Origin of the sequence: Reichenbachiella sp. 5M10 (assembly GCF_002742335.1) — a bacterium.
GTDB lineage: Bacteria > Bacteroidota > Bacteroidia > Cytophagales > Cyclobacteriaceae > Reichenbachiella.
In genome coordinates this window covers 3,157,378-3,272,720 of the sequence record NZ_MDGR01000007.1, presented here as the reverse complement: position 1 = coordinate 3,272,720, position 115,343 = coordinate 3,157,378, and the positions used below count along the sequence as shown (strand labels likewise).

Genomic DNA, 115,343 nt, shown 5'->3' with positions numbered 1-115,343 from the left:
GGGACGATTGAGCAAATGGGCTGCCAAGTCCATGTTGGCACGAGTATTTTTGTTTTACAATGGAGTCTATGGCAAGGATTTGGTCGCTGGAGGTGTGACCTTGGACAAGGCGGCCGTTTTGGCAGAGCTCGAAGACGTCATCGCCAACAGCGGGCACGACTTGCTGGATGATTATGCCATGTTGTTTAGGTTGGAGTCAGAGTACAGCATAGAGTCCGTATTTGAGATTGGATATGGGGATTCTCCTGGATGGGGAGACTGGGGATACATCCCTGGTGGAGAAGGCAACCTGGCAGCACAGCTACAAGGACCCAGAGCTGGAGGAGGAGGTGATTGGAACCGAGGCTGGAGTTATGCCCCCGTTTCGTATAAGGTTGTGGAGGCTTTTGATCCAGCGGATGTTCGGTTGGAAGCTACGATTCTCCACGAATCAGAAATCAATACGACGGTAGACCATGGCTTTCAGCACACGACCTACTTTTCTCAGAAGTACTCATCAGATAAGGAGCACTGGGGAACGGATGGTTCGTTGGAGCTAAATCGCAAGGCGAACTTTAGAGTGATTCGTTTTGCTGATGTCTTGCTCATGGCAGCAGAATTGGGGAGTCCCAATGCACAAGATTATCTCGATAGAGTGAGAACGCGTGCTGGCGTACCGTCGATACCTGCCACCGCTGACAACATCTACAACGAGCGTTCATTGGAGCTGGCCTTGGAGGGATTGAGGTATTTTGATCTGCTCCGAAAAGGATTGACCTACGCAGAGTCCGAATTGACCCAAGTGGGAGAGCGCGGACCATTGTACGAAGGTGAGCAAGTCAACTTCGATGTAACCTTTGATGTTGCAACGAGAGGATTTTTGCCGATCCCGCAAGATGCATTGGATTTATCCAATGGCAACTTCACACAGAACGACGGGTACTAAAAAATTGTAGCTCGTTTTATTCCTACTTAGAAGGAGGCATTGCCTCCTTTTTTTTATCCTATTCTACCATGAACTATTTGAAAAAAGTCAATTCATTATACCTCCTATTGTCGTTACTGATTGTCGGTCTATCTTGTACCTCGTCACAAGCCCAAGTCATCTTGCGGGACACTACGGTGACGTGGCAACATCATAGTTATGCCTTGAATCCTGACTATAGTATGGATACTTGGACTACTGACAATACGGATATCGAAGAGGTTTCCTTTTCGGGAGCAAAAGTCATCGAAAATGACCTCATCCGATTGGTTATCGTGCCAGAGTATGGCGCACGAGTCCTGTCTCATTATTATAAGCCTACACAGCACGAGTACCTCTATCAGAGCGAATGTGGTTCTCCTTATGGAATGAATGCAGGCAATTTCTACTACGATTGGCTGATGGTGTGGGGAGGGATTTTCCCGACCTTTCCAGAGCCAGAGCATGGCAAGACCTGGCTCGTGCCGTGGGACTATTCGGTGGTGAAAAATACCACAGATACCGTCACGATCCAAATGCAATACACCGACGAGAGGAGTTTTGACGGTGCACCAGGTGGGTTCAACAACGGTACGACCAATGTCACTTGTGTCGTAGAAGTAAGCGTCTACAGTCATAGTGCGGTGTGGGATTTTGATGTCAAACTCATCAACAACGAGGCGGAAAGTGTGAACTACGAGTATTGGACATGTACCACCCTAACTCCCGGTTCTGAGGAGGGAAAGACCGCTTCGCCGCTCAATTCCGAAATGATCATTCCGTCCGAAGAGTACTTTGCCGCCTGGAGCCCTGGTGCATGGATCGGCAACTATAACAGTTACTATGCCATGAGAGATATTGCTTACCTCGATGATTGGGTGGACATGGGGATCGCTTATGCTGCGGATTTCAAGGCCAACTATTGGGGAGTCATCAATCATGAAAATGAGGAGGGAATCATGCGCATCTCGGACAACCAAGAGACACCAGGTGTGAAGCTCTGGACATGGGGGAGAAACAATGTGGACAACAATATGTTTGATTTCAACAACGGAGGAGCAGACAACTACATTGAACTCTGGGCAGGGGCTTCTGAATCCTTTTTTACGGATGCTACCTTGACAGCCAATCAGGAGAAAAGCTGGAAAGAGAGCTACTGTGCGACAGTAGGCATGACAGGTGTCGATGCGATGGATACCCATGCTGCGCTGCACTTGCTGTGGGATGAAGAGGCACAGGGGTTAGGCTATGAGTTGAATACCTTTCAGCCCGATGCGGTCTATACCTTGGTATTGTCTCTAGACGATCCTTCGGGATTCAAGGTGGAGGAAGATGTCGTTTTTGAGGCTTTGGGGCAAGGAGCTGATTATGATTTAGCCACAGAGGATATTGCAGCAGGGTATTATGTGGCAAGCCTCGAATTGCACAATCAAGAAGATGAAGTAGTATTGGCTACCTCACGTGAGATCTACGTCGGGACAGTGCTGCAGGTCGATCGTCCTGCTGTAGGTCTCGATCAGATGGCAATCCATACGATGGGCAATCTGCAGATCATCGCACATATGCCTCAATCAGGGCAGTATAGTTATCAAGTCTACAACCTCAATGGGCAGACAGTGCAACAGGCACATGTGGTAGATAGTCAGATCGATATCCATCTAGCTGAAGCGGGTATATACCTGTTGCGTATAGCAGACGGTCATTCGGTAGTCACCCGAAAAATAGCGGTACGCTAATAAGTGTAAACCGCAATACTGAACCTGACAGGTTTTACTCATTGGATGGTGAAATCTGTCAGGTTTTTTTATCTATAGCAAGGCTTTTAACTCATCTACACCTACTGATTGTTTGGGAGCAAAATCAGTGGAGCTCATGTAGTGGAGCATGGACTGATAGAGCTGTGCAGCCTCGGGTTGGTCGATGATTCTTTCAAGATCAGACATGCATACCAGTAACTTGCCTTTTCCTACTTTGAATTCAAAGATTAAACCCAATTTATGGTTTCGTTCGAGGTTGTCTACTACTTGGACGATTGGTCTGTAGTGGGCTGAGGTACTATCCAAGAAAAGTGACCGGCTGGCTTTGATGATCGAAAACCACTGCCAGTTGGTGTGGTAGTCCGTGGGGAATGACCGGAATAGTGGATGTTCTGGATCCATACATAACCCCAGTGTGCCTGGAGAAACGGGTTTTTTGACCCACTCGCTGATCCCTTTGAACATGCCATAGTTCCAAAAATCAGGAGGAAAATGCCCCGCAACACTTTTGTCTTTGAGGCCTTCCGATTGTGGAAAAAGTAAAACGCTCTGTCCGGCCTCCAATCGGGATAGGGTTGCTTGGTTTAGACTTTTCGAAACGAATACCTTCTCTATATTGTCCTCTAATTCTATACTTGGATACACCCAGAGATCATATTGATTGCTATAGGTCGTGCCAGCGATGGAGGTATGCAGAGTGAGCTGTTTTGCTGTCTCGATCTTCGACAGATGTATGGCAATAGAACCGATAGTGTTTAGTCGACCGTTTGGTATTTCTTGCTGATCAAAGTGGCCTTCTTGGATCACATTTCCTTTTTTGTCCACCAATCGCCAGAGGATATCTCCAGTGAAGGTTTGGTTGCTGTAGTTGGCGATTTTTAGTTGAGACTCGAATGTTTCTGTATTGGTCCATACATATTTGGAAAACTCCATGAGTAGGACTACATCGTTGCAGGACTGGAGCCACTGTTCACGGCTGACGACTCCTTTGTCATCCATAAATGCGTCCAAAATCCCCACCAAGGCCGTTCCTTGCCCCGGAAAGTCTTGCAAGTCCAACAGTTGAAAACCGGCCATTTGTTCCGTGCGTAGAGCGGCTTCCATTTCAGCTTTGTAGCAGAGTGCAGACCATGCTCCTGTAGCTTTTTGGAAGAGACTGTCTTGATCGAGCATACCTGCCTTTTTCAATCTTTCTTGGAATACTTCCAGATTCCAAGCGCGTAGCACTCCTGTGTATTTTTTGATCTCTTGGTAGTCAGGGTAGATCTGGTATTGCCCGATTTCGTGGCTGACCAAGGGCATATCTGTTTGGGAGATAGGGTAATCAAAGTTGATCTCGGTGTTAGGTTTTTGGGTGTTGAGACTACCCCCTCCCCGCGAATCTGCAAAGGCGTGCGTCAACCGGGTGTGGGTCATTGTAGTGTCTCCATCAGAGGGAGTGCGTGATGCCACAAAGAAGTCCGAGCTTTTGGTGGGAGGCATGTAGCCAATGTTGTTGTTAGACCCAAAGGTGTACAAAGGCCTAGAATCAAATGCTTTGAGTGCGGCGATGTTGCCTTCGGTACGATCGTGTCCACTCCATATCTCATTGCCATGGGAGAACATCACAAAAGAGGGGTGATTGGCATAGCTTCGGAGCATGGCCAACCCTTCTTCTCGAAGCATCATCGCCACGGTATTAGATTCTAGCCCTCCCCAGAAGGGGAGTTCGACTTGCAAATAAATTCCTGCCTGATCCGCAGCAGTAAAAGCCGCTTCTGGGGGGCAGTAGGAGTGAAATCGATAGTGATTGATGCCATAGGATTTGGCGATTCCGTAGACGTGTATCCAACTGTCGACATCCATCGGTACATGTCCTGTCAGTGGAAATACCCCTGCTTCGTGTTTCCCGCGAAGGAAAGTCGTCTTACCGTTGATTTGAAATTGCTTAGCGACTGCTTCGAAGCTCCTCATACCAAAGGGGACGCTCATTATATCTATGGTTTCGTCGGTAGAAGAGATCGTCGCGGTGAGATGATATACCGGTTGGTTGTACTCGTCCCATAGCTGTACTTGGTCACCAAGCACGTAGCTGAGTTGTACTATAGAATCACCAGAATGAATGGTTTTTTGAGGGGGTAAATTGGGTACATTTTCACCATCCAAAGTGATACTCAACTCGATCGTCAACGATGGGCTGGTTGTAGGTTTTTTAACCTTTAGCTTCACATCTATACTTTGATGGGTGAGATCAGGGTATACCTGTAGATCTGTGATATGTGTAGTAGGGAGGGAGGCGATGTGCATCTGTCCTAGGATACCATTCCAGTTGGTCTGGGTGTCATCGGAGTAGATATGTACGTGACCGTATGGCGTCAGTGTCAGGCTATTGTCCACGCGCACGGTGATATAGTGTTCACCGGGTGTTAGCAGACTTGTCGCATCAAATCGCTGTGGAGACTGGAGGAGTATGGACTCACCGAGGTAAGTAGAGTCTATCCATACTTGCGAAGGCTTGCTACGCTCCCAGTAGAGCTGTAGCTGTCTTTGGGCAAAAGTAGGAGGTATGATGACCTTTTTGCGATACCAAGCAGCTCCTTCGTATTTGTATAAGCGACTGAGGTGCATGGTCGTCGTATCACGATTGAGCCAGCCCTTTTGATTGGAATCTGTAGTACCAGGCAGGTGCACCGAATCTACCCATTGGGTCAGGTACCATTTGTTAGCTACGCCTTGGTCGGCGGTATCTAGCGCAAATTCCCATTGGCCAGATAGGTCAATATAGTCACGCGTTTCTACGGCCTCTCGTTGACAGGCAAGGAGTGGTAGTAGGCAAAGGAGTACAATGATGCTTCTCATAGTGAAAGAAGGGGCAGACCCATATGTTTTTGACAAAGTAAGCTTAGGTGTCGGATTCTAGAGGGTGAAAAAATGCACGGAGAACCGAGGGCTTGGTCACAACTTTTGTGAAAGGCCACTGTAGAGCAAGAAATAAGGGAACCCATCGTGAGGGTAGCAGAAGTGCATATCCTTCAGTACTAGGCTCTTGCACGAAGAGGACAGGGGATACGTTACACAGCGCGGCAAATACCCCACATACAGGTAACATCGTGTGGTTAGCACATGTTACATTCATCTCCATTCTCCATTGATAATTCACCCCCTTTCAATGTGAAATTCTTCACACATGGTTGAATGGGAGATCAACCATCTTGCTCATACGATTCAATCCTTAACCACGAATAAGAAACGACGATGAATAATGATCCAAACAGACAGCACACCAAAAAGCGATACTTCCTAGTGATGGAGGTGTCGATGGGGGTGTTGATTGTAGGGCTTGTTTACTTCTTGTTGAAACTTTTGATTGGACTATAGCTGGGCTATGGAGAGAGGATTGTAAGTGAAATGACTATTTGGATTTATAAAATGCTACGAATTATGAAACACGATTACGAAAAGAAAAGAGGTCTTGCGAGGACTAAAACCTGGAGTGCCGGAATCGGGGGACCGATACCTGATTGGACTGTTTGACTTGCGTCAAGAGGACAATGCTCTCTCCAAAATCAGGATCAAAAACATGGCCAATGAGCGCTGCTGCAGAGATCGAAGTGAAGAAGTATGCAGAGGTCGTGGGCTACAATATTGAACCTGAATGCATTCAAAAGTGTCAGTTGTAAGACATGAATCGCGACTAACATTGGAGAAAGGCTGAAGTCAGAAGATGTCGTCAGCCACCATCCTAGGGCATGTGAAAGAGCCCAGCGGTGGAACTAATTAATTACTATTTATACTAAAAAACATGTTTATGAAAGACGTTTACAAAAGACGTAAAACATGGGTGGTCAACGGGGTGAAAACTTCTACACTTATGTTTCTTATTTTCTGTGCTGCCTTGCTGGGGTCCTATCCCGTGCTGGCACAGGAAGTGACCGTATCGGGCAAGGTGACAGCCGATGATACAGGTGATGAATTGCCTGGAGTGACTATCGTACAAAAAGGGACAACCAACGGTACGATTGCAGATGTTGATGGAAACTACAACCTAAAAGTTCCTTCGGATGCTATTTTGGTTTTTTCTTATCTAGGGTACAATGCCCAAGAGGTGTCTGTCGGAGGGAGGTCTACGATTGATGTAGGACTGACCATCAATGCTGAGGAGCTTGAGGAAGTAGTCATCGTCGGGTACGGAGAGATGAGAAAGGCAGATTTGACTTCTGCCCAAACATCCATATCGTCGGAAGATATCTCCCGTACAGTCAATACGACCATCGACCAAGCGATCGCAGGTAGGTCGGCAGGTGTATATGTGACACAAAACACAGGCGCGCCTGGAGGAGGGATTTCGGTCAATATCCGAGGACTCAACTCGATCGGAGGAAGTAACGAGCCGTTGTATGTAATAGATGGTGTGCAAGTTGTCGTTGACAATTCTGCAGCGGGAACCAACCCACTGTCCTCGCTCAACCCGGCGGATGTAGCGAGCATCGAAATCCTACAGGGACCTTCTGCTCTGGCAGTATATGGATCTAGAGGAACCAACGGGGTAGTGATGATTACGACCAAGAGAGGTAAGTCTGGTGAAGTGAAAATATCATATGGCTATACCTACAGTCTCCAGACCGCTCCAGAAAACCTCGACGTGATGGATATGAGACAGTACGCCGAGATGGAAAACCAATACAAGGATATCGTAGGGGGGGACGTCAGAGAGGATTTTCTCGACCCATCGATCCTAGGATCAGGTACAGATTGGCAAGGTGAGCTTTTCAGGCCAGCGGCAATGCACAAGCATCAGATCAGCCTCAGCGGAGGTAGTGACAAGACGACGTACTATCTGTCTGGTGAGAGATTCCAACAAGAAGGGGTCGCTCGTGGCTCGGGATTTGAAAGAACATCCATGCGACTCAATATGGATACGAAACCAAGAGATTGGTTTTATATCGGGTCCAATGTGAACGTGTCGCAGACTGATGAGCAGATTTCATCTACTCAATCTCAGTTGATTGTCAATGCCATCCAATTGGCTCCACATATCCCCGTCAAAAACATCGATGGTACATACGGAGGAGGCAACATCACCAACAGTAGTGCAGAGCAGTTTGCACCGCCCAACCCAGTAGGGTTGGCTGAGATCACGACCAACGACCGCATGCAGAGAAGACTCCTCGGTGGCTTGAACGTAGGGTTCAAAATCGTCGATGGGCTGGAGTTGAAGTCTAGCTTCAATACAGATATTGGATTTTCAAATTCGGAATATTACTTGCCTACCTATAAATTTGGCTGGCAAGAAAACAACGAAGCACAACTCGACAATACGCAAAATTTTAGCTCGTACTGGGGCTGGAACCAAACCCTACAATATGTCAAGCAGCTAGGCAAACATCACCTAGATGTGATGGCAACACACGAAGCACAACAGTCGCAGTGGAAAAATCTCTTTGCTCAGCGAAAGGGATTCACGACCAACGAAGTGTTGGATTTGAATGCGGGGGATCCTGAGACTGCCTCCAATGGGGGAGGTCAAGGAGACTGGGCCATGGAGTCCTACCTCGGACGTTTCAACTACAACTACGACGATCGCTACATTGTGACGGCAGCCTTTCGTGCGGATGGTTCATCCAACTTTTCGAAAGAGCACAAATGGGGGTATTTTCCTTCGGTGTCTGCCGCATGGAGACTTTCTGAAGAGAACTTCTTCAACGTAGGGTTCATCAGTGACTTGCGGTTCAGATACGAAATCGGTCTGACTGGAAACCAAGGGGGGAGTGGTCCGATCTATGCGACCATGTCACAGGCATTGCCTACCGAATGGGGGTCAGGGTTCTATCCTGCCAACTATCCGAACCCAGAATACCAGTGGGAGCAAACACAAACGGATAACTATGGGGTGACCTTAGGGATGTTCAGTAGCCGTATACAAATCGATGCAGATTACTACATCAAAAACACGGACAATTTGATCCTGCAGACGGAGTTGCCATGGTATATGGGGACCGAAGGAAACGCCGCTGTGACGGCTCCTACTGTCAACATCGGTTCGTTGGAAAACAAAGGATGGAGTGTCACACTCAACACGATCAACATCGACAAAGGGAACTTCAAATGGTCGACCAACCTCAACTTGTCATCATTCAAGACGCAAATCACAGGGTTGGCTTCTGGTGCGACACACATCACGAGAGAAGGTCAAGATTGGTTTCTTCCAAATTTTGCACAGCGATCAGTGGTAGGCAAAGCACCATGGTTGTTCTTTGGCTATGAAGAAGAGGGAGTGTTCGAGTCTCGCGAAGAACTCGAAAACAGTGCGCTACCTGTAGACAATGATGGCAATGAGTATACTATTGCTGAAAACAGCATATGGGTAGGTGATGTCAAGTACAAAGATCAACTCACCGTCGATACTGACGGGGACGGTGTGCCAGATGCAGGGGATGGTGTCATTGACGAGAAAGACATGACGTACATCGGAAATCCATGGCCGAAACTCTTTGGAGGGTTTACCAATACCTTCTCTTTCAAAGGGTTTGATTTGAGCATTTTGATCACGGGTAGTTTTGGCAATGAGATCTACAACTACTTACGTTATCAAAACAATAACCCAAACAACATCAACTTGGGTAGAAACATGTTTACAGAGGCATTTGACTATGCAAGAGTAGCCACAGACGGCAATGGGGATCCATATTTGGAAAACCCAGGCACGACGGTAGCTAGGATGTCATCTTCTAGTGTCAACGGCAACTATGACCGCCTCACTGACAAGTACATCGAGGACGGTTCGTACGTCAGAGTGAAGAATGTCACGCTCTCTTACAGATTGCCTTCTTCTCTGTTAGATAGACAAGGTGTAATCCGTGGAGTTGTCTTGAGTGCCAGTGCACAAAACATCTATACCTATACCAAGTACAGCGGATATGATCCAGAGATTGGTTCGTATGTCGGGCCCAATGCAGATGTAGCAGGTGGATTTGTAGGTGTAGACTATGGTCGATACCCATTGACACCAGTGTATGCATTCAGTATCGGTGTTGATTTCTAAAACCCTAAAGTGTAAGAAAAATGAAAAGCAATAAAAATATAATATTCGTGATGCTGTCAGTACTCAGTGTACTGGTCGGTTGTTCGGAAGATTTCTTGGACAGACCGCCACAAAGCAGCTTGGTAGATGCGGGTTTTTACAACTCAGACGAGCAGGTGCTCGCAGGTACTGCACCCTTGTATAGTGCTGTATGGAAGACGTATTCGGATGCAGCCAATTTCAAGTTGGGAGATATTCGTGGCGGTACGGTCTTTCGCCAGTGGAACGACCGGGATGCGGTAGAGTTCAACATCACGGCGGTATCTTCGGCCAATGAACAGGCTTATCGCTCTTTTTTCATTGTCGTAGGACAGTCCAACCTCGTCATCAACAACGTCAACACCTTTGCAGGTGAGGCCGTCTCGGATGAGATTCGAAACCACGCACTAGGTGAAGCGCACTTTATGCGAGCCACCGCATACCAGCACTTGGTGATGAACTACGGTGCTGTGCCGATCATTGAAAACAATTTGGATCATTTGGACAACCCACAATTGAAGCGAAACACAGTCGAAAGTGTTTGGGAATTTATCCAAAGGGATTATGAGTTTGCGGCAGCCAATTTGACTGAGCAGCCCCTCGAAGAAGGTCGCTTGACCAAATGGTCGGCTTTAGGTATGTTGGCGCGTACACACTTGACAATTGCTGGCTTAGGAGCCACTCCGGGCAACAGGGATCAAGCGCGCCTCAATCTGGCCATGGAGTATGCGGACAGTGTGATCACGATGAGTGGAAAGGGACTATTGACGGATTATGCTGATTTGTTTCGTTATCCTTATGACAACAACAACGAATCATTGTTTGAGTTGCAGTGGGTGTTTTCGCTCGCTCCAAATGGATACGATGCGGCCAATACCATGGTCTCACAAATCACCTATAGCAACAACATCGCCGCAAACGGTGATGGTTGGGGAGGCGATTTGGGTGCTTCGTGGTGGTTGCTGAGCTTGTACGATGGGTTGATCGTAGACGATGGAGCTACACCGGGTTTTACCTTGGATGATCGATTGAAAGCCAGTTTCATGTTGCCAGGGTTTACTTATCCTGAGATTACACAGACGGTGACAGACGATGACGGCAATGTCAGCGAGCAGGATCTGGTATTCGAGGATCCAGGAGATGATGCCGACAATAGCGTAGCAAGTATCAAAAAGTACGTCGTAGGAAAAGCAGTAGATGTAGGAGGAGAGGCTGATCGTCAGCGCTATCCAAACAATACCTATATGCTGAGATTGTCAGAAGTGTATTTGACCTATGTCGAAGCAGCGCTGGGCAATAATGCGTCAACGACTGATGCCAAGGCCATGAGCTACTTCAATGCTGTGCATCAGCGAGCAACACACTCCGAATTTCCCGAAAACGGAACAGATCTATTGACCTGGGATGTGATCTTCGAAGAGAGAATCAAGGAGTTTGCGATGGAGAGTATGGCATGGTACGATTTGGTACGCTTGCACTATTATGACCCAAACAAGGCCTACAGCATCATCAATAGCCAAGACCGGGGATTCTATGCGATCCATCCCAACCAGTGGCCAGATCCTACAGCATGGACTTTCGAGAAGACTTCTTGGAGAGAGTTTAGTACGGCTACCGCCAATTCGGGTAACTTCTTGTTGCCACTGCCTGCTTCGGAAGCAAGTCAAGCACCAAGTCTAAGTGAGGACCCAGTGCCCTATGACTTTACTGTCGAATGATAGGTGATACACACAATGGAGTAGAACACAATGGAAGGTCATTGGGCCATTCATTTGATCAATAAAAAATTAAAAATATGAAATCTATACATAGATATACATTGCTCTTGCTGATGGCGGTGATCATCGCAGGGCTATACAGCTGTACAGAAGAGGAGTCGGGTGGCTCCCCGATGATTGGCTATATCCGAGTGACGAAACCCGAATCGTCAGATTCTCTCGTTTCGGCCGCTGGCCAAGGACAAATGGTCGCGATCATTGGTGAAAACTTAGAAAACGTGGTGCGCCTGTTCTTCAATGATCAAGGGGCCTCATTGGATCCGTCCTTCATCACGAGTACGTCGGTGATTACGAGGGTTCCGTCACGAATCCCTACGGATATTACCAATCAAATGACGATGGTATTTCGAAACGGAGATTCGTTGAAGTACGATTTTACGGTAGATATCAGTGCGCCTCAAATCGATCGCTTCAAAAGTGAGTATGTCAACGACGGTGACGTAGCAGTCATCTACGGGGATTACTTTTATGAGCCGGTAGAGGTGACTTTCGAAGGAGGAATCGTAGCAGAAATCTTGTCTGTCGAGTCAGATGAGATTCAGGTGAGAGTGCCTACGGGGGCTCAGTCTGGACCGGTTTCGGTAGCGTCCAATTTTGGGTTGACCAAATCAGGCGTCTATTTCCGCGATGATCGAAACATCATCGCTAGTTTTGATGGGACATTCAACGGCATGTGGAGAGGGACCGATTTTGTGGTGTCTTCTGATGCAGATATTGCCAATATAGCTGGAGATTTTATTCGTGTCAATAGAGGCGCGCAAGGAGCCTACCCATACATAGAAGTCTATGGAGGTCCGGCCGAAAGTGATACCAATCTTGAAACGAGAAACATCCCGGCAGATGCGTTTACCAACCCGGATGGTTACACACTCAAGTTCGAGCTCAATACACTGGAAACTTTCGTAGGAGCAACCATGCGCTTGTATCTTGGTGATGCAGACGGCACTGAATTCGGAGATGCTCGAAACGACATCTACTATCCGTGGGAGTCTAATGTCGACACCAAAGGAGAATGGCAGACGATCAGTATTCCGTGGGTGGATGTGTATGAGGCCAACCAGAGTTTTCCATACAATGCCGCAGGATACGGGATGTACATCTACTTCCATGGGGCAAACCCCGCCATTTATAACATCGGTATGGACAACTTCCGAGTAGTTCCTAACTAATTAGTCTCACTTAAAAGAAGAACAATGATGTTTAAAAATATAAAATTGAATTATGCCTACTCACTGGTACTGCTAGCGCTTATGGCGCTATGGAGTGCCTGTGAAGAAAAGGATGACAATAAATTGGGCGATGAGGTCGCGTTGTACAGTTTTGGACCTTCTGTTTTACGCGGAGGACAACTCAAGTTCATCGGGGCTAACCTGGAAAAGGTCGAGAGAATCATCTTGCCAAACAATGTGGAGGTTTTGGCCTCTGAGTTTGACAGTTTGACGTCCGAATTGATCGTCATAGATGTGCCAGACAATGTCGTCGAAGGTACCATAGCACTGCAAGTGGCAGATGGAGAGGATATCGTAACCAAAACACGCCTCAGCATACTAGAGCCGATCACGATCACTTCTATCCCGGAGACGGCGGTCAGACCAAGTACTGTGGTTACCATCGAGGGGACCTACCTCAATTTGATCACGGAAGTTGTTTTTTCGACGAACAAGTCGGTGACGACTTTCGAGGAGCAAGAGCGTGGTATATTGAAGGTTCGTGTGCCAGCAGATGCAGGTACGGGACCTTTGGTGTTGCTCGATGACGAACTGATCCCCAACGAGATCACGACGGAGACGGATCTACAGGTGATCTTACCTTCGGTGGCGAGTATCACACCACTGACTATCAAAGCAGGTGCGAATATTACGATCAAAGGTGCAGACCTTGATCTCGCCATGAGTGTGGAGTTTGGCGGCAGCCAGATCGTGGACAGTGCCAACTTCGTGAGTGCTACCGCGACACAAATTGTCGTCACCGTACCTGCTTCTACGCAAGATGGTACACTCAAACTGGCCGCACCCTCGACGATCACGGTAGAGTCCACAGAGGCATTGACGATGGTCGTGCCGGTATTGAGTACGCTCACGCCAAATCCTGCCAAAACAGGGCAGACGCTCTCAGTGACAGGTACAGACTTGGACTTGGTGAGTCAGGTCGTATTTGCGGGAGACAAGGAAGGTACAGTCCAAGCAGGCGGTACAGCCACGGCTATTACTGTGGAGATACCGGCAGATGCAGAGAGTGGAGCGATAGAGTTTCGTACATTGTCTGGCAAGTCCGTGACTTCTGAAGCGGTCGACATGGTCAGACCCACGATAGCGACGATGACCGACGAGGCAAAACTCAACGAGGACATCACGATCACAGGGACCAATTTGGATATAGTGAAAGAAGTTTGGTTTACAGGAGGCACGATGGGGGCTATCGTATCGGCCACCGAGACGGACCTCGTAGTGACCGTGCCTGTAGGGACCAATACTGGTGTAGTGACTTTGGTAGCTAACAATGGTGTAGAGGTAGTATCAACGAGTGCTTTGACTATTCTGGCTGATGTGCCTGTATTTGATGGGTTTCCGTCAAGTGCGCGATCAGGAGATATGTTGTCTTTGACTGGTGAAAAATTGAATTTGACCAATCAGGTGATATTTCCAGGCGATGTATATGCAACCAAATTTGGCAACAGAACGACTGAGATACTCGAGGTGTATGTTCCTGAAGGGGTAACCATCGGTGAAGGTAAAATCACGTTTACCACGTATAGTACCGATGTGACCGAATCTACCACCATCGACTTTCAAGGGGTCACTCCTGTGGTTGATGAATCTTTGGTCTATTTCAACTTTGACGACAAAGGTTCTTGGTGGGGAGATGGTGCAGTAGGGTCTGATGCAGCTGAAAGTTTGGATGGTAATTATTCATTGCTTGAGGGTGCTGTGACGACTGATTATAAAGGATTTTTCTTTAGAAATAGTGGAGATAACTTTCCTGCAGCAGCAATTGGTACCAATGTGGACGATTATTATTTCAAGTTTGATATCAATGTCAAGGAGGCTCTCGCAGCAGGTAACTTGAAATTCCAATTGGGTGACTACTGGTGGACATATGGTCCAAATGCAACTACCTCAGAGGGGCAAGGAAATCAGGCTGTACCAGTGACCAATGGATGGGTTACTGTAACCGTTAATCTATCAGATTTCCGTAACAACTATGGATGGGGAGATCGAATTACTGATCTCAATGCCGTCGGTGATGGAGGATTTGGCTTGGCTTGGGGCGAAGGTGTCACTAACCTAAATGTTCTGATGGATAACCTAAGGTTTGAAGCAAAATAAACGAATAGACCTTTGAAGCTATCAGTGGTTTTGAAGGTCTATTTTGGAAATTACATATAGTGGCTGTTTCAAGAGAGGTATACGGATCAGGGCTAGTGAAATAGCACAGGAATACTTTTGAAACAGCCTTTTTTTCTTGACTCGACGTAGGTCAATGTAACAATTGCAGTGAAGCGGTGTTACATGAGCCAAAAAGCTCCATAAACGAAAATAATACACCCATTTCTGTGAAATCACACCCTCCTAGGTGGGAGCCATTTTGGAGATTTTTGTGAAAGACAATTACAAGTAAATACATCCATCAACTTTGATTGGTAAGGAATCTGAAGTCCAGATATCATTTAAGAAATAACAACCAAGAATGGAAAAGCATACATTGAAAATTTTCGCTTCTGTACTCATACTAGCTTCCATGCTAGCAGTCATGCCTGCTTTGGCACAGTACGATCTTCTCGATCATAAAGCGACCAAAGAAACCAAAAATCTCTTCAACAACCTGATCAAGATTGCCGACGGTCAGATCATGTTTGGACACCAAGACGACATGGCCTATGGAGTCGGTTGGGAAAAGATCGAAGGGAAGTCTGACGTCAAAGACATCGTCGGTTCGTTTCCCGCTGTGCACGGTTGGGATCTCGGACGCATCAAGACAGGCAAAAGTTTGGATGGCATATCCATAGATGACATGCGGGAGTGGATGAAGAGCATCTATACTCGTGGAGGCATCAACACGATTTCCCTGCACTGGGACAACTTCGCTACGGGAGGCAACTCGTGGGATTTGACTCCAGCAGTCAAGCATATTCTGCCCGGAGGCTCAGCACACGAGCGATATGTGCAGCAGCTCGACGAACTTGCGGACTTCATTCAGTCTGTCAAAGTAGGCAAGACGATGGTGCCGATGATCTTCAGACCTTTTCATGAGCACAATGGCGATTGGTTTTGGTGGGGGAAAGGCCTCTGTACCGAAGAAGAGTACATCGCTATATGGAAGTTTACGGTAGACTATCTCCGCGATGAAAAGAAATTGCACAACCTGATCTATGCTTTCTCTCCTGATGCGAGCCGCATGGGGACGACCAACCTCGAAGCGGGTTACCTATACGGCTATCCGGGCGATGACTATGTAGATATGCTCGGTATCGATGACTACTGGAACGTCGGCCGTGATGCCAACAAGCTCAGTCTAGATGAACAAAAAGCTGTGTTTGTAGAAATACTCGAACTTGTCACGCGCTTGGCAGATGACAAGGGCAAGGCGACAGCCATCACAGAGACAGGGTTAGAGTCGATCACCAATCCTGATTGGTTCGATGCGCATATCCTCAGCCCGATCAAGTCTTCGGATAAGATCAAAATGTCCTATGTGTTGGTATGGAGAAATGCCAACGAAAAACATCACTACGCACCCTACCCAGGACATGCCTCAGTAGATGGGTTCAAGAAGTTTTGTGCAGACGATGCTGTATTGATGGAAGATGATTTGAATGGAATGTATAGAAAATAGCTAAAGACGAACAGAATACGCTCATTTAAGTGGCTGAACCTCTCCAAGGGGGGCTGTTATTCTTACTAAAAGGAGTGTACCTGATCATTCGGATAATGACACGAAATTAAGGAGGTCTCTACCGTTATTCCCTCGTCGAGGGGACGGGAGAGGAAAGAAAGAAAACAGATGAGCAAAGAACATATAGCAGCAGTCAAACAACTGATTGCCGATCACGAAGCATTTTTGGCTACAGCCAATACTCCAAAAGAGGAATTCAATGGAGTGATACAGCGCTACCAAAACCCGATCATAACTGCCAAGCATACGCCTGTGTTTTGGCGCTATGATTTGAATCCAGAGACCAATCCTCTACTCATGGAGCGACTGGGAGTCAATGTGGCTTTCAACTCGGGGGCTATCGTCTTTGACGGGAAAATTTGCTTGGCCGTGCGGGTAGAGGGAGACGATCGTAAGTCATTTTTTGCGATCGCAGAGAGTCAAAATGGGATTGATAATTTTCGATTTTGGGATCACCCCATCACTTTGCCTGAGACTCATGAGCCAGACACCAATGTCTACGATATGCGACTCACTCGTCACGAGGATGGGTGGATTTACGGGCTGTTTTGTACGGAGCGGAGAGACCCCTCTGCATCCGATGCAGATCAGTCTGCCGCAGATGCCAAGTGTGGAATCGCTCGTACCAAAGACTTGGTGACTTGGGAGCGATTGGCTGACTTGGATTCTGGCAAGAATCAACAAAGAAATGTGGTACTGCACCCCGAATTCATCGAGGGGAAGTACGCCCTCTATACGCGTCCACAAGATGGATTCATCGAGGCAGGCAAGGGCGGAGGAATCGGCTGGTGCCTCATCGAGAGCATGGACAATGCCAAGACGGGTGCTGAGAAGATCATCGATCCGAAGGTCTATCATACGATCAAAGAAGTGAAAAATGGGCAAGGGCCAACACCGATCAAAACAGACGAAGGCTGGCTGCATCTCGCACACGGTGTACGAAATACCGCTGCGGGTTTGCGTTATGTGCTGTACATGTTTATGACCTCACTGGACGACCCCTCAGAGGTGATCCACAGACCGGGAGGACACTTCATGGGGCCAATCGACGAGGAGCGGGTGGGCGATGTGTCCAACGTACTCTTCACCAACGGATGGATCAAAAAAGACAATGGTGAGGTATTGATCTACTACGCGTCTTCGGATACACGGATGCACGTGGCAACCTCATCGGTCGCGCAGCTAGTGGACTACTGCAAGCACACACCAGAGGACGGATACCGATCCTATGCGAGTGTAGCGACGAGAAACAAACTCATAGATAGCAATTTGGCTTATTTGAAGTCAATAGGATTAAAATAAGCCAGATGAAAGACACCAGTATGAAGGTTGGGTTGAGAGAGAAGATGGCCTATGGCTTGGGGGATTTTGCGTCTTCTATGTTTTGGAAGCTGTTTTCGATGTTTTTGCTGTTTTTCTACACCGATATCTTTGGGATATCTGCAGCAGCGGTGGGAACCATGTTTTTGGTGACGCGCGTCTGGGATGCCGCCAATGACCCATTGATGGGGATCCTCTCGGACCGCACGCAGACCCGTTGGGGCAAGTTCAGACCCTTTTTGCTCTTTGGAGCGATTCCTTTTGGGATCGTGGGGGTGTTGACTTTCACTACGCCTGACTTGGACAGTACGGGCAAGTTGATCTATGCCTACGTGACTTATACGCTGATGATGATGGCCTACACGGCTGTCAATGTCCCATATGGTTCGTTGCTGGCGGTGATCAGTAGCGACAGCAACGAGCGGACTGCTTTGGCGTCATGGCGGTTCATTGGCGCTTATTCTGGGGGGATGCTGGTGACCTCTACTGCGACCGTACTGGTAGCCTACTTCAGCGAGGGTACGACACAGGCTCAGGGTTATCAAACGACGATCGCACTCTATGCGGTAGTCGCGGCGATCTTGTTTGGACTCACCTTTTTGGGCACCAAGGAGCGACTGATTCCGACCAAGGAGCAGCAGGGGTCGCTCAAAAATGACCTCAAAGATTTGGCAAAGAACAAGCCTTGGTTCATCATGCTGGCGGCCAATATTTGCATCTTGATATTCATGTCGCTGCGAGACGGTTCGATTTTGTTTTACTTCAAGTACTACGTCCAAGACCAAACGCTTAGTCTATTTGGGACGACTTACCAGCTGACGACAGCTGTGTTGTCCTCGGTGTACATGACGCTTTGGCTCGGGTCCAATATCATCGGAGTAGTGTTGGCCAAGCCCATTTCTGCCCGATTGGGCAAAAAGAAGACCTTCGGTTATGCTGCTTTGGTGTCGGCCTTCTTGAGTATGTTATTTTTCTTCTTAGAGCCGTCTCAGATAGTCGTGATTTTTGGACTCAATGTCTTCATTGGGATCAGTGCAGGATTGGTGATGCCGCTCGGTTGGTCGATGTACGCCGATATCGCGGATTATTCAGAGTGGAAGACTGGGCGTAGAGCGACAGGTCTGGTGTTTTCTTCTTCGTCCATGTCGCAGAAGTTTGGCTGGACGTTGGGTGGTGCCTTGTCCGGATGGATATTGGCAGCTTACGGTTTCGAGGCGAATCAAGAGCAAACCGAGCTGTCTTTGTTGGGTATTCGACTCATGTTTAGTGTGTTTGCGGCAGCAGGAGCTTTTGTGTCCTTTTTAGCGATTCAGTATTACAAATTGGATGAAAAATTCATGGAAAAGGTCAATGCGGAGTTGAACAGGAATATCATGGAAGAGTGATGAGAAACTAAAAATTGGGGTAAGAAATGAATGGATTTAGGGTAAGGAAAAACCATAGGGATTCCAAATCAATTCAGACTCCTTCATATTGCAGTTGTTAGAAATTAAGGCATATAAATTATGAAACTGAGAAGACTATTATTCATCCTACCGATGTTGCTGGTGATGCAATCTTATGCGGCGGATCTTACCTTACCTAGATTGTTTGCGGACCACATGGTGTTCCAACGCAACCAGCCCACCAAAATCTGGGGTTGGGCCAGTCCCAAACAAAAAATCAAGTTGCAGTTTGACGACCAGAAAGTCAAAACCAAAGCCGATGACACAGGCTACTTCGAAGCATACCTCGACGGCAAAACAGCAGGAGGTCCCTATACGCTGACGGTAGCGGCAGATACGACGATCACTTATACCGATATTTTGATCGGTGATGTCTGGATCGCAGGAGGACAGTCCAACATGGAGTGGCAGATGCAATGGGAGGTGGACAACTGGGAAGAGGAAGTCAAAGACAGTGACTATCCAGAGATCAGGTTTTTTCAGGTACCCAACGAATTTGCGACAAGCCCACAAAAAGACATCAGCGCAGGAGAATGGCTCTTGGCGGGACCCAAAAATACCCCGAGCTTTTCGGCTGTAGCGTGGTTTTTTGCGAAGCAAAACCATCGAGAGAAAAATGTACCTGTAGGAGTGATCGAGAGCCACTGGGGGGGCACACCTGCCGAAGCATGGGCTTCTGTCGAGACGCTGACCGAGACCCCAGGATACGAAGCAGCAGCGGAGAAGATCATCAATCCCGAGATCAGTTGGGAGGAGTTTACGGAGAAAAACCAAGCCAAAGAAGCACGAAAGTGGGAGTTGATGCGAGACAAAGATGGAGCCATCGCCAGCGGGGCACAGCAGGTCGAGTATGACGACAGCAGTTGGACCACCTACGAGCTGCCCAGCAATGCGAAAATGACAGATTTGGCTTGGCTAAGAAAGGAAGTGCAGTTGTCCCCAGACAGTGTAGAAGATCTGAAACTCTACATCAACAATGTCGTGCAGGAAGCTTTTGTCTTCTTCAATGGGGAGCTGATCTGGACCAAAGTATGGAGCGATGGCATAGAGCCGCTGGAGATTCCGAAAGAACTCGTACAAGAGGGGAAAAACGTCATCACATACCGTGTAGCCAACTCGTGGGACAACAACGTGTACTTCGGTCGTGCAGGCGAGATGTGGCTACAAGTCAATGGACAACAACAGTCACTCGAAGGAGCATGGAAATACTCTAATGATGTGGAGTCGAAGATCCCAGAGTCGATCAAGATGTATCAATTGCCCTCCTTCCTCTACAATGCCAAGATCGCACCGATCGGTGGATACACGGCGCGAGGAGTGATCTGGTATCAAGGAGAGTCCAATGCCGACAAACCACAATACTACCGTGACTTGTTTGCCAATGTGATCAAGGACTGGAGAAAGCTATGGGGGGATGATCTGGCCTTTCAGTATGTACAGTTGGCGAATTTCATGGCCAGAAAAGACGAGCCAAGCGATAGTGACTGGGCGAGATTGAGAGAGGCGCAGACTGAGACTTTGAGCCTCCCAAAGACGGGTATGGCAGTGACGATCGATATAGGGGATGCGGACGATATCCATCCCCGCAACAAGCTGGATGTAGGGCAGAGACTTTGGCTGAGTGCCAAAAAGGTATCCTACGGGGATGATGTGGTCTATGCAGGCCCGATGTACAAGAGTCATCAAGTGGAAGGCAATGCCGTGACGGTGACCTTTGACAATATCGGTACGGGACTGAAGTCTAATGAGGACAAAGTACTGGGGTTTGCGATTGCAGGAGAAGATCAGAAGTTCTATTGGGCGGATGCCAAAATAGTAGGCGACCAAGTGGTCTTGTCTGCGTCGGAGGTGGCCGTGCCAGTAGCGGTACGCTACGCTTGGGCAGACAATCCCGCGACTAGCCTGTACAACGAAGAAGAATTGCCAGCGGTGCCTTTCCGCACCGACGACTGGGAGAGACAATATTGATCAAATAGACCGCTCGCCTTTCCTTCCATTTTGGGAGCGCAGAGAGGAAGAGGACAGTTCAAACAAAACGAATAGCATGAAAAAGATACTCATAGTAGCAATGATCACTGTTTTTGCACTAGGTGCAAAAGCACAAAAGTTCGAAGGATTAGCAGACACTCCTCCGATGGGATGGAACAGCTGGAATAAATTCGCCTGTGATGTGACCGAAGATTTGATCAAAGAAACGGCAGACGCCATGGTGTCTTCGGGTATGAAGGACGCAGGATACGAATACATCGTGATAGATGACTGTTGGCATGGAGAGCGAGACAGTTTAGGGTTTATCCAAGCAGATCCAGCGCGTTTCCCTTCTGGGATCAAGGCTTTGGCAGATTATGTGCATTCCAAAGGCTTGAAATTTGGCATCTATTCTGATGCGGGATGGCAAACGTGTGGAGGTCGACCGGGGAGTCGGGGTAGAGAGTACCAAGATGCGATGACCTATGCGAGCTGGGGAGTAGACTACCTCAAATACGACTGGTGCAATACCGAAGGTCTCAAAGCAGAAGGAGCCTATTTGACGATGCGTGACGCACTTTATGAGGCAGGTCGCCCGATTGTACTCAGCATCTGCGAGTGGGGAGACAACGATCCGTGGGATTGGGCAGAGCCTATCGGTCACCTCTGGAGGACGACAGGAGATATCTACAATTGTTTTGACTGTGAAGAAGATCACGGGACTTGGTCGTCGTGGGGCGTGCTGCAGATTATCGACATGCACCCGGGTATCCGTAGCGCTGCAGGGCCTGGTCACTGGAACGACCCTGACATGATGGAGGTTGGCAATGGCATGACTGTCAACGAGGATAGAGCACACTTTGCGCTTTGGGCAATGCAGGCTGCTCCGCTGATTGCCGGCAATGACATCCGAAATATGTCACCAGAGACTCTGGAGATCCTGACCAACAAGGATGTGATCGCGATCGATCAAGACACGCTCGGTGTACAGGGCTACAAGCATATCGATGAGGAGGATTACGAAGTATGGGTCAAGCCACTCGCCGGTGGTGACGTAGCGATTTGTTTCCTCAACAGAACCGAAGAAGCGATGGACATCACGTTTGACTGGGCGACCAACAAACTTGTAGACCCTGATTTTGGACACACGACTGATTTTGCACAGTCTCGCTATGACATCTACAACGTCTGGACACACAAGAAAGCAGGCAATACCAAGAAAGCACTGAAGGCTTCATTGCCAGGCAGAGATGTATTGATGCTTCGTCTGAGCAAGAAATAGAGTCGTGGCATTGCCTCTGTTGAGGTGTCTCTACAGCTTTTCTATATCAACAAAGACTACTTACTATGACAGATATACTCCGAATCACTACTATGCTCTTCTTGAGCGCAAGCGCATGGCTCGCTACGGCACAGGACCCTATCACACGTTTCGAAGCGGAAGATGGTATACTCCATGGCGTATCAATCGCTACAAGTACACCTGGGTATTCGGGTTCGGGATATGTCACCGGGTTTGATAGCAAGAGTGACTATGTGGAACTCACTCTGCATGTGGAGAGGGGGGCGTTGTATAGGCTCGTGGTGAGGTACAGTTCTCCCTCAGGTCAGCGAACGCAGGATCTCTTCATCAATGCGATTGGACCTCATCCCGTCACATTCGAAATCACTGCCTCCAATGAATGGAAAGAACAAGAAGTAGGCATCTATCGGCTGAACGGGGGAGCCAATACAATCAAACTCCAGAGCGACTGGGGCTATATGGACGTGGATGAGTTTGTCCTATACGATGCAGAAGAACCTGTGTACGATATAGCTACTTCGCTGGTGGATGCGGAGGCCAACGAGGATGTGGTAGCACTTTACGATTTTATGCGATTTCATTTTGGTGAACGGGTGATGTCAGGCCAAACCAATGATGGCTATGACGATGTAGTAGATCTGACAGGGGTACACCCTATGATACGTACGTATGATTTGGCGGAGTACACGGAGGGCTACCCCTATGCTTGGGACAACAGCATCGGCGGTCACGCTTTTGGTGCAGTAGACAATGGCCTAGTGGAGAAAGCCATCGCTTGGCACCAAGAGACTGGAGGCAATGGGATAGTCAACTGGCAATGGCACTGGTGTTCACCTTCGGGTGGGAGACCAGGGGTCAACACATTTTATACCGAAAACACGAGTTTTGATGTCCGAGAGGCGGTCAAGGCAGGAACAGACGAATACGCTTTGGTCATTCGAGACATAGATGCTGTTGCGGTACAGCTACAGAAGATGAGTGATGCAGGTGTTCCGATCCTTTGGCGTCCTTTGCATGAAGCAGGGGGGGCGTGGTTTTGGTGGGGAGCACATGGAGCAGGGCCTTGCCTTGCACTATGGGACATCATCTACGATCGGCTCACCAACCATCATGGGCTGCACAACCTGATATGGGTATGGTCTACACCAGAGGAGGATTGGTATCCTGGCAATGAGACCGTCGATATCATCGGGTATGACTCCTACCCTGGAGGCTTCAACTATGTCTCACGAACCCAAATGTACGATCAGTTGTATCGCATCACAGAGGGAAAGAAAATGATCGCTATGACCGAAAATGGCCCCATTCCTGACATTAGCACGACTTTTAGACACCACGCACCCTGGTCGATGTTCATGTCATGGAGCGACTTGGTCTTCGAGCAAAACTCGGACGAGCACATACAGGCTATGTATGCGCACTGGCGTGTACTCACGCTAGACGAGGAGTACAACGTCCTCGTGAGAGAGGAAGTAGAAGAGGTCGAAGAACCCGAAGAACCCGTGTTGGATATCAGACAGGAGAGTGGGGCATTACAATTGTACCCCAACCCAGCCCGTGATCGGGTGCGCGTATTGGGAGGCAGATTTGTAGATTTGGCGGTGTACGATATGACGGGTCGATCTGTAGGTGAGTGGCCGCAGCAGGCAGATACTGTAGACGTATCTGGGCTGAGTGATGGACATTATATGATGGTTTTCCAAAATGGGGAGATTGTAGAGCGTCTACAACTGATCATTAGACATTGATGCGAAAATGAAGGAATTCAATAAAATAGCGTGTACCGAGGAGTTGAAGGCTATTCTTGCCTATTGGATGAGAGACATGGTGGATGCTGTCCATGGGGGGTATCTGGGCAGAATCGATGCGCAAGATCGTATCGATGAGTCAGCGGGCAAAGGCTTGGTGCTCAATAGTCGGATATTATGGGCTTTTTCGGCTGCCTATCAGACCTTGGGAGAGGGAGAGTATGAGGTCTACGCTACTCGAGCTTACGATTATTTGGTCGAACGGTTCATGGATCACGAGTCTGGAGGGATGTACTGGATGCTGGATCATATGGGACAACCACTCGATACCAAGAAACAAATCTACGCCCAGGCATTTGCCATCTACGGCTTGTCTGAGTATTACAAGGTGTCGCAGGATCCCAGGGCCAGGGATACGGCGATGGACTTGTTTGATGCCATTGAGCGTTATAGTTTTGACACGGTGAGCAATGGCTATTTCGAGGCGTTTGATCGCGAATGGAATCTACTCGACGATCTACGTCTGAGTGACAAGGATGCCAATGAGGCCAAAACCATGAATACACATCTACATGTACTGGAGGCTTATTCTAACCTCTATAAGGTGACTCAAGACCAACGTGTCTATACTCAACTCCGGAATTTGATGGAGTTGTTTTTGGATAAGTTTCTGAATCCCAAGACGTATCAGTACGAGTTGTTTTTTGACGAAGATTGGAACTTGAAATCCAACGAAATATCCTACGGCCATGACATAGAGACGGCTTGGCTACTCTACGAAGCGGCAGCAACTCTAGAAGATGAGGATCTACTCGAACGTACTGGCGTACTGGCTGTGCAGACTGTAGAAGCGACTTTGCCGTTTTTTGATACAGACGGGGCACTATTCAATGCGGGTGTGCCAGGCCAGATTGAGGACAAGGACAAGCACTGGTGGCCACAGGCGGAGGCTTTGGTAGGTTTGGTCAATGCCTACCAGTTGTCTGGTCGAGAGATTTTTTGGGCGCAGGCCAAAAAATGTTGGGGTTTCATTCAGCAGCAGCTCATCGATCGTCATCATGGCGAATGGATATGGGGGATCTATGCCGACGGTAGCCAGATGCAAGAAGACAAGGCGGGGCCCTGGAAGTGCCCTTATCACAACGGACGAGCAATGATAGAAATGATCAAACGTCTGGATTGAGAAGGAGGATATACTTGCGAAAAGGCTAAAAAAGCGATAGTATTGATAGCCTGAGGTGGTGCCTCTGGTGGTAAAGCAGTGTAGTTATGAGAAGAATAATAATCTATGGATGGATCATATGGTGTGCAATCATGTCGTGTCATGCACAGCCACAGACGATCCTGACCAAAAATGTTTTTTTTGAACAACTACCAGTTGATTTGGGATTGTCTCAGCGATCGATCAATTGCATGCTTCAAGATCATGAAGGTTACCTCTGGGTAGGTACTTGGTCTGGGTTGGTCAAGTACGATGGGTACTCTACGCAGATCTATCGGGCGGACAACACCTCTCCCGACCATCTTCGTAGCAACAAGATCATTCGTGTATTTGAGAGTAGTGATTCGACCCTGTGGGTGGGTACCCGTACGGGAGGACTTTTTCGCAAGGACAAAAACAGCGATGCATTTTATCAATACACACATATACCGGACGATCCAAATAGCCTAAGCAATCAGCACGTCTGGGATATCGCTGAGGATGCTAGTGGTGGATTGTGGATCGGGACCGAGCATGGACTCAATCATCTCGATACGCATACGGGAAAATTCACATCCTTCTTTACTGATTCTACCAATGTGCATTCGTTGAGCAACGATTTTGTCACCAAGTTGATGATCGACTCACGCAATCGGCTATGGGTTGCTACCGAGTATGGAGTGTCTTTGATGGAAAATATTGATCCCGAGCACCCGCATTTTGAGCGGATCGTGGTGGATTTTGATCCAGCCAATGATGGCTTGCACAACTATATCTATGATCTCCAGTATATCGAAAATGCCAAAGGAATGGCAGTGTATTGGGGGACGAAGAAGGGACTGAAAAAATATGCGAAGGGTAAGGTGGAGAACTTTGAGATCAAGGGGAGAGCTTCATCATTCAATATTTTTCGGAGCATGACCTCTGTGTCATCGGTTGAGCCGTTTCTGCTGCTGGGGTCAGACATGGGACTCAGTGTGTTTGACATCAAAAAGAATAGTTTTGAACGTTTCTTTGGAGATTTTGACAAAGAAGTCAATTTGAGTCAGAATACCATCACCGCACTACTGATTGACAGAAGTGGGGTGCTTTGGGCGGGGACACGCAAGGGCCTCAACAAGTATGACTCCTACGACAACAACATTTCTCTGACAAAGACAAAGACCTTTGATCCGACCAATAGCATCATCACAAGTATTCGTCAAGGACCAGATGGCAAGCATTGGATCGGGACATTGGGTGGAGGCTTGTTTCAAGTCAATTTCAACGGGGACGCCGTGTCCAGCATCGACAAGTACCGCTTGGTCACTGACGATGACGTGGATTTTACACATTACATTCAAAAACTCAACGTGGACCCAAGCGGTCGGTTTTGGATCGGGACGGCGGGAGCTGGCTTGTACGTGATAGACGCCAAGGATATCAATCATCAGACGCATGAGATCCGAAATTACCGACACTACGACATGAAGACTCCAGTGGCATTGACGGATGATTATGTGATGTCCATTGCTCCAGCGAGTAGCGGGGGGATGTGGGTAGGTACTTGGAGCAAAGGGCTCAATCTCGTGACCGATGAGGGTGAGGTGTATTGGATCAAAGAGCCAAGGCTATCCCCCATCGCGATGGTGACCTTGTATGAGGATGACGAGGGCTACCTCTGGGTGGGGACACGAGGCAATGGCTTGTTTCGTCTCATGATCCAAAACAAAAAAGTCGTGGAGTTCAAGGCATATCAGTACAGTGACGAGTCGCCAGGCATCAACAATAATTTTGTGAATACAATCTACGTCGATAGCAAAGAGCGGATGTGGGTAGGGACCGAGGATGGACTCAGTCGATACGATGACAAGGAGGACGTGTTTGTACATGTCAATCGTACGCAGGACCGTCTGCCGCAAGATGTCGTAGGAGTGATAGAGGATGATTCGGGGTTGCTGTGGATCGCTGGCGAGGAAGGTGTGACGGTCATCAACCCCGATTTGGAACAGATGTATGTCAATCACTTCGACTCACAGGATAGGATGCAAGGTGGTTTTTTTTACAACGAGGGGACTTTGGAGGCAGATGACGGTCGCTTGCTACTCGGAGGTTCTAACGGTTTCAATATCATCAATCCTCGCAATATTTTTCAAAACCCCTATTTGCCTCACGTGGTGATCAAAGATGTGACGGTCTCAGATGTCAGTCTAAAACCAGGGGAGGAGTTCAACGGGAGAGTGGTATTGCCCAAAGCACTGAGCGAGACAGATCGTATCGTGCTGAACTTTTCGGAGAATACGATTTCGTTTGAGTTTGTTGCTTTGCATTTTGCGAACCCTCGCAAAAATCGTTATGCTTACCGTTTGGACGGATTTGATACCGAATGGCACTCGACGAGCTCCAGCCGACGCTATGCCAAGTACACCAATCTCGACCCAGGGACTTACACCTTTACCGTCAGAGCCTCCAACGACGATGGACTATGGAACGAAGAAGGAAGGAGCCTCCTCGTCGTGATCTCACCTCCTTGGTGGCGCACGCACTGGGCGGTCCTGTTGTATGTGGTATTGGCGATGATCTTTTTGGCTGTCTTTCGAAAAATGATCTTGATACGTTCGGCCTATGAGCATGACTTGCGCTTTGAGCGACTCGAACGAGAAAATACCGAACAGCTGAACAAGTCCAGATTGCAATTTTTCACCAACATCTCGCATGAGTTTAGGACGCCATTGACGCTGATTTTGGGACTTGTCGAGCAGCTCATCGACGATGGAGAAGGAGGAGTCAAAGTTCAAAAGCAGCTCAAGTTGGTGACACAAAATGCCGGTAGACTACAGCGACTCATCAATCAACTGCTTGATTTTCGCAAGGCCGAGACGGGGAGTCTCAACTTGCGAATCGCCGAGGGCAATTTCTATAAGTTCGTCAAGGAGGTCAAGTTATCTTTTGACAGTCTAGCCGAGCAACGCGGGATCGATTACAGTCTTGTTACTTCATCCAATGTCATCCCTCTCTATTTTGACCGGGATCAGTTCGAAAAAATATTGTTTAACCTATTGTCCAATGCTTTCAAACATACTCAAAAGGGAGGTGCAATCAAGGTGCAACTCAAAGAGCAAAAGGGACAGGTCGTGCTGAGCGTAGTAGATTCGGGAGACGGTATAGGATTAGAAGAAAAGAAGAAAGTATTTGATCGGTTTTACTCAGGCGACCAAGACACGGGGACAGGTAGTGGCATTGGTTTGGCCTTGTGCAAGAGTTTGGTGGAGCTTCATCACGGGGCGATCAAGGTCGAGAGCGAAGTGGGACAGGGCGCGACATTTGAAGTCTGCATACCGACAGGGATGGCGCATTTCAAACCAGAGGATATGCTGGAGGATTTCAAAGACAGTGAAGATATCGCCACCTATCGCGAAGTGCTCGATGAAGAGCGAGAAGATGAGCTCGCGACGACCGCAGAGGCCCAGGATGTCGAGGGGCTCAAAAAAATCCTCATCGTCGAAGACAACGTCGAGGTACGCCATTTCCTCAAATCACTGTTTCAATTTGAGTACGCAGTGTTCGAAGCAGAAAACGGGCAAGTCGGTATAGAATTGGCAAACGAGCACGACCCTGATCTAGTAATCAGTGATGTGATGATGCCCGTCATGGATGGAATTACTTTTTGCAAAAAACTAAAGGAGAATCTTGACACGTCGCATATTCCAGTGATTTTGTTGACGGCACGGACGTCCTTCATCTACAATATCGAAGGACTCGAAAACGGTGCGGATGACTATGTTACCAAGCCATTTCACCTCAAAGTACTCAAGCTCAAAGCCCGTAACTTGATCAAGTCTCGAGAGCAGAGTCGTATGCTCGTTCAAGACAGAGATCAGTTGGTCCTCGAACCCAAAATGATCACAGTGACTTCTGCCGATGAGGCATTTTTGCAGAGTTGTATGGATATCATTGAGGAGAACATGGACAACTCTGATTACTCGGTGGTGGAGTTTGGCAAGGAAATCGGACTCAGTAGGATGCAACTCTATCGCAAACTCAAAGCCTTGGCCGGTAAGTCACCCAATGAGTTTATCCGAATGATGCGGATCAAGCGTGCAGCACAGTTGTTTGAACACGGGGATTTCAATGTCTCGGAAGTGACGTATCAAGTGGGGTTTACGGACCCAGCTTATTTTCGCAAGTGCTTCAAAGAGCAATTTGGAGAGACCCCTACTGCCTACATCAAAAACAAACGGAAAAAGGGGTGAAACCTTCTGATTGGGAAAAATAGGTACGATCTCTGATCGATTTGTACGCTATAGGAGGAGGGACTATACGGGAAATTGCACATACAATTTCTAATAAAGCGAAAGACAATGTATAGATATCTGACAATGGTGGCGCTGCTACTCAGCAGCGTAGTGTATGGGCAAGACAAGGGGTTTGTGCAAGTGAAAGACTTGGGGTTTGAGATCAATAGCGAACCTTATCACTACATCGGGACGAACCTCTGGTATGGTATGAATTTAGGTTCGAAAGGAGATCAAGGTGATCGGGAGCGATTGGTCAGGGAGCTGGATGCTCTCCAAGCCCTCGGCGTGACCAACCTACGTGTCATGGCGGCTAGTGAAGGTAGTCTCGATAGCCCTTATCAAAACAAGCCGATCCTCCAAACGGCTCCTGGAGTGTATGACGAGGACCTACTGGAAGGTCTGGATTTTTTTATGGTGGAGATGGCCAAACGCGACATGAAAGCCGTGGTTTGCTTAGGCAATTTTTGGATGTGGAGTGGGGGATTTCCTCAGTATGTCTCTTGGGCGACAGGCTCAGAGATACCTTATCCAGACGTGACAGGTGGAGGATCATGGGATGAGTTCATCAGTTATTCCGAGTCTTTTTATACCAACAAGAAAGCCATGAAGATGTACTACGATTTCGTGGAATTCCTCATCGGACGGACCAATAGCCTCACGGGGGTGGCCTACGAGGATGACCCTACGATCATGGCGTGGCAATTGGCCAACGAGCCGAGAGGGTACAGCCATGTGCCGGAGTTCAGGGCGTGGATTGATAAGTCAGCGAAACTGATCAAGAAGAAAGATCAAAATCACCTCGTGTGTCTAGGGACTGAAGGAGACACCTCTACACCCATCTCGGGCAACGAACTCTATGCGGACAACCTATCCAAGTATGTGGACTATGCGACCACTCATGTGTGGATACAAAATTGGGGATGGTTTGACCCCAACGATACTTTGAGTTTTGAGACGGCCAAGCAGATGACTCTTGATTATCTCAAAGGGCAAGAAGAAAAGGCACAACGTCTCGGTAAGCCACTGGTGGTCGAAGAGTTCGGCGTGCCACGTGATGGAGGAGCTTTTGGCGATGAGTCTACTGTCGTATACAGAGATGCATACTATCGGTTGATATTTGACTATACACTGCGGAGCATTCAGTCCGATGGCGTGATTCAGGGTTGCAATTTCTGGTCATGGGGAGGAGAAGGACGTCCGTCTGCTCCCGGCCAACTGTGGGAGATAGGAGACGATCTGATTGGTGACCCGGCCCATGAATTGCAGGGGTGGTATTCGGTGTATGATACCGATACGAGTACTGTGGATCTCATCAAAGAGTTTACTCTACAGGTCGAAGAATAAGGACGTCCTTATTCTCAGAGACTAGATTCGACTGACTCGTGAAAAAACTCCAAGAGGTAATCTTCTTGGAGTTTTTTTGTATGTGTCTCGTCAGTTCAGAGATGCTGTGCTTAACATGGTTTAGTCGACATTCCTAGGGGTACAAATCAATAACGGATTTCGAACAATGAATCTTGAATAGTGAAGTGATAATCATTTGCTTTTGGGTCAACCTGACAAAGTACATTATTCGAAAGGTGTGAAGGTGCTGGCTATATGTGAATTTGATATTAGGTTGTAGCGATTTGGAATCCAAAGGATTAACTTTGCGAACAGTGTCGTGACAAACCATTGGATGGGAAGAAGCAATGTAGGGCACGATTACAATAGCATCAAGCATATGTCAATAACCAAAGAATCCGAGCGGATCGGGATGGAAAGAATCAGTCAGGTAGTAGGGACAACACTCAAACGGATGAGGGAATATGCCCAAGTCGGTATGTCTACGAAAGAGCTCGACGAGTACGGGGGCGCGATATTGAGAAGTTATGGAGCAAAATCAGCTCCGTTCGAAACCTATGGATTTCCGGGATATACATGTATCAGTGTCAACGAAGAAGCGGCGCATGGCATCCCCTCTGATACGACCATCCTCCAGGAAGGCGATTTGATCAATATTGATGTCTCGGCTGAGCTGGATGGGTTTTGGTCTGACAATGGGTCTTCCTTTGTGCTAGGCGAGGATGTACACAATCATCAGCCCCTAGTGGATGCCTCCAAGCGTATTTTGCGCCAAGCAATATGTCAGATCAAAGGAGGGGTGAAAATAGCAGATATCGGACACCTGATCGAGACCGAGGCAAAAAAGTCAGGATTCAAAGTGATTAAAAACTTGGCAGGGCATGGTGTAGGTAGAAGTCTACACGAGGCACCTGAAAATATCCTCAACTACCGAGTGAGGAGCAATCGGGAGCGATTTCGCAAAAATACCACAGTAGCCATCGAGACGTTTATTTCGACTCGGTCTACTGTAGCTGTAGAGATGGCGGACGGATGGACGCTAGTGGGGAATAGAGGGGGGTATGTCACCCAGCACGAGCAGACTATACTGGTCACAGATGGAGCTCCAGTAGTGCTCACAGCATCCAATGGAGAGTGGGACTGAGTAGGTGAGACGTACTGTCTCGCAGGATAGACTTATGTCAAATAGGCAGTAGACACGAAAACATCGCTTCGTATCTACTGCCTGCTGTTTACAATCTGTTTTGCGATTAGGGTTTGTCGTAGTTTCGGTCGAGAAGTATACTGCGGAGGTAGAGTCCGGATTCGGTGAGATCAGCAGTAGTGGGTGTTTGGTCACCAGGTGTTCCTGGCTTGAATATCGACGCTCCCTCTGCTTTTTCGGAAACTGCCCAGTTGCACCATGACAATTGGTTGTCATCCATCCATTCCATCCATTTTTTGGTACTCTCGTAGTTGATTGCTCCGTCTCCGTTGGCATTGATCACCCCAAACTCCGACACGAATATACAAAGACCAGCCGCGCGAGCTTTGTCTGCGGTGTCTCTGAGCCATTGCTTGTGTGTCCCTGCATAGAAGTGCAACACATAGGCGATGTTGGGATCTGTAAGGGGCTGTTGTACCACTTCGTCTACACGCTGCGACCAAGTACGAGTGCCGCAGAGGATGAGGTTGTCAGGGTCGTGTGCACGGATCGCAGCGATGACCTGAGTCGCATAGGGTACGAGAGTATTGACCCAGTCGTCTTCTAGGGGTTCGTTGTATATTTCATAGATCACATTGGGGATGTCTTTGTATTTTTTGGCCATTTGGCCAAAGAAGTCCGCGGCAGTATCCGGGTCTTTGGACGCCTCATGTGAATGGTAGTCAATGATGACATAGAGGCCGTTTTTGACAGCAGCTTGTACGAGGATGTCTACTTTTTTTATCTCGGTTTCGGGATGGGTTTTGTAGCCTTCATGTTCGACGGCCATGGCTGCACGGATGATGTCTACTTTCCAGTCTTGGGCGAGGTAGTCTACGATGGTTTCGTTGTACATCGCGGCTTGCCATTGACTCCAGAAGAACGACATCCCACGGAGCTGAGCGACTTTTCCATTTTCGTCGACTAGCTCGTTGCCTTTGACTTGTAGTTGGCCGTGTGCTTCGAGAGGCGTTTGGCTGAGGTCTGATTCTTCTTGTTGTTCCGTGTTTTCTGCCTCATTTTTTTCTGCAGTATTGCTTGCATCCTCTTGTTGGTTATCTTCTATAGAGGAATCTTCTTTGGTTTCGCAGGCCCACAGGAGGACGAGGGATAAGCTGAGGACTAGTGTCCTTTTGATCATCTTTTGTATTGTTTTCATAGTCATCTTAGTTTGGTCCAAAACTACAGCGAAGAAGACTCTTCTAGGGGTAGAAGGATATACCAAATATCACGTGTAAATGATCCAATCACTCAGAGTATCGGGTTAGGTGGTTGCTCCTTGGTATTCTTTTGGTGTTTTGCCAAATTGTGTTTTGAAGCATTTGCTGAAGTATTTGGGGTCGCTGAACCCTACCGCGTAGGCGATTTCAGAGATGTTCATTTCACCGTGTTGTAGGTACTCGATGCTTTTTTTGAGTCGGATACTCTTGATGAATTCGTTGACTGATAGGCCGGTGATGGCTTTGAGTTTGCGCAGCAGATTGCGGCGACTCATATGGAAGTGCTCGCTGAAATCGTCGACACTCAGAGCGGTATTGGTCAAATTGTCGCTGATGATGTCGATGGCTTTTTTGAGGAATTTTTGGTCCACTTCTTTGGGAGATAAGTTCTTGATATCAAGAGAGGTGGATTGGTTGAACTTCTCAATCAAGTGCTCTCTGGTATGGGCGATGTTTTTGAGCTTTTGTTGGAGTATCTTGATGTTGAAGGGTTTGGTGACATAGTCGTCCGCTCCTGACTTGAACCCTTCCCATTGTCGTTCTTCACCCGAATAGGCTGTCAGCAGAATGATGGGGATATGGTTGGTTTTTTCATCTTCTTTCAGGTTTTGGCACATGATGAAACCATTCATCTCGGGCATCATCACATCACTGATGATGAGGTCTGGGATGATGTCGAGAGCTTTCTCTAGCCCCATTTGTCCGTTGGATGCTTCTGTGACTTGGAAGTCATGCTCCAGAGAGGCCTTGATGTACTCTCGTATGTCGGCATTGTCTTCGACGAGGAGTAGCATGGGTTTTTCGCCCAGAGCGAAATCAGAAATCCCGTCATCGACGACTTCTCGGGCTTCGGAGTAGACAGTGAGATCGAGAAGCGGGGTGAGTGAGTGAGGCTCGGACGTCTCGATTGGGTGGTTGCTGGGAGTGACGATTTCAGAGCTGCTCAAGTGTCCACTCCCGATCGGAAAGGAAGCACGAAAGCAGGTGCCTTGATCTACGGTACTGGTGAGTTCTATCTGACCGTGATGCAGGTCGATGTACTGCTTGATGAGTGCCAGTCCGATGCCCGAACCTGCCTGGTGGAGGTTGGTGGCGTTGTTGGCTTGGTAGTAGAGGTCAAAGATATGAGCAAGCTGGTCGGCGGGGATTCCCGCTCCTGTATCTTCTATGGAGAGAGTGAGGGAGTCTTGTTCGGTATTCATCTGTAATTTGACGTGGATGTATCCCGTTTTGGTGTACTTGAAGGCATTGGAGAGTAGGTTGGTGATGATTTTTTCCATTTTTTCGGAATCAAACCAAAGGTCATAGTGGGGATAATCAGACTCAAAGCGGTAGTCGATCTGCTTTCGTTCGGCCATGAACTTGAAGGTGTCGAAGACTTCTTGGATGCAGGTGATGATGTCGTTTTTCTGTGCTTGTAGCTGGATGTTGCCCGATTCGATTTTGCGAAAGTCCAAGAGTTGATTGATCAGTCGCAGGAGTTTGAGGGCGTTGCGGTGCATGATACTCAGCTCTTTTTGTGATCGATTCTTTTGGGCATAGCTGCCGATGAGTTTTTCGAGTGGGCCTATGATGAGTGTCAAAGGGGTGCGGAGCTCGTGGGAGATATTGGTAAAGAAGCGGAGCTTGAGTTCGTTGAGTTCCTGGATCTCTTTCAAGAGGGATTGGATCTTGTCTGCCTGTCGTTCGAGTTCTTCGTTTTGACGGATCAGCTGGGTGTTGTTGTCCGTGAGGGTGTCATTCTTGATGCCGATTTCGTCGTTTCGTTTTTTGAGGAGTTCGTTGATCGTACGGATCTCCGTAGTACGAGATTCTACTTCCTTGCGGAGTTCTTTTTGTCGCTGTTTGAGCTGGTAGAGGCGGACTCGGATAAAGGTAAATATCGTTAGTAGAGTGAGTGAGATGATGGCCAACTGAAACCAGGTAGTCTTCCACCAGGGTGGAGAGATGATGACTCGGATGGATTTGCCTTCGTCATTCCAGATGCCATCGTTGTTGGCTGCTTTGACGCGAAACGTGTATTGCCCTGGGTCGAGATTGGTATAGGTGGCACTGCTTTGGTTGCCGACGTAGTTCCAGTCTTTTTCGAACCCTCCCATGATGTAGGCGTACTGATTTTTTTGTGGGAGCCAGTAGTTGAGTGCCGAAAATTCAAAGGAGAAGACGTTGTGTCTGTAATCCAAAATGATCTCTTCTGTTTGATTGAGAGGATGTGTCAAGACTTGGTTTTGACCAAAGTCTACTTTTTGGTTGAAGAGGCGGAAACCTGTGAAGATGACTTGTGGCACGACGGGGTTGAGCCGTATGCTTTCGGGATGGAAGGCGTTGAGGCCATTTTGTCCACCGAAGTAGAGCCTGCCGCTTTGTCCTTTGTGGCAGGAAAAGTCCTTGAAGTCATTGGCTTGCAATCCGTCTTCTTTGGTGTAGACATGGGTGGTGCCGCTGCCCGGGAACGTCACTGCTGCCTCCATTTTGACGAGTCCGCCCATGGTGCTGACCCAGAGATTGCCATGGTCATCTTCGAGGATGCCTGCGATGCTGCTATTGGGCAGGCCATTGGTCTCGTCAAAGCGTTTGAACTCGTCGGACTCTAGATCGAAGTAGAATAGTCCTTCACGGGTACCGACCCAGATGTTACCCCGGCTGTCTTCGAGGGATGCGATGGGGGTGTTGAGTCGCATGTTGTAGGATTGATCGAGTCGAGCAAATAGTCGGGTCTTCGGATCGTAGATGTCGAGGGTTTTGCCAGTTTGGATGTAGAATTTGCCGTCTGAGGCCTCAAAGATACTCGTGATGAAGTTGTCCGAGAGGCTGGTGGGGTTGCCGGGGGTGTGCTTGTATGTTTTGAATTCGTCAGTGGAGGGGTTGTAGCGGTTGATGCCGCCATTCATGGTGCCTACCCATACGGTACCGTTTTGTGCCAAACATATCGAACTCACGTCTGTATCGCTGATGCAATTGCGGTGACCTGGTTTAGGAACAAAGTGTTGGAAATCTTTGGCTCCTTTTGGACGAAAGTCGAGCCCTCCATCGAAAGTCCCGACCCACAGGTTTTCGTCACGGTCGATTTGGATGGCCAGTACGGCGTTGCTGAGGAGACTTCCTTGGTCGTGGGGATCGTGCATGAGTTGCTCGACGACTCCAGTTTGCGCATCGACGATGTTGATCCCGCCACCGTCTGTTCCGACGTAGATGTTGCCTTGGGGGTCTTCGGCGATCGAGAGGATGCTGTTGTTGTTGAGCTCGTCGATGTCTTGTTTGTAGTGGACGAAGGGTTTGTTCCACTTGCTGAAGAAGTTGAGTCCCCCACCGTAGGTGCCCACCCAGGTGATGCCTGATTCGTGATCGGAGTATATGGAGTGGATAGAGTTGCTGTTGATACCAGTTTTTTTGCCGACCTGAGGGATGTAGACTTCCAGACTGTGGTCGGCGAGGTTCATGACATTGAGTCCACCCCCTTCGGTCCCGATGAATAGATGCCCACGCTGGTCTCCGGAGAGGCAGAGTACGCTGAGGTGACTGAGGGAGGGGATCGTGTCTTGGCTGTGGAGGTAAGAAGTGAAGGTGGCTGTCTGTGCATCGTAGCGGTTGAGGCCTCCTCCCCATGTGCCGATCCATATTTGATAATTTTCGTCCTCGTAGATGCCAGTGACGTAGGGGTGGTTGAGATGATTGGAGTTTTGTGGATCTGGGAGGTATGCGACGAAGGTCGAGCGGTCAGGAGAGATGCGGTAGAGTCCTTGGTCTGTCCCGATCCAGAGGTGCTGTAGATGGTCTTCGTAGATGGTGGAGACGATGCCCTTGATGAAGTGGGGACGGTCATCGACCAGCGAAAAATAGGGCGAAAAGTTGTCGTTTTGGATGTCATAACGGTCGAGGCCTTTGGCTGTGCCTACCCAGAGCTGCCCATGGGAGTCTTCGTGTATGCTGTGTATTTGGTCATCACTGAGACTGTTGAGTTTTTTGGGAGCATTGCGGTAGTTATTGAATTTTTCGGTGTGTGGGTCGTAGCGGTTGAGTCCGCCGCTGTAGGTCCCGATCCAGAGGTAGCCCTGCCTGTCTGACTCGATGGCTTGGATGAAGTTGTCACTGAGCGAATGCAGGTCTCCAGAGATAGTTTTGAATACCTTGAACTCCTTGCCATCATAGCGGTTGAGTCCGTTGATAGTACCCACCCATAGGTAGCCTTGATTGTCTTTCTCGATACACTTGGCCCATCCATGACTCAGTCCCTCATTCATGCCGAGGTGGGAGAAACGCATGTCCTGTCCATGCAGGTTTGGAGCATAGCTCATCCACAGGAGCATAGCTATCAACCGCAAAGTGTAACCAACTTTAGCTGCATTGTCTTTCATAACTGTCCGAAGCAAATCGTATCAAAAGGTTGGCTTGGGCTGATCTTATTCTCTAAAGATAGTCCCACAAAATGTGGAATTTATATGAAAATCCCCTTTTTGTTCAGGTGAAAAGTTATGCTTTTTCAGTTACAGAAATCGGGTTTAGCGCAGTTGTGTCCCAAAATTCTACTTCTTGATCAGATTTTTCCACCCTTCTCGGATTCTCCAAATCTAAAATTGTTCAAGCAATTCGATAGAGCATTTGCAAAGACGTGCTCCATCGGAGGATTGAAAAACTAAAATTATTAATAACTAAACTTTTTTATTATGAATTTAAGACGATTACTAGGGTACTCAAGTGTATTGTTCTTGGGACTGACGATGATGAACTGTAGCAGCGACGATGGCGGCAGCAGTAGCGATGGAGACGATTCTGTGACTCCAGATCCTGTCGTGGCGAGTTATAGCTATGTGATTGAGGATTATACGGTGACCTTCACCAACGAGTCCGTCAATGCGGATACCTATGCTTGGGATTTTGGTGATGGTGAGACCTCTACAGACAAGGACCCAGTGCATACCTATGCCGAGGCGGGAGACTACTCTGTGAAAATGACTGCTAGCAACGAAGCAAGTGAAAAAGAGTCTGTGAAAGTTGTGAAAATAGAAGAGGTAGGTCAAGATCCTATGACGTTATTGACAGGAGGTAGCAGCAAGACTTGGATTTTGGCACCTGAAAAAAATGCGGTGAGCTTTGGGAATCCCGCGGGTATCTGGTACGATGGCTTGTCCTTGGACGATACGGCTGTAGAGATGTGGTGGGGCAACCTAGCCGATCAGGTAGAGGGGAGATCTTGTCTATTTGACAATGAATATACCTTCACTTCTGATGGCGACTATACAAGAGAGACCAACGGAGCGATTTGGAAAGAGTGGAAAGTTTTCGATGCAGTGAGCGGCGAGGGATGTTCGGCAGATGGCGAAGAGCTCCTCTCTAGGTATGCTGATGACGATGTATCGGCATGGAGAGACGGTGATTTCACTTTCGAATTAGAGACATGGAGTGGAGCAGATACCATTTTCAACTATACGTTGACCACTGCAGGTATGGGAGCATATATCGGGCACTATGTCTCGGGGACCAATACTTCAGACTATGCCGTACATGACGGAGCAGAATATGGTATCGTTTCAATCGCAGAGGATAGAATCGAGCTCATCTCATACGGATGGGGCGGAGATGATATGGATGCAGCAGCACCTGCTGTACATGACCCAGCTGCGGGTACTAGATGGTACAAAGTAGTTCTCGTACCGAAACCCTAATCATGCTCAATCACACCACTTTGGCAGACTAGCTAGAGGGGTGTGATTCCCTTTCGGAAAAAGACTTTAAGACTAATTTAAACAAGCGTGTAGATGAGAGATAAGTTTACAATATATAAACTCTTCTTGGCGGTGCTGTTGTCGATAGTGATCTTCAACGTACAGGCGCAAGAGAAAAAAGTGTCTGGGAAAGTGACCGACCCCATCGGTGAAGCTCTACCAGGTGTCAACATCCTGATCCAAGGTACATCGACAGGTACAGTATCAGATTTCAACGGGAATTATTCGTTGACTTTAGCAGAAGACCAAAACATACTGGTGTTTAGTTCACTTGGGTTCATCTCCAAGACCGTCGAAGTAGGCAATCAACAAGTCATCAACGTGGCGCTAGCCGAAGATGTCGAGCAGCTCGAAGAAATCGTGGTAGTGGGTTATGGTACACAAGAGAAAAAAGATGTGACAGGTGCAATGAGTACACTGGGTGAGGAGGACTTCAACAAAGGAGTCGTGTCCAACCCTTTGGAAATGATCCAAGGTAGAGCGACAGGTGTACAGATCACACAGTCGAGTGGTGCTCCAGGTGCTGCGATATCTGTCAAAATTAGAGGCAACGGTTCGATCCGGAGTAGCAACGACCCCTTGTACGTCGTAGACGGTGTGCCACTCAGTGGTAGCAACGTGTCGGCAGGAGGTACGGGGGCCGGTGACTTAGGAGGGACACAAGCTCAAAATCCATTGAACTTTCTGAATCCAAGCGATATCGAGAGTATCGACGTGCTCAAAGATGCTTCTGCGACAGCTATCTATGGATCGAGAGGGGCTAATGGTGTCATCATGATTACCACCAAGCGTGGGGCCAAAGGAGCAGCGGCGATCAGCTATGCAGGTTATGCCAGTGTCTCCCAAGTAAGAAAAAAACTGGACATTCTCTCTGCCGAAGATTGGAGAAATGCTCGCATTGCTTTGGCATCCGAGACGGGAAACATCAGTTACCTCGATCATGATTATGGTGCCAGCACGGATTGGCAAGATGAGATTTTTCGTACGGCCATCTCTCAAAACCACGGAGTGTCGATCTCGGGAGGCAATGAGACCGGCAACTACAGAGCATCGATCGGGTACATGGATCAAGAAGGGGTCGTAGAAACCTCGTCCATGAAGCGTATCTCAGCGAGGATCAACCTCAACCAATCCCTAATCGAGGATCGACTGAAAGTCGGAGTGAATTTGACAGCATCCAATGTGAAGGACCGCAGTGCACCGATCGGTGACGGTGGCGGGATCGGTGGTGATTTGATCTACAATGCCCTCACAGGCAACCCGACTTGGCCTATCAAAAACCCAGACGGTACCTACTACCAGTTTTCTACCACGGAGCGAAATCCCGTAGCGATGCTCGATCTCTACGATGACCGTACCAAAACGGATAGAATCTTGGGTAACACGACCGCTGACCTCAAGATCATCGATGGACTGCATTTTCACCTCAACCTCGGAGCGGACAAGAGTACATCGGTGCGAGCGATCAATTTCGACAAGGAGTTGCTATTCATGCCCAATGGCTATGGAGAGATCGCCTATACCGAGTCTGTCAACTACTTGATGGAAGACTACCTACAGTATGACAAGTCTTTTGGTGAGAGTGATTTTAGCATCATGGCAGGGTACTCCTACCAGTATTTTGAGACATCCTGGCACAGTATGGTCGCCCAGGGATTTGGTACATCCAATATCCTGCCGACAGACAACATCGGCGCGACGAGTTCGGATATCCCAGACGACGTGTTCTCGGGGGGCAAAATCAACGAACTACAGTCGGTCTACGGTAGGGTCAACTACAGCTACCAAGACAAGTACCTCGTGACTGCCTCCCTCAGAATGGACGGCTCGTCACGGTTTGGGGCGAACAACCGCTACGGATATTTTCCTTCAGCTGCTTTGGGGTGGAGGATTTCCGAAGAGGCCTTTTTGCAAAACGTATCTGCGATCAATAATTTGAAATTGAGAGTAGGATATGGCGAGACAGGAAACCAAGAGATCCCAGACTACATCCAGGAGCAAGTATACGCCAAGGATGGAGCCAACGGAGGGGTCCAACTTGTGCAGGTGCAAAACAAAGATATCCAGTGGGAGTCCACCAAACAAATCAATGTGGGGTTGGACTTTGGCTTGTGGGATGATCGTATCGCTGGTACGGCCAACTACTTCCACCGTAGCACGACAAACCTCCTGTATTATAGACCACTTGCAGCGCCTTCGATTGTGCCCTATGGATGGCAAAACCTGGACGCGACACTCATCAACAAAGGGTTCGAATTTTCTTTGACCGTCAACTGGCTCAATAGCTCGGACTGGTCATGGTCTACCACGGGGAACTTCACGATGATCGACAATGTAATGGAAGATTTTGAATCAGCGGGGATACTTACTGGCCAACTCAATGGTCCAGGGTTGACCTCTGTACCGACACAAGTACTCGAGGAGGGCTATGCGTCGCAGACTTTCAAACTGAGAGAATTTGAAGGATATGATGCCAACGGCATCTCGGTGTTCAAGGACAATGGAGAGCTATCCTATGTCGGCAATCCATACTCCAACTTTGATTTCAGTATCAGCAATATCATCAAGTACAAAGCCTTCGACTTTAGCTTCTTCATCGATGCGAAACAAGGAAACTTGGTATACAACAACACCGCCAATGCGCTGTTCAATAAGGTGGCTTTGGCTCAAGCCAAAAACATCACTTATGATGAACTCAATGCACCACGAAGCTTGTCAGATGGAGTTGTCGCTTCGGACAAATACTTGGAAGATGCTTCGTTTGTCCGCTTGTCCAACATGACGCTAGGGTGGAATATCCCGAGCAAAAACGTCAGTTGGTTGAACAGCCCGAGAGTCTATGTGACCGGACAAAACCTCTTCGTTCTCACCGACTATACTGGGTATGATCCAGAGGTCAATACCAACAAGGCCATCAACGGTATCCCGTCGGCCGGTATCGACTATACCTCCTATCCGAGACCGAGGATTTACCTCATAGGGTTTAATGTTAACTTCTAAAAAAGCATTTGAGATGATAAGAATAAGCAAAAAAATAGCAGTTGTAACGCTCTCCCTCGGAAGTCTATTCGCGTGTACCGATTTGGACCCCAAGATCAAGGAGTTTACAACGGGTGAAGAGTACTTGCAAGAGTCTGCGGAGGCTTTGCAAGAGGACTTTTCGTTGATAGATAACTTTGTAGAACCCATCTATTCGTCACTCTATCAGTGGAATGGTGAGCGGAATATCTACGCACTCACCGAAGCATCCAGCGACGAGATGGTCACTCCTACACGAGGGACAGATTGGTATGATAACGGCATCTGGGTAGCCATGCATGAGCACAAGTGGACTCCAGAGATTTCAATCATAGCCAACGGGTGGAACGACATCTCCTCTGGCGTAGCTAGATGCTATGAGGTATACATCAACCTCACCAATATGTCCGCGGAGGATCCCAATTTTCGAGCAGATCTGGAGCCTTACCTGGCCGAAGTACGCGTGATGCGTGCCTACTACATGTGGCAGTACATTGACATGTTTGGCGTGTTGCCATTTTTGGATGACAACCTCAATCCTGACGTGCTCAATCGTCAAGACGGGACGGCGTTTATCATCGAAGAGCTCGAAGAAGCCATACCGATGATGAAGAAGAAAAGTGAGCTACCGTATGGAAGAGCATGCAAGCAAACGGCTCAGGCTTTGTTGGCGAAAGTGTACCTCAACCGCTTCATCTACGAAGACAGAGCGGCCACAGCTGACGACATGGATCAGGTGATTGCGCACTGTGATGCCGTGATCAATACAGGCGAGTACAGCCTCGGGTCAGATTACTTCAGCATGTTTGATAGTGACAATGAGAGCAGTCCAGAGACCCTACTGACGCTTCAAAACAGCGGAGAAGTAGGTCGAGGTTTTGACTCACAAGCGCACACTTTCATGACGCTTCACTATACGCAGTCTGTCAACAACGGCCAACCATGGAACGGGATGTGCGTACCTCCGACGTTCTTTTACAAATGGGACACCGATGGCAATCCAAACAACGGGGTGCAGACCACGGATTCTCGTTTTCAGGACGATCGCTATTTCGACGAGACAGGTCTTCACTTGGGCTTTTTGTTTGGCCAGCAGGTCGATCGTGACGGAGCGAATCTAGAGGATAGAGTGGGCAACCCACTCGTGTTTACCCCAGAGATTGATGCCATCACAGCTGCAGGAGAGGCACAGGGTGTACGGGTGGTCAAGTGGGCACCCGATGAGACAGCGGCGATCCCACAGTGGATGAACAATGACGTGGCATTGATTCGATATGCCGATGTGATCCTGATGAAGGGCGAGGCACTTTGGAGAAAAGGTGACGATGCAGGTGCAATGACCCTCATCAACCAAGTGAAAACAGCTAGAGGAGCGGCCAATATCACGTCGATCGCGGCGAGTGGCCAAGAGATCTTGGATGAGAGAGGGTTTGAGTTCTATTGGGAAGGACACAGACGTACGGATTTGATTCGCTTTGACGTGTTCACCAAAGGGACTTGGTGGGCCAAAGAAGTAAGCGATGAGTACCGCAAGATCTATCCTATCCCAGTGACGGCTCTATCGGCCAATGAAAATTTAGTTCAAAACCCAGGATACTAAGGGGATTGACCCAGCCAAAATTAAGGTAGTCTTTTGATTTAGAATAGAGTGCTGCTGGTCCGAGTGATCAGTGACCAGTAGCACTGTTTGGATCAGGGATTGTCGAGAGATGAGACATGTCCCTTGCGCGCAAGTGCAATTAAAGAAGTAGTAGCTGTGGGGGCTACCACACCAGAGGAACTAGTTTTTTGACATGTATTCTCTGTTTGATCATCAGGTTGATTGTCAAGATTCTAGTACTCTGGCTTTAAAAAACATAGAAGAAGAATGAAGCAAATATATCTAATAGCATTTGTCTTGTTGTGGGGGGTGTCCTGTGACGATGAGGGCAACGGAGACGGTGGCTTGGTCCTGCCTCCTGGAGGAGTAGAGGAGCTTGCTCCCAAAGGCGTCTCCAAGACCAACGATATGCCGGTCTATATGCACTATATGCCGTGGTTCGAAGCACCGGGGCCTTATGCGGACACTTGGGGCATCCATTGGAAAATGTCCCAAAGCAATCCAGAGATCATCGATAATCAAGGCCAACGGCAAATTGCCTCCCATTACTACCCGATGATTGGACCCTATGACTCACGGGACCCTGACGTGATCAATTACCATCTTCTACTCATGAAGTACGCAGGAGTCGACGGGGTGTTGATCAACTGGTATGGAGAGAAAGGGACCAATGGAGACATTGGTAGTTTGCTCGAAAGTTCCAACGCCATCGTCGACCGTATGGAGCAGACAGGGATGGAGTTTGGCGTAGTGCTCGAAGATCGATTTGCTGGCAGCAAGGAAGACACCAAAGCCAACATGGCTTATCTCAACACCAATTATTACGGCCACAAGCAATACATACATATCGATAATCGTCCCCTGACTCTTTTGTTTGGGCCGATTACATTCAATACTCCTACGACATGGGAAGAGATTCTGAATGCCTCGTCCGCAGACGAGTTGTTTTTGCCGCTATGGCATACCATCGGCAAGGTAGGCAAGGACAATGCAGCAGGCGAATATGCCTGGGTCTATGCAGATGGAGTCTCTGGACTGAGCAGCTTCTACAACGACACCAAAGACATCGGGATGAGAGTAGGTGGAGCCTATCCCGGGTTTAAGGATTACTACGAGGAGGGGGGATGGGACCCCATTGGGTGGGAATTGGAGGTGTCGACACAAACCCTCCAGTCGACACTGGATTTGGCGGACAATCACAGCAGCGAGTTGGACTTCTTGCAGCTCATCACCTGGAACGATTTCGGGGAAGGTACCATGATAGAACCTACAGTGGAGTTTGGGTTCAAGTTTTTGGTCGAAATACAAAACTACACGGGTGTGTCCTATGACGAAGCAGAATTACAACTGGTCTATGACTGGTATCTACTTACACAAAATGACCAATACGCCAACGACAAAGAAGCCCAAGACGACATAAAGCAGGCCTTTTATTACCTGGTGGCTCTGGAAGTGGACAAGGCCACAGAAATAATATCGAATTACAAATAAGGAAGATCATGAGAGTAAGAAATTTAGGAGAGGCAAAGCAACTCATATTTGTGGGTTTGATAGGTCTACTCAGTGCATGTGGGGGACTGGAGCAGACTTCCCAGTCCAAAGAGTTTGTGCGTTCGCCGGACGGCAATATTGAAGTAGAATTCTGTGTAGAAGACGGCGTGCCGATGTATGCTATGCAGTACAAAGGCAAGACTGTCGTCGAAAAATCTAGACTTGGTTTTGAGTTCCAACAGATGGATCCGCTAGGAGATCACATGGAAGTCAGCGAGGTGAACAAATCGTCTGCCAGCGACAGTTGGGAGACGGTCTGGGGTGAGCGACGCTTGGTTACCAATGCCTACAACGAACTCGAAGTAGCCCTACAAGATCAAAACGACCAACGCAAGATGACGCTCTTCTTCAAGGTCTTTGACGATGGGTTGGGCTTTCGCTATGCGATACCAAAACAAGACAACATCGACAGTGTACGGATCATGGCCGAGCGGACAGAGTTCAATTTCAACCAAAATCATTCGGTATGGTTCCAAGCCTGTGATACCGCCGAGCAGACCTGGGAAAACGGGTACAATACCTACGAGAGACTGTACCAAAACAAACCGATGAGCGAACTCTCCTTGCTCATGCATACGCCGGTGACCTTTGTGGCTCCTGATGGCAACTACCTCAGTATCCATGAGGCCAATTTGACCGATTACGCTTCGATGGTTTTGGCGAAGAGAGGAGACAACCAACTGCAGGCTGATCTGGTGCCTTGGCCTGATGGCGTCAAGGTCAAAACGGTGGCACCTATGGTGACGCCTTGGCGGATGATCCAAGTCAGTGACCAACTTGCAGGACTGGTGGAGTCCGATATGATCCTCAACCTCAACGAACCCAACCAACTCACCGATCTATCGTGGGTCCAGCCGATGAAGTATATCGGGATCTGGTGGGAGATGCACCTCAACAAGTCCACTTGGGAGTACGGCCCTAATCATGGAGCCAATACGGAGAACACCAAAAAGTATATCGATTTTGCCGCGGACAATGGCTTTGGTGGGGTACTCGTAGAAGGCTGGAATCCCGGATGGGATGTCTGGACGACCAAGCCAAACTTTAGCTTCACCGAGGCATATCCTGATTTTGATTTGCCATGGCTGGCGGCTTACGCCCAAAAGAAGGGGGTCAACCTCATCGGTCATCACGAGACCAGCGCCGATGCGGTGGCTTATGAGAAGCAAATGCCCGATGCCTTCAAACTCTACCGTGACAATGGCATGCATGCCGTCAAGACAGGCTATGTCGGCTATGTCAAGCCCGAGGGGCAAAACCACCACGGGCAGTGGATGGTCAATCACTACCGTAGAGTCGTCCAACTCGCCGCACAAAACCAAGTCTGCGTCGTGGCGCATGAGCCGATCAAACCCACAGGGATTCGTCGTACCTATCCTAACATGCTGAGTCGCGAGGCGATGCGTGGCATGGAATACAATGCTTGGAGCACAGGTAATCCTCCCGATCATACGACGATCTTGCCGTTTACCATGCTGCTTGCTGGGCCCTTGGATTATACACCAGGGATTTTCCAGACTGACTTGGACGCTTTCCGCAAAGGAAACAGTACACACAGTACCCTGGCCAATCAATTGGCTCTCTATGTGACGATCTATAGCCCTGTGCAGATGGCAGCCGATCTCCCCGAGCATTACAAAAACAACCCGGCGTTTCAGTTCATTCAAGATGTGGTGACCGACTGGGAGGATTCCAAATTGCTGGACGGTCAGATCGGAGACTATGTCGCGATGGCGAGAAAATCCCGCACCAGCGAGGAATGGTTTGTTGGAGCCGTGACGGACGAAAATGCTAGAGAACTAAGTGTCAAACTGGATTTTCTAGATCCTGGGCAAAAGTATGTAGCGGAGATTTATGCCGACGCGGAGGACGCGCACTACGTCACCAATCCGATGGCGGTCAGTATCGACAGTTATCAAGTGGATCATACCGACGAACTCAAGATGAAACTGGCTGCTGGAGGTGGCCAAGCGATACGGTTCAGATTGGCAGAAGAGAAAGACAGTGCGTTGAAGCAATTGGCTTCACTCTAAAAACATGCTTAGGTTTTGCAAGAGGGGGGCAGTGCTTTTTTTGTCTCTCCTCTTGTTTTCTAGGCTATGAATGTCAGATACGTCTATCGAACGGATCGTTTTTGAACTTTAAACTATTTCACTTTACAACTTTAAACCAACAAGTATTTTCCCCCACACTCCCCACGCCTTTGATGCGAGTGCATCAGAGTATTTTTTTCCATTTTTTACTAACATGACTATGAAAGACGAATGTTTACAAAAGTGGCGAAGGAGTGCAGTATCGAGAATAGTAGGGCTAGTATGCCTCACGCTATTGTCTTTTGGCGCTTACGCCCAAAGTGATGGGCTCCCCCGAGGAGCGTATCAGATGCCTTATACAAGGTATGAATCAGAAGAAGCCTCCTATGGCGGAGGTTCTACGCTTCACCAGGCCCATGATTTTGATCAAAACAAAATGGCCTCCGAAGCATCCAACCAAGAGTACGTCGGACTACCGTCCAACGGCGCTTACGTGCAGTTTGCCATGACCGAGACTGGTCGAGGTGTCACCATGCGATTTACCATGCCAGACAACGAATCCACAGGCGAAGGCCACAACGGTTCGCTGGATGTCTATGTCAACGGCAGCTTTGCGCAGACGGTGGATTTGACCTCACGCTATGCGTGGCAGTATTTCCGCAAGGGCGAAGACAAGTGCTACCAAATCAAAGCAGGGACGGACAAGACCCGCATGCGCTTTGACGAAGTACACTTCCTGCTCAGCAGCAATGTCAACCCCGGAGATGTCATCCGCATCCAAAAAGGAAATGGAGATAGCTTCGAATACGGGGTAGACTTCATCGAAGTGGAGCCAGTGGATGCACCCAAACCGGCACCTGCCAATTCCCTATCCGTAGTGGATTTTGGGGCGACGGGCAACGATACCACGGATGACTTGGCAGCCTTCCATGCTTGTCTCGATGCAGCAGATGCAGCAGGGCAGAACGTCTACATCCCTGCGGGAAAATATTACCTCAGTGCCAAGTTGAACTTCAACGTCAACAACCTCATCTTTCAAGGTGCGGGGATGTGGCACACGGAGCTTTTCTTCTCGACGGATTTGCAGTTTAGTGGCGGGATCTATGCCCGTGCCAGCAATGTCGTGATTTCGGATTTCTTCCTCCATACGATCAACAACGACCGATGGAATTACGAAGAGCCGTTTCCAGAGGGAAGCATCGGCGAGTACAAGACCTACAAAGGCTTCATGGGAACCTATGGGAGCAACTCGACCTTCGAAAATATCTGGGTGGAGCACTTCGAATGCGGCGCCTGGATCGCTGGATACGATGCACCACTGCCTGTGGATATCACCGATCACCTGACGATGAAAAAGATGCGTATTCGCAACAACTATGCGGATGGTGTCAACTTCTGTCAAGGTACCAACAACTCCGTCGTAGAGCACTCCAGTGTACGAAACAATGGAGATGACGGATTGGCCGTATGGCCCAACAACGCCATTGGCGTCAATACGCCAGGTTCGAACAATACCTTCCGATACAACACCATCGAAAACCAGTGGAGAGCAGGCGGTACGGCTTTGTTTGGTGCGAGTGGACACAGCGTGCACCACAGCATCTACAAAGACGGATTTGCCAGTTCGGCTATCCGTCTGACGACTGATTTCAGTGGATACAAGTTCGACATCAATACAGGGATCAATATCTATGAAAACACGATCATCCACTTTGGTACGAGCGATGACCTGTGGGACTGTGAGCGCGGAGCGATTGAGCTCAACGCCACCAACGGCGGAATCAGAAATGTGACCTTCGAAAACATCGACATCATCGAGTCTCAGCGCCATGCGATCCAGATTGGTAGCGGCGGTGGATACGACAATGTCGAGTTTCACAACATCAATGTAAACGGTACAGGGCATGATGATCAAACCCAGTCTTGTTTTGCTGTGCCGCTCGAAGGTGCTGCGATTTTCGCGTATGCGACAGGAGGGACCGTAGACTTCTACGATTTGTCTTACTCCAATGTAGAGCTGGATCCAGCCGTATACAAGACGAGCCAAGGCTTGAACCTCAACCTCGTGACGGAAGGACCTATCTCTGTCAACGGCGTGGATCTCGAAGAAGGTCCCGTGGATTTGCTCGTCGGGCAGAGCGCAGACCTCATGCCGTCGATCTCTCCGAGCAACGCTACCAACAAGGCCGTGACTTGGAGTTCGTCCAATCCAGCCGTAGCGACCGTAGATGCCAACACCCAGTCGATCATGGGGCTAGCCACAGGGAGCACAGTAATCACCGTGACGACTGACGATGGAGGGCACACTGATCAAGTGACCGTCAACGTCACCGCAGCGGTCAACATCGAAGCAACGGATGCGGATGCCGCAGAGAGTGGTGACGCAGGGGAGTTCACGATTTCGATCTCGGACATTTCTCAAAACATCAGCGTAGGATACACCGTGTCGGGTACTGCTACATCGGGTAGCGACTACTCTGCGACTCCTTCGCTCAGCGGTACGGTGACTTTGTCTCCATCCAACCCTGCACAGACGATATCGATCGCTGCGATCGACGATTCGGAGTTCGAGGGGAACGAGACGGTGACCTTGACACTACAGGCAGGATCTGGCTACCAACTTGGCGGGACAACTGCCGCGACGATCACGATCTCGGACAACGAGAACCCTCCATGTACGGGAGCAGTGATTGGCTTGACTGCCAGTGCACCTGCCAATGATGCCAATATCGAAGCGTCATGGAACGAGGTACCGATCACATCCATTGCCAATGCCAATGTAGGTTCGCTACCGGGCGACTATGCGGGACAGTGGAGAGCGATGTACGACGAGCAGGCGCTTTATGTCTTGGTCGAAGTGCAAGACAGTGATCTCAACAACGACTCAGGATCAGAGTGGTGGAACGACGATGTGGTCAACGTATTCATCGATGGCAACAACAGCAAAGGCAACAGCTACGACGGGATCAATGATTTTCAGTTGGGCTACCGATGGAACGATGCGACGGTTCACCTAGGCGGAAACTCCGTGCAGAATGCAAGCGGTGTGACACACACGATGTTTGCGACGGCAGGAGGCTACACCTTGAAAACCGCGATCCCTTGGTCTACCATTGGCGTCACGCCAAATGTAGGACAGCAAATCGGGATCGATATCGCCGTGGATGACGATGACAATGGCGGGACGCGCGAAGCGCAGATGTCGAGTTTTGCGACGACTGAGATGGGATGGGCACAGCCTGCACTATTTGGTTCCGTGTACTTGACGACTTGTGCAGAGATCGTACCGACTACACCGATCATCACCAGTCCACTGTCGATCACGCGAAAAGACGGAGAAGCCATCAACTACAAGATCACTGCATCGCACTTTCCTGATACCTACAGTGCCACAGATTTGCCAGCAGGCATCACGCTCAATACGAGCACGGGGCAGTTGAGCGGGACATTGACGGGCGTAGGTACGACCAGTGTGACGATCTCTGCATCCAACTCGGCAGGGTCAGATACTGAGACCTTGGAGATCATCGTCAACCCCGAACCAGCCACTGGCGTGACGCTTTCTGCTACGACAGTCAACCTGACCATACCCAATACGCAGCAGTTGACCGCTACGATCGCGCCAGCAGGTGCGACGAATCAAAACGTGGCTTGGTCGACAAGTGACGCAGCAATCGCTACCGTAGATGCCAGTGGGCTAGTCACGGCGGTCGCTTCTGGGTCAGCGACGATCACAGCAACGACAGCCGATGGCGGACACACTGCGACAGCTGCAGTGACGGTCGTCGCTCCAGGCGAAATGCCTCCAGTAGCCAATCCAGGCGGTAGCCAATCCGTGGTGTTGCCGAGCAACAGCGCGACACTGGACGGATCAGCGAGTAGCGATCCCGACGGCACGATTGTCGCCTATGCTTGGGCGCAAACGAGTGGCCCGAACACGGCAAGCCTAAGTGGCGCGTCTACGGCGATCTTGTCCGTGAGCAACTTGATCGAGGGCTTGTACATATTCGAACTGACCGTGACCGATGATAACGGCATCTCTGCATCAGAAACAGCCAGCATCAACGTCACGGCACAGCCTGTGATCCCTGCGGATAGAGGATACTACGATGCACCCTATACACGCTTCGAATCAGAAGCAGGAAATATAGGTGGCGGAGCAGCGGTCAACGGTCCGACTTATGACATGGCACTGTTGGCTTCTGAGGCGACAGATAGACAATTTGTGAGCCTGTCAGGGGCAGGTAGCTACGTAGAGTGGACGATGACTGGTTCTTCTTGGGACGGTTTGACACTGCGCTATTCCATTCCTGACAACACAAGCGGTACGTTGGCACTCTATGTCAACGGATCGAAAGTGCGTGACATTGCTTTGAGCTCGTATTGGGCGTGGCAGTATTTTGACATCTCGCCATCGACGCAGGGCGTTCCTGCCAATCAGGCGCAAGGGCCCAACTACGAAGCACGCATGCGATTTGACGAACTGCATTTCATCCTAGACCAAGCGGTCAATGCGGGTGATGTGATCCGTCTGCAGAAGGACAGCAACGATGGCGTAGCGTATGGGGTTGATTTCATTGAGATGGAAACAGTACCTGCAGCGATACCCGCTCCGGCAGGGTACCTCAACGTCATGGACTATGGTGCGACACCAAATGACGAGACCAATGATGCCTATGCCTTCAGACAGGCGTTGGATATTGCCAATGGCGATCCGAGTATTCAGGGGATTTACATTCCAGCAGGACGCTTTATCAACGGCCAAGGCAATGGCTCTCCTAGCGGAAATCTCTTTGTCGCCAATGACGGGTTGGCCATCCAAGGCGCAGGGATGTGGCACACGGAGTTGTATTTTTCTACCACAGCTCAAAACGGCGCAGGCTTCCTTTTCGATGCGAACAACATCCAGTTGAGCGACCTGTACATGAACAGTGCCACCAACTCCCGTACCGCGGGCAACAAAGCCATCAACGGCAGCTTGGGGTCCAACTCTACCATCACCAACGTGTGGGCGGAGCATTTTGAGACGGGATTCTGGATCAGCTCGATGAACAACGGCGGATGGAACATCACCGATGGACTCGTCGTGAGCAACTGCCGTATCAGAAACGTGTACGCCGATGGTGTCAACCTCGCCAAAGGAACCTCCAACACGGTGATCGAGCACACCAGTTTCCGAAACTGTATCGATGATGCCATGGCGACTTGGTCGGTCAACTACCTAGAGTCTGTACCATCGAGTGCGAGTCAAGGCAATATTTTCCGCTACAGCACTGTGGAAAACAACTTGAGAGCAGCGGGATTGGGATTCTTTGGCGGACACAGCCACGAGGCGCATCACTTGTTGATCAAGGATGGTTTCGCCGGGCCAGGTATTCGATTAAACACCCAGTTTCCTGCCTTCCCATTTGGAGCGGATGCGTCACAGTCCATCGATATATATGACGTGACTGTGATCGGTTCGGGGACGACCAAAAATATCTGGACCTACCGATTTGGTGCGATCGAATTGGAATTACCGTCTCCGACACAAGGGCAAGGATATAGTCTGCAATATGTGAATTTCTCCAACATCGATGTGATCGACTCACAGCACGATGCGGTATTCATTCACTCCTACATGGCGACTCAAAACAACTTTGTGATCGACAACATCACCTTCAACAACGTCAACATCGACGGGACAGGTGTGGCACTGGATGTCAACAACGGCCCGAACTATACAACGGGTGAAGGCGAAGACGGAGGACACGGTATCTATGTCGCCAACTTCTCCAGCAACAATACTTTCGACGGTTGGTTGGAGTTCAACGGCGGTTCGTTTGCCAACATCGCAGGCGAGGATGTCGCGTATTACAACAACAATGGCGATTTTGAAGTGCTCTTTGGAGGGACGACAGCAGTCACAGGGGTGACAGTCAACCCATCCACTGTGACCTTGGAAGCAGGAGAGACGCAGCAGCTTTCTGCGACCGTAGCACCGACAGCAGCCAGTGACAAGAACGTGACCTGGACGACCAGCGATGCAGCCATCGCTACCGTGAGCAACACCGGCGTGGTGACGGCTCATGCCGACGGGAGTGCAGTGATCACTGTGACGACCAACGACGGAGGCTTTACCGCTGCGACGCAAGTGACGGTTTCCACCGTAGTGGTCGCCGTGACGGGAGTGACTGTGTCTCCTACCTCTGTGACGATCGATGAGGGTGCCTCGCAGCAGTTGACTGCCAGCGTAGCACCTGCCAATGCCAACGACCAGAGCGTGACATGGAGCACGAGCAATGCCGCTGTAGTTACCGTCAGTGTGAGTGGTCAGGTGTACGGTGTGCGTGCAGGTACTGCGACGATCACCGTGACGACTACTGATGGAGGGTTTACTGCCACGACAGCCGTGACGGTAGAGGAGGTCATCGTACCGACTCAGTCTCCATACAGCGGTTCGCCGATCAGCTTGCCGGGTACGGTAGAGGTAGAGAACTTTGACCTAGGCGGGGAAGGCATCGCCTACCACGATACCAATGCAGCCAACGAAGGCGGACAATACCGCACGAGCGAAGGAGTGGATGTAGAAGTCGCCAGTGGCGGTGGTTACAACATCGGTTGGACGAGTGCCGGCGAATGGTTGGAATATACCGTCGATGTACAGTCTGCTGGAACCTACGATTTCGAGTTCCGCGTGGCATCTATCAATGCAGGGGGGACGTTCCATGTAGAGTTTGGTGGAGCGGACGTGACGGGAACAGTGACCAGTGCCAACACAGGCGCATGGCAAACCTGGACGAGCGTCTATGCCAACGATGTGACCTTGAGCGCAGGACAGCAGATCATGCGCATCGCTTTGGACAATCCAAACCACAACCTAGACAAGGTGATCATCACCTCAGCTGGGTCGGGTACTGTGGATGTGACAGGTGTGAGTGTGTCGCCAGCGTCAATCAGCTTGACGGCAGGAGCTACACAGCAGTTGGCGGCCAGCGTGTCTCCAGCCAATGCCAGCAACACGAGCGTGACTTGGACGACCAGTGATGCCGCCGTAGCGAGCGTCACCAACGGCGGATTGGTGACAGCTATCTCAGCAGGTACTGCGACGATCACTGCCACGACAGCAGACGGTGGATTCACTGCCACGAGCGCAGTGACGGTCACAGGTGGAGGCGGTACAGCCACAGGCTACCGCATCAAAAACGTGTGGTCCAACGACTACCTCTACGACGGAGGAGCCAACGTCAACTATGGCTCATCTCCCGTAGGCGATAGCTATGTGTGGCAGCTCGAAGATGTCGGTGGAGGCAATGTCGAGATCAAAAATGCCTCGACAGGCGAGTACATGCACATTGAGAACCTGACAGGCAGTGTACAGTCCACGACCAGAACGTCAGGATGGTACAGCTCACGCTGGGCGATCGAAGATGCAGGAAACGGCGAGAGCCGCATCCGCAACGCTTGGCAGTCGAGCCACTACATTCATGTAGAAAACTTGACAGGTTCGGCACAGCACGGTACAATCTACACCGCATGGGCGAGTGCCAAGTGGGTGCTAGAACCCGTAGGTGGCGCGCGTATCCTTGAGGACAGGGAGACAGCCTTGGCAGTGGGTCAGGTGCAGGTCTATCCCAACCCCGTCACCAACGGAAACCTCCATATCGATCTAGGACTTACGTTTGAGCAGTCCAACATTCGAGTGATGGACTTGTCCGGGCATGTGGTGTTCACCCAAACCTACAGCGATCATCAAGACATACAGATTTCCACTCGCGATTGGGTGAAAGGATTGTACTTGATACAAGTAGAAGCAGGTGGATCTACTGCGGTTAGAAAAGTGAGTATTCAGTAAATAGTTAGTTTTCATACATTCAGGAAGGGAGCACATCGTGCTCCCTTTTTTTTGCCCTAATAAGGTTTCACTTCGGAAATTCCATGGCATCATTCGGGTGAAAACAAAGGCTGGTTTGCGGTGATCCTAAATAACCTGAATTGGACGGTAGTGTAAAGTGAACTCTGTTGGGTTGTATGATTCATTCGGTTGATGATCTAAATCTAATGGTCATCTCTCCACCACATTTAATAGCTAATTGTAGTACGGTCAAGCCGCAGATTGCAACTCCATAACAGTAGGAGAGTACGCTCAACATCCCTGCCCGTACGGTAGATGAATGAAATACCGATACCGCCATGTTCTCTTTCTCAATCACCAAATAACCAACCGAATATTAGCCTGCTGCCTTGTCCAAATTCTTGCATTTTCAGCTCAAATATGACCTGCTAAAAAGAGCCCGTTTTAGACTACCTGTGTTTGCGGTTTGAACCACGTGTGTTTGACGCGCCAACCACGTGTGATTGACACGCCAACCACACGTGGTTGAGCCTCCAAAGACGTGTGGTTGAAGCTCCGATCACACGTGGTCTGAAAAATCGCCCTCAGATCCGTCTAAACGTACATTGTTGAGATTGAAAAAGATGCTAAAGCAGCGGCGCATCGCATCAGTTTTACTATTGGGAATCCCTCTGCTCTTAGCCTCCGCTAAGACCTAGAATAAAGAAGGTTGTCCACCCGTTGTTGGTGTTTTCTTTCTGTCGTGCACTGGGTCTTTTGGGGTGTACTGCGAGACTGGTTTGCTGCAGATATTGTCCTGGCGAGGAAGTGATTAATACCTCGTTTTGGCAGAGTTGTCTTTTCCAAAGTCTGAATCTTTTGAAGTCACTAAGTAGGATGATTTTGGGGAAGTTTAGGGCGGTTTCAATGCGTTTGCCTTGATTGGAATGTCTCCAATAGTCAACGGTTTAAACCTTGCGAAACTTGAAAACCGCCATCGTCCCAAATTCCCCTCTTTGTGTCCGATTATTCCACCTCTGGTTTGGTCTCTCGGGCTAACTTGAAGTTCCTCTTGCTGTCGCATACAGAAGCTCCTCTGGGGCTATGGTTGAGAGATGGAGGGCGAGCGAAAAAGAGATTTGAAAGACGAAACAAGAACCGAAGCATGATCCGCCAATAGTGTAGGAGGGAGCTTGCTTTGGGACCCGACGATGGATACTTACATACTTGGCATATCTTGCTATTACCATGATTCGGCCGCTGCGATTCTCCGCAATGGGGAGATTATAGCGGCGGCACAGGAAGAGCGATTTTCACGCATCAAGCACGACGCAGCGTTTCCGAAATCCGCGGTGGCCTATTGTCTCTCAGAGGCGGGCGTCTCCCTGGACGATCTGACCGCTGTGGTGTTTTACGACAAGCCGTTGTTGAAATTCGAGCGACTACTCGAAACCTACTATACCCATGTCCCGAGGGGTTTGGGGTCTTTCCTCAAAGCCATGCCGGTCTGGATCAAACAAAAGATTTTTCTCAAACGAGAAATCAAAAAGGAACTAAAGGAGGTTCAAGCCTATGCTCCCAAGCAATTGAAATTGCTCTTTACCGAGCATCACTTGTCGCATGCCGCCAGCAGTTACTACCCGTCTGGTTTTGAGCAAGCAGCCGTCTTGACGATTGATGGAGTGGGAGAGTGGACTACCGCGTCGATTGGTCTAGGTCGAGGCAAGCAGCTGTCCGTACTCAAGGAACTGCACTTTCCTCATTCGGTGGGTTTGCTGTACTCGGCATTTACATATTTTTTGGGTTTCAAAGTCAACTCGGGAGAGTACAAGCTCATGGGGTTGGCACCCTATGGTGACCCGAATGATCCACAGACGGGGCGGTTCGTCGCGGCGATCCAAGAGACGCTGGTCGATATCCGGGTCGATGGATCGATACATCTCAACCAAAGCTATTTCGACTATGCGGTCGGGCTTCGGATGGTGAAGCAAAAGAAATGGGAGGCGCTGTTTGGGATGGCGCTGCGTCACCCCGAGCAGGAGATGACCCAGGGGCATTGCAATTTGGCCTATGCCATACAGGCTGTCACCGAAGAGATCGTCCTACGACTGGCTCAGGAAGCCAAGCGCCTGACAGGCATGACGCGGCTCTGTCTCTCGGGTGGTGTGGCGCTCAACTGCGTCGCAAACGGGAAACTGGAGGCCGCAGGTGTGTTTGATGAGATCTATGTCCAGCCTGCGTCGGGAGATGCGGGAGGAGCACTGGGAGCTGCACTGGCGGCACACTTTCTCTATCTGGACGGGGCATATCCTGTATCTACGTCGGGAGGAGATGGGATGCGGGGCGCATACCTCGGCCCACAGGTTGATACCAAGGCATGGGGCGCATGGATGCGAAAACAGGGGGTAGTGTCACGGATTTTCACAGAGCGGAGTGACTTGGTCGCTCGAGTGGCGGCTTTGCTGGCAGAGGGACAGGTGATCGGATGGTTTCAAGGACGGATGGAATTTGGTCCTCGCGCATTGGGCAACCGGAGCATCCTCGGTGATCCACGCAACCCCGAGATGCAGAAGCGTATCAACCTGAAGATCAAATACAGAGAGAGCTTTCGGCCTTTTGCACCAGCGATATTGGAGGAGGATGCCTCAGAATATTTCGACATGCAGCGGAGCTCTCCCTACATGCTCAAGGTATACCCCGTGGCAGAGGAATGGCGCTGTCCGCTGCCTGCGCACTACGCTGCGATGAACATGCGAAACAAACTCTATCAGAGGCGTTCCCAGTGGCAGGCCATCACACATGTGGATATGTCGGCGAGGGTGCAGACGGTGAGTGCTACGACCAACCCTGTTTTTTGGGAGCTCATTTCAGCGTTCAAAGCGCAGACGGGGTGTCCGATGCTCATCAATACGAGTTTCAATGTCCGTGGCGAACCCATCGTGTGTACGGCCGAAGACGCATACCGGTGTTTCATGCGTACAGAGATGGATTATCTGGTGATTGAGGATTGCTTGTTTAGCAAAGTCGATCAACCGAAGTGGGATGTGAAGGACGCGTGGCAACAAGAGTTTTTATTGGATTAAGTAGAACAAGATAAATGAATAGGAAAGAGAGAGCCCACCCAAAGAAGAAAGCACCATTGGTCTTTTATGTGATTGCAGGGATGATTCCGATACTGTTTTTTGTGTGTTTGGAAGTGGGCTTGCGTGTGGCGGATTATGGCCGGGACTACCGTTTGTTTCATGAACCCCGCGGAGGAGTGCCTGGGATGCTCTACCTCAATCCCGCAAGGAGTTACAAGTATTTTGGACAGTTAGAAGGTGCCGTGTTTTTCCATGGGATTGGTTTTGCCAAAGAAAAATCACCGAGCACCTATCGGGTGTTTGTGCTCGGAGGGAGTAGTGCGCAGGGGTTTCCTTACGCACAGAATGCCTCGTTTCCAAGTCATCTGCGTCGTAGGCTACAGCACAGCTATCCAGAGCGAGACATAGAGGTCGTCAATTTGGCCGCCAGTGCCATCAATAGCTATACACTGCTTGACATCCTGCCCGAAGTACTGGAGCAGGCCCCAGATGCCCTGCTGATCTATGCCGGTCACAACGAGTACTACGGTGCGTTAGGCCCTGCTTCGTCCCGGTCCTTTGGGACACATCGCTATTTCGTCAAGACGCTGTTGGCGCTCAAGGAGTACCGATTGTTCCAAGCGCTTGAACACACTGTAGCGCGTCTGAGCCCGAGCCGAGGCGATGCGGCCAACCTGATGGAGGATATGATCGGGGAGAGCGCTATTGCTACAGGTACGGACATCTATCAGGCGGGAATAGATCAGTTCGAAGGCAACCTAAAGGATATCCTGTCGACCATCGAGTCGTCCGGTGTGCCTGTACTGGTAGGTACTTTGTCCAGCAACCTGCGGGGACATGCACCCTTCAAATCCAAGGAGCGAAACACACAGGGCTTGACGGCCAAGCAATGCCATGACAAGGCGAATCGATTGGTGGCACGTGGGCAGGTGACAGCTGCCAAGGAGTACTATGTAGCTGCCAAGGAACTGGACGGCTTGCGGTTTCGGGCACCCGAGCGGATCAATGAAATCATCCGAGCAGTGACGGCAGACTATCAGGTGCCTTTGGTGGATATAGATTCCTTGTTCAATGCCGTCTCTCCGTATCAGATCGTGGGGGATAATCTGATGTGTGATCATCTCCATCCCAACATGGAGGGGTATTATCTGATGGGGCGGGCCTACCATGAGAGGATGTTGGCGCTTGGCATGCTCCCCGTGTCCGAAGAGCCACAGACTGATCAGACGGACGAAGAGCTACTGGCTGCCATGCCTTTCACCAAGCTCGATTCGTTGCAGGCCAAGTTGACACTGGTCAACCTGTTGGGCAACTACCCCTATGTGCCCAAGGGAGCACCCAATCCGCTGCTAGAGACGATCACCATCGAGGACTATGTGGACAAGATCGGAGCAGTACGCAATGTGGATTCGGCACGTGTACTCGTGGCGGGTCATCACTGGGAATCTGGAGATACGGCGGCTTTTGTGCGAGAGATTCGAGTATTGGCGAGTTATTTTCCGAGCAAGGAACAGCCCTATCTTCGTGCTCTGTCCTACCTCGAGCACCAGGGGTACCTGCAGGAAGCCTACCCATACTTGCTTGGTGTGCTGGAGACACAGCCTGTCAATGCCTCTCGACTCAAGATGCAGGCGAAAGGGCATGTGTATGGGGCTGATTTTGCCAGAGCGGCAGTGATTTTGCGCCAAGCCATCGAAAAGAGAAATCAGGACATAGACCTACATCGTGACTTAGGCTATGCATACCTCATGCTCGGGCAACATGCGGAAGCTGAGACGGAGTACAGCCGGGTGATTGCACTGGATCCAGGAGATCTGGAGGCTCGACATCAGCGGGGTGTCGCGCGCTTCGAGCTCAAGGATTATGAGGGCACGATCGAGGATTTCAATGAGGTGATTGCCAAGCAGGAGGGACAAGTTTCTTTGCCATACTTCATTCGAGGCTATGCTTTTTACGGTGCGGGAGATGAGGCGGCAGCTTGTCTGGACTGGAAGCAGGCTGCACAGTATGGGCATCAGGATGCCCATAAGCTAGGCATGCAATTTTGTAATTGATGAGATTAAACAACTAGGGAGCTGAAAGTACCAAGGCTACAATCACCTCTTGTGACCAATGAACAGACATAAAATGATATCGATATGGAATTTGTAACAGACTTGTGGAATTTTTTGAGGGAGCGGAAGGCCTGGTGGCTGGCGCCCATTGTGTTGGTTCTCCTCTTGTTGGGAGTGATGATCGTGATCGGTGGTGGTTCGGCCTTGGCGCCTTTTATCTATTCTATCTTCTGATCTGATGAGACTACAGGACAAAGCGTACGAAAGCCTCTTGGTGATCACGGTAGGGTTGGTGGTACTGCATCTATGGCTGGGGCACGAAGCGCTGCTCTATGCCTCGGTGGCAGTCGGAGGGCTAGGGCTCGTCTCTGCTCGCTTGCGGTGGTGGATCGTGTACCTCTGGGGACAGTTGGCTCTCGGCTTGGGCTATGTCAACAGTCGTGTATTGCTCACAGTGGTGTTTTATATGATGCTTGTACCCATCGCGCTATTGCGCAGATGGATGACCCGACAGTCGTCGAAAACGGAGAAGCCTTCGTCCTATTTTCAGGAGAGGACTCATGTCTATTCCGCCAAGGACTTCATCAATCCATGGTAGGCGTATCAGTATAGAATTGAGATTTTCAGTTGTGTGCTAGGGGCTGTGGAGTTTTGGATGTGAAGCAGGTAGATGCCAGGGGAGAGGTGCGCCAGATCCAAGGACAGTGTGCCCGTGCTTGTGTAGACGACATGGCCCGATAGGTCCCGCACGGTGACTTGCTGGATGTCATTGATCCCTTCGATGGTCACTTGCCCTTGTGTGGGGTTGGGATAGAGACGAACCCCAGAGGGGACAGGGGTCGAAAGGATCGGGTCAGGTTCGGCTCCTATGCCGATGAAGTTGAGGTTGAACCCCGCCGTAGTAGCGACCAACCGAAGGGTATGTGTGCCTTCGTTCAAGTCCATGCTGTTGTCTATGGTGGTCCAGTTGTCCCATCCACCGCTGTTGGGGAGCGCTTGGGTGAGGACCTGTATTCCATCAATGAGTAGCTGGAACTGTGCTGCTTGCGTAGACGCAAAGCGGAAGTATAGGTCATAGTTTTGGCTCTCGGAGACGTTGATTTTGTACTCTAGCCAATCTCCCGCATCGATGTATCCGACACTTTTGTCTCCATAGCTGTCGCTGGTTTTTTCGAGGGATATGCCTTCCATGTAGTTGTAGTCCTCGGCATAGATGACAGCCGGGATATCCACGACTTTGTTGACGTCACGGATGACAGGGTCAGAGACGTAGATGTCTCCTAGGGAAGTGAGCTGGCCGTTTGCTCCGAGGAGGTCGATGTAGGGGTAGCTGGTGATGCCACCACTTGTGCGGCCGATAAACCACGCATAGCGGAACACCGAGGGGTTGTTGTCCAGGAATTCTAAGGCTGACTCCATGAAGGCTTCTTGGTCTTCTACGCTGTTGACAACTCCATTTTCTTCCCATCCAGCAAATTCGGTGAGCCAGAGGGGTTGGTTGTATTTTTCGAATAGTCCGACGAACCACTCCAAAGCTCCGATGGTGTTGACGTAGGTATGTGCGGCGATGTAGTCTACACGACAATCTACACAAGCCGCAAAAAAGTCATCGAGATAGCGTACGGGGTCTGTGTAGGTTTCTCCGTCGGTACCTTCGATGGCGACACAGTCTCCACAGTAGTTGACGGCTGGACCGACGATGAGCAGGTCAAAGTCATCGGCAATGGCCTCCAGTTGAGGCCAGGCTGCTGCTACTTCTGCAGGCGTCATGTTGGCTTGCTCTAGGAAGTTGGGTTCGTTGAAGGCCAAGAGGTACTTGACCTCTGGGTGGCTGTTCAGGTAGTGGCGGAGTTTGTCTTCGTCGTACTGACCGTTCCATGTCATGGGGACAAACTCAAACCCGTATTGGGCATAGCTGTCCGCTACGGTGCTTTCAGGTGTCTCGGACCAGTTGTACCACCAGGTGACATTGGGAGAGAGGGCTGCCAGGTCTTGGGGGCTGTGGTAGCCATAGGCCATGCCTCGTTTTTGTGCCAAAACTAGGCTCGATAGACCGAGGAGTAGGAGCGTTAAGAGTACGGTGTTTTTCATGGCACGCCTGGTGTTAATCTCTGTGAAGATAAAACTACCTCAAGGTATCTAATGATTTCACCCTCTACTGAGAAACGTTCAAAATTTGAGGCAGTTTATGGTTTTTGGAGCCGAATAGGCTGTAGGGTTCGTTTTCCCGAAAGGGACACCAATCTGGTCGTCTCAGTGCATGACTACCGAGACGACCTTCATGATTATTACTAAATATTACTAATTTATGCTGTTACTAATAGCATCATAGTATCCGATCGACTTGACCGAATGTCTTGGTTTCGGTGACGTTTAGTTTTGCACTTTGGTCTCCGATTTTGATTTCGAAATCTCCTTTTTCCACGACCCAGTTGAGGTCTTGGCCGACGAAAGCCAAATCTCTCCCTGTGAGGGTGAAGGAAATTGTTTTTGATTCTCCAGCTTTCAGGGATACTTTGTCAAATCTCCTGAGTCGGTTGAGGTCTGGAGAGATGGATGCATAGAGGTCCGAAGAGTAGAGCTGGACGACTTCTTTGCCTTCTCTGTCTCCCGTGTTGGTGAGTTTGACACTGACGGTCAGCTCATCGGTTGCATTGATGGAAGATGCGCTGAGCTGGAGGTCGCTGTAGGCGAATGTCGTGTAACTCAGCCCAAATCCAAAGGGGAATTGTACGGCAAAATCTGATTCATAGTCATACATTCCTTCCATTTTGTCCTGCTCCTCCGAGGGTTTGTGGTCGTAGGTCACCAGGGTATTGGTATACATCGGGTAGGTGTAGGGTAGTTTGCCACTCGGGTTGACCTTGCCAAAGAGAATGTCTGCCAAGGCGTCTCCTCCGAAGTTGCCCGGGAGGTAGGTCTGTATGATGGCGTGGCTGAGTCCTGCGATGTCTCTGATGATGCGCGGGCGCCCTTCGTTGAGTACGAGTATGATCGGTTTGCCAGTCTTAGAGAGGGCTTTGGCCAAATCAATTTGATTGCTCGACAGAGTCAACTCGTGCAAGTCACCTGGTTTTTCTGTGTAGCTGTTTTCGCCGACACACAGGACGATATAGTCTGCGTCAGTGGCGGCCTTGACCGCTGCGTCGATGTTGACGTTTTCTTGCCAGTATTGTGCTTTCTCGTTGTAGGATACTCCTGCGGCATAGGATGTTGATTCTTTGCCGTTGACGTTTTGGAGGGCTTCCAAGATCGTGTTGAACTCTTGCGCAAATTCCTCTACTTTTTCGCCTTGCCACGAATAGGTCCATCCGCCATTGAGGCTTCTCATGCTGTTGGCGTTGGGACCAGCGACGAGGATTTTAGCTCCTTTTTTTAGTGGGAGTATGTAGTCCTTGTTTTTGAGTAGTGTGATGGCTTCTGCTGCTGCGAGATATGATTCGTCAGCGAACTCTTGGCTGCCAAATTTGGGGTAGTCCTTGTAGTGAGTGACTGAAGTTTCGAATAGTCCTAGTTTGACTTTGAGCGTCAGGATACGTCGTACCGCATCGTCGATTCTCTCCATGGATACCTCTCCCTCCTTGACGAGCTCGACCAGGTCCGTACAAAAATCCATGCTGTAGGGGATCATGGCCATGTCTATCCCTGCATTGATGGCGAGTTTGGTGGCTTCTTTGGCTGTCTCGGCGACCTTGTCACGTTTGTACAAGTTGTCGATATCGGCCCAGTCGGTCACTGCTACACCTTCGAATCCTAGCTCCTGCTTGAGCAGTCGTGTCAGGATGTCATAGCTGGCATGTACAGGAGTGCCGTTGATGAGCCCCGAATTGATCATGACCGTATGTGCGCCTGCGTCGATAGCTGCTGCAAATGCCGGTATGTGTCTTTCTCTGAGTTCAATTTCAGGGATGTATGCGGGCGTACGGTCTTTTCCCGAAAGGGGAACCGAATAGCCCAAGAAGTGCTTCAGACAAGAAGCGACATGTAGTGGGTTGCCCACGTCGTTGTTTTCGCCTTCATATCCTTTGATCATTTGCTCGCCGAGCTGAGAGGTCAAGTAGACGTCCTCACCGAATCCTTCCCAGATGCGTGGAAACCGTGGATCGCGTCCCATATCCAGTACGGGAGAGAAGGTCCACGGAATGGCCGAAGCACGAGTCTCGTAGGCACATATCTCTGCGCCCTTGCGGACGAGCGCGCGGTTGAATGTCGCCGCTTGGGCGATCTCCTGAGGAAACATGGTCGCACCTGCCGTGTAGGTCGTGCCATGTATGGCATCTATGCCATAGATCACAGGGATTTTGAGCCTGGACTGGTTGATGGCGATGTCTTGGATCTGGCTGATGATCTCCTGCCATTTTTCGGGGGTGCGTGCTCTGTTGTTGGCGGTGTTGAGGATCGAACCGACGTGGTGTTCAAGGAGGGCTTCTTTGACGAGCGCTTCGTCGAGTTCCAAAGGCTCGTAGCTCGAAAATACATCGTCCCCTTTGGTGATCACGTCGAGGGTGAGCTGGGCCATTTGTCCAACTTTTTCTTCGAGCGTCATTTGGCTCAGTAGTGCTTCTACTTGATCGTTTTTGATGCTTTTAGTTTCTTTTTCACTCGGTGGAGTGCAAGCAAACCCAAGGGTCAACAGTGTCGCTGCGACCAGAGTTTTCATGTATGTCTTCTTCATTCTCATATGATTTATTCCTCTACTTCTGTTTGTATCAATTCGTATACCCTCACATAGTCTACCTGCATGGAGGTCGGGAAGGCGGTCTCATCGACACCTTCGGCACCTCCCCAGTCGCCTCCTACGGCGAGGTTGAGTAGGATGTGGAAGGTCTCATTGAAGGGCCAGGTGGCAGAACCATTTTTTTCGTTGGGAAAATAGAAAATTTGTGCATCATCGATGAATCCGGTGATGCTCTCAGGGGTCCAGTCTACGCGGTAGGTATGAAACTCCGTGCTGACATTGGGGACGACTTTGTTTTTGCCGACTTGTGTGCCGATGCTGTGGTTGTAGGCTTCGGTGTGCACGGTGATGTGTACACGGTCTTGGTCATAGCCTACGTGTTCCATGATGTCAATTTCGCCTGATTTGGGCCAGTCACCGTAGACCCATTCGGTGGGGAGCATCCAGATAGCAGGCCAGGTGCCTCTGCCAGTAGGTAGGAGGGCGGATGCTTCGATGCGGCCGTACTTGAAGTCTGCTTTGTTTTTGCTGATGAGACGTGCAGACGAGTAGTCATTGCCTTGGGTAGGTTCTTTGATGGCCGTGATGGTCAAGACGCCATCAGCCACCGATGCATTGTTGATGTCATTGGTGTAGTACTCGAGTTCGTTGTTGCCCCATCCGTGTCCTCCGGTTTCGTGTGTCCAGTTGTCGGGGTTGGGCGCACCAGTGTAGTCAAATTCTTCGGCCCAGATTGGCGTGTCCCCAAAAGAATAGGTGTACTGTTTGGGACCTTCGTACTCTGTGTTTTTGACTGGCCCGGAATCCTCCGTGGAGCAAGCACTTAAGAGTACCCATGCTGAACTAAATATCCAACTGATCATTTTCATTAGTGTATGTTTTTGGAAAAAATGGGGCTACCTATTTCAGTAGCCCCTATTTGAGTGATTAGTAATTGTTTTGTGTTAGTCCAGCGGTTCTCACTTCGTTGATCGGAATAGGCATCAAGTCGTGTTTGCCGTCGACGTATCCCAAGGGTCCGAGCTCGGTAGCGGCCATTCCCCATCTCACGAGATCGAGGTACCTGTGTCCTTCGAAAGCCAGCTCGAGTTGTCTCTCCAGTACGATCGCGTCAAAGAGCGCTGCACCTGTAGGAGTCACTGCGGCTAGTGCAGTACCAGGTCTAGTTCTCACTTCATTGAGATAGCCTTGGGCTGCTGCTTCATCTCCATCACGGTAGTTGGCTTCAGCAGCCATCAACAGTACGTCAGCGTATCGGATGATTCTCCAGTTGGTGCCGTAGTTGAGGTCACCGACAGGTGCACCATTTTGGTTGTTGAATGAACCGTATTTTCTTTGGAAGAAACCTTCGAAATCCCACGCGTTGGGCTCCGTCCAGTTGCCGCCAGCAGCGATGAGTTCGTCATCCGATAGGATGGATACTACTCTTCTGTTGACATCACCTGCATCGATGAAAGCATCGTACATTTTTTGTGTAGGGACGTTGAATCCCCAACCTCCGAGGAGGGAGTCACCTGGAGCCATCGTATAGAAATCAGCTCTTGGTCCCATCAATTGTACATGGATGTTGCTTTCTGGGTTGTCGCCCCATGGGAAGTTGCCCCAGTCGTACTCAGCACTTGGCGAAAACGACAATTCGAAGATAGACTCACGTCCAAACTCACCCGTCGTAGCAAACACGTCCTGTACCGAATGCTCCAAGGAGTATACATTAGAATTGATTACCGCTTCGAGTTGTGTAGCGGCATCACTCCATTCTTCTTGGTACAAGTGTGCTTTGCCTAGAGCAGCTTGCGCAGTACCTTTGGAAACTCTGTATTTTTCGGCAGCAGGATATGCAGATGCCTCTGGCAATACAGCGATGGCTTCTGTCAAATCCATTTCGATCTGCGCATAGACGTCTGCTACGGGTGCACGCTCGGTGCTGGTGTAGTCCGCTGGAGCTACATCATCCAATACCAGCGGTACATCACCCCATAAGCTGACCAAGTCAAAGTAGTTCATGGCGCGGAGGGCTTTGGCCTCAGCGATGATGCGCTTCTGCAAGTCTGTATCGCCAGGGAGTTTGTTGATGACCTTGTTGGCACGATAGATCGTGTAGTAGAGCATCTTCCATACATCCTGTATTTTGTCGTTTTGAGCATCGATCTTGAAGTCGTCTAGGTTTTGATAACCTAGTTGATCTCCTTCGTTTGATCCACCTGCATTGCTCTCATCCGATAGCATCATTTTTACGACATACAAGCTGGCCCAGTTGGTGTAATAGTGTGCCGACATCATGTCGTAGACCGCCGTGATGGCAGAGCTTGCGTCTTCGTCATTTTGATAGAAGTCTTCTTCGGGGAATTTTCCAGGAACCTCCTGATCCAAAAAGTCTTCGCACGCAGTAGCCATGATCATCATCACCGCTACGAGTAAATATTTTATATTGAAATTTTTCATAATTCTCTTTCTTGAATGATTAGAAACTGAATGTTAGACCTCCGATGACTGTTCTAGGTACTGGGTAGTACCCTCTGTCCACCCCTTGGCTGTTGTCATTGCCAGAACCTGCTTCTGGATCCATACCTGGGTATTTGGTGAAGGTGAAGAAATTGTCCATAGAGACATAGAAACGGACGTTGTTGACTTTGATTTTCTCAGAAACGCTGTTTGGCAAGGTGTATCCCAATTGCATTTGGCGAATTCTGACATAGGAACCGTCAAAGACCATCATGTCGCTGCTGTAGGCGATGTTGTCACTGGTGTTGGGTCTAAACCACGAGTTGGTAGAACCTTCGCCTGTCCACATGTCATCGTAGAAGAATGCTGGCTTGTTGGCCGTAGGTCTATCTGTACGGTTGAAGCCCATCATGATCTGGTTGCCCGCTTGTCCTTGAGCAAACAAGATGAAATCAAACCCTTTGTACGCCAAGTTGATTCTTGCACCAAACATGGTCTCAGGGATAGCATCTCCGATATAGGTTTGGTCATCGACCGAGATGGTGCCATCTTCGTTGGTGTCCACTGCGATCGGATCACCAGGTACTGGTGCATAGCCAGTCAACCCATTGTCTGCGATGTACTGATCGATTTGTTGCTGGTTTTGGAAGATACCGTCCGTTTTGTACCCACTGAAGTACCATACGGGCTGGCCTTCTTCGAATTTGGTAGCTGCTTGCCATCCTGTACCGACGTTGGATCCATTGAGTACTGGGTAGTTTGGATCGAGGTAGGTCACTTCGTTGGATAGCGTCGAGAGGTTCAAGTTGATTCCATATTGGAAATCCTTGGCTGTCCCGTTGTTGAAGCCCAATTCGAACTCAAAACCTTTGTTCAATACATCTCCTGCATTTGTGAAGTTGAGTTTGTTGCCAGCGAAGTACGGTGCAGCTCCTGGGGTGATCAAATCCTTGGTTTTCTTTTGGTAGTAGTCCATGGCAAAAGTCAATCGACCGTCAAAGAACCTTGTGTCCAACCCGATATCGATTTGTTCACTGGTTTCCCATGTCAAGTATGGGTTGGTCAAGTTGGATGGCGCTGCTCCTTGTTGGAATGTGCCCGCTGCATCTTCGTATCGAATCACACCTTGCACTGAAGTAGCGATAGAGGATTGCCACTGTCCAGGGCTGAGGTTAGACAAACTTCCATTTTGTCCCCAGCTCACTCTTAGCTTGGCATAGTTGACGATATTGGAAATACCGCTTGGGAAGAAGTTCTCGTTAGAGAATACCCATCCGAGTGATACCGAAGGGAAGGTTCCCCACTTGTTGCCATCAGAGAGCATAGACGAACCGTCACGTCTCAGTGTAGCGTTTAGGAGGTACTTGCCTTGGTAGTCGTAGGAGAGTCTACCGTAGTATGAGTTGAGCGTACGGTACTCAGGACGGCTACCGACTTTGTCTGTGTCGTCTGGCGTGTAATCTCCGTAAGACCACTTGTCTTCTTCTTTGAACAAGCCCGAATAACTGCCATTTAGGTTGTTGTAGGTGTATTTTTGAATGGCAGTACCAGCCAATAGGTTGAAGTGGTGATCTCCGATGGTCTTGTCATAGCTTGCGAAGTTTTCCCACTGCCATGTATACCATTCTTGCCATTCATCGCTACCGTTTGCCACGGTGTTGAGGCTTTCAGAAGAGAACCAGAAGGTAGGTGTCCAAGTGTGGAATCTTTGGAATGCAGCATCGATACCGACACGTGAGGTGATCGTCAATCCTTCGATTGGCTTGATCTCTACAAAGGCGTTACCCAAGATTTTGTTTTGTACCGTTTGACCTTGCTGGAGGTCGATACGTGCTAGCGGGTTGCCGTACTCTCCTTTGACGAACTGAGAAATCCCGTAGTAGTCGCCGTTGGAATCTCTCACGAGAGGCTGGCCAGCATCTACTGCCGATTGTACGTGTGCTGGGAGCGTCGAACCCGTGTAGGATACTGGAGTGACTGGGTCAAGAGCCAATCCACTGGCTACCAAACCACCGAATTCGTCATTTTCTGCCAATCCACTTTTTTGAATGTAAGAGTACGATAGGTTTTGTCCTACTGAGATCCATTCTTTCAATTTGTGGTTGGAGTTCAATCGAGCAGTGTAGCGGTTGAATCTAGACTTGTCACCACCGATGACTCCATCTTGCTGAAACATCGTACCAGAGATGAAGTAGGTAGATTTCTCTGTACCACCAGCGAAAGACAACGTGTGACTTTGCTGCGGAGCGTTTTGTGTCATTTCATCTAGCCAGTCGGTACCGTCACCTATCCCATTGATGTCTGCAGGGGTAGGGGCACCTGGAGCACCAGCAGCTGTCATGTACTCTTGGTACTGTGGAGCAGTCATGAGTGGCATCAAACTAGGGTCCATGGATTGCACACCGTATTGGCCACTATAAGTAATGCTTCCGGTGTTTGGCTTACCTTTTTTGGTAGTGACGATGACTACACCGTTGGCGCCTTCAGCACCGTAGATCGCTGACGAAGCAGCATCTTTGAGCACTTCGATGGATTCTACGTCGTTTGGACTCAGGTAGTCCATGCCTGCAGCACCAGTTCGTACTCCATCGATGATGAATAGTGGGTCAGATCCGCCATTGGATGATACCCCCCTGATTCTGATTTTAGTACTTGCTCCTGGAGATCCAGAGGTAGGGCGGATTGATACACCCGGTGTTCTACCTTGTAGTGCTTGGTCTATTCTACCCGTAGATACCGTTTGCAATTCTTGGGCCTTCACAGAAGAAATGGCTCCTGTGGACAAGCTCTTTTTTTGCTCACCGTAACCGATCACGACGACCTCTTCGAGAGACTGTACGTCCATGGGTAGGGTGATGTCAATCGTCGTGCGACTGCCTACTGTAGCTTCTTGTGTCAAAAAACCAATAAATGAGTAACTAAGAACAGCATCAGAGTCGTCAATATTGATGCTGTAGTTGCCGTCTAGATCAGATACAGTACCTGTTGTTGTACCTTTTACTAGAATCGAAACACCTGGCAAGCTTTCGCCAGTTTCGTCTGTGACCTTACCTCTTACTGTAGTTTGCGCTTGCGCGAAACTCCAAAGCAAAGTGAGACACAAAACCATGAGGGGTCTGATAGACCTCTGCAATAATTGTAGAGTTTGTAATTTCATACTTTAGTCTTTAATAATCATTTAACAAAAAGTGCTGTTTGGAGGCACTTTTACTTTCATAAGTTTTCAAATGTATTGCATGCTTTTGGCAGAGTTTAATTTCGCTGTACGCTTAAAATACACCTGTCTGGATTTGTTCTACGTTTTAACTACTTCATCCTGTGTAATGTATTGGTATACAGATTTTTGAATGTAAAAAAGTGAGTGTAAAACACGGTGTTTTTTTGCTATTTTTTTACCTGAATGCGGTGTTTTATTTGGATGTTTTTTGGGTGTAAGGAAGGCGTCCTGTCTGTCTATGGTCATCGGTTGGTTTTACACTTTTCAATACAATCGATTGGCAATCATTAGCCCCCCTAAAGCAGAACATCCCCATCGTGTGATTTCGATGGGGATGTTTTGAGTGAGCAGTGGTGAGACTTGTCAGTTTATAAGAAGGCGTTGCCTCCAGGTAGTGTGCGAGCTGCGGATTTCGACAATGTACGCTCCACTGCTCAGGCCGTGTATGGAGAGAGGATGGGGGTGTGCGAGATCAATTGATTCGGTCCGCCAGACTCGACCATTGAGGTCTGTGAGGGATAGTGTTGCTGTGCCTTTCTCGTTGGGTATTTCTACCTGTACTTCGTCACGAGTGGGGTTTGGGTAGAGTTGTAGGTTGGCAGAGCGTTCATGGCTGGGCGTGGAGAGAACTGTTTTGCTGAAGCGGATCCAGTTGAGGTTGAATTCAGGTGCTATGACTTTGATGCGGAGCGTGCCGCGGTAGGGGTAGAGTATAGCGGATGTACTCACAGTGGTCCAGGTTTGCCAGCCACCTGTGGGGCCGAAGCTCAGCTGGACCTTTTGGATGATTTCGTTATTCTCATTCAGTTGTTGTAGTTCGAGGGTGCCGCCGGCACTTTCTGAGGCTACACGAGCGTCTATTTGGAATACAGTCGTATCCTGCACTGTGACGTGGTAGTCTACATAATCCCCAGTGGCAGTGTGGCCGAGATTTTCTCCACCTCCAGCATCGGTGGTGTTTTCATGGACGAGACCGATGTTGGTGATGTAGTTTTCTGCTTCGATTTTGGCAGGGAGTACCGTGTAGACGGGAAGGTGGTTGTCTACAGGCAGCTCAGAGAATTCTTGCAAAAAACTGCCATCCGTGGCTTGGATTTGTGTACCGCTGTAGCTGAGCGTCAGTTGGTGGGTATCGATGAGGGGGAGGGTATTGGTGATGTGCAGGATTCGAGGATTGGACTCATCGAGAGTGGCTTGGCCGAGTTCGGTGTAGATGCCATCCACTCCGAGCCGAAAGCCGGGATTGCCCTCTATGGTTACGACATCTAGCTGTTTGTTGAGCGACAAATGAATCTGATCGCCAGACTCACTTGTCGCAGCTGCTTGCCCTTCTAGCAGTACTTCATTTAGTTTTTTTTTAAGTCGAACGTGATATAGTTCGCATTGAATCCTCCATTTTCGATGTAGAGCTTGAGTTTTTGAGTCCCTTGATAGAGGACGAGTTGTCCCACGGTCTGTGTGCTCCATGCGTTGAACCCGCCGGAGTTGGGGAGTTGGACAGTCCCCGTTTGATCACTGTCGTTGACATAGAGTCGTAGAGCGGTATCGTCGGTGTTGGATGCATAGCGCAAATCGATTTGATACTGTCCATCTGCAGGGACGTCGAGAGTGTAGAGAAGCCATTCTCCCTTTTCGGTCCAGCCGACGGTATACCCGTTGGAGATGTCGTCTTGGCCTGTTTGGATATCTACTCCATCGTTGCGATACGCATAGCCTTGATTCCATGCAAGCCCACCTGGTTGTCCTGTTTCATTGGTATACCCTATGTCATGGTAGGCAGATCCTGCTCTACCTAGGTCATAGTCCACTGCAAATATGCGTGTGGTTTCTGTCTCGGATAGTCGGTTGTTTTTGTAGGGGAGAGTCTCCGTGCTGTGTGGTTGGCGGATCATCGCGTCGACTACATCAGGATGGTAGGTGTTGTTTTCCAGTTTGAGGTTTTCGGCCAGTTCCATGAGTGAGCGGTAGGCATTTTCTTCCGTTGGTTGGGATGCACTGCCTGACCAGTAGTCGAGGATGTCTTGGTAGCCGTCATTGATTTCAACTTGAAGAGGGTTGTTGCTTCCCATTTTTTTGAGTGGCCACCATGACCAACCCATGTGGTTGGTTTCGAAGAGTTCGATGGCATCAGCAAACCATGCGTTGGAATTTTCACCTGTCTCGCCGAGCCATATGGGTACGTTTCGGTTGGTTCGCATGTCGAGCATTCCTTGTATGGAAGCTTGGCTATTGCTATTCCAATATTTGTGATAGCTGAGGACGAGGTTGTCGTCCCACAGGGCCGGAAGGCCGGCGTAGTTGTTGCCCCAGCAGTTGCCTTCGATGATGACTATGTGGTTTTGGTCTACTTCTCGGATGGCAGCTGTTATTTTCTTTTGTAGGTTCCAGAGAGGAGTGTTTTGGCTTTCGGAGCAGCCGTTGAGGTCATCGGCATGATTCTGAAATCCCCAGTTGGGTTCGTTGATGATGTCATAGGCACCGATGTTGGGCTCGTCGGCATAGCGCTCGGCTAGTTTTTTCCAGAGGGCAACCATTTTGTCTTGATTGGCTGTGCTTTCCCAAAGAGAGGGTTTGGTACGGTCATAGTCGCTGATGTCTTCGTTTTCACCTTGACCGCCTGGTGCGGCATGTAGATCTAGGATCAGGTACATGTCATTGGCTTTGACCCATGAGAGGAGTTCGTCCACCATTTCAAAACCTTCTTCGTTCCAAGTGATTTGTCCTGCGTTTTCTTCTTCTTCTTCGATGGGAGGGGTGAATAGCTTGTAATGCATCGGGAGTCGTACCGAATTGTAGCCCCAAGATGCCATGGAGTCAATGTCGATTTTTTGGCAGTGATTGGATAGCCAAGCCTCGTAGAATTCTTCCTTTTTTTCTTTGCCAAGGAGGTCTTCAATTTTTGCTTCTATTTGGTGCTGAGGACCGGTAGTACGTAGCATGTAGCCTTCTTGGAGCATCCATCCTCCTAGGCCGATGCCTCTTAGGATGATTTCTTTGCCTTCACCATCTATGATTTGAGTGCCGTCTGTGGTGAGGTATTGGGCGGAGCATAAGTAGGGAGTCATGCAGAGTAGGAGCAGGACGGATTGGCGGAATAGTGTTTTGATGTCTTTCACTTTGGTGTATATAAAATGGGTGATAAAAAGCCAACTCTATAAAGGCTATAGTAGAGCCTCATAATGTTGGATGAAATTTAGTTACTTTGCTCTAGCTTTTGCTGGAAGGTAACTCTACTGCTCCAAGTTGGCAAGCAGTATTTCAAATGTATCATCACTGGTGTGGTTGTTTTAGTCTATCACCACACTTTATATACACCAGCAGAAAGAATTAAATACTTTATTACTACTTCATTACATGTATATGTATTGATTTTCAGCGTGTTGAGGTTTTTTTGATTGTGAGGATTCGTATATGAGACAACTATTGTATTGCCTATTGCTATGGTGCTGTGTGACTCAGCTGTATGCCGAAGAATCGGTAGAGCGTGTCGCCCAAAGTTTAGGGGAGGTAAAGAAATTCAACATCAACGGTACTCCTCAAGTTGTCCATTATACGGAGGAGGATTATCGATTCGATTCGCAGTTTTGGACTATGGCTGAAGACGCGGAGGGGGTACTTTACTTTGGCAACAACGACGGAGTAGCGATCTACGATGGCGAACGATGGAGTTTGCTTCGGTTGCCCAACGGATCAACGGTACGCGGGTTGAAATATGCCAGTGATGGCAATGTCTACGTGGGTGGGTACAATGATCTAGGTCGAATAGTTCGAAACGATATCGGTCAATACAAATACGTGTCTCTCTTGGATGTGCTTCGTCCAGAAGATCGCAATTTTGAAGACATATGGCAGATCGATGAGTTAGATGGCTTCGTTGTATTTCGGAGTTTCAAGCAACTGATAGCTGTCAAAAACCGCCGTGCGGTGACTCTCCCAGCACATGGGCAGTTTACCCGAATGAATGTGATCAATGATCACCTCTACGTGGTGGATCACTGGGGTATCAAAAGACTGAATCTCAAAAACCTCGAGACAGAAAAACTGATAGCCAGTGATAGGTACGATGGAGAAGAATTGTGCGCTTTGCTACCAGGCCGCTCCAAGCGCGAACTGGTAATATTTAGTAGAGTAGGCAAATCCTACTCTTTGGACTTAGTCACGAGTAAGTTTGAGCTGTTGATGAATCATGTGCCAGACGATTCTGGAGATCAGATATTTTGCGTGATCAAAAGCAGGGAGGGGAGTTATTTCCTAGGTATGATCAACAGCAAGGTGCGTGTCTTTGAGCTCACAGACCAAAGACTCCAAGAAGGACGAACCTTCGAAAATTTGCAAAACAACACCGTGCTTAATCTTTATCAAACCAGAGATGGAAGTGTTTGGGCTTTGCTCAACAAAGGAATTGACTGTATTGAGATACCTTCGCATATCTCCAAGCTTTTCGAAGATGCAGCTGTGTACGATGCACTGCTGTATGATCACAAATTCTATGTGGCTACTAACCAAGGAGTGTATGTAGCGACCTATGAGGGAGATGAAGCGACACTATCCAGTGACGATTTTTCGATTGTCCCTGGGTTAGAGGCTCAAGCTTGGTCCTTGCACTTGTACGAAGGAAAGATCGTCGTAGCACATGATCGAGGGGTATATGTCCTGGAGGGACAGAGGACCTCATTTGTCAATCAAACCAACGGGGTCTGGAAGGTCATCCCGATCGAAGGAAAGCCACACCACTATTTGGCATGTGCCTACGACGGGTTGTATTTGATCAAGTACGAGCGGGGGAGTTTCGTTTACAAAAACAAAATCAACGGCTTTGATATTTCTGGGCGAGACATCATGCAAAGTGTGGAGGACAATACGTTTTGGGTATGTCATGGATACAAAGGGGTGTTTCGGATCAAGATTGATGACGACTACCAGCGTACTACGAGTTTGGAGCAATACACAGATCAAAACGGCTTGCCTTCGGCTTACAACAACAACATCTCCATCTGGAAAGGGGATACCGTTTTTACCACGGTAGATGGTTTGTACCGCTACGATCGTACAACGAACCAATTCGAATTGTATGAGGAACTGACAGCTGTCCTTGGCCGTGATCATTTGATTCGGAAGATCCTACAGGATGATGACAAAACCTGGTATGTCAAGGAGGATGAAATGGGTTTTTTCTATACCAGCGACACGTCTAGGGTCTACCGAGATCTTTTTCTTTCCCTCAAAGGGAGCTTATTGAAAAGCATGGAGCTGATCCTGCCACTCAGTGACTCAGGTGTACTGGTAGGGACTAACAACGGGCTGTATAAGTTCAACATCGGGAAACGCAATGAAGTTGTGACTGCTCCGACCGTGATCACTCAAGTGAAGTACAAAAATCAGGAAGATAGTGTGATTTATTGTCCGCTGGTCAGTCAGCGAGGGAGCCACTTGAAACTGCCCAACAATACCAGTTCATTGACTTTCAATTTTGCCACACCTCGATTTAGTACACAAAAGGACCTGCAGTACAGCTACAAGTTGGAGAGTATGGACCGACAGTGGTCGGAGTGGGATGAAGTTTCTGAAAAGGAGTACAGTTACCTCAAAGCGGGCCAATATACGCTAAAGGTGCGCTCAAGGACCACATTTGGAGACCGCTCGGAGGAGGTGGCGTATGTGTTTGAAATCGAACCCGTCTGGTACCAAACGAAAGGCGCATTGACTGTTTTGGCGGTTTTGGCGGTGATCGGGCTGGTATTGGCCAGAACACTTGTCAGACAGAAGATCAAAAGGACAAAAGAAGAAGCTCATCGTGTCAAAACGAGTTTGGAATTGGAAATCAAGAACATGACGCTGGAGCGCGAAAATGAAAATATCGAACTCGAGAAAAAGCGTCTGGAAGAGGATGTGGTGCAAAAAAGTAAGGAGTTGGCGAACTATACCATTCTGTTGCTCAAAAAAAGAGAACTTCTTGCAGCTATGGCTGCAGAGCTCAAAGAATTGCGGTCAAAGATCAAAAATGCGAGCAACCGTGAGATTGTACGGTCGATGACACGACGGATCAACCTCAATTTGCAAGATGAAGAGCATTTGAACGTGTTTGATGCCAATTTTGAGCGTGTGCATCAAGAGTTCTTCAATGAGCTTAAGGTCAATTTTCCAGACCTCACTCAAAAGGAGCTGCGCTTGTGTGGGTTTGTCAATATGAACCTGACCAACAAAGAAATCGCCGCGATCCTCAACATTTCGGTACGGGGAGTAGAGACAGCTCGCTATCGGTTGAGAAAGCGACTCAGTTTGGGCAAAGAGATCAATATGGTCGAGTTTTTGGCGACTCTTTCGTCCACCTCTGAGGAGGGGGTGATAGAGGAGTCCGATGAGGATTACTTCAATGATTGATTGGCTATGCGGTACGAAAGGGCTTTGAAATTGTCGTCTATGGTCCTCTTCTTGTGAGGGCTTTTGGTGAGCGAAAGTTGTGGGTTTGAAGTAGACCATTATCTTTACGGTTCCAGTTGGGGAGGTACAGCATGACCCTTGTCAGTTGGTTTTATTTAATAAAAACTAAGACTAAAAACTATGAATTTGAAAACGATCACCTCGATGTTTTTCATGCTGATGCTCGTAGGTGAGCTGAGCGCAGCGACCCTCAATCCGTATGCACGTGAGCACATCAGCCTCAATGGCCAATGGAGCTACATCATCGACCCCTACGAAAACGGATTTTACAACTATAGAAGGCAGGCTTTTGATCAAAGTGAGTCGGGTGCTGGGGGGTACTATGACAACAAGGCGCCTGCACATCCCAATGAACTGATAGAGTATGATTTCGAACATGCAGCAGTGATGGATGTCCCTGGGGACTGGAATTCACAAGTGCCAGAGTTGAAATTTTATGAGGGTAGCGTATGGCTTTTGAAATCCTTCGAAGCAAGCCCTCAGGCGGACAAAGTATACAAACTCTATTTTGGTGCGGTCAACTACGAAGCACATGTCTATTGCAACGGCAAGAAAGTAGGCATGCACAAAGGCGGGTTCACTCCTTTTGAGTTTGATGTTACGGATCTGTTGGTGGATGGGGATAATTTCGTGGTGCTCAAAGTAGACAACACTCGTCATCAGGACGAAGTACCTACGGTCAATACAGATTGGTGGAATTATGGTGGAATCACCCGCGATGTATTGCTTTTGGATCTCCCAAAACAACACGTAGCAGACTATGCCCTACAACTCAAGCCTCAAAGTAACCGCGAGATCAAAGGCGCTGTAACAGTGGCTGGGGGAAAGGCCGGAGACAAAGCACAAGTAGCTATTCCAGAACTCCGAATCAACAAGGAGGTGACGCTAGACAAGGACGGGAAAGCAAGCTATACAATAGTGGCTAAAAAGCTAAAGTTGTGGAGTCCAGAGAGTCCAAAACTGTATGATGTGCAAGTGTCCTATGGAGAGGATGTGGTCAAGGATCAGATCGGTTTCCGTAGCATAGCGACAGAGGGTAAGGATATCTTGCTCAACGGCAAACCAATATTTCTCAAAGGGATTTCTATGCATGATGAAAACCCGTTAATAGAGGGGAGGTTGAGGTCCGAGGGGGATATCCGTATGATGCTCCAGTGGGCAAAGGAACTGGGATGCAATTTTGTCCGACTGGCACACTACCCGCACAACGAAAAAATGGTGAGGATGGCAGAGCAAATGGGGCTCATGGTATGGGCCGAGGTGCCGGTATACTGGACGATCTCTTGGGGAAACGAGGAGACTTTTGCCAATGCCAAAAAGCAGTTGACGGATTTGGTCGAGCGCGATATCAATCGAGCAGCTGTGATGATCTGGTCAGTAGGTAATGAGACTCCTGTCAATGCACCACGACTTCAGTTTATGGGGGGATTGGTCGATCACGTCCGAGAGCTGGATGATACGCGATTGGTCGCTGCTGCACTGGAGTTGGAGACGGTAGATGGCGTGATGAGCTGTCACGATCCACTCGCAGAGAAGATCGATCTGATTAGTTTCAACGAGTATGCCGGCTGGTACAGTAGCCATGAATTGAACAAATTGGAGGATATCAAATTTTCGTTTGATCAAGACAAACCGGTGTTTATCTCAGAGTTCGGAGCTGGCGCACAGCCGGGCTACTATAGTGCCGATCGCGTGCGTTGGTCGGAGGAGTATCAAGAGGACCTCTATATCAACCAACTGAAGATGCTGGAGCAGATCGATGGCCTTAGAGGGATGACGCCTTGGATTCTAGTGGATTTCAAATCCCCACGTAGACCACACCCTGTTTTCCAAGATTTTTGGAATAGAAAAGGTTTGATCAGTAATACAGGGAAAAAGAAAAAGGCGTTTTTTGTGTTGCAAAATTATTATAAGAATAAATAGGCAGTCGAAGAAATACTGAGGTGCCCGAAATCAAAGACAATGAATGTAGACTATCCAATGAAATTTGACCCCATTTTGAAGTACAGGATGTGGGGAGGAGACAAATTAGTAGACGTGCTCAATAAGCAATCTGACGAAAAGAACCTCGGCGAGAGCTGGGAGATATCCGATGTACCTGGAGATGCATCTGTAGTAGCCAACGGTGCGCTCAAGGGCAAAGATCTCAAAGAATTGCTCAAGGAGTATGGTGCGGCACTCATAGGACAGCACAATAGCGAGCGCTTCGGAGAGGCCTTTCCGATATTGATCAAGTACATCGATGCGAAGGTACCTTTGTCTATACAGTTGCACCCCAATGATGCTTTGGCCAAGGAGCGGCACAACTCGTTTGGCAAGACGGAGATGTGGTATGTGATGGATGCCGAGCCTGACGCAGATCTGATCGTAGGCTTCAACAAAGAAGTGACCAAAGAGGAGTACGTGCAGCATGTCGAGGACAATACGCTAGAGGATATCCTCAATGTCGAGAAGGTCAAAAAGGGAGATAGCTTCTTCATCAATACAGGAAAGATTCATGCGATTGGTGCCGGGTGCCTGATTGCAGAGATACAGCAGACTTCCGATGTGACCTACCGTGTATTCGATTGGAACCGTGTCGATAAGGATGGCAAACCAAGAGAGCTGCATACAGACTTGGCGTTGGATGCGATTGACTTTGAGAAGAAAGATGATTTTTGGCTAGACTATGCCAAGCTTGAGAATAGCTCAAATGAGATCGCTTCTTGTCCCTACTTTACTACTAATTATCTACCAGTCATAGGAAAAGCGACGAAGGACTATGCTACAACTGACTCGTTCGTGATCTACATGTGTGTAGATGGAGAAGGAACAGTCACAGCCAATGGGCATAGCGTCTCTATCAAAAAAGGTGAAACGATCTTGATACCAGCAGCGATTGATCAGGTGCAATTGGTGGCAGACGGTATGGAGCTGCTAGAGGTAACTGTCTAGAGTTGGATTCAGAAAAACGCAGACAACCGTCATGGCCGATTGATAAGGCTGTGACGGTTTTTTTATGGTTTTGGGTTGGGACAAATTCCAATATCAATTCCATCAAGTTCGACAACTTCACCTGCTGGGAGTTGGTTCAAATGAACGTCACCTATACGGACCCTGATCAGACGAAGGGTCGGAAAGCCCACAGCGGCAGTCATTTTTCTAACTTGGCGATTTTTGCCTTCGGTGAGTGTGATCGATAGCCAACTCGTAGGCCCGTGTCTTTCGTCACGGACGTCACGGGAGTGGGCCCAATACACTTCTGACGTTTTCATCGCTCGCGCTTGACAAGGCATGGTTGTGTAGGTCTTTTGCTTGATTGAGATCTCTACACCTGACTGTAGTGCAGATATGGCTGATGGTGTGATGATGCCGTCGACTAGAGCGAAATATTCTTTCTCTACTTTGCGGCTTCTCACCTCCACACTCAGTTGGCCATCTGTAGTCAGTAGCAGCAACCCTTCTGATGATTCATCAAGACGACCGATTGCCATCGTCCCTTTTGGAAAATTATACAGTTCTCCAAGTTTCTTTTTGTTTTTGCGGGTTTTTTCGTTGCTCACGAATTGAGAAATGTATCCGTAGGGTTTGTGCAGAAGGAAGAGTCTCGTTTGCATAGGCATGTGGGGGTGTGGTTGGACGGGGCAAAATTAATGAGACCTAAATAAAGATGCAGCTTGAACATAATATTAGAATTGTACGGAGTGTGACGATAGTGTTTGTTCCGATTAGATACGTCGGTATGTCTCCCTAAGGATCGCTGAGAGTCATTCGTAGATTGTGAGGAGTAGGGGCGTCTGATGGTCATGTGTTCGGTAAATTATTTATAAACGTTGTTTGTACGTTTTAATAAAAACCGTTAATATTACGTTTAATAAAATAAGACCATTTGATCATGAGTATTTTAGTAACAGGGGGATTGGGGTATATCGGGTCGCATACGGTTGTGGAGTTGATCCAGGCAGGATTCAGCGTGCACATCGTCGACGACTTGTCCAATACCGAAGAGGGAGTGCTGGATCGTATCTTGCAAATCACAGGCACGAAACCTGGGTTTACTCGGTTGGATTTGAAATCGGAATCGGACTTGGAGCGTTTGTTTGAGGGACATGTATTCGAAGGAGTGATCCATTTCGCGGCATCCAAGTCGGTAGGGGAATCCGCGACTGATCCGTTGCTGTACTATCAAAACAATATTTTGGGTTTAGTAAACTTGATTGCATGTATGAAAAAACACGGTGTGCCAAACATCGTGTTTTCTTCATCGTGTACGGTGTACGGCCAGCCAGATGTCCTACCAGTGACGGAGCAAACACCAATCAAGCCTGCCGAGTCTCCTTATGGGAATACCAAAAAAATCGGAGAGGACATCCTGCGAGATAGTTCACGGGCGTACGAAGGGATTCACTCCATCGCTCTTCGATATTTCAATCCTATAGGTGCGCATAGCTCTGCACTCATTGGTGAGAAGCCTAAGGGTGTTCCGAACAATCTGATGCCGTATCTCATGCAGGTAGCGACGGGTGTGCGCGAAAAATTGAGCGTGTTTGGCGATGATTACGATACACCAGATGGTACGGCAGTTCGAGATTACATTCACGTAGTGGATTTGGCAAAAGCTCACGTAATCGCTGTACAGCGACAGTTGAATAAAAAACAAAAAACAGCCTACGAGTACTTTAATCTAGGTTCAGGGTCAGGCTATTCAGTTTTGGAGATCATTCAGTCATTTGAGAAAATCAATGGAGTGAAAGTCAATCATGAGATCACAGCGAGACGTGCTGGAGATATAGAAAAAATATACGCTGACAATACCTATGCTACGGAGGAGTTGGGTTGGACGGCTCAGTTGTCACTCGACGACATGATGTCCTCTGCATGGAATTGGCAATTGAAATTAAAAGATTAAACGAGGGTTATGAAAGACGTCAATGAAAAAAAGGAAGCTGTAATAGCCAGCTACAAAGAGAGGTTTGGGGGAGAACCCTTACTGGTCAAGTCACCAGGTAGGATCAACCTCATAGGTGAGCACACTGACTACAACAATGGGTACGTGATGCCCGCAGCGATCGAGCAGGCGGCCTATGTAGCCATCGCCAAGAGCGGTTCAAAGGAATGTAGGTTAGAGGCATTAGATTTAGAGGAAGGGTACAGTTTCTCGATCGATGATGAGCTAAAGCCTGTGGAGATAGGTTGGGTCAATTATTTCTTAGGAGTGCTCGATCAGTACAATAAGAAAGGACTGGCTCTCGAAGGATTCAACATGGTCTTCTCGAGTGATGTGCCTTTGGGTGCAGGATTATCTTCTTCCGCAGCGCTAGAGTGTTCTTTTGGTTTTGCAGTGAGTCAGTTGTTGGGTCATGAGCTGTCCTTGGTGGATGTTGCCAAGATGGGGCAGCAGGCGGAGCACAATTTCGCAGGCGTGAAGTGCGGGATCATGGATCAGTTTGCGAGTTGTTTGAGTACCGCAGATCATGCGATCATGTTGGATTGTCGCTCTCTGGAGTACACGTCTATCCCTTGTGATATGAAGGACTACCAATTGGTGTTGTTTGATACAGCGGTCAAGCACAATCTAGCTAGCTCGGAGTACAACGTACGCCGCGAACAATGCGAATCTGGTGTAGCTGTGCTGCAAAAGAAATTTGAAGGAATCGAGAGTTTGAGAGATGCGACGATGGAGCAGCTCGATGCGGTCAAATCAGAACTAGATGCCGTCGTGTACGATAGGTGTGCATACGTGATCAGCGAGAACAATCGTGTACTGCAAGCAGCTGAGGCGTTGAAACGAGGAGATATTGAGCGATTAGGGGAACTAATGGACCAAACACATGTAGGATTGAGTAAACAGTATGCAGTGAGTTGTACAGAGTTGGATCTGCTAGCGGACCTTGCCAAGGTGCACCCGGATATCATCGGGGCACGAATGATGGGTGGCGGATTTGGCGGGTGCACCATCAATATTGTCAAGAAGAAAGGGTTAGAAAGTACAGTAAGGAGTGTTCTTGAAAACTACAAAAAGGTCACTCAAGTGGAACTAAAGCATTATATTGTCGCCCCTGGCGATGGCGCCACTTTACTTAAAAACTAATTACTAAAACAAATGAATTTTTCTACGTTAGACTTTATTATTTTCGGCGCATACTGCGCCGTTATTTTGGGGGTTGGATTATTTGTCTCTCGGGACAAAGAAGGGCACGAAAAGAGTGCAGAAGACTATTTTTTGGCAGGCAAGTCTTTGCCGTGGTGGGCGATAGGGGCGTCTCTCATCGCAGCGAATATCTCTGCCGAGCAGTTCATCGGTATGTCGGGTTCGGGCTTTGCGCTGGGACTCGCGATCGCATCCTACGAATGGATGGCTGCTATTACGCTACTGATTGTCGGTAAGTATTTCCTGCCGATTTTCATCGAAAAAGGACTGTATACCATTCCTGAGTTTGTTGAAAAGCGATTCAGTACCAATCTCAAAACGATCCTTGCGGTCTTTTGGGTGGCCTTGTATGTGTTTGTCAACCTGAGCTCAGTATTGTATCTCGGTTCGCTGGCACTAGAGACCATCATGGGTATCCCGATGATGTACGGTGTGATTGGCCTGGCCTTGTTTGCGGCGGCTTATTCGCTGTACGGTGGGTTGTCCGCTGTGGCATGGACGGACGTGATCCAGGTCGTGTTCTTGGTTCTTGGAGGTTTGATTACGACCTACCTCGCACTCAACGTTGTGTCTGATGGGCAAGGCATGATGGTGGGCTTCAAACATTTGATAGACGCAGCACCAGATCGTTTTCACATGATTTTGGAAGAGACCAATTCGCAGTATACCAACCTCCCAGGGATCTGGGTATTGGTAGGAGGGCTATGGGTAGCCAACATCTACTATTGGGGTTTCAACCAATATATCATCCAAAGAACTTTGGCAGCTAAGTCACTGGGCGAGGCGCAAAAAGGTATCGCACTAGCAGCCTTCCTCAAATTGATCATCCCATTCATCGTAGTGGTGCCGGGTATCGCTGCGTATGTGATCGTCAATGATCCAGCCATGATGGCGAGGTTGGGCGAAATCGCACAGTCCAATTTGCCAAGTGTAGGACAAGCCGACAAAGCGTATCCTTGGTTGCTGCAATTGTTGCCTTCAGGACTGAAGGGGATAGCATTCGCAGCACTGACAGCTGCGGTCGTATCGTCATTGGCTTCTATGCTGAATTCTACATCGACCATCTTTACGATGGATATCTACAAGCAGTACATCAACAAGAATGCTTCTGACAAGCAAATGGTAAACACAGGTCGTTTTGCGGCGGCAGGTGCATTGATCATAGCCTGTATCATGGCACCTCTCTTGGGAGGAATCGATCAGGCGTTTCAGTTTATCCAAGAGTATACAGGGATCGTGAGTCCAGGTATCTTGGCCGTATTCCTACTGGGGCTGTTCTGGAAGAAAACCACCAACGCAGCAGCGATATGGGGAGCGGTGATCTCTGTACCGATAGCCATAGCATTCAAGTTCGTGCCGGGTATGCCGTTTATGAATCAGATGGGTTTGACCGCTGTGGGTACAATGATTGTGATCGTGATCATTAGCCAGTTGACCGGTGGAGGAAAGGACGATCCAAAAGGTATCGACTTGACCAAAGGATTGTTCAAAACCAATCCGGTATTTAACATTTCGGCATTTGTCATCTGTATACTCACCGCAGTGTTGTATGCGATGTTTTGGTAACATTATAAAACAAGAATAAAACATGTTTGATTCAAAGGAACATTCTCACAGAAGACTCAATGTACTGACTGGGGAGTGGGTTCAGGTAAGCCCGCATCGGTCCAAAAGACCATGGCAGGGCCAGGTAGAGAAGTTGGAGCAAGAGCGACGACCTGAGCATGATCCGAACTGCTACCTATGCGCTGGCAATGAGCGCATAGGTGGAGAGCGAAACCCTGATTACAAGGACACTTTCGTCTTTACCAATGATTTTGCTGCGCTGCAAGGGGATATCCCCTCAGGTGGTGAGAGCACGGGGCTCTTGCAATCCAAGAGCGAAAGAGGACTGTGTAAAGTAATCTGTTTCTCTCCACGACATGATCTGACCATACCAGAAATGGATGTCGATGGGATCGAAAAGGTAGTGGAGCTTTGGGTCGAACAATGCAAGGAAATAGGAGCGATTGACTACATCAATCATATCCAAATCTTCGAAAACAAAGGCAGTGTGATGGGGTGCTCTAATCCCCATCCACACGGCCAAATCTGGGCACAAGAATCGATTCCTGTCGAGCCGATGAAAAAGCAGTTTCAGCAGGAGAAGTACCGATTGGATCATAAGGCCGATTTGTTGGAGGATTATATCCAGCAGGAGCTAGCTGCCAAGGAGCGTGTCCTATTTGAAAACGAGTACATGGTGGTCTTGATCCCGTATTGGGCGGTATGGCCGTTTGAGGCGATGATCTTGCCGAAGCGACGCATGGCGCAGATTATTGAGATGACTGCAGAGGAAAGACGTGCTTTTGCAGAAGCGTATCAGCACTTGACGATCAAGTATGACAACTTGTTCGAGATGTCCTTTCCGTATTCGGCGGGGATACACCAAGCACCGTATGACAACCGAGAGCATCCAGAGTGGCACTGGCACATGTCTTTTTATCCACCGCTGTTGAGATCAGCTACGGTCAAGAAGTTCATGGTAGGGTACGAGATGTTTGCCAATCCGCAGCGGGACATCACTGCGGAGTTTGCAGCACAGCGCCTGAGAGATTTGCCAGCAGTGCATTATTCGCAAATTCAATCGTAGATTCTTCTGTATAATGAAAAACTAAAAAGAGCCCACTCGATCGTCGAGTGGGCTCTTTTTATGCGTTCGTGAACTGACGAATTTTACTTTTACCTTCTGTTTTGCAACGGGGCAATTTTTTCATCGTAAGACTTGTTTGCCCAGTTTTCCTTGTACTCTTGATCGGAAAGCATTTTGTTTCGTTTGCCTGCAGTGCCGTCTAGAACTTTGATGTAGAGAGTGGGCGAATAATTGAAACCTTTGGTTGCTTCAGAACTGAAAAGGTCGATTGAAAAAGAAGCTCCGTCAGCCGTAGTGGTCATTTCTAGGGCAAGTCCTTCGTTGGTGCTAGGGTCATCGATCCAGCTGGTGACTTCCGCTTTGTTTAACAACAACGGGATCACGCCTTGAAATACAAAACTTGAAGGAAGTCTAAACATGTCCGAATACTCGTTGGCATCTGCTGCGCTGTATCCTTCTGCGTTGGTCCAACTGGTGCTGCCATCACGGGTGTGCCATGTGGCTTTGTCCTCTTGAAATGGTTTTCCAGAGGCTTGTAGTGTTTTTACACCGATCCAATTTTCCATATTGTTTTTTGCATCCGTTTTGCCTTCGACGTAGAGGATAGTTTCCAGTATGGTGAACGAACCTTCTAATTTTTCTTTTATTTTTTCTATTTCTTCAAATCGTATGAGTCCATTGATCCTATTGCCTTGATTAGTACCGACTCTTATCGTTTCTCCATCGTCTCCCAAGTCTGGGTTGACTCCACTGATAGAGCAGTCAAATACTTCTGTGTATCCACTGAGCCCTGCACTGAAATAAAACTCATATACTCCGTCAGAGTTTCCATCTTCTCCATCAGTACCGTTCGTGCCATCGTTTCCATTGCACACATATTGTGTGTTGTCTATTTCACCTGCTTCGAGCGTTCCGTTGTTGTTGTCATCTATACCTACTTGTATTTGGATTCCTCCATCGTTGGTATTACAGCTGCCTGCATTGCCTGTGAAGGTAGAGACTTTGACAAGGCTATTTAGCCCGTTGCATACTGTTTGTGTAGCTTCTTGCTCTCCGACTTGGAGGGTGTTGTCTCGGTTGAGATCCCTACCGAAGAAATAATCCATGCCGCCAGTCGGGCAAGAGCTCGCAGCACTGGTTCTTATGATGGTATTGAACCCATCGTCACCGCTCTGTCCGTTGGAGCCATTGGTTCCGTTGCATATTGTGATTGTCTCTAGGATGATGTCTCCATCATCTACCTGGAGAGAACCATCACTGTTGGTGTCTATGCCAAAGGTCATAGTTGTTCCGCCATTGGTGCAGCCTGTATCACTGCTACTGATCACGATAGGGTGTTTGCCGTTTGCACCGTCAGTACCGTTTTCTCCATCCTCACCATTGACTCCAGTACAGACGTACTGGGCTTCACCGATGTACTCTCCAATATCGAGTGTGCCATTTTGATTGTTGTCGAGTCCTACACGAATACTGATGCCGCCATTGGGGCAATTCTCTCCTGGTGCTTCGGTATCGATGCGAACAAGTGAATTGAGGCCGGCATCACCTTGAGGGCCAGTGGCTCCACCACTAGCTCCGTCCACTCCATCAGTGCCATCCACTCCATCGGTACCGTCTTCGCCATTGCACACATAATAGGTGGAAGTGACTTCTAGAGTACTAAGAATATCATCGTTATTTTCGTCTATTCCGATTTCAAGTTTGAGTCCTCCTGCACTGCAGTTGTCTCCAGCTAGTTCGACGGTGGCCTTGACGATACTGTTGAGACCATTCGTGCCATCGTTTCCGTTGGCTCCATCAGTTCCATTTGTCCCATCAGCTCCGTCTTCTCCATTTGATCCATCATTGCCAGAAGGGCCATGACAAACAAAGTATGACGTTTGTATTTCATCTGTATCTAGGGTGTTGTTGCCGTTTTTGTCGGCACCTATTTCGACGAGAGTACCGCCGTTGCTGCAGTTGGTGCCAGGATCTTCCACTGTGGATTGAGCCAATAGGCTGGCTCCATCAGCTCCGGGTTCGCCCGTACTGCCACTGGTGACGGTACAGAGGTAGTTGATAGAAAGAATTTCGGTTTCGTCTAGTAGTAAGTCACCGTTTGTGTCTTGTCCTATTAGGATTTTGAGACCACCAGTGCTACAGTTTTCGCCAGCTGCTTCGTCTTGCATCTCGACGAGGGCATTGAGTCCGTTTTCGCCATCTTCTCCAGGGATAGGGTCTCCATTGCCTTCTTCTATACAACTTGAAAAGGTCAGGAGTGCGAAGCAGAAAATAAGTATGGGTACAATTTTTTGAACAGAAAGATTCATGGTGCAAATGGTTTAGGTTCTTTGCAAAGAACAGTTGGTTAATTTTGAACGCATAAATCTATATAAATCAGAATATAGATTGTTTCAACTTTCGATCAGACACGCCAATTTATCGATTGATGTGTGAGCTGTCAGTGGTTAGTTAGGAGTGAGGGATAGGATCTGGAGAATGTACAGGTTTTTTTAGGGTCTTTGTCCTAAAAAAACCTGTACATAAATGATCTAAGGTCTATTCGCAAGCGGCGCAATTTTTTGCTCGTATGAGCGAGAAGACCAAGAAGTCTCCCTGCCCGTGACTCGGATTTGGGCTTCTGATGTAGTGACCTCTTGTACTTTGATATAAAGTGTCGGACGATTATAAATATCTTCGTCATTTGATCCGTCGATGGACAAGAGTTCATTTCCTTCGATGGGACCTTCCGTGAGGCTCAAAGCAACACCATGGTTTTGTCCATCAATCCATGAGCTGACATGGTTTCTGTCCAATGCCAATGGGATTGTCCCACTAAACCTTTGTGTAGAATATCCCCCTGTATACATGTCAAACAGATCATAGAAACTGTCGGTGTCTTTTGCAGAAAAGACATCACTGGACCATGGTGTGGAAAGGGGAGTGGTGGTACGTTCTGTCCAGCTAGCATCTGACCCAAACAGGATGCCATCGGTGGGATATAATAGGTGTTGTACTATGAGCTGGTTGCCGTAGTAGGTTTGATTCAACTGTCCTCGAAGAAACAATGTTGCTTCAACGATGTGATAGTCAGTGCTTAGTTGTTTGGCGATTTGTTCTAGTCCTTCGAACCGGATAATTGAAACAAAGCTAGTGTCACTAGGGTATCCATAGGTGGTGCCAGCACCGAGACTAGCGAATGGGATGTAGGTGATGGCGTCAGTGATGAGTGCTTCTGTCACGCCGCTGTATCCATTGACTCCTTGTGTGAAATAGAACTCCGATATACCGTCACTGCTTCCGTCAGCACCATCGATACCATCCGTTCCATCGACACCATCAGAGCCATCCGTCCCATCGATACCGTCAGACCCATTGGTTCCATCACTGCCGTTGCAAATGTAGGAGACGGTACTGGACTCATTTGTATCTAGGGTCTTGTTGTCATTTTCGTCTATCCAAGTTTCGATTTTGACTCCTCCAGTGGAGCACTGATCTCCTGGGTCTTCTGTTGAGACGGCAATCATGCTGTGTTTGCCGTTTGTTCCGTCGCTTCCATCAATACCTGATGTTCCATGACATAAAAAAAAGGATCCTTCTATTTCTTCTTCGTCCAAAATACCATTTTCATTGATGTCATTGCCAATTTCTACGAGTGTTCCACCTTCACTACATTCTTCTCCAGCAGCTAGAGGGGTGGATTTAGAAGCAAGTGGGGAACTGTTGCCCCCGTTTCCATGACATATATAATCTACTACTTGGATTTCATCAGTTTCCAAGATTTGGTTGCCATTCATGTCTTGGCCGATACTGATTTTTAGACCTCCGTTACTACAGTTGGAACCAGAGGTCTCTGCGTCCATATCGATAAGTGTGTTGATGCCGTCTACTCCAGGGTCAGCCGAATCTTCGATACAGCTGGATAGGGATAGCGCACAGATAAAGAATAGAAGAAGGGTAATCGTTTTGGTTAAGTAAGAGTAATACATGGTGGTAAGATTTAGGTTTTATAAAATGCTGCAAAAACGTAACGTAGTTTTTGTTGTAAAATTATGTAAACGAGTGTGTTATGTCAATATCAAATTTCGAAAGCTGTTTCGTGGTGATTTCTGATCCAGCTTTGTCTGGAGAGACGGTATCCAGAATCAATAAATGTGGGCAGTTTAGAAAGCGAGTCAGCGATGAAGTGGGAAGTAGAAAGGGCAACTTTTTGGATCACTTCGTCATTCAAGATTCATCGTTCGAAATCCGTTACGTTATCTTAATATAACCACCTCTTGTGAATCTATGAGGTAATGTTTCAATGTCGCATATTGATCTTTATTCCTAGATATACTGATAGGCCCGTTTTTTTGGTACGTGGCTGATAGATGCAAAAAGCCACTCCGAGGAGTGGCTTTTCAAATTGGATAATCTGTAAGGGCGGCAGATTATCGCCTCTAATTAAAAAACAATTACTAATTACTGTCTGTTGAAAAAGATGCTTGGGATTCCCAATCAAATCTCAGCTGCATCTTTTTTGTGTTTGTATAAGGCCATTGCGTGGAGCGAGGGCTTTACTATTTCATCAATTTTTTAGCGATAGCCAAAGTCTCTTTCACTTTCGCAGTGACTGCTGCATAGTCAAAGTTTCCACTAGCATCTTTTGAGAATAGTTTTGATCCCATGCCTACACAATGTACGCCTGCATCAAACCATCCTTTCATGTTTTCTTCCGTTGGTTCCACTCCGCCTGTAGGCATGATGCTAGACCATGAGAATGGGCCTTTGACAGCTGCTACGAACGATGGCCCCCCTACTTGTGATCCAGGGAAGATTTTAACTACTTCGGCACCCAATTCTTCTGCATAAGAGATCTCTGTCAATGAACCACATCCAGGAGACCAAGCGATCTTTCTTCTGTTGCAAGTCTTGGCCATCTCAGGGTTGAGAATAGGGGATACGACGAAGTTGGCACCCAACTGGATGTAAAGTGATGTCGTGCCAGCATCCACTACAGATCCGATCCCAAGGATCATTTCTGGTGTTTCTTTTGCAGCATATTTGTTGAGCTCGCCGAATACTTCGTGAGCATAGTCACCTCTATTGGTAAATTCGAATACTCTCGCACCTCCGTCGTAGCATGCCTTCAATATCTGTTTGCACACTTCGAGATCTTTGTGATAGAATACAGGTACTACGCCTGTTTCTTTCATTTTCAACGCAACGTCTATTCTTGTAAATCGTGCCATTTTTACTTCCAGTTTAATATTTTGTTAAAATCGTATTGTTCGGGATTGCTAACTAACTCTCCCAATTCTTCATAATCTCCTTCGTTGACGAAGTGTAGATTTTTGAAACTTAATTTAGAGATTTCCGCATCGATATCCACGAGTCGTGGGGGGATGATTCCATCACTATTTTCGAATTCTGATAGGTACATAGGAGTGATGTCTCCACGTGAATTGGTCGTCACGATACATCCACTGATACCTTCGTCGTAGAGTTTTTTTACGCCGATGGCCAGCAGTGTACAGAGTGTAAGGTCATAACCTATCGGTCTGCAGCATCGAAGCTCATATCCGAGCTCTATGGGTCGACTCTTTATAACCAAACCGAGTTCTTTCAATCGCTCTTGCACGAGTACGTTGAAAATATTGGACTTACTGACATTGCCAAGTTCAGGGTGGCCGTGTGCATCGTACGTGAATAAAATGCCCGAATCCTTGAGCTCTTGCTCATCAATGACATGAAAAACTCCTTCGCTGACCAATGCCACACCATAGTCTATTCCCATGATCCTGCGCTTGAGCATGGATGAGATGATTAGAGCTACGACTTTCTCTAAGGTAGCCTTTGTTTTGTTGAACATCTCAGGGATGATCAACATCGGAAAGTGACAAGCAGATGCAATACCAAAAGCCAGGTGCCCTGCAGACCTACCCATTGCTGACATGATGAACCAGTTGTTGCTGGTGATCGCATCTTCGTAGATGGTGTTGCCTATTTTGACTCCTTCGTCCTTGGCTGAGTGAAATCCGAAGGTCGGATTGCGATCTGGCAAAGGGAGATCATTGTCAATGGTTTTGGGCACGTGGATGTTGGATACATCGAGATCGTTCTCTTTGAGGAATTTGGAAAGTCGGTTGGCTGTAGAAGCCGTATCGTCTCCACCAATGGTTACCAACAAGTTGACGTTCTCGTCCACAAAGAATTTGGTATTGAAGTCTTCTTTTTTTGGTTTGAATCGACTCATCAAGAGGGTCGACCCACCTCTACTAAATATCCTGTCTGCGTAATAAAAGTCAAAATTGACCAATCTAGGGTTGTCAGACATCAATCCTTTGTAACCTTCATGGACTCCAAGTACTCTGTATCCGTCGCTCAAAAATATTTTGGCGACAGTACTGATGACTGTGTTGATTCCTGGTGCGGGGCCTCCTCCGCAGATGATGGCTACAGTTTTTTGTGACATGTATGTGAGAAAGGTTGTAGGGGTAGAGAGTGAAAATGGGGGGCTGGAAGCGTGCTAAGCACAGTGCAATCAATCACCAGCCCCCATCTAGGAGATATTATCTAGCGACTCTGCCTGAGGCATCGCCACCCATTAGTTTTTCTACTTCGTCTACAGTGACTAAGTTAGCGTCACCTTTGATCGTGTGTTTCAAGCATGATGCCGCTACTGCGAAATCAAGAGCATTTTGATCATCCTCTGGGTATTTCAACAACCCATAGATCAATCCACCCATGAATGAGTCACCACCACCTACTCTATCTACGATATCGGTGATTTGGTACTGACGTGTCTCGAGCATGGTTTTGCCATCATACAATACACCTGCCCATGTGTTGTGCGATGCAGAGATTGAACCTCTTAGCGTAGTGATTACTTTTTTCGCTTTTGGGAATTTTTCCATCATCTGCTGACACACAGATAGGAAAGCCTCCGCTTTGACGTTGTGTCCTTCTGTTTGTACAGATACACCTTCTGGTTTGATGCCAAAGTGCATTTCTGCATCCTCTTCGTTTCCGAGGATGACGTCACAGTATGAAGTCAACTCAGTCATGATGGCTTCACGGTCTCCACCATATTTCCAGAGTTTTGCTCTGTAGTTGAGGTCCGTCGAGATGGTGATTCCCATTTCGCTGGCTGCTTTGACGGCTTCTAGACATGCATCTGCTGCTCCTTGAGAAATAGCAGGAGTGATTCCCGTCCAGTGGAACCACTCTGCTCCATCAAACACTTCCTTCCAATCAATCATGCCTGCAGTTATTTCAGACATAGATGAATGCGCTCTATCATAGACTACCTTACTTCCTCTACTGACTGCACCAGTCTCTAGAAAGTAGATGCCTAATCGGTCGCCACCGAATATAATTTTGTCGGTATTTACACCTCTTTTACGCATTTCCATCAATGCGCATTCGCCAATATCATTCTTTGGTAATCTGGTCACGAAATCAACAGGTACTCCGTAATTGGCCAATGAGACAGCCACGTTAGATTCACCACCACCATAGACTACATCAAAAGAATTGGCTTGAGAAAATCTCAAAAATCCTTGTGGTGCTAGTCTTAGCATGATCTCTCCGAATGTTACTACTTTTTTCATATTCTTTAAATGTTTTCATTTACCGTGTACGAACACGGTGTGTCTCCTAAAAAAGCCCTTCGAATGAAGGGTGAAAGTATCGTGTACGAACACGAATGTCCACAAAAGTAATATTAATTGGGGATGCTCCAAATTAATTGAAAGTTTTTTTTCATCTTTGGCTCAATGAAGAGAATTACCATCAAGGAAATCGCTAGACAAGCTGGCGTGTCTGTGGGGACTGTAGATCGGGTGTTGCACAAAAGAGGGGAAGTAGCGGAGGCAACCAAGAATTTGGTGCTAAAAATTGCGAAGGAAGGAAACTATACGACCAACGTATTTGCTCGTAACTTGAAATTGAACAAGGTCTACCAAATCGCTGTAATACTACCGTTGGATAACGACTACTGGAAGGCACAGCGTCAGGGAATCGAAGAAGCAGCAGGAGAGTACGAGTCTTTGGGTATGGTCCTGAAATTTTATCCGTTTGACAGAAGCAATCAAGGCTCCTTTTTGTCCAAAGCTGCGTTGGCCATAGGAGACGAACCAGACGCAGTGATCTTGGCTCCCTTGATGGAAAAGGAAGCGACAGATATCTGCGAGAGACTTACATCTAAGAATATTCCGTTTGTGTTTGTCGATTCGAACCTCGAAGAGGTAGCACCTTTGGCTTTTATTGGACAAGACTCTGTGCAAAGTGGTTATTTGGCGGCACGTCTGATCAACTACGGATGTGCACAAGGGCAACCTGCCTGGATTCTCAAATACACGGACTTTGATAGTTTTAACAAGACAATTGATGAGCGTATTGAGGGTTTTTATCAATATTATAAGGACAAAGGCTGGGATCAGGCGATGATTCAGGAGTTGGCCGTGATGGATCAGGAGAGTCTACTGACCTTGCTGGATGAGGTAGGTACAGGGGATGTTCATTTATTTGTACCCAACTCTCGTTGTTATCAGATTGTGGCCATGGCAGGAGATCGTTTGTCAGATATGGAGACCCGTATCATTGGCTATGACTTGATCAAGCCCAATGTTACTACATTGCAAGATGATTTTGTGGATTTCATAATCGATCAAAACCCTACCCTACAAGGGAATTTGAGTGTGCAGGTATTGTATAAGAAGCTGATAGCAAGTGCTGCTGTGAAGCAATACCAGTTCATGCCACTAGAAGTGGTGAGCAAAGAAAATTTGAGATTTGCGAACTCCTACCAAGAGGAAGAACAAATAGTCAAGGTCTAGTATACCAACAAGAAATAAAGCATGACAGGCAGTGCTTTCAAAAGAAGGGTATAAAAGAGGATTGATTTTTTTAATCCTTTCATAGCATTGTATTTTAATGGTTGAATACAAATATCATGATTTGGCAGGATGAAGTAAATACAGGAATTCCGTATTTGAAGGAATAGGGGATTTACCTATGGAAGAATGAAATGGAGGCGATTGGTTACTCAATATGGGAGAAACTGGACGGTGAAGAAGGCTAGAGCATCTCCGAATGGCTATTGTGTAGGGTAAGTAGCTAAGGATTCGCATTTACTTCTCTACCTTTGCACTATGATCGCACAAAGACCCATAACGGATTGGCTGCCCATCACCAGGAAGGAAGTTCTGGAGCGCGGCTGGGATGAGCTAGATGTAGTAATCGTCTCAGGAGATGCTTATGTAGATCATCCGTCGTTTGGTGGCGCGGTGATTGGGCGTATCATTGAGAGTGAGGGATACAAGGTAGGGATTATCCCTCAGCCCAATTGGCAAGATGATTTGCGTGATTTCAAAAAGTTTGGGAAGCCCAAGATGTTTTTTGGAGTGACCTCTGGCTGTATGGATTCGATGGTCAACCACTACACTGCCAACAAACGCAAGCGATCCAATGATGCCTATACACCAGGTGGAGAAGCGGGTTTTCGTCCAGACTATGCGACGATTACTTATTCGAATATCCTAAAGAAACTATACCCTGATGTACCGATTGTGATCGGTGGAGTGGAAGCGAGTTTGCGTCGCGTGACACATTATGACTATTGGTCAGACAAGCTCATGCCATCAGTCTTAGTCGATAGCAAAGCAAATATGCTGGTGTATGGTATGGGCGAACAGCCTTTGCGTGATCTTCTGAGATTGCTGGGAAAGGGTGTTCCGTTTGATCAACTGAAGACCATACCACAAACGAGTGTGTTGACCGATCGAAAAGAGGATCTACCCGAAGTAGATTGGAAAACTATTGTACTCAATAGTCACGAAAAGTGCCTTCGAGACAAGAAGTCTTATGCTTCGAATTTCAAACACGTAGAGCAGGAGTCCAATAAGCTCAATGCCAATAGGATCGTTCAAGATACGGATGACTACCATGTGATTATCAATCCGCCTTACTATACGATGACGGAGAGCGAGATCGATCAGTCATTTGATTTGCCTTATACGCGTCTGCCCCATCCCAAGTATAAGAAGCGTGGACCTATCCCAGCCTATGAAATGATCAAGTTCTCGATCAACATGCACAGGGGGTGTTTTGGGGGATGTAGTTTTTGTACGATATCTGCTCATCAGGGCAAGTTCATCGCCAGTAGATCCAAGGAGTCGGTGATGAAGGAAGTGGACCAAGTTACTTCTATGCCCGATTTCAAGGGGTATATTTCAGATTTGGGTGGACCATCGGCCAACATGTATGGGCTAAAGGGTAAGGTGCAGGAGATCTGTGATCGATGTGTGAGTCCGTCATGCATACACCCGGTGATTTGTAGCAATTTGGATACAGACCATAGTTCTATGACTGAGCTATACAAGAAAGTAGATGCACACCCAAAGGTCAAAAAGGCATTTGTTGGGAGTGGTATTCGCTATGATCTATTGGTCGAAAGCTACAACAAGAATGCAAACAACAGTATCGATGAGTACATGGAACAGCTGGTGACACGTCATGTCTCTGGGCGTTTGAAGGTCGCTCCGGAACATACGGCAGACGATACACTTCGCGTGATGCGAAAACCATCGTTCAAGCATTTTCATGATTTTAAGAAGAAGTATGACTTCTACAATAAGAAAAACGGTTTGAAGCAGCCATTGATTCCTTACTTCATTTCAAGTCATCCAGGCTGCAAGGAAGAGGATATGGCTAATTTGGCAGCAGAGACCAAGGATATGGGGTTCATGCTGGAGCAGGTGCAGGATTTTACACCTACTCCGATGACCGTAGCGACTGTGATCTATTATTCGGGTTTTCACCCCTACACCATGGAACGCATGTATGTGCCTAAGACAGAGAAGGAAAAGCGGGCGCAGCACATGTTCTTTTTCTGGCATAAAAAAGAGTATCAGCAGCGGATCAAGGACAAACTAATCAACAAGAACAGACGAGACTTGGTCGAAAAACTCCTGGGTGGGAGGATCGTACGTGATGTACTTGAAAAGCAACCTTTTGTCAAGAAAGAAGGGGAGGCAAAGAAAAAAGGGAAAGGAGCCACTTTTGGTAAGGGAAAGCGGTACCACAAAAGGAAGGGTAGAAACTAGAATTGTTTGCCAGCATAGCCTTTTTCGACCGCATAGCGGATCAGAGAGGCAATGTTTTTTTGGTTGAGCTTAGTGAGTAGGTTTTTGCGGTGCGTGTCTACGGTGTGTACACTGATGAATAGCTTTTCTGCGATTTCGTTGGTGGTGAAGCCGTCTGCAAGTAGACGGATGATGTCACGTTCGCGATCGGTCAAGTAGGCCTCTCCCACGTGTCCCTTGGTTTTGAGGTTCTTCATGATCGTGTCCTTGATTTCCTCGCTAAAATGCTCAATGCCATGGTGTACATTTTGGATGGCTTCAATCAATTCTTTTTTTGGCGTATTTTTGAGTACATAGCCATGCGCTCCGATTTCGATGAGGTGACGGATGAACTCTGGCTTGTTGTACATCGAGAGGATGAGAACTTTTACTTTGGGGTGATCCTGACGAATCAACTTGGTAGTTTCTAGGCCGTCTAGTTCGGGCATGTTGATGTCCAGTAGTACTACGTCGATTGCATTCATCTCGAGTTGAGCCAATACTTGATGGCCATTGTGGGCATGAGAGACGATTTCTAATTCAGGCTCTCCAGAGAGCAGGGCTTTCAGCCCTTCTACAATTACTTCATGATCATCTGCGATCAGTACTTTTATCATGCGGCGTCTGGTATTTCGATAGTAACAGTGGTGCCGTGACCGGGGTGAGAATCGATGTATACCTTGCCGTCAATTTGGCTGAGGTTCTGCTCGATTCCTTTCAGTCCGAAACCATTTCCTTTGATAAAGTTAATCTGTTGTGGGTCAAATCCAATACCATCGTCTTCTACTGTCAATATTAATTCATTATTTCTTCGGTTGAGTTGTACGGTGACTTGACTTGCATAGGCGTGTGTGAGGATATTGGTGATGAGCTCTTGGACCATGCGGTAGAGCTGAAGATTGAGTTCGTTGCTGAGGTTTTTGTCCAAACCGTGAAAGAAGATACCTAGCTTGATCTGATTGTCACGTTCAAGAGATTTTTTGATGTCCTTGAGTGCGGTGATGATACTAAATTCGGAAAGCTCCTGGTCCGACATGTTGTAGGCAAGCTGACGTGTGTCGCTGACCGCTTCGTCGAGGAGCGTGTGCCCTTTTTGAAAATAAGTGGAGTTGATGAGTGCTTCGTGATGGATGGCTCCAAAGTGCATTTTTGCCGCTACGATTTTGTTGCCAATATTCTCGTGCAATTCATCGATGACCTTTTTGCGTTTGGAGTCGTTTTCTTTGATGATCCCTTGCATAGTGTCGACTTCTACGGCTTGAAACCTACTACGAATGTAGTACTTGTAGATGTCTGCTTTGAGGTGAGTGATTTTGTCGTTGTTTTGATGGGTTTGGACGAAGTGTGTGATGAGCAAAGCAAGAACTCCTAAAGATAGAATAACGATGGTAATCATATAGGTATGCGTTAAATGTAGCGGAAAATTAGGGGTATTCGAGTAGGATTGTAATCCCCCGAATCGGGTATATTGGCGTGAGTGGGTTATTGCGCTATTTTATGACCTATGCTTCTCGTACGATGGGAGGTGGTTTCTTCTTTTTTCGCAACTATTTGTTTGTCAGTAGTTTTGTTGTTGAGTGTTTAAAACAAACTGTTAATTTATTAACATAATAACTACGTAGTTTTTTTATCAAAGGCATATCTTCGCAATCCAAAAGACAGAAACAACACACTCCCAAAGTGATTTTTATCAGGTTGCTAAACTTTTGTAAAACATAAAAAATCAGTAATGCTAATAGGGGTATTAAAATGTACTGAAGAGAATTTGGTAGCGGTAGTTCCGAAGGTCGTGCCAAAGTACACCAAGAGTGGCTTTGAGGTATGGATCGAATCGGGGGCCGGTACAGCATCCAACTATTCGGATGCAGCGTACGAGGGAGAGGGTGTGAAGGTCACATCTAGAAGTGAAATTTTGGAGCAAGCCGATGTACTGGTCACAGCGGTGGGTATTCATATTGAAGAACTCGCCAAGGTTAAAAAGTCTGCAATGATTGTCGGCAAATTTGGTGGTAGAGTTGAGTCACCGTTGTTGACGGCACTTCAAGAGATGGAGGCTAAGGCTTACAGCTTGGATTTGTTGCCACGCTCGTCGATCGCACAGTCAATGGATGTGTTGTCTTCGTTGGCTTCCTTGTCTGGGTACAAGGCAGTTGTGATGGCTGCAGACCATTTTGGAGGGTACCTACCTATGATGACTACTTCGGCGGGTACGATCCCGCCGGCCAAGGTGATGGTACTTGGTGCGGGAGTAGCTGGACTACAGGCTATCGCTACAGCAAAAAGGTTGGGGGCTATGGTAGAAGCATTTGATGTGCGCTCTGCTGTCAAGGAAGAGGTCGAGAGCCTGGGAGCGAAGTTTATCGAAGTAGAAGGAGCTGCTGAGAATGCTTCTGCCGGAGGATATGCCATTGAACAATCCGAAGAATACATCACCAAGCAAAAAGAACTGATCCACCAGACAGCCACGAAGGCGGACATTGTGATTACCACGGCGAATATACCTGGAAGAAAGGCGCCGATCCTCATAGAGGAAAAGACTGTGAGAGGAATGAAAGCTGGGAGTGTGATCGTCGACATGGCAACTGCGAGTGGGGGCAATGTGGAGTTGTCCAGAGACAATGAGACCGTAGAGGTTGATGGTGTACAGGTCATAGGGGATACCAAGTTGTACAACCATATGGGGCCACAGTCGAGTTTTGTTTATAGCAATAACGTCTTCAATTTTTTGAGTTTCATACTCAAGGATGGGGAAGAAAACATCCCGTATGAAAACGAAATCGTAGCAAAGACCCTACTAAAAGTAGGTCAAAAAGAAGCGGTTTCGGCCTAATCCAATTACTTAATACCTTATAGAAATGTTAGAAATTTTAGATTATCTAAATGATAATGTATTGACCATTAATCTATGGATCATTACAATATACTTGGGTTTTGAGGTCATCTCAAAAGTTCCAACAGTGTTGCATACACCACTCATGTCTGGCTCCAATGCGATCTCAGGTATCGTGATCATCGGAGCGATCATTCTAGTGCGGCAGTCTGCAAGTGACGATTATTTGTCATTGACAATCGGTGGGATTGGGATCGTGCTGGCAACCATTAATGTAGTAGGGGGGCACGCAGTGACCAACCGTATGTTGGAAATGTTTAAGAAAAAATCATAATGCAGTATATCAATTTATTATACATCCTCTCGACGGTGCTATTGATCATCGGATTGAGGAGAATGAGTAGCCCAGCGTCGGCAGCCAAAGGGAATTTGATCGCGGCAGCTGGAATGGGGCTGGCGATTGTGGTGGCGATGTTTGATCCGATAGCTGGAGATCAAGGCAACTATGCATGGATCATCGTTGCGTTAGCGATTGGTACAGTTGTAGGGTTGGTGTTCTCTAAGAAAGTTGCTATGACAGCTATACCAGAACTTGTTTCGTTGTTCAACGGATTTGGAGGAGCATGCGCAGTGGCTATATCCATCATCGAGGTGTACAAATTTGGAGAGACCAGTAGTCTTGGCGCAAGAGCTACGACTTATATGGCGTTATTTATAGGTGGAGTGGCCTTCACAGGCTCATTGATAGCTTATGGCAAGCTCAGTGGCAAAGTCAAAGATTGGAAAAGTGGCGTCTCTTCCTATTTCAACCTGATTTGGCTAGCACTGTGTTTGGGACTGATCATGTATGAAGTGATTGCGATGGGGCAGATAGAGTACTTGCCGATAGTCATCCTTGTCGTGTCACTGATTTATGGGTTTACCTTTGTGCTGCCGATCGGTGGTGCGGATATGCCAGTGGTGATTTCTTTGCTCAATGCCTTTACAGGAATTGCTGCAGCACTCGCTGGCGTGGTATATGGCAACATGGTCATGCTACTTGGAGGAATCCTTGTGGGCTCGTCTGGTACGATCTTGACCGTACTGATGTGTCAGGCCATGAATCGCTCGTTGATCAATGTGATCATAGGTGGATTTGGCGGATCGTCAGCTGCAGCTGGTTCTGGCCCTGAAGGGGATGTAAAGGAAACCTCTGCCAACGATACAGCTATCCTGATGCGCTACGCGAGCAACGTCATGATTATTCCTGGATATGGTATGGCTGTAGCACAAGCACAAAAAGCCTGTAAGGAACTGGACAAGAGTCTCACCGAGCGCGGGGTGAATGTCAGCTACGCTATCCATCCGGTGGCAGGCCGTATGCCAGGTCATATGAATGTACTACTAGCCGAAGCAGATGTGCCGTACAACAAACTCATCGATATGGATGAGGCAAATAATTTATTCGCAGATACGGATGTTTGTCTCGTCGTGGGAGCCAATGATGTGGTTAACCCATCGGCATTAGACGATCCGAGTAGTCCGATATATGGAATGCCTGTGTTGGAGATTCTCAAGAGCAAGAATGTAATAGTCCTCAAACGAAGCATGAATAAAGGGTATTCGGGGATAGAAAACCCACTTTTCTTTCATGACAAAACGAAGATGCTCTTCGGTGACGCAAAAGCTACCATCGAAACTCTCAACAGCGAAGTGAAGTCTATGGATTGACCTCCTTTGATAGAAAAAAGCTTAAAAGCATCACTCCTGCGAGTGGTGCTTTTTTTGTGTGTATCTACTTGTTTTGTAGTGGGTTATGTGCGAATACCAAGATATGGGGATTGATATTGTAGACAAGAAGAGGTCATTTTATACATATTTAACCAAACCCACCTTAACTATGAAAAAGTTATTTCTTTTCTTACTAATTTTTGTTGTTTTTGCTTGCGATCAAGAATCCTCTTCACCAGACCCTGAAAGTATAGGTTATTTGGAACTAGGGCTGTCTTTGGATGTAGAGGAGAGTGAAGCCAATACTAGAACAAACGCTGTGAATACGGATGATTTTGTTGTGATGATTTATGACGCCAATGATAATTTGGTATTAGAATTTGACCCCTATTCATCTATGCCAACGAGCATTCCTTTGGCAACAGGAGAGTACTATGTCGTAGTTCATAGTAATAACCTCGTGGATGCTGGATTTGAAAGCCCATATTATTACGGGAGATCAGATAATTTTAAGATTGACAAGGAGGAGTTTACGCAGGTTTATGTTTTTGCCGAGTTGGCAAATTGTAAGGTTGCCATTCTGTATTCCGAGAATGTTTCGAGTACGTTTGATTTGTATCAAGGGCGAGTGACAAGTAGGGAAGCTACTTTGGTATATGCTATGGGAGAAATTCGTCCTGGTTATTTCAATGTCAATAGTGACCTAGAAGTTGTTGTTTATTTGAGTTATTCTGGAACAAGTGGGAGTACAGTAGAAAAGACCCTCTCGACGATTATTGAAAACCCCCAACCCAAGACACAGTACAATATCAATGTGGATGCCACACTCAACGATGGAGAAATTGGGATAAACTTGATTATATCTGAAGCGGTCAGCGAAGTGAATATTGATTTGAGTACGGGGAGCTGTTTCGATGGAGTATTTGTCGACCCCCGCGATGGTCAAGAGTATGGATATGTGACGATCGGCACACAAACATGGATGGCAGAGAACATGAATGCTGAAGTGTTAAATGACGGAACCCCTTTGCTATATGGGCTCTCTATTCGTGCGGACAACCCTGCTTTTGGGAAATACTATGATGGATATACGGCGGATCAGATATGTCCTTTGGGGTGGCATTTGCCATCGAGAGCAGAGTTTGAGACTTTGCGTGATTATCTAGGCGCGGATGCTGGAGGTAAATTAAAGTCAGTTTCCAGTCTGTGGAACCCATTGAATGTGACTGTTCCAAGTGACGTGTGCTTCAATGGAGAGCCTAGCGGGAGGTTTGGCTATCAGTACCCAAGTGATGTCGGTGATTATGGAGCGTGGTGGACGGGAGATTATTGGGAAATTAATCCTGAAGATAATTATGTGATGAGATTGAATTTTGACGATCTAGAAATGAATGTTGACCATATGCATTTGAATACAGGGCTGTGTGTACGATGCATTCAAGATGAATAATCTAGAATAGAAGTTAGTTTTAAAAGCATCACTCCTGCGAGTGGTGCTTTTTTGTGTGTATCGTGGGGAGAGATTTCCCCATAGTGCGGAGTTTTCTTCGAGAGAAGGTGATGGGCTGAGGGAGAGAAACGTTTGTTTTGACCTTGTGAGGGGTGTTTTCACTGGTTTGGCATGCCTTTTTCAATATGACCAACAGAACCAAATCAACAGAACGATGTTTAGATTAGCCATAGCATTTTTTATCGTAGCGATCATTGCCGCAGTCTTCGGATTTGGCGGCATAGCGATAGCCGCAGCAGGCGCAGCGAAGATCGTGTTTTTCATTGCCTTAGTATTGCTGGCCATATCCGTACTTGCTGGTATCCTCAGGGGCCGTTGATGAAATAATCTCTCTTTATATACACCCACCTGACGAAGGGGGGAATTTTGCTCCTTCGTAGTTGGACACCCAAAAGCACCCTTCAAAGGAAGGGTGCTTTTTTTGTGAGGTTTTTTCGCTCGCTTTCGTATTTGCCGCAGCGAGGTTTTATCTTACTGGGACGCACTGACGAACATTCTATGAAAACAAAACGAGCGAAGAGGGTCTTTTTGATCTATTTTTTTGTGGTGATACCAGGATTATTTTATTTGGCGCAAAGCAATATCGGCTACTTCATAGAGCGGCGGATGAAAAAAAACAATATAGAGGTCGAGTCTACAGGGGCAGAGTTCAGTCTGTTTTCTCGTACGGTGTTTTTTGAGCGTCTACATGTAGTGAGTCCTCAGCTTGGCGAATTGACCTGTACCAATCTAGCAATCAAGAAAATCGGTTTACTGAGTTTGTTTGCTGCGCGTGGGTTCGCAGCAGAGGAGGTATCGCTGGATACCCTCAGTATCGAGCTCAATTTCTTACCAGACAGTTTGATGGCAGCCAACAAGGATAAAGGTGCGATAGATATATTCGTGGGAGACTGGGATGTAGCACATGGCTCGGTCGATCTCATGCAGAAGGACTCGTCGCACCTGACACTGGCTTTTGCGACCAACTCGCTGCAGTACGAAGCGGGAGTAGGGGCCAACAAGGGAGAAGTCACTGTCAGCCAGCTGGTCTATGATATCCATCAAAATAGCTCGACGGCACGAGTTGATACGATTCGTATAGATCTCAATACAGGCAATCTCTCTGCTCAGAATATCACTTGGAAGTCGCAGTTGACCAAAAAGGAATATGCGAGGAAGTATCCCTATCAGAAGGGACGCCTGAGTTTGAGTATTCCAGATCTCATCGTCAAGGGCTTGGATTTGAGTCAAATGCATGCAGACAAGGGAATTCAGTGTCAGCGTATAGATATCGATACGTGCCACTTGCTGTCTTACAAAAATAAGCGGCTTCCTTTTGGTGATAAGCCGGATCAGAAACTGATTGCGGATTGGATCCAGTCCGCCCCAGTCAAGTTTCAGATCGATACGGTGAGTATTGTCAAATCAACGATCGTTCATGAGGAATTGTTTCCAGATGCGAGTGCTCCAGGCAAGGTGTCTTTTACAAATCTCTATGCGACACTTTACCATATCTCATCTATGGATCAGAAACCTCTCGTCATGGATGCACAGGCAGTTTTGCTCGGACAGGGTAAGTTGAAGGCGCATTTTGAGTTGAATTCCTCTCCGATTCCATGTCGAGTATCAGGGGAGTTGGGAGCGATGGATTTTGCACAGGCCAATTCCATGACCATTCCTGGAGTGGGATTAGAAATCCGCTCTGGAAGGCTCCAGCATTTGGATTTTGCCTTTCAATACCAAGCTCAAGAGTCATCAGGTCGTATGAATATGCATTATGAGGATTTGACATTTCGACTGATAGATCCTGAGACCAGAGATCAGAGTAGACAGCAGGAGGTGAGTTCGTTTTTGGCGAATGTTTTCATTGTACGCAAGAGCAACGATCCAAACAAGAACAACTATCGGGAGGGGGACATCAGCTTTGAGAGAGAAGCCAAGAAATCAGAGTTTGCCTATTGGTGGAAATCCGTACTCAGTGGCATCAAATCATCCGTAGGAATCGACCGGGTCAGTAGCTAAGGTCAGCGTGCGCGTTGTTTTTTGATCTGTAGTAGGTCGTATACCGCTGCGATGCCTTCTTGGCTGTCGGAGAGGATCATGAGGATGTCTTTGGCTTCTATGACTGTGGCTCCACTTGGTGTGATGAACTTACTGTCTCGGCTGATCATTGCGATGATGGTTGATTTTGGAAACTTGATATCTACTATTTTCATCCCTACGGGAAAACTGTTTCTTGGAATTTCAATTTCTGCCATGGCAGTTTTAGCATCTTCGGAGAGGAGTAGGTCTACGGGAGTTTTTCGTTTGACAGCTTCTGGCAGTGCTACCTTGAGCCATTTGGCAACCAACGATAGAGAGGTGCCTTGGATGATGACAGACGTCAAGGAGATGAAAAATACAATATTGAAAATCATATCTGCCTTGTCAATGCCAGCGAGCATCGGATAGGTCGCAAAGACGATCGGGACCGCTCCTCTGAGTCCCACCCATGAGACGTAGAATCTGCGTCTCATTTTCATCTTGAATGGGCTCAGACTCAGGAATACACTGAGTGGCCTGGCCACAAAAATAAGGAACACGGAAACCAAAATGCCAATACCGACAAAGGGTAACACATGAGATGGGTACACCAACAATCCAAGTGTCAAAAAGAGGATGATTTGCATGAGCCATGCCAATCCATCAAATAGCTTGAGGATGGTTTTCTTGTGGATGATGTTTTGGTTGCCGAGATAGACTGCACATAGATACACCGCCAAGAAGCCGTTGCCTCCGATGAAATCTGTAGCAGAGAAAGTAATGAACATCAGGGCGATGACTAGTACGGGGTAGAGTCCTTCAAACCCAAGTTCGATTTTGTTGATGGTGTATTTGCTCACCTTGCCAAACAGTAGTCCACTGCATCCACCGATGAGCATTTGTTTGAAAAACAAAGGGACAATGGACCAGAGTCCTAGGTCTTCGTTGATGACCAGTCCCAAAAAGGCAATGGTGAGGACATAGGCCATGGGGTCATTGCTTCCGCTTTCGAGCTCGAGGGTAGGGCGGAGGTTGTTTTTGAGCGCGAGGTTTTTGGAACGGAGAATGGAGAATACTGCTGCTGCATCCGTGGAAGAAACGATGGCTCCCATGAGTAAGCCTTCGTAGATACTCAAATCGGTGATGAGCCAGATGAAAATACCCATCAGTGTAGCCGTCAGCAGTACACCTACTGTGGAGAGGGAGATGCCTTGCCAAAGCACAGGTTTGATGCTGCCCCAGTTGGTCTCTAGTCCTCCCGAAAACAAAATAAAATTGAGCGATACGATTCCGATAAACTGCGCAAGTTGTGGGTCATCAAACTCGATACCCAAGCCATCTGTGCCAGCGGCCATGCCTACGATCAAGAAGAGTATCAACGTCGGTATACCGTATTTGTAGGACGTCTTGCCTGCAACGACACTGGCCAGTAGGAGCAGTGACCCAATCAGAAGTATGTTTTCGATGGTAATATCCATGAGTTCAAAAATAGATTAGATTATTGACCGAAGGGACAAGAATGGGTGAGTTTTGTTGCAGATAGTTTTTACAGTTTTTTTGAGGCCTAGACATGGAGACGTATTGGTGAGTACTGTGGCTCTGCGGGCCTATTTGATTGCTCTTGGATGTGAGGCTTGTCTTCGCTAGTCATATGTGCATCTAGGGTAGTTGTCAAAGGACTTGAAAGACTAGAGAATTAGGGATGACCTTTGAAGCTTGATATGGTTCGTGAAGATGGCGATTTTTTTGGTGGATAGGAGAATGACACTCTTACTTACTTATTCAATGATGATCAATAGGAGCGAGTTTGATTGTAGAGTTATAGCTTTGAGATTTAGAGAGTGTAAAATAGAAAGTGCTTCCTTTGCCCTTTTCTGACTCAGCCCAGATGTCTCCGTCATGTAGCTCAATGATTTTTTTGCAATAGGCTAGACCAATACCGTGTCCTTCATAGGTTTGAGACAGATGAAGTTTTTGAAAGATATGAAATATGCGGTCAATATCCTTTGACGCAATACCGATCCCATTGTCAGAAACAGAGAATTGGTGATGATTTTCCAACTCCAGATAGTTGATTTGAATGTCGCATGTATGATTTGCTTTTTGAAATTTTAGAGCATTAGAAATCAGGTTCTGAAAGACTTGACGCAGCTCCGTTTCATAGGCATATATTCGAGGCAATCTACCTACTTCAATTTTAGCTTTTTTGGACTGTATGAGTTGTTGCAAGTCTTCTATTACTTCGGTAACTATTTTTTCGGAATTCACTTCAGTCAGGGACCTGTTGTGGCCTAATCTTGAGAAATTCATCAATGCGAAGATAAGAGCTCTCATTCTTTCTGTGGACTTGCTGATAGCTTGAAGGTACACAAGTACTTCTTCGCTCAACGTATCTTCAAAATCTTCATGGACAACCTGGATGTAGTTGGAAATGGTGCGCAGTGGTTCTTGCAAATCGTGCGAAGCGATGTACGAAAATTGTTCCAATTCCTTGTTTTTTTGCTCCAGTTTTGCAGTGCGTTCTTTTACTCTGTTTTCAAGGTTTTCGTTGATCTCAGCGAGTTTGTTGCGATTTTTTTGCAGCTCTTCTTCGGCTTTTTTCATTTCAGTGATGTCCTGAAATGAGCCTTGAATCTTCACTACTTTTCCATTCTGTTTAGTCGGATGCCCAATCGTTCTCACCCATTTATGTATGCCTTTCTTGCTAATGAGTTCCAGTTTTAAATCATAAGGAGTACCCGAATCAATAGCGGCTTGAATAGCCATTTCAATTTTAACACGCGATTCTGGTTTGTAAAAAGTTAACCCTAGCTCCATACTTGTAGTTTCGGTAGGGTCAAGGTCGTGGATTCGAGCTACTTCATCAGTCCAGAATCCCTTTCCTGTAGCAGGATCAAACTCCCATGCTCCGACCATTGCTATCCTGCCCATTTCGTTCAATAGTTCTTGATGGTGTCGCAGTTGGTTTTCAGCTTTTTTTCGATCGGTGATGTCAATCCCTATTCCGATTTGAACCCCTCCATCCAGTTTGATGTTGCACCATTCTGAATCAATGTGATGGCCAAATTTTGAAGTGATTCTAAATTCTTTCCATTCTGAAGTGGCCTTTTGCATGTAAGCCAGTGCTTTTTCTCTGTAGTCTGGGTCAGGGTATACTTTGTTGAGTAAGTCAATGGTTTGGAGTTCTGCGGTCTTCCAACCGACTTTTTTCTCAAATTCCTTATTCAAAAATTGAACGTTAGAGCTGGGATCGTAGCGAGTGAGCAATACGGGGATATTGTCTATGATTGCATTGAGCAGTTCTTTTTCTTTGGCAAAATTCTCTTCAGCATTTTTACGTTCGGTCACGTCAGTCATATAGACTAGGTAGCTCATGGCTTTGTGCTGAATCAGTAGGGGAGCGATCTGCAATTCTATATAGTGAAGCCCTTTTTTAGAAGTTTTAAAGTAATTGTGTTTTTTGATAACGTCGAAATCTAGCGTGCTAGAAATGGTTATTGTTTTTCCGCTCTTTAATTCTTGTTTATTCTTCTCTGTAAAATGCTCGCTGTCCCACATGTTGAACGGGGCGATGGCATCTTGGCTTTTTATTCCAAATAGTTGCAGTGTTTTTTTATTCACATCGAGTAACTCTCCGTCTTTTCCGTAGTATTGAATGGCAACAGGGGATTGATCATAGAGTTCTCTGAATTTTTCTTCGGATAGCCGTATGGCTGCTTCGGATTTTTTTCGATCACTCAAATCAAATGCTGAGACTCCAATAAAAGCTGGGTGCTCATTTTCATCATTAATACAGGTAACACTCATTTGCATTGGAAACTCCATTCCATTTTTATGTACGTTGGTAGTTTCAATGTTTTCGATATGACCATTTTTGATTAAATCAGGTATGGCTTCTATTAAGATTTTGTTTTGCTCACTGGTATGGAAAATAGTTAGTTTTTTCCCAATGAGTTCATCGCGAGAGTAGCCATGTTTCTTCGCAAAGTATTCATTGACATAGATCATGGATCCGTCTAGGTTTGCAATTACGTTTCCATAGAGGGATTTATCAGCAATGGTTTTGAACTTTTGGAGGTCTTGTTCGGCTTTGAATCTTTCCGTTACATCTTTGAAAGAAGCGAGACGGACCTTTTTGCCTTTGTATTGAGTCATTTGTCCTTCTACTTCTGCTTTAAACAGACTCCCATCTTTCTTTTTGACATTGACTATGTAGGGCTTTGCATGCTTTTTTGTCAACTGGGCTTGAATAGATTTGCTTTCGTTTTTGGATAAAACTACGTCGAGTAGATTGACCCCAATTATTTCTTCCTTTGTATAGCCCGTAATATTGAGCATAGCTTGATTGCATTCGATCACAACACCGTTATCGTGAATAAAAATACCGTCTAATGTTGTTTCAGCTATGAAACGGTACTTTTCTTCGCTTTCGCGAAGTTGGTTTAGCGTGGTTTTGTAATCTGTGATGTCACGCAATACTACCTGCCATGCGGGCTTCATCTGAAAGATGGTGGGGACAATGGTAGTTTCCACGGGGATTCGTTTACCCGATTTTGAAAGAGCGATGGATTCGTACCTCAATGGGGCATCAAGGCCTTGGGCTCTGTTTTTGTGAAAGCTCTGTAATTTCTCAAAGACCTCCGGGGCGGTAAACTTGGTGAAATCTTGATTGAGTAGTTCTTTTTTGGAGTAGCCAGAGATTTGGCAAAGCATGTCGTTTACCAGCTTTATACGTCCATCTTGTAGAATGAGAAATGAATCGGGGAGGGCATTTATTTGTTGAATAAAACTTTCTTCTTGATAGAAATCGGTGTTTTTCGCTTTATCGATTGATTCGGACAAATTGACGGTGATGAAGACCGCACATATTTCGTTCTTCTCATCAATATGAGGTGTGAAATTTAGTGAAAATGACCCTTGAGACACCGAATAGGGTTCGGGATCAACTGGGTGACCTTTCAGGCAGGCTTCAAATTTGTTGCCAATGGCGTGGGACCACAGGTTTGGATTTACCTCTGAAATCGGTTTGCCAATTAAACTTTCTGCTGTGCAATTGGTGAATTCACAAAAGCTTGGGTTAGCAAATTCTAATTTGTAATCATTGTTGATGAGTGCAATTGGCGAGTTGATCGTATTCACTAAATCCTGTAAGTTCCTCATAACAAAAGAGATGTTAATGTAAAATAAGAAGATATAGGATGAAGCGCAAATTCGTTTGTTGTAGGTTTTAGTTGAGCTTTTCGGGCTAGCGATGAGGGGGATGATTCTTTGGGTTCTGAATCATCAATGATTGTCCGTGAACCAATGGAGAACTGCTGGAAGTCGTCCAATCTGCGTCCCTAGCGGAGATGGCCAGTAGGTTGATTTCATTGTTGGTAGAAGGCTGTTTTGGAAGAATTCTTTCTTTCGTCAGACCATAGCCGACTCTTGGGTTGGATATATTGCTGTCTTACATCGTGCTCGGTAAGTTCGTGATGAATCAACCCCTCGATAAATAGATTCTCAAGCATTGCGGTGGGATTTTATCTCCATAGTGGATTAGTTTTACACAAAGAACATAGACATGAAAGTAGTATCGACCCAAATCGCACAACCGACTACCATCATTTGGAATGGCAAAGAAGAACTCACAGGGATCTATAAGGTGCCAGTGGATCATCCCTTGGAGCTGGGTATGACAGACGTAGCACAGGATGCAGTGATAGATCGTAAGTATCACGGTGGAGTGGACAAGGCGTGCTATTTGTATTCGGCGGATCATTATGCGTATTGGCGTGAGTTGTATCCAGGTCAGGAACTGCCCTATGGGATGTTTGGGGAGAATCTGACCGTAGAAGGACTCGATGAGACTCAGATGATAGTCGGAGAGGTGTACCAATTGGGAACGGCTAGAGTGCAAGTGTCAGAGCCGCGCCAACCTTGTTATAAGCTGGGGATTCGTTTTGGAGATCAGAGGGTGCTCAAGCAGTTTGTCAATTCTAGCTACTCGGGGGTATATGTCCGCGTACTGCAGCCAGGACAAGTTCAGCGTGGGGATGAGTTGGTACGGATCGAGGCAGTAGCCCAGGGGTTCACGATTGCAGAGGTGTATGCGCTCTCCTATGCCAAAGCCACCCACCCCGAGCAGGTTCAGCGTTTGGTGGCGGATGAATACCTTCCGCAGTACCTCAAAGAGAAATTGTTGGCGAAATTTGCAGATACACATTGATCCGAGGGGCTTGCAGACCCAAAGGAGGCTAAGACCGTAGGTGCTTTAGTTCATTTACATCATTCTCGACCATTATACATTACTTGAATAGCTTTTTGGTTTTCTCCCAGAAGGTTGCGGGCTTCTTGTGTAGAAAGTCGGCAATGATGCGTCCCATTTCGGGAGTACGCAGGTAGCCAAATGACTTGTGGGCATTGTTGGTGACCCAGTTTTTATAGTCATTGTCCACAAGCATGTCTGTAGGATGGATGCCTTTACTATTGGGAGCAAAAAAGGTTGCCAGTTCATCAAATACGGCAAAGTGATCCTCTTCGTCTGAGAGGTTGTACCAGTTGTCTATGGATTCGGGAGTAGGGAGTTGATCTCCATCTTCATAGGGGATGCCCAGGTCTTTGGCGATGTTTTCCCGGATCATGGGGAGGCCTAGTGGAGAGCCCATGGTGACCAGAGTATCGATGGTATAGATGTTTTGCAGCATATACAGCACGTCGTAGGAGATGAGCGAACCCATAGAATGAGCCACGATAAGGACTCGTTTGTCGCGATGCTTGTAGAGAAAGCGCCTGAGGCGATTTCGGATGAGACTCTTGACGGGTAATTGATCCATGAACTCCGCCTTGGTCTGATCCTCATTGTAATAGGCATCTAAGTCTTTGAAGGACTGTTTGATGACGAAATCGAATGGCATGCGGTAGTTGGCGAGACCATTTTTGCTGAGAAATGCAATTTCTTTGAACTTGTTGAATCCCAGTTTGGCCAAGTGCCATGGAGTGTAGCGGATCTTGGGTGTAGGGATGGGTTCGGCGATGTAGGGCTCTTCGATGTGCAACTCGTGATCAGGATCTTTGATGCGCGGGTTGAGAGGCAGGGGATACATGATGTCAGCCCAGTAGACCATTCCAAAAGAGAAATTTTTGGGAGCACCCTCTACCTTTTTGAGTCCTTCAAGTAAGGCTTTTTTCCACCATGATTTGATCATAGCGTGTGGCGGCTTGTTTCCTAGGCCGTGGATCCCGAGGATGATTGTTTGGGGCTCTTTGCGCTTTTTGCGCTTACCGAATAGACCTTTTTTGATCATGAGTTAGAGGACGGATTTGATCTTTTTGAGGAGGTAGTCTCTACCAAGAATCTCCGCACAGGTCACTACCGAACTGATCGTCGCGCCGAGTATGCCGTGTAAGATGATGTTTTGTCCCGTGAAATACATGTTTTTCATCTTGGTACGTGTATTGATCTGCGACTTGAGCGGGAAATTATAATCCCTGGATATTCCGTAGAGGGACCCGTCCGTGGTATTGAGGTAGTCGCGTTGAGTCAGAGGGGTCGACGTGTGATAACTTTTGATTTTGGATCGTATGTCTGGGATGATTTGACTGATTCTATCCAGCAAAAACTGTGCTTTGAGTTCCTTGAAGTTTTGGTAGCTTTCGTCACGCTCACTCTCTTGCAGCGTAGTGTTGAAGGTCTTGAGCCAAGGGGTCATTTCCTCTATTTTCATGTAAGCCATGACGGTAATCACGCTGGCGTACTCTGGGTTTTTGTTGTCCGGCAGATAGAATACTGCGAAATCCTTGCCCCAGTTTTCAGGTTTGTAGTTGGTGAGCTGCCATACATCCCCATCTTTGAAGTTGTACTGGTTGGAGTTGATGTATTTGACTGTATTCGGTTTGAGTACAAGATAAAGAGTGAAGACCGAAACGGTATTTTCGAGATGTGCGATGCGTGAGAGGTATGACTTGCGCATGCGACTCTGATCCATGAGCTTGATGGTTTCTGTAGGGTGTACGTTGGAGATGAATATGTCGCCTTTGAGGGTTCTGCCATCTGCGAGGGTGACACTCTCGACAGTGTTGTCATTGTGGTTGATGCTGGTTACTTCGGCATTGCGGACGATGTTGCCGCCTCGTTCTTTGATTGAGTAGTTGAGTGAGCGGCTGATCTGGCTGCCTCCATGATGAAACTTGTAGGAGCTCATGATGTAGGAGTTGATGATCAGAGCATGGACATAAAAGGGCGTTTTTTCCTCTTCACCAGCATAGAGGATATTGGAGCCTGCAAGCACTTGTTGTAGTTTCTCATTGGATGTATAGGTGCGGATGCGCTGTGCCGCTCCGTCATACATGTATTCGAGTTCGTTGGCTTTGGCGGGGAGATCATAGACGTTGTAGAGTGCAAACTTTTTACACAGAGCCTGTACATCATCCAAGTAGCGTACTAGGTTTTCTCGCTCGTCTGGGAAGTATCGGACGAGTTGATCTATGAAGTTGTCATAGCCTTGTGCGTGTGGGTAGAGATTGTCATCTCCATCAAAGGAGATGATGTCATAGGCATTCTCGTCCAGCTTCATGATGTCGATATCCTTGAAGATGTCAAGGTACTTGAAGTAAGGGTAGAGGGGTTGACCTTCGTCGAGACCTCCGACATAGTGTACTCCCGTGTCAAATTTGCCTCCGTCTCGTTTGAAAGTCTGAAGAGTACCACCGATCTGAGCATTCTTTTCCAAAATACAAACGGACTTGCCTTCCATTGCCAACATGAGTCCACAGGAGAGGCCTGCCATGCCTGAGCCGATGATGACTACTTCGTATTTATCTTTTATTTTTTTCAATGTACCAGTTCTCTTTTGTCTACGAATCTTCTTGGTTTTCGACTGCCTTTCGGCAAAATCTCATTGGAGATATATGCTGCGGTGTTTTGCTCCAAGATCGGATTGACCCTGAGGCGCTGCTGGAGCAGTCGCTGGGCCTGTGCGATGATATACTCGTCCAGATGATCGGGGAGGATGACTTTGAGTTTGTCCAATCCGAGTTCGTCCAGTGAGAGTTCGATGATGTAGTTGTCGATCTCGGAGATGTGGTTGAGTACGTTTTCGATTTGCTGTGGAAACAGTGTCGTACCCTTCCATTTGATCATTTGGCCTTTGCGGCCTTCGATGGCCCCTAGTCTAGGGGTATTTCGGCCACAGAGGCAGGGAGCCGTGTGCAGCCGTGCCAAGTCTCCGGTCTTGTAGCGCAGTAGCGGCATGCCTTCTATCCCAAAGGGTGTGACGGTGATCTCTCCGACCTCTCCCATCGCGACGGGTTGGTTGTGGTCATCCAATATCTCCACATATATGAGCTCAGGTAGCAAGTGTCCCCCTATACCTTCGTTGCATTCGGTAAATGCAGTTGCCATTTCAGTACTGGCATAAGTGGAGTGTAGCGTGACATCCCATAGTTCAGTGAGTTTTTGGTGGAGGGTGTTGGGCTCGAAATTCGAATCACGGATGGGTTCACCGATACATACTATTTTTCGAACGGAAGTCGTCTTTGGATCTATTCCCTTGGATAGTAAGTAGTTGCCAAATTTGTAAGCAAAGGATGGTACCGCGATAAGTACTGTGGGCTCGAAGCGACGGATATTGTCCCATTGGAAGTCTGGATCTCCTATGCCAGAGCGGATCACAGAAGCACCGAGAGCAGTTGCTCCGAGGTAGTAGGCCATTCCCGCCATGAATCGCTTGTCGAGCGTGGTGGTGATTTGTATGGTGTCTTCGGCGGTGATTTGACAGAGCTCTAGAGCTCGTCGTTCGTTGCGTGCTAGGCGCTGTTGATCTTGATGAGTCAGGGCTATGCTGATCGGATCCCCGAGGGTACCAGAGGTAGTCACGTACTCGATGATCTGTTTTTTGCTCACCGCCAAGAAGTCGACATTGTGACGTTCGATTTCTTCTTTGGTCGTGACGGGGATTTTGTGGATGTCATCGATACTCTGGATGTCCTCTAGAGACAAATCGAGTGCCTCGAACTTGCTCTGGTAGTATACCGAGTGTGACAGGGAGTAAGAAAGATGAGACAGGAAGTGTTGGTTTTGCAACTGCTTGATGTCGTCTATTGATGAAAAATCTGAGTTCGTGTCTATCTCCACAGTGTGCTTACTTAGTAATGATGATATAAGCCACCGCATGTTGGCTGGTATGGCTTAAGGATACAAAGATGTCTTTCAGTTCTGATTTATCAAAATATCTTTTGGTCGCGCCAGATAGTACGATCAATGGCCCGCCTTCGGGGCTGTTTTGTACTTCGATTTCCTTGAAGTCGGCGTGTTTGCTCCAGCCAGTTCCTAGGGCTTTCATATAGGCCTCTTTGGCCGCAAAGCGTGCCGCCAAGTGCTGCTCCGGGTGTCCT

69 protein-coding genes (2 of these 69 only partly in view) are annotated in these 115,343 nt (G+C 47.9%); 44 read left to right on the top strand and 25 right to left on the bottom strand.

What is annotated here, in order from left to right; translation table 11 throughout:
- Together BFP72_RS13065 and BFP72_RS13060 are read left to right on the top strand one after the other, a co-directional pair.
- A protein-coding gene (locus BFP72_RS13065) for a RagB/SusD family nutrient uptake outer membrane protein (RefSeq protein WP_099599555.1) crosses the window boundary here: on the top strand, positions 1-925 show its 3' portion. Its footprint begins 626 nt before the window's first position; 925 of the gene's 1,551 nt are visible here — the last part of the coding sequence; the start codon falls outside the window, past its left edge; its stop codon occupies positions 923-925.
- Positions 926-993: 68 nt separating this feature from the next.
- Positions 994-2,679 carry a DUF5107 domain-containing protein gene (locus BFP72_RS13060; RefSeq protein ID WP_099599554.1) on the top strand — a complete coding sequence of 562 codons (1,686 nt, stop codon included), beginning with the start codon at positions 994-996 and terminating at the stop codon, positions 2,677-2,679.
- 72 nt (positions 2,680-2,751) lie between these two features.
- Here BFP72_RS13060 and BFP72_RS13055 read toward each other — a convergent pair whose 3' ends face one another.
- A complete protein-coding gene (locus BFP72_RS13055) occupies positions 2,752-5,538 on the bottom strand; it encodes a sugar-binding domain-containing protein (protein WP_099599553.1) in 2,787 nt (928 codons plus the stop codon).
- 613 nt (positions 5,539-6,151) lie between these two features.
- Here BFP72_RS13055 and BFP72_RS19225 point away from each other — a divergent pair.
- The 15 genes from BFP72_RS19225 (at position 6,152) to map (ending at position 32,160) form a co-directional block, all read left to right on the top strand.
- On the top strand, positions 6,152-6,328 hold the full coding sequence (locus BFP72_RS19225) for a hypothetical protein (protein ID WP_158233403.1): 177 nt from the start codon (positions 6,152-6,154) through the stop codon (positions 6,326-6,328).
- Positions 6,329-6,487: 159 nt separating this feature from the next.
- Positions 6,488-9,721 (top strand): TonB-dependent receptor, encoded by a 3,234-nt coding sequence (locus tag BFP72_RS13050; RefSeq protein ID WP_255397216.1) that lies wholly within the window; start codon positions 6,488-6,490, stop codon positions 9,719-9,721.
- A 20-nt stretch (positions 9,722-9,741) separates the two neighbouring features.
- On the top strand, positions 9,742-11,457 hold the full coding sequence (locus BFP72_RS13045; RefSeq protein ID WP_099599551.1) for a RagB/SusD family nutrient uptake outer membrane protein: 1,716 nt from the start codon (positions 9,742-9,744) through the stop codon (positions 11,455-11,457).
- A 77-nt stretch (positions 11,458-11,534) separates the two neighbouring features.
- Entirely contained in the window at positions 11,535-12,686 is a 1,152-nt protein-coding gene (locus BFP72_RS13040) for a glycan-binding surface protein (protein ID WP_099599550.1), read from the top strand.
- A 24-nt stretch (positions 12,687-12,710) separates the two neighbouring features.
- Positions 12,711-14,843: a glycan-binding surface protein gene (locus tag BFP72_RS13035; protein WP_099599549.1), complete on the top strand. Its 2,133-nt coding sequence runs from the start codon at positions 12,711-12,713 to the stop codon at positions 14,841-14,843.
- A gap of 361 nt (positions 14,844-15,204) precedes the next feature.
- Positions 15,205-16,350: a glycoside hydrolase family 26 protein gene (locus tag BFP72_RS13030; protein ID WP_099599548.1), complete on the top strand. Its 1,146-nt coding sequence runs from the start codon at positions 15,205-15,207 to the stop codon at positions 16,348-16,350.
- A 168-nt stretch (positions 16,351-16,518) separates the two neighbouring features.
- The gene (locus tag BFP72_RS13025) at positions 16,519-17,712 is read left to right on the top strand and encodes a glycosidase (protein ID WP_099599547.1); all 1,194 of its coding nucleotides are present in this window, start codon (positions 16,519-16,521) and stop codon (positions 17,710-17,712) included.
- A 5-nt stretch (positions 17,713-17,717) separates the two neighbouring features.
- Positions 17,718-19,115 (top strand): MFS transporter, encoded by a 1,398-nt coding sequence (locus BFP72_RS13020; protein WP_099599546.1) that lies wholly within the window; start codon positions 17,718-17,720, stop codon positions 19,113-19,115.
- A gap of 120 nt (positions 19,116-19,235) precedes the next feature.
- Positions 19,236-21,143 carry a sialate O-acetylesterase gene (locus tag BFP72_RS13015; RefSeq protein ID WP_099599545.1) on the top strand — a complete coding sequence of 636 codons (1,908 nt, stop codon included), beginning with the start codon at positions 19,236-19,238 and terminating at the stop codon, positions 21,141-21,143.
- A gap of 76 nt (positions 21,144-21,219) precedes the next feature.
- Entirely contained in the window at positions 21,220-22,425 is a 1,206-nt protein-coding gene (locus tag BFP72_RS13010) for a glycoside hydrolase family 27 protein (protein ID WP_073122052.1), read from the top strand.
- Positions 22,426-22,490: 65 nt separating this feature from the next.
- A complete protein-coding gene (locus BFP72_RS13005) occupies positions 22,491-24,194 on the top strand; it encodes a glycosyl hydrolase (RefSeq protein ID WP_099599544.1) in 1,704 nt (567 codons plus the stop codon).
- Positions 24,195-24,201: 7 nt separating this feature from the next.
- A complete protein-coding gene (locus BFP72_RS13000) occupies positions 24,202-25,377 on the top strand; it encodes an AGE family epimerase/isomerase (RefSeq protein WP_099599543.1) in 1,176 nt (391 codons plus the stop codon).
- 86 nt (positions 25,378-25,463) lie between these two features.
- Entirely contained in the window at positions 25,464-29,627 is a 4,164-nt protein-coding gene (locus BFP72_RS12995; RefSeq protein ID WP_099599542.1) for a two-component regulator propeller domain-containing protein, read from the top strand.
- Positions 29,628-29,735: 108 nt separating this feature from the next.
- Positions 29,736-31,016 carry a cellulase family glycosylhydrolase gene (locus tag BFP72_RS12990; protein WP_143520065.1) on the top strand — a complete coding sequence of 427 codons (1,281 nt, stop codon included), beginning with the start codon at positions 29,736-29,738 and terminating at the stop codon, positions 31,014-31,016.
- A gap of 379 nt (positions 31,017-31,395) precedes the next feature.
- Complete coding sequence (gene map, locus BFP72_RS12985) at positions 31,396-32,160, top strand: type I methionyl aminopeptidase (RefSeq protein ID WP_099600790.1); 765 nt, start codon at positions 31,396-31,398, stop codon at positions 32,158-32,160.
- Between the two features lie 106 nt (positions 32,161-32,266).
- Here the strand turns inward: map and BFP72_RS12980 are convergent, their stop codons facing one another.
- Entirely contained in the window at positions 32,267-33,358 is a 1,092-nt protein-coding gene (locus BFP72_RS12980; protein ID WP_221406518.1) for a glycoside hydrolase family 5 protein, read from the bottom strand.
- A gap of 105 nt (positions 33,359-33,463) precedes the next feature.
- Positions 33,464-37,774, bottom strand: a complete 4,311-nt coding sequence (locus tag BFP72_RS12975; RefSeq protein WP_099599540.1) for a hybrid sensor histidine kinase/response regulator transcription factor — start codon at positions 37,772-37,774, stop codon at positions 33,464-33,466.
- A 309-nt stretch (positions 37,775-38,083) separates the two neighbouring features.
- On the opposite strand from BFP72_RS12975, the gene BFP72_RS12970 reads away from it, so the two are divergent.
- The 10 genes from BFP72_RS12970 (at position 38,084) to BFP72_RS12930 (ending at position 60,892) form a co-directional block, all read left to right on the top strand.
- A complete protein-coding gene (locus BFP72_RS12970) occupies positions 38,084-39,082 on the top strand; it encodes a PKD domain-containing protein (protein WP_099599539.1) in 999 nt (332 codons plus the stop codon).
- Positions 39,083-39,175: 93 nt separating this feature from the next.
- Positions 39,176-42,142, top strand: coding sequence for a TonB-dependent receptor (locus tag BFP72_RS12965; RefSeq protein ID WP_099599538.1), 2,967 nt, complete (start codon positions 39,176-39,178; stop codon positions 42,140-42,142).
- A gap of 13 nt (positions 42,143-42,155) precedes the next feature.
- Positions 42,156-43,760, top strand: coding sequence for a RagB/SusD family nutrient uptake outer membrane protein (locus tag BFP72_RS12960; RefSeq protein WP_158233401.1), 1,605 nt, complete (start codon positions 42,156-42,158; stop codon positions 43,758-43,760).
- 267 nt (positions 43,761-44,027) lie between these two features.
- Complete coding sequence (locus tag BFP72_RS12955; RefSeq protein WP_099599536.1) at positions 44,028-45,251, top strand: glycoside hydrolase family 71/99-like protein; 1,224 nt, start codon at positions 44,028-44,030, stop codon at positions 45,249-45,251.
- 8 nt (positions 45,252-45,259) lie between these two features.
- Positions 45,260-47,344, top strand: coding sequence for a glycoside hydrolase family 97 protein (locus tag BFP72_RS12950; RefSeq protein ID WP_099599535.1), 2,085 nt, complete (start codon positions 45,260-45,262; stop codon positions 47,342-47,344).
- Between the two features lie 220 nt (positions 47,345-47,564).
- Positions 47,565-55,178, top strand: coding sequence for an Ig-like domain-containing protein (locus BFP72_RS12945; RefSeq protein ID WP_158233400.1), 7,614 nt, complete (start codon positions 47,565-47,567; stop codon positions 55,176-55,178).
- Positions 55,179-56,368: 1,190 nt separating this feature from the next.
- Entirely contained in the window at positions 56,369-58,240 is a 1,872-nt protein-coding gene (locus BFP72_RS12940) for a carbamoyltransferase (RefSeq protein WP_099599533.1), read from the top strand.
- Between the two features lie 14 nt (positions 58,241-58,254).
- Complete coding sequence (locus BFP72_RS12935; protein ID WP_099599532.1) at positions 58,255-60,294, top strand: SGNH/GDSL hydrolase family protein; 2,040 nt, start codon at positions 58,255-58,257, stop codon at positions 60,292-60,294.
- 84 nt (positions 60,295-60,378) lie between these two features.
- The gene (locus BFP72_RS19285; protein ID WP_185123729.1) at positions 60,379-60,528 is read left to right on the top strand and encodes a DUF5989 family protein; all 150 of its coding nucleotides are present in this window, start codon (positions 60,379-60,381) and stop codon (positions 60,526-60,528) included.
- A gap of 4 nt (positions 60,529-60,532) precedes the next feature.
- Positions 60,533-60,892, top strand: a complete 360-nt coding sequence (locus BFP72_RS12930; RefSeq protein ID WP_099599531.1) for an SxtJ family membrane protein — start codon at positions 60,533-60,535, stop codon at positions 60,890-60,892.
- A 5-nt stretch (positions 60,893-60,897) separates the two neighbouring features.
- Here BFP72_RS12930 and BFP72_RS12925 read toward each other — a convergent pair whose 3' ends face one another.
- The 7 genes from BFP72_RS12925 to BFP72_RS12890 all read right to left on the bottom strand — a co-directional run bounded on the left by BFP72_RS12925 (position 60,898) and on the right by BFP72_RS12890 (position 73,747).
- Complete coding sequence (locus tag BFP72_RS12925; protein WP_099599530.1) at positions 60,898-62,385, bottom strand: glycosyl hydrolase; 1,488 nt, start codon at positions 62,383-62,385, stop codon at positions 60,898-60,900.
- A 235-nt stretch (positions 62,386-62,620) separates the two neighbouring features.
- Entirely contained in the window at positions 62,621-64,969 is a 2,349-nt protein-coding gene (locus tag BFP72_RS12920; protein WP_255397215.1) for a glycoside hydrolase family 3 N-terminal domain-containing protein, read from the bottom strand.
- Positions 64,970-64,980: 11 nt separating this feature from the next.
- On the bottom strand, positions 64,981-65,841 hold the full coding sequence (locus BFP72_RS12915; protein ID WP_255397214.1) for a glycoside hydrolase family 16 protein: 861 nt from the start codon (positions 65,839-65,841) through the stop codon (positions 64,981-64,983).
- 58 nt (positions 65,842-65,899) lie between these two features.
- Entirely contained in the window at positions 65,900-67,414 is a 1,515-nt protein-coding gene (locus BFP72_RS12910; protein ID WP_099599529.1) for a RagB/SusD family nutrient uptake outer membrane protein, read from the bottom strand.
- A 19-nt stretch (positions 67,415-67,433) separates the two neighbouring features.
- A complete protein-coding gene (locus BFP72_RS12905; protein ID WP_221406516.1) occupies positions 67,434-70,571 on the bottom strand; it encodes a TonB-dependent receptor in 3,138 nt (1,045 codons plus the stop codon).
- A gap of 423 nt (positions 70,572-70,994) precedes the next feature.
- A complete protein-coding gene (locus BFP72_RS19020) occupies positions 70,995-71,918 on the bottom strand; it encodes a carbohydrate-binding protein (RefSeq protein WP_158233399.1) in 924 nt (307 codons plus the stop codon).
- A gap of 59 nt (positions 71,919-71,977) precedes the next feature.
- Positions 71,978-73,747 carry a cellulase family glycosylhydrolase gene (locus BFP72_RS12890; protein ID WP_221406515.1) on the bottom strand — a complete coding sequence of 590 codons (1,770 nt, stop codon included), beginning with the start codon at positions 73,745-73,747 and terminating at the stop codon, positions 71,978-71,980.
- A gap of 295 nt (positions 73,748-74,042) precedes the next feature.
- Here BFP72_RS12890 and BFP72_RS12885 point away from each other — a divergent pair, with 295 nt between their 5' ends.
- The 3 genes from BFP72_RS12885 (at position 74,043) to BFP72_RS12875 (ending at position 80,006) form a co-directional block, all read left to right on the top strand.
- Positions 74,043-77,012, top strand: a complete 2,970-nt coding sequence (locus BFP72_RS12885) for a triple tyrosine motif-containing protein (RefSeq protein WP_099599526.1) — start codon at positions 74,043-74,045, stop codon at positions 77,010-77,012.
- A gap of 180 nt (positions 77,013-77,192) precedes the next feature.
- Complete coding sequence (locus tag BFP72_RS12880) at positions 77,193-78,995, top strand: glycoside hydrolase family 2 protein (RefSeq protein ID WP_185123728.1); 1,803 nt, start codon at positions 77,193-77,195, stop codon at positions 78,993-78,995.
- A gap of 39 nt (positions 78,996-79,034) precedes the next feature.
- A complete protein-coding gene (locus tag BFP72_RS12875; protein WP_099599525.1) occupies positions 79,035-80,006 on the top strand; it encodes a type I phosphomannose isomerase catalytic subunit in 972 nt (323 codons plus the stop codon).
- A 62-nt stretch (positions 80,007-80,068) separates the two neighbouring features.
- Here the strand turns inward: BFP72_RS12875 and BFP72_RS12870 are convergent, their stop codons facing one another.
- The gene (locus tag BFP72_RS12870; protein WP_255397213.1) at positions 80,069-80,674 is read right to left on the bottom strand and encodes a pseudouridine synthase; all 606 of its coding nucleotides are present in this window, start codon (positions 80,672-80,674) and stop codon (positions 80,069-80,071) included.
- A 272-nt stretch (positions 80,675-80,946) separates the two neighbouring features.
- On the opposite strand from BFP72_RS12870, the gene galE reads away from it, so the two are divergent.
- From galE to BFP72_RS12850, 4 genes are read left to right on the top strand one after another with little or no spacing between them, the layout of a single operon-like run.
- Positions 80,947-81,960, top strand: a complete 1,014-nt coding sequence (gene galE / locus BFP72_RS12865; protein ID WP_221406514.1) for a UDP-glucose 4-epimerase GalE — start codon at positions 80,947-80,949, stop codon at positions 81,958-81,960.
- A gap of 9 nt (positions 81,961-81,969) precedes the next feature.
- Positions 81,970-83,142: a galactokinase gene (galK, locus tag BFP72_RS12860; protein WP_099599523.1), complete on the top strand. Its 1,173-nt coding sequence runs from the start codon at positions 81,970-81,972 to the stop codon at positions 83,140-83,142.
- A gap of 12 nt (positions 83,143-83,154) precedes the next feature.
- The gene (locus tag BFP72_RS12855; RefSeq protein WP_099599522.1) at positions 83,155-84,768 is read left to right on the top strand and encodes a sodium/sugar symporter; all 1,614 of its coding nucleotides are present in this window, start codon (positions 83,155-83,157) and stop codon (positions 84,766-84,768) included.
- 22 nt (positions 84,769-84,790) lie between these two features.
- Positions 84,791-85,834, top strand: coding sequence for a UDP-glucose--hexose-1-phosphate uridylyltransferase (locus tag BFP72_RS12850; protein WP_099599521.1), 1,044 nt, complete (start codon positions 84,791-84,793; stop codon positions 85,832-85,834).
- An 89-nt stretch (positions 85,835-85,923) separates the two neighbouring features.
- Here BFP72_RS12850 and BFP72_RS12845 read toward each other — a convergent pair whose 3' ends face one another.
- Together BFP72_RS12845 and BFP72_RS12840 are read right to left on the bottom strand one after the other, a co-directional pair.
- On the bottom strand, positions 85,924-88,143 hold the full coding sequence (locus BFP72_RS12845; RefSeq protein ID WP_099599520.1) for a hypothetical protein: 2,220 nt from the start codon (positions 88,141-88,143) through the stop codon (positions 85,924-85,926).
- 222 nt (positions 88,144-88,365) lie between these two features.
- The gene (locus BFP72_RS12840; RefSeq protein WP_099599519.1) at positions 88,366-89,802 is read right to left on the bottom strand and encodes a hypothetical protein; all 1,437 of its coding nucleotides are present in this window, start codon (positions 89,800-89,802) and stop codon (positions 88,366-88,368) included.
- Between the two features lie 80 nt (positions 89,803-89,882).
- On the opposite strand from BFP72_RS12840, the gene BFP72_RS19015 reads away from it, so the two are divergent.
- Positions 89,883-90,083, top strand: a complete 201-nt coding sequence (locus BFP72_RS19015) for a hypothetical protein (RefSeq protein ID WP_143520063.1) — start codon at positions 89,883-89,885, stop codon at positions 90,081-90,083.
- Between the two features lie 289 nt (positions 90,084-90,372).
- On the opposite strand, the gene BFP72_RS12835 is transcribed toward BFP72_RS19015, so the two are convergent.
- The 3 genes from BFP72_RS12835 to BFP72_RS12825 all read right to left on the bottom strand — a co-directional run bounded on the left by BFP72_RS12835 (position 90,373) and on the right by BFP72_RS12825 (position 93,405).
- A complete protein-coding gene (locus BFP72_RS12835) occupies positions 90,373-91,044 on the bottom strand; it encodes a bifunctional 4-hydroxy-2-oxoglutarate aldolase/2-dehydro-3-deoxy-phosphogluconate aldolase (protein ID WP_099599518.1) in 672 nt (223 codons plus the stop codon).
- 2 nt (positions 91,045-91,046) lie between these two features.
- Positions 91,047-92,267: a 6-phosphofructokinase gene (locus tag BFP72_RS12830; protein WP_099599517.1), complete on the bottom strand. Its 1,221-nt coding sequence runs from the start codon at positions 92,265-92,267 to the stop codon at positions 91,047-91,049.
- A 97-nt stretch (positions 92,268-92,364) separates the two neighbouring features.
- Complete coding sequence (locus BFP72_RS12825; protein ID WP_099599516.1) at positions 92,365-93,405, bottom strand: sugar kinase; 1,041 nt, start codon at positions 93,403-93,405, stop codon at positions 92,365-92,367.
- A gap of 165 nt (positions 93,406-93,570) precedes the next feature.
- On the opposite strand from BFP72_RS12825, the gene BFP72_RS12820 reads away from it, so the two are divergent.
- A complete protein-coding gene (locus BFP72_RS12820) occupies positions 93,571-94,632 on the top strand; it encodes a LacI family DNA-binding transcriptional regulator (protein ID WP_099599515.1) in 1,062 nt (353 codons plus the stop codon).
- Positions 94,633-94,950: 318 nt separating this feature from the next.
- Positions 94,951-96,900 carry a YgiQ family radical SAM protein gene (locus BFP72_RS12815; RefSeq protein WP_099600782.1) on the top strand — a complete coding sequence of 650 codons (1,950 nt, stop codon included), beginning with the start codon at positions 94,951-94,953 and terminating at the stop codon, positions 96,898-96,900.
- Here BFP72_RS12815 and BFP72_RS12810 read toward each other — a convergent pair.
- Positions 96,897-97,535 carry a response regulator transcription factor gene (locus tag BFP72_RS12810; protein ID WP_099599514.1) on the bottom strand — a complete coding sequence of 213 codons (639 nt, stop codon included), beginning with the start codon at positions 97,533-97,535 and terminating at the stop codon, positions 96,897-96,899. The two genes, BFP72_RS12815 and BFP72_RS12810, sit on opposite strands and share 4 nt — an antisense overlap.
- Positions 97,532-98,314 (bottom strand): sensor histidine kinase, encoded by a 783-nt coding sequence (locus BFP72_RS12805; RefSeq protein WP_099599513.1) that lies wholly within the window; start codon positions 98,312-98,314, stop codon positions 97,532-97,534. The genes BFP72_RS12810 and BFP72_RS12805 overlap by 4 nt, the downstream gene beginning before the upstream one ends.
- A gap of 333 nt (positions 98,315-98,647) precedes the next feature.
- On the opposite strand from BFP72_RS12805, the gene BFP72_RS12800 reads away from it, so the two are divergent.
- The 6 genes from BFP72_RS12800 to BFP72_RS12775 all read left to right on the top strand — a co-directional run bounded on the left by BFP72_RS12800 (position 98,648) and on the right by BFP72_RS12775 (position 104,969).
- Positions 98,648-99,748 carry an NAD(P) transhydrogenase subunit alpha gene (locus BFP72_RS12800; protein WP_099599512.1) on the top strand — a complete coding sequence of 367 codons (1,101 nt, stop codon included), beginning with the start codon at positions 98,648-98,650 and terminating at the stop codon, positions 99,746-99,748.
- A gap of 25 nt (positions 99,749-99,773) precedes the next feature.
- Entirely contained in the window at positions 99,774-100,082 is a 309-nt protein-coding gene (locus tag BFP72_RS12795) for an NAD(P) transhydrogenase subunit alpha (RefSeq protein WP_099599511.1), read from the top strand.
- Entirely contained in the window at positions 100,082-101,458 is a 1,377-nt protein-coding gene (locus tag BFP72_RS12790) for an NAD(P)(+) transhydrogenase (Re/Si-specific) subunit beta (protein ID WP_369824114.1), read from the top strand. The genes BFP72_RS12795 and BFP72_RS12790 overlap by 1 nt, the downstream gene beginning before the upstream one ends.
- A gap of 169 nt (positions 101,459-101,627) precedes the next feature.
- Entirely contained in the window at positions 101,628-102,908 is a 1,281-nt protein-coding gene (locus BFP72_RS12785; protein WP_158233398.1) for a DUF4493 domain-containing protein, read from the top strand.
- A 214-nt stretch (positions 102,909-103,122) separates the two neighbouring features.
- Positions 103,123-103,287 (top strand): DUF1328 domain-containing protein, encoded by a 165-nt coding sequence (locus BFP72_RS12780; protein WP_099600781.1) that lies wholly within the window; start codon positions 103,123-103,125, stop codon positions 103,285-103,287.
- Positions 103,288-103,466: 179 nt separating this feature from the next.
- On the top strand, positions 103,467-104,969 hold the full coding sequence (locus tag BFP72_RS12775) for a DUF748 domain-containing protein (RefSeq protein ID WP_099599508.1): 1,503 nt from the start codon (positions 103,467-103,469) through the stop codon (positions 104,967-104,969).
- 2 nt (positions 104,970-104,971) lie between these two features.
- On the opposite strand, the gene BFP72_RS12770 is transcribed toward BFP72_RS12775, so the two are convergent.
- The 3 genes from BFP72_RS12770 to BFP72_RS19220 all read right to left on the bottom strand — a co-directional run bounded on the left by BFP72_RS12770 (position 104,972) and on the right by BFP72_RS19220 (position 110,479).
- Positions 104,972-106,447: a potassium/proton antiporter gene (locus BFP72_RS12770; protein WP_099599507.1), complete on the bottom strand. Its 1,476-nt coding sequence runs from the start codon at positions 106,445-106,447 to the stop codon at positions 104,972-104,974.
- A gap of 304 nt (positions 106,448-106,751) precedes the next feature.
- Complete coding sequence (locus BFP72_RS12765; protein ID WP_099599506.1) at positions 106,752-110,129, bottom strand: PAS domain S-box protein; 3,378 nt, start codon at positions 110,127-110,129, stop codon at positions 106,752-106,754.
- A gap of 206 nt (positions 110,130-110,335) precedes the next feature.
- The gene (locus BFP72_RS19220; protein WP_158233397.1) at positions 110,336-110,479 is read right to left on the bottom strand and encodes a hypothetical protein; all 144 of its coding nucleotides are present in this window, start codon (positions 110,477-110,479) and stop codon (positions 110,336-110,338) included.
- 53 nt (positions 110,480-110,532) lie between these two features.
- Here BFP72_RS19220 and BFP72_RS12760 point away from each other — a divergent pair, with 53 nt between their 5' ends.
- Entirely contained in the window at positions 110,533-111,177 is a 645-nt protein-coding gene (locus BFP72_RS12760; protein WP_099599505.1) for an MOSC domain-containing protein, read from the top strand.
- A 79-nt stretch (positions 111,178-111,256) separates the two neighbouring features.
- Here the strand turns inward: BFP72_RS12760 and BFP72_RS12755 are convergent, their stop codons facing one another.
- The 4 genes in view from BFP72_RS12755 to acpS are tightly spaced (at most 7 nt apart) and all read right to left on the bottom strand, a layout consistent with a single transcriptional unit that may run on beyond the window.
- Complete coding sequence (locus BFP72_RS12755; RefSeq protein WP_099599504.1) at positions 111,257-112,255, bottom strand: hypothetical protein; 999 nt, start codon at positions 112,253-112,255, stop codon at positions 111,257-111,259.
- A 3-nt stretch (positions 112,256-112,258) separates the two neighbouring features.
- Positions 112,259-113,785, bottom strand: coding sequence for an NAD(P)/FAD-dependent oxidoreductase (locus BFP72_RS12750; protein WP_221406513.1), 1,527 nt, complete (start codon positions 113,783-113,785; stop codon positions 112,259-112,261).
- Entirely contained in the window at positions 113,782-115,083 is a 1,302-nt protein-coding gene (locus BFP72_RS12745; RefSeq protein WP_158233396.1) for a phenylacetate--CoA ligase family protein, read from the bottom strand. Before BFP72_RS12745 ends, BFP72_RS12750 begins: the two co-directional genes overlap by 4 nt.
- 7 nt (positions 115,084-115,090) lie before the next feature.
- Positions 115,091-115,343, bottom strand: the 3' portion of a protein-coding gene (gene acpS / locus BFP72_RS12740) for a holo-ACP synthase (RefSeq protein ID WP_099599502.1). 119 nt of this gene lie beyond the right edge of the window; only the last 253 of its 372 coding nucleotides appear in the window; its start codon lies beyond the right edge, outside the window — the gene reads right to left on this strand; it ends in the stop codon at positions 115,091-115,093.

Excerpts from the sequence above, each read along its gene's own strand:
- BFP72_RS12810 (WP_099599514.1), bottom strand. The coding sequence starts at position 97,535 with ATGATAAAAGTACTGATCGCAGATGATCATGAAGTAATTGTAGAAGGG.
- BFP72_RS12820 (WP_099599515.1), top strand. The coding sequence starts at position 93,571 with ATGAAGAGAATTACCATCAAGGAAATCGCTAGACAAGCTGGCGTGTCT.
- BFP72_RS12845 (WP_099599520.1), bottom strand. The coding sequence starts at position 88,143 with ATGAATCTTTCTGTTCAAAAAATTGTACCCATACTTATTTTCTGCTTC.
- BFP72_RS12990 (WP_143520065.1), top strand. The coding sequence starts at position 29,736 with ATGTATAGATATCTGACAATGGTGGCGCTGCTACTCAGCAGCGTAGTG.
- BFP72_RS12755 (WP_099599504.1), bottom strand. The coding sequence starts at position 112,255 with ATGATCAAAAAAGGTCTATTCGGTAAGCGCAAAAAGCGCAAAGAGCCC.
- BFP72_RS19015 (WP_143520063.1), top strand. The coding sequence starts at position 89,883 with ATGTCAATATCAAATTTCGAAAGCTGTTTCGTGGTGATTTCTGATCCA.
- BFP72_RS12875 (WP_099599525.1), top strand. The coding sequence starts at position 79,035 with ATGAATGTAGACTATCCAATGAAATTTGACCCCATTTTGAAGTACAGG.
- BFP72_RS12945 (WP_158233400.1), top strand. The coding sequence starts at position 47,565 with ATGAAAGACGAATGTTTACAAAAGTGGCGAAGGAGTGCAGTATCGAGA.
- BFP72_RS12920 (WP_255397215.1), bottom strand. The coding sequence starts at position 64,969 with ATGAAGAAGACATACATGAAAACTCTGGTCGCAGCGACACTGTTGACC.
- BFP72_RS12910 (WP_099599529.1), bottom strand. The coding sequence starts at position 67,414 with ATGAAAAATTTCAATATAAAATATTTACTCGTAGCGGTGATGATGATC.
- BFP72_RS13005 (WP_099599544.1), top strand. The coding sequence starts at position 22,491 with ATGACAGATATACTCCGAATCACTACTATGCTCTTCTTGAGCGCAAGC.
- BFP72_RS12940 (WP_099599533.1), top strand. The coding sequence starts at position 56,369 with ATGGATACTTACATACTTGGCATATCTTGCTATTACCATGATTCGGCC.
- BFP72_RS13010 (WP_073122052.1), top strand. The coding sequence starts at position 21,220 with ATGAAAAAGATACTCATAGTAGCAATGATCACTGTTTTTGCACTAGGT.
- BFP72_RS12825 (WP_099599516.1), bottom strand. The coding sequence starts at position 93,405 with ATGAAAAAAGTAGTAACATTCGGAGAGATCATGCTAAGACTAGCACCA.
- BFP72_RS13045 (WP_099599551.1), top strand. The coding sequence starts at position 9,742 with ATGAAAAGCAATAAAAATATAATATTCGTGATGCTGTCAGTACTCAGT.
- map (WP_099600790.1), top strand. The coding sequence starts at position 31,396 with ATGTCAATAACCAAAGAATCCGAGCGGATCGGGATGGAAAGAATCAGT.
- BFP72_RS13000 (WP_099599543.1), top strand. The coding sequence starts at position 24,202 with ATGAAGGAATTCAATAAAATAGCGTGTACCGAGGAGTTGAAGGCTATT.
- BFP72_RS12765 (WP_099599506.1), bottom strand. The coding sequence starts at position 110,129 with ATGAGGAACTTACAGGATTTAGTGAATACGATCAACTCGCCAATTGCA.
- BFP72_RS12880 (WP_185123728.1), top strand. The coding sequence starts at position 77,193 with ATGAATTTGAAAACGATCACCTCGATGTTTTTCATGCTGATGCTCGTA.
- BFP72_RS12960 (WP_158233401.1), top strand. The coding sequence starts at position 42,156 with ATGATAAGAATAAGCAAAAAAATAGCAGTTGTAACGCTCTCCCTCGGA.
- BFP72_RS13015 (WP_099599545.1), top strand. The coding sequence starts at position 19,236 with ATGAAACTGAGAAGACTATTATTCATCCTACCGATGTTGCTGGTGATG.
- BFP72_RS12830 (WP_099599517.1), bottom strand. The coding sequence starts at position 92,267 with ATGTCACAAAAAACTGTAGCCATCATCTGCGGAGGAGGCCCCGCACCA.
- BFP72_RS12770 (WP_099599507.1), bottom strand. The coding sequence starts at position 106,447 with ATGGATATTACCATCGAAAACATACTTCTGATTGGGTCACTGCTCCTA.
- BFP72_RS12885 (WP_099599526.1), top strand. The coding sequence starts at position 74,043 with ATGAGACAACTATTGTATTGCCTATTGCTATGGTGCTGTGTGACTCAG.
- BFP72_RS12850 (WP_099599521.1), top strand. The coding sequence starts at position 84,791 with ATGTTTGATTCAAAGGAACATTCTCACAGAAGACTCAATGTACTGACT.
- BFP72_RS12795 (WP_099599511.1), top strand. The coding sequence starts at position 99,774 with ATGTTAGAAATTTTAGATTATCTAAATGATAATGTATTGACCATTAAT.
- BFP72_RS12785 (WP_158233398.1), top strand. The coding sequence starts at position 101,628 with ATGAAAAAGTTATTTCTTTTCTTACTAATTTTTGTTGTTTTTGCTTGC.
- BFP72_RS12975 (WP_099599540.1), bottom strand. The coding sequence starts at position 37,774 with ATGAAAGACAATGCAGCTAAAGTTGGTTACACTTTGCGGTTGATAGCT.
- BFP72_RS12840 (WP_099599519.1), bottom strand. The coding sequence starts at position 89,802 with ATGTATTACTCTTACTTAACCAAAACGATTACCCTTCTTCTATTCTTT.
- BFP72_RS12775 (WP_099599508.1), top strand. The coding sequence starts at position 103,467 with ATGAAAACAAAACGAGCGAAGAGGGTCTTTTTGATCTATTTTTTTGTG.
- BFP72_RS13055 (WP_099599553.1), bottom strand. The coding sequence starts at position 5,538 with ATGAGAAGCATCATTGTACTCCTTTGCCTACTACCACTCCTTGCCTGT.
- BFP72_RS13040 (WP_099599550.1), top strand. The coding sequence starts at position 11,535 with ATGAAATCTATACATAGATATACATTGCTCTTGCTGATGGCGGTGATC.
- BFP72_RS12965 (WP_099599538.1), top strand. The coding sequence starts at position 39,176 with ATGAGAGATAAGTTTACAATATATAAACTCTTCTTGGCGGTGCTGTTG.
- BFP72_RS12855 (WP_099599522.1), top strand. The coding sequence starts at position 83,155 with ATGAATTTTTCTACGTTAGACTTTATTATTTTCGGCGCATACTGCGCC.
- BFP72_RS12905 (WP_221406516.1), bottom strand. The coding sequence starts at position 70,571 with ATGAAATTACAAACTCTACAATTATTGCAGAGGTCTATCAGACCCCTC.
- BFP72_RS12995 (WP_099599542.1), top strand. The coding sequence starts at position 25,464 with ATGAGAAGAATAATAATCTATGGATGGATCATATGGTGTGCAATCATG.
- BFP72_RS12925 (WP_099599530.1), bottom strand. The coding sequence starts at position 62,385 with ATGAAAAACACCGTACTCTTAACGCTCCTACTCCTCGGTCTATCGAGC.
- BFP72_RS13060 (WP_099599554.1), top strand. The coding sequence starts at position 994 with ATGAACTATTTGAAAAAAGTCAATTCATTATACCTCCTATTGTCGTTA.
- BFP72_RS13050 (WP_255397216.1), top strand. The coding sequence starts at position 6,488 with ATGAAAGACGTTTACAAAAGACGTAAAACATGGGTGGTCAACGGGGTG.
- BFP72_RS12835 (WP_099599518.1), bottom strand. The coding sequence starts at position 91,044 with ATGGCACGATTTACAAGAATAGACGTTGCGTTGAAAATGAAAGAAACA.
- BFP72_RS12800 (WP_099599512.1), top strand. The coding sequence starts at position 98,648 with ATGCTAATAGGGGTATTAAAATGTACTGAAGAGAATTTGGTAGCGGTA.
- BFP72_RS13035 (WP_099599549.1), top strand. The coding sequence starts at position 12,711 with ATGATGTTTAAAAATATAAAATTGAATTATGCCTACTCACTGGTACTG.
- BFP72_RS12780 (WP_099600781.1), top strand. The coding sequence starts at position 103,123 with ATGTTTAGATTAGCCATAGCATTTTTTATCGTAGCGATCATTGCCGCA.
- galE (WP_221406514.1), top strand. The coding sequence starts at position 80,947 with ATGAGTATTTTAGTAACAGGGGGATTGGGGTATATCGGGTCGCATACG.
- BFP72_RS12760 (WP_099599505.1), top strand. The coding sequence starts at position 110,533 with ATGAAAGTAGTATCGACCCAAATCGCACAACCGACTACCATCATTTGG.
- BFP72_RS12930 (WP_099599531.1), top strand. The coding sequence starts at position 60,533 with ATGAGACTACAGGACAAAGCGTACGAAAGCCTCTTGGTGATCACGGTA.
- BFP72_RS12950 (WP_099599535.1), top strand. The coding sequence starts at position 45,260 with ATGAGAGTAAGAAATTTAGGAGAGGCAAAGCAACTCATATTTGTGGGT.
- BFP72_RS12790 (WP_369824114.1), top strand. The coding sequence starts at position 100,082 with ATGCAGTATATCAATTTATTATACATCCTCTCGACGGTGCTATTGATC.
- galK (WP_099599523.1), top strand. The coding sequence starts at position 81,970 with ATGAAAGACGTCAATGAAAAAAAGGAAGCTGTAATAGCCAGCTACAAA.
- BFP72_RS19220 (WP_158233397.1), bottom strand. The coding sequence starts at position 110,479 with ATGCTTGAGAATCTATTTATCGAGGGGTTGATTCATCACGAACTTACC.
- BFP72_RS12805 (WP_099599513.1), bottom strand. The coding sequence starts at position 98,314 with ATGATTACCATCGTTATTCTATCTTTAGGAGTTCTTGCTTTGCTCATC.
- BFP72_RS12870 (WP_255397213.1), bottom strand. The coding sequence starts at position 80,674 with ATGCCTATGCAAACGAGACTCTTCCTTCTGCACAAACCCTACGGATAC.
- BFP72_RS13020 (WP_099599546.1), top strand. The coding sequence starts at position 17,718 with ATGAAAGACACCAGTATGAAGGTTGGGTTGAGAGAGAAGATGGCCTAT.
- BFP72_RS12970 (WP_099599539.1), top strand. The coding sequence starts at position 38,084 with ATGAATTTAAGACGATTACTAGGGTACTCAAGTGTATTGTTCTTGGGA.
- BFP72_RS12935 (WP_099599532.1), top strand. The coding sequence starts at position 58,255 with ATGAATAGGAAAGAGAGAGCCCACCCAAAGAAGAAAGCACCATTGGTC.
- BFP72_RS12980 (WP_221406518.1), bottom strand. The coding sequence starts at position 33,358 with ATGAAAACAATACAAAAGATGATCAAAAGGACACTAGTCCTCAGCTTA.
- BFP72_RS13030 (WP_099599548.1), top strand. The coding sequence starts at position 15,205 with ATGGAAAAGCATACATTGAAAATTTTCGCTTCTGTACTCATACTAGCT.
- BFP72_RS12955 (WP_099599536.1), top strand. The coding sequence starts at position 44,028 with ATGAAGCAAATATATCTAATAGCATTTGTCTTGTTGTGGGGGGTGTCC.
- BFP72_RS13025 (WP_099599547.1), top strand. The coding sequence starts at position 16,519 with ATGAGCAAAGAACATATAGCAGCAGTCAAACAACTGATTGCCGATCAC.
- BFP72_RS12915 (WP_255397214.1), bottom strand. The coding sequence starts at position 65,841 with ATGAAAATGATCAGTTGGATATTTAGTTCAGCATGGGTACTCTTAAGT.
- BFP72_RS19285 (WP_185123729.1), top strand. The coding sequence starts at position 60,379 with ATGGAATTTGTAACAGACTTGTGGAATTTTTTGAGGGAGCGGAAGGCC.